The 86,747-nt window shown below is 37.6% G+C and carries 62 protein-coding genes; 24 read left to right on the plus strand and 38 right to left on the minus strand.

Annotation, left to right across the window (positions count from 1 at the left end; translation table 11 throughout):
* Positions 1-248: 248 nt before the first annotated feature.
* Positions 249-950, minus strand: a complete 702-nt coding sequence (locus V6R96_RS19640; RefSeq protein WP_336379982.1) for a CoA transferase subunit A — start codon at positions 948-950, stop codon at positions 249-251.
* A gap of 370 nt (positions 951-1,320) precedes the next feature.
* Between V6R96_RS19640 and V6R96_RS19645 the strand changes: the two genes are divergently transcribed.
* Together V6R96_RS19645 and V6R96_RS19650 are read left to right on the plus strand one after the other, a co-directional pair.
* Positions 1,321-2,844 carry a membrane-binding protein gene (locus V6R96_RS19645; RefSeq protein WP_336379983.1) on the plus strand — a complete coding sequence of 508 codons (1,524 nt, stop codon included), beginning with the start codon at positions 1,321-1,323 and terminating at the stop codon, positions 2,842-2,844.
* 345 nt (positions 2,845-3,189) lie between these two features.
* Positions 3,190-3,876 carry a DUF3667 domain-containing protein gene (locus V6R96_RS19650; RefSeq protein WP_111960407.1) on the plus strand — a complete coding sequence of 229 codons (687 nt, stop codon included), beginning with the start codon at positions 3,190-3,192 and terminating at the stop codon, positions 3,874-3,876.
* 108 nt (positions 3,877-3,984) lie between these two features.
* On the opposite strand, the gene V6R96_RS19655 is transcribed toward V6R96_RS19650, so the two are convergent.
* On the minus strand, positions 3,985-6,723 hold the full coding sequence (locus V6R96_RS19655) for a fibronectin type III domain-containing protein (protein WP_336379984.1): 2,739 nt from the start codon (positions 6,721-6,723) through the stop codon (positions 3,985-3,987).
* Positions 6,724-7,015: 292 nt separating this feature from the next.
* Between V6R96_RS19655 and rplS the strand changes: the two genes are divergently transcribed.
* Positions 7,016-7,372, plus strand: coding sequence for a 50S ribosomal protein L19 (rplS, locus tag V6R96_RS19660; protein ID WP_034704964.1), 357 nt, complete (start codon positions 7,016-7,018; stop codon positions 7,370-7,372).
* 401 nt (positions 7,373-7,773) lie between these two features.
* Here rplS and V6R96_RS19665 read toward each other — a convergent pair whose 3' ends face one another.
* From V6R96_RS19665 to rpsA, 3 genes are all read right to left on the minus strand, one after another.
* Entirely contained in the window at positions 7,774-8,769 is a 996-nt protein-coding gene (locus V6R96_RS19665; RefSeq protein WP_336379985.1) for an alpha/beta hydrolase, read from the minus strand.
* Positions 8,770-8,849: 80 nt separating this feature from the next.
* Entirely contained in the window at positions 8,850-9,830 is a 981-nt protein-coding gene (locus V6R96_RS19670) for a DMT family transporter (RefSeq protein ID WP_111960401.1), read from the minus strand.
* 263 nt (positions 9,831-10,093) lie between these two features.
* Positions 10,094-11,890 (minus strand): 30S ribosomal protein S1, encoded by a 1,797-nt coding sequence (gene rpsA, locus V6R96_RS19675; RefSeq protein WP_111960397.1) that lies wholly within the window; start codon positions 11,888-11,890, stop codon positions 10,094-10,096.
* A gap of 278 nt (positions 11,891-12,168) precedes the next feature.
* Here rpsA and V6R96_RS19680 point away from each other — a divergent pair, with 278 nt between their 5' ends.
* The gene (locus V6R96_RS19680; RefSeq protein WP_336379986.1) at positions 12,169-13,434 is read left to right on the plus strand and encodes a hypothetical protein; all 1,266 of its coding nucleotides are present in this window, start codon (positions 12,169-12,171) and stop codon (positions 13,432-13,434) included.
* A gap of 233 nt (positions 13,435-13,667) precedes the next feature.
* Positions 13,668-14,975 (plus strand): DEAD/DEAH box helicase, encoded by a 1,308-nt coding sequence (locus V6R96_RS19685; RefSeq protein ID WP_336379987.1) that lies wholly within the window; start codon positions 13,668-13,670, stop codon positions 14,973-14,975.
* Between the two features lie 235 nt (positions 14,976-15,210).
* Here V6R96_RS19685 and V6R96_RS19690 read toward each other — a convergent pair whose 3' ends face one another.
* Positions 15,211-16,104, minus strand: a complete 894-nt coding sequence (locus V6R96_RS19690) for an SMP-30/gluconolactonase/LRE family protein (protein ID WP_336379988.1) — start codon at positions 16,102-16,104, stop codon at positions 15,211-15,213.
* Between the two features lie 268 nt (positions 16,105-16,372).
* On the opposite strand from V6R96_RS19690, the gene ccoG reads away from it, so the two are divergent.
* Positions 16,373-17,815, plus strand: coding sequence for a cytochrome c oxidase accessory protein CcoG (gene ccoG, locus V6R96_RS19695; RefSeq protein ID WP_336379989.1), 1,443 nt, complete (start codon positions 16,373-16,375; stop codon positions 17,813-17,815).
* 123 nt (positions 17,816-17,938) lie between these two features.
* On the opposite strand, the gene V6R96_RS19700 is transcribed toward ccoG, so the two are convergent.
* Positions 17,939-18,820: a helix-turn-helix transcriptional regulator gene (locus tag V6R96_RS19700; protein ID WP_336379990.1), complete on the minus strand. Its 882-nt coding sequence runs from the start codon at positions 18,818-18,820 to the stop codon at positions 17,939-17,941.
* 197 nt (positions 18,821-19,017) lie between these two features.
* Here V6R96_RS19700 and V6R96_RS19705 point away from each other — a divergent pair, with 197 nt between their 5' ends.
* Entirely contained in the window at positions 19,018-19,362 is a 345-nt protein-coding gene (locus tag V6R96_RS19705) for a MerR family transcriptional regulator (RefSeq protein ID WP_034704939.1), read from the plus strand.
* 82 nt (positions 19,363-19,444) lie between these two features.
* On the opposite strand, the gene V6R96_RS19710 is transcribed toward V6R96_RS19705, so the two are convergent.
* Entirely contained in the window at positions 19,445-19,942 is a 498-nt protein-coding gene (locus V6R96_RS19710; protein WP_336379991.1) for a hypothetical protein, read from the minus strand.
* Positions 19,943-19,970: 28 nt separating this feature from the next.
* A complete protein-coding gene (locus V6R96_RS19715) occupies positions 19,971-21,353 on the minus strand; it encodes a hypothetical protein (RefSeq protein WP_336379992.1) in 1,383 nt (460 codons plus the stop codon).
* Positions 21,354-21,655: 302 nt separating this feature from the next.
* Between V6R96_RS19715 and V6R96_RS19720 the strand changes: the two genes are divergently transcribed.
* A complete protein-coding gene (locus V6R96_RS19720; RefSeq protein ID WP_336379993.1) occupies positions 21,656-22,924 on the plus strand; it encodes a hypothetical protein in 1,269 nt (422 codons plus the stop codon).
* A gap of 81 nt (positions 22,925-23,005) precedes the next feature.
* Here V6R96_RS19720 and V6R96_RS19725 read toward each other — a convergent pair whose 3' ends face one another.
* From V6R96_RS19725 to V6R96_RS19760, 8 genes are all read right to left on the minus strand, one after another.
* Entirely contained in the window at positions 23,006-24,229 is a 1,224-nt protein-coding gene (locus V6R96_RS19725) for a hypothetical protein (RefSeq protein WP_336379994.1), read from the minus strand.
* A gap of 242 nt (positions 24,230-24,471) precedes the next feature.
* On the minus strand, positions 24,472-25,194 hold the full coding sequence (rluF, locus tag V6R96_RS19730) for a 23S rRNA pseudouridine(2604) synthase RluF (protein ID WP_111960379.1): 723 nt from the start codon (positions 25,192-25,194) through the stop codon (positions 24,472-24,474).
* Positions 25,194-25,688: a hypothetical protein gene (locus V6R96_RS19735; protein WP_336379995.1), complete on the minus strand. Its 495-nt coding sequence runs from the start codon at positions 25,686-25,688 to the stop codon at positions 25,194-25,196. Before V6R96_RS19735 ends, rluF begins: the two co-directional genes overlap by 1 nt.
* 80 nt (positions 25,689-25,768) lie before the next feature.
* Entirely contained in the window at positions 25,769-26,467 is a 699-nt protein-coding gene (gene truB, locus V6R96_RS19740) for a tRNA pseudouridine(55) synthase TruB (protein ID WP_336379996.1), read from the minus strand.
* Positions 26,467-26,916, minus strand: a complete 450-nt coding sequence (locus V6R96_RS19745; protein ID WP_116012906.1) for a hypothetical protein — start codon at positions 26,914-26,916, stop codon at positions 26,467-26,469. Before V6R96_RS19745 ends, truB begins: the two co-directional genes overlap by 1 nt.
* A 4-nt stretch (positions 26,917-26,920) precedes the next feature.
* Positions 26,921-27,739 (minus strand): undecaprenyl-diphosphate phosphatase, encoded by an 819-nt coding sequence (locus tag V6R96_RS19750; RefSeq protein ID WP_336379997.1) that lies wholly within the window; start codon positions 27,737-27,739, stop codon positions 26,921-26,923.
* Between the two features lie 101 nt (positions 27,740-27,840).
* Positions 27,841-28,137, minus strand: coding sequence for a DUF3098 domain-containing protein (locus V6R96_RS19755; protein WP_111960369.1), 297 nt, complete (start codon positions 28,135-28,137; stop codon positions 27,841-27,843).
* Positions 28,138-28,139: 2 nt separating this feature from the next.
* Complete coding sequence (locus V6R96_RS19760) at positions 28,140-29,039, minus strand: ABC transporter permease (protein WP_111960367.1); 900 nt, start codon at positions 29,037-29,039, stop codon at positions 28,140-28,142.
* Between the two features lie 91 nt (positions 29,040-29,130).
* Here V6R96_RS19760 and rsmA point away from each other — a divergent pair, with 91 nt between their 5' ends.
* Positions 29,131-29,901 (plus strand): 16S rRNA (adenine(1518)-N(6)/adenine(1519)-N(6))-dimethyltransferase RsmA, encoded by a 771-nt coding sequence (rsmA, locus tag V6R96_RS19765; RefSeq protein ID WP_111960365.1) that lies wholly within the window; start codon positions 29,131-29,133, stop codon positions 29,899-29,901.
* Between the two features lie 73 nt (positions 29,902-29,974).
* On the opposite strand, the gene V6R96_RS19770 is transcribed toward rsmA, so the two are convergent.
* The 8 genes from V6R96_RS19770 to V6R96_RS19805 form a co-directional block, all read right to left on the minus strand.
* Positions 29,975-32,353 (minus strand): choice-of-anchor L domain-containing protein, encoded by a 2,379-nt coding sequence (locus tag V6R96_RS19770; RefSeq protein WP_111960363.1) that lies wholly within the window; start codon positions 32,351-32,353, stop codon positions 29,975-29,977.
* A 108-nt stretch (positions 32,354-32,461) separates the two neighbouring features.
* A complete protein-coding gene (locus tag V6R96_RS19775) occupies positions 32,462-36,061 on the minus strand; it encodes a choice-of-anchor L domain-containing protein (protein ID WP_336379998.1) in 3,600 nt (1,199 codons plus the stop codon).
* 171 nt (positions 36,062-36,232) lie between these two features.
* Entirely contained in the window at positions 36,233-38,593 is a 2,361-nt protein-coding gene (locus V6R96_RS19780; RefSeq protein WP_111960359.1) for a choice-of-anchor L domain-containing protein, read from the minus strand.
* A 449-nt stretch (positions 38,594-39,042) separates the two neighbouring features.
* Positions 39,043-39,573 (minus strand): DUF1003 domain-containing protein, encoded by a 531-nt coding sequence (locus V6R96_RS19785; protein WP_111960357.1) that lies wholly within the window; start codon positions 39,571-39,573, stop codon positions 39,043-39,045.
* A 12-nt stretch (positions 39,574-39,585) separates the two neighbouring features.
* The gene (locus tag V6R96_RS19790) at positions 39,586-40,356 is read right to left on the minus strand and encodes a TIGR02757 family protein (protein WP_223558685.1); all 771 of its coding nucleotides are present in this window, start codon (positions 40,354-40,356) and stop codon (positions 39,586-39,588) included.
* 7 nt (positions 40,357-40,363) lie between these two features.
* The gene (locus tag V6R96_RS19795; protein ID WP_336379999.1) at positions 40,364-41,278 is read right to left on the minus strand and encodes a ribonuclease Z; all 915 of its coding nucleotides are present in this window, start codon (positions 41,276-41,278) and stop codon (positions 40,364-40,366) included.
* An 87-nt stretch (positions 41,279-41,365) separates the two neighbouring features.
* Positions 41,366-41,953 (minus strand): RdgB/HAM1 family non-canonical purine NTP pyrophosphatase, encoded by a 588-nt coding sequence (gene rdgB, locus V6R96_RS19800; RefSeq protein WP_262901771.1) that lies wholly within the window; start codon positions 41,951-41,953, stop codon positions 41,366-41,368.
* A gap of 57 nt (positions 41,954-42,010) precedes the next feature.
* Positions 42,011-42,841 carry a type II CAAX endopeptidase family protein gene (locus V6R96_RS19805; RefSeq protein ID WP_336380000.1) on the minus strand — a complete coding sequence of 277 codons (831 nt, stop codon included), beginning with the start codon at positions 42,839-42,841 and terminating at the stop codon, positions 42,011-42,013.
* Between the two features lie 333 nt (positions 42,842-43,174).
* On the opposite strand from V6R96_RS19805, the gene V6R96_RS19810 reads away from it, so the two are divergent.
* The gene (locus V6R96_RS19810) at positions 43,175-44,770 is read left to right on the plus strand and encodes a peptide chain release factor 3 (protein WP_336380001.1); all 1,596 of its coding nucleotides are present in this window, start codon (positions 43,175-43,177) and stop codon (positions 44,768-44,770) included.
* 64 nt (positions 44,771-44,834) lie between these two features.
* On the opposite strand, the gene V6R96_RS19815 is transcribed toward V6R96_RS19810, so the two are convergent.
* A complete protein-coding gene (locus tag V6R96_RS19815; protein WP_336380002.1) occupies positions 44,835-47,141 on the minus strand; it encodes a reprolysin-like metallopeptidase in 2,307 nt (768 codons plus the stop codon).
* Positions 47,142-47,676: 535 nt separating this feature from the next.
* Here V6R96_RS19815 and V6R96_RS19820 point away from each other — a divergent pair.
* The gene (locus V6R96_RS19820) at positions 47,677-48,627 is read left to right on the plus strand and encodes a DUF4349 domain-containing protein (protein WP_336380003.1); all 951 of its coding nucleotides are present in this window, start codon (positions 47,677-47,679) and stop codon (positions 48,625-48,627) included.
* 244 nt (positions 48,628-48,871) lie between these two features.
* Here the strand turns inward: V6R96_RS19820 and V6R96_RS19825 are convergent, their stop codons facing one another.
* Positions 48,872-49,237 carry a hypothetical protein gene (locus tag V6R96_RS19825; protein ID WP_336380004.1) on the minus strand — a complete coding sequence of 122 codons (366 nt, stop codon included), beginning with the start codon at positions 49,235-49,237 and terminating at the stop codon, positions 48,872-48,874.
* Positions 49,238-49,260: 23 nt separating this feature from the next.
* Positions 49,261-50,400 carry an acyl-CoA dehydrogenase gene (locus V6R96_RS19830; RefSeq protein ID WP_062652654.1) on the minus strand — a complete coding sequence of 380 codons (1,140 nt, stop codon included), beginning with the start codon at positions 50,398-50,400 and terminating at the stop codon, positions 49,261-49,263.
* Between the two features lie 220 nt (positions 50,401-50,620).
* On the opposite strand from V6R96_RS19830, the gene V6R96_RS19835 reads away from it, so the two are divergent.
* Positions 50,621-52,399, plus strand: coding sequence for a long-chain fatty acid--CoA ligase (locus V6R96_RS19835; protein ID WP_111960941.1), 1,779 nt, complete (start codon positions 50,621-50,623; stop codon positions 52,397-52,399).
* A 158-nt stretch (positions 52,400-52,557) separates the two neighbouring features.
* Here the strand turns inward: V6R96_RS19835 and V6R96_RS19840 are convergent, their stop codons facing one another.
* Both V6R96_RS19840 and V6R96_RS19845 read right to left on the minus strand, forming a co-directional pair.
* Positions 52,558-53,334, minus strand: coding sequence for a zinc ribbon domain-containing protein (locus tag V6R96_RS19840; protein WP_111960940.1), 777 nt, complete (start codon positions 53,332-53,334; stop codon positions 52,558-52,560).
* Between the two features lie 2 nt (positions 53,335-53,336).
* Positions 53,337-54,434 carry a Nif3-like dinuclear metal center hexameric protein gene (locus V6R96_RS19845; protein ID WP_111960939.1) on the minus strand — a complete coding sequence of 366 codons (1,098 nt, stop codon included), beginning with the start codon at positions 54,432-54,434 and terminating at the stop codon, positions 53,337-53,339.
* Positions 54,435-54,496: 62 nt separating this feature from the next.
* Here V6R96_RS19845 and V6R96_RS19850 point away from each other — a divergent pair, with 62 nt between their 5' ends.
* Positions 54,497-55,324 (plus strand): ion transporter, encoded by an 828-nt coding sequence (locus tag V6R96_RS19850; RefSeq protein ID WP_111960938.1) that lies wholly within the window; start codon positions 54,497-54,499, stop codon positions 55,322-55,324.
* A gap of 260 nt (positions 55,325-55,584) precedes the next feature.
* On the opposite strand, the gene V6R96_RS19855 is transcribed toward V6R96_RS19850, so the two are convergent.
* The 3 genes from V6R96_RS19855 to dnaE all read right to left on the minus strand — a co-directional run bounded on the left by V6R96_RS19855 (position 55,585) and on the right by dnaE (position 65,499).
* Positions 55,585-57,177, minus strand: a complete 1,593-nt coding sequence (locus V6R96_RS19855; protein ID WP_336380005.1) for a GEVED domain-containing protein — start codon at positions 57,175-57,177, stop codon at positions 55,585-55,587.
* A 234-nt stretch (positions 57,178-57,411) separates the two neighbouring features.
* The gene (locus tag V6R96_RS19860; protein ID WP_336380006.1) at positions 57,412-60,510 is read right to left on the minus strand and encodes a T9SS type A sorting domain-containing protein; all 3,099 of its coding nucleotides are present in this window, start codon (positions 60,508-60,510) and stop codon (positions 57,412-57,414) included.
* 330 nt (positions 60,511-60,840) lie between these two features.
* Positions 60,841-65,499, minus strand: coding sequence for a DNA polymerase III subunit alpha (dnaE, locus tag V6R96_RS19865; protein ID WP_336380007.1), 4,659 nt, complete (start codon positions 65,497-65,499; stop codon positions 60,841-60,843).
* Between the two features lie 289 nt (positions 65,500-65,788).
* On the opposite strand from dnaE, the gene V6R96_RS19870 reads away from it, so the two are divergent.
* The 3 genes from V6R96_RS19870 (at position 65,789) to V6R96_RS19880 (ending at position 71,205) form a co-directional block, all read left to right on the plus strand.
* Positions 65,789-67,903: a S8 family peptidase gene (locus tag V6R96_RS19870; RefSeq protein ID WP_336380008.1), complete on the plus strand. Its 2,115-nt coding sequence runs from the start codon at positions 65,789-65,791 to the stop codon at positions 67,901-67,903.
* A gap of 76 nt (positions 67,904-67,979) precedes the next feature.
* Positions 67,980-70,052, plus strand: a complete 2,073-nt coding sequence (locus tag V6R96_RS19875; RefSeq protein WP_336380009.1) for a thiamine pyrophosphate-dependent enzyme — start codon at positions 67,980-67,982, stop codon at positions 70,050-70,052.
* A 127-nt stretch (positions 70,053-70,179) separates the two neighbouring features.
* Positions 70,180-71,205, plus strand: coding sequence for a bestrophin family protein (locus V6R96_RS19880; RefSeq protein WP_111960932.1), 1,026 nt, complete (start codon positions 70,180-70,182; stop codon positions 71,203-71,205).
* Position 71,206: 1 nt separating this feature from the next.
* On the opposite strand, the gene V6R96_RS19885 is transcribed toward V6R96_RS19880, so the two are convergent.
* Complete coding sequence (locus tag V6R96_RS19885) at positions 71,207-71,665, minus strand: Lrp/AsnC family transcriptional regulator (protein ID WP_111960931.1); 459 nt, start codon at positions 71,663-71,665, stop codon at positions 71,207-71,209.
* Between the two features lie 159 nt (positions 71,666-71,824).
* On the opposite strand from V6R96_RS19885, the gene V6R96_RS19890 reads away from it, so the two are divergent.
* Positions 71,825-73,051, plus strand: a complete 1,227-nt coding sequence (locus tag V6R96_RS19890) for an aminotransferase class I/II-fold pyridoxal phosphate-dependent enzyme (RefSeq protein WP_336380010.1) — start codon at positions 71,825-71,827, stop codon at positions 73,049-73,051.
* A 52-nt stretch (positions 73,052-73,103) separates the two neighbouring features.
* On the opposite strand, the gene V6R96_RS19895 is transcribed toward V6R96_RS19890, so the two are convergent.
* A complete protein-coding gene (locus V6R96_RS19895; protein WP_111960929.1) occupies positions 73,104-74,108 on the minus strand; it encodes a glycosyltransferase family 2 protein in 1,005 nt (334 codons plus the stop codon).
* Between the two features lie 194 nt (positions 74,109-74,302).
* Between V6R96_RS19895 and V6R96_RS19900 the strand changes: the two genes are divergently transcribed.
* Positions 74,303-75,316: an SDR family NAD(P)-dependent oxidoreductase gene (locus V6R96_RS19900; RefSeq protein ID WP_336380011.1), complete on the plus strand. Its 1,014-nt coding sequence runs from the start codon at positions 74,303-74,305 to the stop codon at positions 75,314-75,316.
* Positions 75,317-75,355: 39 nt separating this feature from the next.
* Positions 75,356-76,162: an AraC family transcriptional regulator gene (locus V6R96_RS19905; protein WP_336380012.1), complete on the plus strand. Its 807-nt coding sequence runs from the start codon at positions 75,356-75,358 to the stop codon at positions 76,160-76,162.
* Positions 76,163-76,749: 587 nt separating this feature from the next.
* Here the strand turns inward: V6R96_RS19905 and V6R96_RS19910 are convergent.
* The gene (locus V6R96_RS19910; protein ID WP_111960925.1) at positions 76,750-77,913 is read right to left on the minus strand and encodes a class I SAM-dependent RNA methyltransferase; all 1,164 of its coding nucleotides are present in this window, start codon (positions 77,911-77,913) and stop codon (positions 76,750-76,752) included.
* A 135-nt stretch (positions 77,914-78,048) separates the two neighbouring features.
* On the opposite strand from V6R96_RS19910, the gene V6R96_RS19915 reads away from it, so the two are divergent.
* Both V6R96_RS19915 and V6R96_RS19920 read left to right on the plus strand, forming a co-directional pair.
* Positions 78,049-78,777, plus strand: coding sequence for a class I SAM-dependent methyltransferase (locus V6R96_RS19915; RefSeq protein WP_223558667.1), 729 nt, complete (start codon positions 78,049-78,051; stop codon positions 78,775-78,777).
* On the plus strand, positions 78,777-79,502 hold the full coding sequence (locus V6R96_RS19920) for a ZIP family metal transporter (RefSeq protein WP_111960944.1): 726 nt from the start codon (positions 78,777-78,779) through the stop codon (positions 79,500-79,502). The genes V6R96_RS19915 and V6R96_RS19920 overlap by 1 nt, the downstream gene beginning before the upstream one ends.
* Positions 79,503-79,580: 78 nt before the next feature.
* Here V6R96_RS19920 and V6R96_RS19925 read toward each other — a convergent pair whose 3' ends face one another.
* Together V6R96_RS19925 and V6R96_RS19930 are read right to left on the minus strand one after the other, a co-directional pair.
* The gene (locus tag V6R96_RS19925) at positions 79,581-80,984 is read right to left on the minus strand and encodes a hemin receptor (RefSeq protein ID WP_336380013.1); all 1,404 of its coding nucleotides are present in this window, start codon (positions 80,982-80,984) and stop codon (positions 79,581-79,583) included.
* A gap of 29 nt (positions 80,985-81,013) precedes the next feature.
* The gene (locus tag V6R96_RS19930) at positions 81,014-82,078 is read right to left on the minus strand and encodes a prolyl-tRNA synthetase (protein ID WP_276530512.1); all 1,065 of its coding nucleotides are present in this window, start codon (positions 82,076-82,078) and stop codon (positions 81,014-81,016) included.
* A 144-nt stretch (positions 82,079-82,222) separates the two neighbouring features.
* Between V6R96_RS19930 and proS the strand changes: the two genes are divergently transcribed.
* The 3 genes from proS (at position 82,223) to V6R96_RS19945 (ending at position 86,566) form a co-directional block, all read left to right on the plus strand.
* A complete protein-coding gene (gene proS / locus V6R96_RS19935; protein ID WP_111956267.1) occupies positions 82,223-83,698 on the plus strand; it encodes a proline--tRNA ligase in 1,476 nt (491 codons plus the stop codon).
* 118 nt (positions 83,699-83,816) lie between these two features.
* Positions 83,817-85,121 (plus strand): OmpA family protein, encoded by a 1,305-nt coding sequence (locus V6R96_RS19940; protein WP_336380014.1) that lies wholly within the window; start codon positions 83,817-83,819, stop codon positions 85,119-85,121.
* Between the two features lie 113 nt (positions 85,122-85,234).
* Positions 85,235-86,566 (plus strand): Nramp family divalent metal transporter, encoded by a 1,332-nt coding sequence (locus tag V6R96_RS19945; RefSeq protein ID WP_111956215.1) that lies wholly within the window; start codon positions 85,235-85,237, stop codon positions 86,564-86,566.
* Positions 86,567-86,747 lie beyond the last annotated feature (181 nt).

An 86,747-nucleotide genomic window follows, 5' to 3' on the forward strand; every position in this document is an offset into this window, starting at 1 on the left:
AATTTAATGTCTAATCAATCTAAAAAGGCAGCATAAAGAAGTATATAAATTTTGTCTCAAAAATAGTTGCAAGTTCATTGACTCATTCATATAAAACAAAGCGCTGAAAATATTTTCAGCGCTTTGTTTTATATAATATTTAATCACAAAAGTTTTTTAACACTTAAGTTTTTTAGAAAACTCTTAGGCTTTCATCTTATGAACTTCTGATTTAATTTAACTTTTATGACTTTTGTGGTTTAGAATATTTATTCTTTTGTTCGAACTGTTCTCTGCTCTATTCTCTTTTCAAACTTTTCACCCTGGAAAATTCTCTGGATCATGATCCCCGGAATATGGATCTCGTTGGGATCTAATGTTCCCGGTTCTACCAGCTCTTCTACTTCTGCGATAGTAATTTTTGCTGCACCTGCCATAGGATGGTTGAAATTCCTTGCTGAACCTTTAAAGATCAGGTTTCCTACATGATCTCCTTTCCAAGCTTTTACAATGGAATAATCTGCTTTGTATGCGTGTTCCAGGATGTGAGGCTTGCCATCGAAATCTTTTACTTCTTTACCTTCCGCGATCTCCGTTCCGTAGCCTGCCGGTGTATAAAAAGCAGGAATTCCGGCCTGGGCCGCTCTGCATTTTTCTGCCAAAGTTCCCTGAGGCGTAAGCTCAACCTCCAGTTCTCCTGAAAGCATCTGTCTTTCGAACTCTGCATTTTCTCCTACATAAGAAGAAATCATTTTTGTGATCTGTCTTTTGTGCAGCAGCAATCCTAATCCGAAATCATCCACACCGGCATTGTTTGAAATACAGGTCAAGTCCTTTACATCACTCTCTACCAAAGCATTTATGGAGTTTTCAGGGATTCCGCAAAGACCAAATCCGCCCAACATCAGGGTCATCCCATCTTCAATTCCGCTGATGGCTTCTTTCGCATTTTTTACTCTTTTATCTATCATGAAATACTAGATTTTCTGTCCGTTAAATTTAATAAATTTTATCATATATCCTAAAGACGAAATCTATTCTGTTTTTAAGAGAAGATTGCGAAGCAGATGAAAGAAAATTTCTGTGATTTCACGGAGGTTTTATGCTTTAAATTTTCTTTATTTCTCAGCAAATTGATTTATATTTGACACGGTAAAACCGACAATAGAAGATATCATTCATTGTCATCAATTGATATTATGAAATAAATTCGTTAAATACATTATATGGATTTTTCTGCAGCAGACTTCTCTATTCTGTATTTCAGATTATTAAGAGTACTTCAACTCTTAAGATCTATTTCAATAACAAAAAACATCATTTTAAAACTTTAATAAAAACATGAAAAAATTATTTACGTCAGCTATTCTTGCTTTGTTTCTCAGCATCAGTACAGCTGCACAGGAGAAAATCTATTTTGACGAAAACTGGGAAAAAACAACTCAGGATAAAATGGAATTTTACCGGGAAACAGAGAATAAAGGAAAGCTTATTTTAATTAAAGATTTTTATAAAAACGGAAAGCTTCAGATGGAAGGCCTTGCTTCGGATGCCACACCGGGCAGCGAGGTTTATGAGGGCAAAGTGACCTGGTATACCCCAGAAGGCAAAGTATTAAATACAGGAACATATTCAGGGGGAAAACAGACAGGACCGTCCCAGACATTTGATGAGAAAGGAAGACCTTTGGACGATCTGGTTTATAAGGAAGACGGTACGTTTAAAGGAAAAGTTTATACTTATAAAGATCCGGAGAATGCACTTTTCTATAACAGCATTACGACTTATGAAAGTTCTGACCGTTTTAAAACCGTTGTTTATGATGAAGATATCAAAGGAATCCGGTATGAGATAACTGCTGACAGTGACGGAAAATACGAAACTAAGTATTACGGTGACAAGGGAAAGCAAATCGGAACAAATAATACCGGCAGCTCTGATGATAATGTAATGGTAGAATACTACTATAATCCAATGAGGGTATCCAAAATTGAGAAATATAAAAGCGATGGAACTGTAAAAGAAGGCATTATATATTCCAAAAACGGAAAGATCCTGCAGGAAGAGAAAAAAAATAAAAAAGACGGCTATAAAACTACTTATGATGAAAATGGTAAGAAAATAGGAAATCTAACCTTTGCTTACGATAAAGAATCTGATTACTACAAGCCTCAGGATGGTGAGGATTATCAGTTTAATTATGAACTTACCGGGTTTTCTGCCATTGATGTTTATAAAAACGGTTCGATTATTCTTACTACATCTTTTGATGAGAATGGAAAATTATCCTCTGAAAAAATCCTAAAGGATGATATGGTGCAGGAGATCAAATATTATCATCCGGACGGAAGGCTGAAGGGCACTTTAACCTATAAAGATGATATGCCGTACAGCGGTACTTTGTATGAAGAACTTAATGAGCAGCAGTATAAAGATGGTGTTCTGGTTCTTTCGAAGTCTTTCAGGGAAGATGAAAAGATAAAATATGAGAAAAAACTGAATGCAAAGCAGAACGGATATGATGCTACGGTTTATGATGATAAAGGCGGCTTAATGTATACTTATACACAATCTTTGGAAGAAGCTGAAGGTTTCACTGCCCAGATTGTACAGTATGTAAAGGGAAAAGCAGGCAACAAAGCTGTTGTAAAAGACGGGGTGCTTCAGAGTGGAAAAATTAAATATAAAACGGAAGCCGGATTAAAGGAAATGGAGCGCAGCGGAAAGTGGATCCTGTTAAAGGTTTATAATCCCGAAGGAAAGCTCGTCCAGGATTCAAAAATCCTTGCAGAGGTTGAGGATCAGGATATTTATAACGTTTTGAGTACAACCATTCAGGAAGATGATCTTCTGTATGATTTTTAAAATATTTTCTAATTTTAATAAAAAATCGGCTATTAGTAATGGCCGATTTTTTTTGCGAAAAATTTAAACTCTTGTCTCTGTATTTTTTTGACGCAAAGGAAGATTAATTATGCCGGAGGTTTAAGGGTGGCAAAGATGGAATCAACTCAGTTGAATTGACAAAGTAAGTGTATGTGTAGATAAAAAATTTGCGGAATCTGTGGAATCTGCGGAATTTTTTTAATGCCAAGAATGATGATTGTAGATTAGAAAGTATTTGAATGCTAAAAGGGCTAAAAACTAAACTAGAGTGTAAAGTATATATAAAATTATTTATCTTTTTTTGCATTTAAAACTTTAACTGCTATGAATGAAGAATTTTGCTCAAACTGTAAACAAAATTTAAGGCCGAAAAGAATAGACGGACATTACATCCTCCATGAAATTGAACACGTTTTGCATTTTGACAGAGGTATTTTGTATACCATACGGGAACTGTTAATAAGACCCGGAGAAAACATCAGGAATTTTATCAGTGAAAACAGAAGCCGGCTTGTTAAACCGGTGATATTTATTATTGTTACATCGTTAATTTACACCCTCATCAATCATTTTTTCCATATCGAAGAAAGCTATATAAAAATTGATGGTGCAGGAGATTCGAAGCTCAATGCCATTAATAATTGGGTTCAAAGTCATTATGGATATTCCAATATCATCATGGGTGCATTTATTGCTTTTTGGTTAAAAATATTTTTCAGAAAATATGATTACAATTTTTTTGAAATATTAATCCTGCTATGTTTCATTCTTGGGATGGAAATGCTGATGTTTTCTGTTTTTGCCATTGTTGAAGGACTTACGAAATATCATCTCATGCAGATTGCTGCAGTGATCGTGTTTGTCTATTTTTCATGGTCTGTAGGACAGTTTTTCGATAAGGGCAAGGTGGCCAGTTATTTTAAAGCACTTGTTTCCTATGTATTGGGAATGATTACGTTCGGTATTTCGATCATGATTTTAGGAGCTTTAATGAACTTAATCTCCCATTAAAAAGTAAAAGATATGATCATTGTTATTTGTATTTTACTGTTCCTGTTTGTATTAAATAGAAAAAGCAGGAAATAATTTTCCTGCTTTTCCCAATATATTGATAGAATATTACTGTATAACCAGTTTTAAAGTAAATAATTTTCTGGTATGCACTTTCACGAAGTATACCCCTTTCGGAAGATTTTCATTCACCAGAGAGAAACGTTGGTTGTTGATGTTTTTGGATTCATACAACAGCTGTCCTGCTGCAGATAACAGCTCAATTTTCTCTATAGGATAATCACTCTTGATGAATGTAGGTTCGCCCGGTTTCGTTGGGTTCGGATATATCACTACATTTTTCTCCGTGCTTTTCACCTCGTCGGTTCCCAGTGTTCCGGAGGTTACCTGGAATTGTTTTCTGTTGGAAACCTCTGTATAAGAGTCATTCGTAAACATCACCATATAGTAATTCCCGGGTGTTGTAGGAAGCGCTGTTCCCTGAATGGTTTTTGTTCCCTGGGTAACTCCATCGAAATAAGTATAAGAAACAAAATTATCATCCGGAGTCTGAACACTCTGAGGATAAATTCCCAGCCAGTCTTTGATAATTCCCGGAGAATCTGTCCAAGAAGCGGTAATATTTTCACCTAATGTATATACCGGTTTATTAATCCATAACTCTGTAACAATATCCCCTACTTTAAAGAATACCTTATCTCCGATTCCTGTATACCCGTCTTCAAGCAGATACTGAGCGTAATAATATCCTTTCGGAAGACCTGTAAAATTCAATGTTCCTGAAGGTGTTGACACATAGCTCCATTTGATAGACGGATTCGTTCCCGGTGTCTGTCCCATCTTATAAATCCCGATCCAGTCTTTTACCAGATTCGGTCCGTTGCTGTAATTGATGACCACCGTTCCTCCTACAGGATAAGTATCTGCAGTTGTCTGAAGCTGTACTTTCGGTCCTACGTAAAAGCTTTTTCTGCCTGTGATTTCAGTATATCCTCCATTGGCAAAGAAGCCTGCAAAATACTGACCTTTATTGGCAATTCCATTAGGGAAAACAGTGGTTCCTGCCGTCTGTCCGTTCGTATAAAGGAAACTCTGAGAAGTAGTTGTTGCCGGAGTTTGTCCTTTTTTATAAATTCCCACCCAGTCCTGCTGGTTTCCAGGTCCTCCGGTATAAGTGGCCGTGATAGGTTCACTTTGCGTATATTCGGTTTTGTCTAATGTAAAGGTAGGATTGGAAACCACACTTCCGGATACCTCAAACTGCTTCACATCACTCCAGTCGCTCCATTCCAGGTTTCTGTCCCTGTAACGGACTTTTACATAATACATTCCGTTGGAAATAGAGTTGGCAGGAATGGTTGCTTTTGTAATATCAACCCCGGCATTTAAGTTTTTTGTTCTGTCCGGTGTTCCGTTTCCGTCTTTTCCGAACCAGTTTTCATAATCACGGTAAAATTCTTTTTCAATCACTGAAAAATTAGATGCCTTACTGATTAGAAACTGTGTGGTATTCAGTAATTCTCCGTTAGATGACGCAAAAGCACTTCCATCCAAAGTCAAAGGCAGCGTTACCGGTGCAGAAAAAGTATTGGTAACAGACGGTTTTGAAGGTTTCGGCTGATTTTTATACCTGTGGAAAGTATCCACAATCTCATTGTATTTTCTATTATAAACTCCTCCTATGGAGTAACATTCAATATCTACTTTTCCGGTCTGTACATCTACTTCCACGATCTGGTACGTCCAGTCGGTCAGTGTTTTCTGTACATCGTCAAAATCCTGCTCATTGGACATTCCCCAATACTGATCCCATGCCGTTCCTCCGGAAATGATCTGGTAATTAGGGGTATCCTTCAATTGGCCTCTGTGATATAAATGATGATGGGCTCCAACGTGCATTAAATATTTATTGGAAGTCGTCAACAATGGTACTGCATTATTTCTTACCCATGTAGAAATATCTCCTACATACTGTTCAGCCTGATAAGGTCTGTGACTTAAAGAAATGATCCAGTCCACCGTAGGATCACCGTTTGCTTCATTCAGGATCTGGGAAAGCCATGTCTGTTGTGCGGTACCTGTATGTTCCGAACTTAAACTTATAAACAGAACGTTTCCGGCTTGCTGGGCATAATAATTTTCGTTTCCTGATGAAATATTTTTGTATTTAATTTCATCAATATAAAAATGCGCGTAATAAGAATTCATCCCAAGCGTTCCGTACGTCTCATGGTTTCCTACCGTGGTCTGAATAGGAAGATACGGCGATAATTTGATGTTCTTTTTAAAATGGACATTCTCATAATGGTCCAATGTTCCCACATCTACCTGGTCTCCTACCATAAAGGTAAGCGCAATATTATCAGAAGGATCGGAATTGGCTCCGAATTTCTGCTTTAATCTCTTGAAGGCGTTAAGGGTAAGGCTATCATATCTTGGTTCCGCTTTAATCTGATTGTCTCCCATAATCAGGAAACGAATTTTACCGTCTGCAGTGGCAGCTTGTCCGGGAAGAGGAAGCGTTCTGAAGTTATAAACTGCAGATTCGGTGGTCCCGGTCTTTATTTTATAATAGTATTTGGTGTTGGGCTGCAGTCCGGCAATCTTTGCAGTGTGGTAATAATAGTTGTTATTATACCCTGTATCGGAAAAAATGTTGGTTGTTCCGGTAACCGTCACATTCAGACTGGCAGGAGATGTTCCGTAGATCACGGTTGTTTCGTTATTGGAGGCTGTTTTCCAGTTGACGATCATCGAATTCGGCGTCGGGTTCTGGAGATAAGGAAACAGCGTCTGTCCGAATGCCATCTGGACGGCAAAACAGAAAAAGAAGAAATAGTGTTTCATAGATAGTTTATTTTGGTATAGATTTATTTCAATTTGTAAATCAGGCCATTAAAAAGTAATGATCTGATTCTTTTAATTTCGGGCAAAAGTAGACTTCCTATATAAACTGTAGCTGTTGGGAACTTAAAGGAACCGTTAACTTTATGGCAAATCCGCAATGAAAAAATTATAGTTTTTAGTACATTAATTATTTGGTGGAATCAAAAAGTATTTTGTATCTTTGCGACCTGTTATTCAACCTCTGACGAAGAACGTGTAAGTTGCTTAGCTTTAACATTTTATTTTATTAATAATGGATTTATTAAAGTACGTACAAGACCAGTACATTACTAAAAAAGATTTCCCTGAATTCAAAGCAGGAGACACAATTACTGTGTATTACGAAATTAAAGAAGGACAAAAGACAAGAACTCAGTTCTTCAAAGGTACCGTTATCCAATTGAGAGGTACTGGCGCTACAAAAACATTCACAATCAGAAAAATGAGTGGTGATGTAGGTGTAGAAAGAGTATTCCCTATCAATATGCCTGCACTTCAGAAAATTGAAGTTGACAGAAGAGGTAGAGTTAGAAGATCTAGAATTTATTACTTCAGAGACCTTAGAGGTAAAAAAGCTAGAATCAAGGATGCTGCTTACAAGAAAAAGTAATTCAGACAACAATACATACAAAAAGAGACTATCTAATCCAGATAGTCTCTTTTTATTTTGCTATAATCGCGGAACTTTGAAAGCCTTTTTATAATTTTAATTATAAAAAAATTATTGTTCAATTAGTTCTTTTGTCTTGAAACAAAATGAACCAAAAGTTCAAGACTGGAATCTTTCGCTAAAAATTAAAACTCATTCCTAAAATTCCCAAACTCGCGCGGGTTTTAACATTGTTGTTCAGGTTCAATATTTCGTCCGCACTCAGACCAGTGGGAATTTTTTAACGGATTAAGTTGTAATTTTTTTAACGCTACAGCTTCCTATGTCAATTATAAGTTACCTAATAATCAATAAAGCACAACTTAATATTAATCGCTTCTGCCTTATCCTTTACCTCAACCTCACTTAATAAACTCATACAAAGCACTAATAAATTTTGGGTACACTTCTATATGAGGAAGGTGGCCTACATTTTCGAGCTCAATTAATTTTGATCCGGAAATTTCCTGTTGTGTCTTTTTGCCTAGTTCCTGGTACTGTCCCATTTTAGGTTGAAGGTCTTTAGGAGCTCTGTCCTTTCCTATTGCCGTTCTGTCTCTCGTTCCGATAATAAGCAGTGTAGGTGTTTTGATATTTTTAAACTCATAGCAGACAGGCTGATTGTAGATCATATCGGAAGTCAGCGCAGCATCCCATGCGACTTGCGGATAATCTTTGTGAAGGGTCCAGCCGGCAATAAGATCAAGCCATGGCTGATATTCATCTTTCCATTTATTATCATAATAAAATTTTAGCTGGTAAGCTTTGTAGGTTTCAGCCGTATTTTTAAGCTCGGACTGATAGGCCTGATCTATGGTTTGGTAAGCAGCAAAAGTTTTATAATCTTCCAGCCCTATAGGGTTTTCCAGGATCAGCTTCTGAACTTTTTCAGGATAAAGCAGTGTGAATCTTACTGCAACCATTCCTCCCATGGAATGTCCCAGCACTATGGTTTTATCAATTCCCAGCTTATCTAATATAGCTTTGGTATTTTCGGCCAGCTGTGAAAAAGAAAACTGGTAGCTTTGAGGCTTAGATGATTTTCCGAATCCAATCTGGTCCGGAATAATGACCCTGAATCCTTTATCAGAAAGATCTTTTGCTGTCTTTTCCCAATAAGCTCCGTTAAAATTCTTTCCATGGAGAAGCATGATTGTTTTCCCATTAGGTTTCTGTGGCTGTACGTCCATGTAAGCCATTTTAAGATTATTATTCTGGGACTTTAGATCTATAAAATGAACCTCGTAAGGATATTGATACTCCGACAGCATCGCATCCAAGGGTTTTATCTGCGAAAATAGGAAAGTTGGCACTGCAGACAGCATGATAAATGCCATTACCTTTCTGAAATATTTCATAAGAAACTTTATTTGAAGTTTTAAAATTAAAAAAACCGCTTCAAAAGAAACGGTTTTTAATATTATTTATGATTATTTTTTTAAGCTACTTCTACTCCTTTCAGTTCTTTTTTTGCAGGAAGATTCATCAGTACAATCGCAAAAAGGATAAGGACAATCCCCACCCACTGTATCAGTAATACTTTTTCACCCAGTAAAACAAAAGCCATGGTCACTGAAACCGGCAGCTCAAGTGATGAAACAATGCTTCCTAAGCCAAGTCCGGCATTCGGGAAACCAATGTTGAATAAAATAGGCGGAATAATAGTTCCAAATAAAGCAAGTACAAATCCATACGTCCAGAATATTGAATAATTGAACGAGTGAATATGTTCTGTATTTTCCGTGAAATTGAGATATAATGATCTTAACCCACCGAAATACATAGGTCCTATCTGGGCAAAAAACAGGAATGCAATGACTACTACCGCCCCTCCACAAAGCATAATAATACTTTTTCTGAATACAGGAAGATGTGTAGCCAGCGTATTGGATGTAAACATAGTCATTGTATAGGAAGCTGCTGCCATTAATCCCCAGAAGATTCCATGCCAATCGAGCTCAATATCCATATTAATCAGATTTGTAGCCAATATAGTACCGACCAGAACAATAATCACAGAAACTACTTTTCTGGCATTGGGTAATTTCTTTGCTATTATACTTTCCACAACAACACTGAACCAAACCGACTGCATGAGCAATACAATCGCTATGGAAACATTAATATACTGAACTGCAATATAATAGAATAAACTTGTACACCCCAAAGATGTTCCTGCAATCATCAGCATCTTCAGTTCTTTGGAATTCGGTGATGAAAGCTTCTGTTTTGATGTAATAGTTTGTATAAAATTCAGGATTAAAAGTCCAATCAGTCCCAGCAAGAACTGGGAAGTAGTGACTTCTGACGTGGTATAGCCATCATGATAAGCCATTTTCACAAATGTAGCCAGCATTCCGTATATACTAGCCCCAATTCCTACGAACAAAACTCCCTTAAGTATATTTTTCTTCTTCATAATTTTTTTAACAGCCTGCAAAGTTACAATATAATAATTGAAATATCGGAGGCATCAATATGATAGATAAATAAAATCGCCGCAAGCAGAGCTTGCGGCGATCCTTATAGTTAATGAATGTAAATATTTATTTCTTAACAATTACTTTGGAAGCTGCTTCGAAACCAAGGCCTTTATAACTTTCACCATATAGGTTCCGTTGACCAGGTTAAACAAAAAAGCCGCTCAAATGAGCGGCTTCATATGATCAATGGAGTTAAAGATTATTTACCTTCTTCCATTTTTCTTTTCAATTCTGCTAATGCATCGATATCTCCAAGAGTTGATCTTTCTTCATTGTTTGAAGAAGATGTATTATTAGATCTATTGTTAGAAGACTCTCTTACGTTTTTCTTCTCTTCATCTCTAAAGATACCAGTATGAGATACTACTACTCTTTTGAACTCTTTGTTGAATTCGATTACTTTGAACTGAGCATCTTCACCTTTCTTGATTTTAGATCCATCTTCTTTCTCTAATAATCTTGATGGGCAGAAAGCTTCTACTTCTACGTCTTCAAACTGTACAGAAGCTCCTTTATCGTGAACTTCTACAGCTTTACCAGCGTGGATAGTACCTTCAGCATATTTAGTTTCGAATTTATCCCAAGGGTTTTCTTGAAGTTGTTTGTGACCTAGAGATAATCTTCTAGCTTGGATATCAAGTTCTAGAACTACTACATCTAATTTATCACCAACTGCACAGAATTCAGATGGGTGCTTGATTTTCTTAGTCCAAGAAAGATCAGAGATGTAGATCAATCCGTCGATACCTTCTTCTAACTCTACGAATACACCAAAGTTAGTGAAGTTTCTTACAGTTCCTACATGCTGAGATCCTACCGGATACTTAGCTTCGATATTTTCCCATGGATCTTTAGATAACTGCTTGATACCAAGAGAAATTTTTCTTTCTTCTCTGTCTAATGTTAATACTTCAGCTTCTACTTCATCACCTACCTTCACGAAGTCTCCTGCAGATCTTAAGTGAGTAGACCAAGACATTTCAGAAACGTGGATTAATCCTTCTACCCCTGGAGCGATCTCTACGAATGCACCATAGTCAGCAAGAACTACTACTTTTCCTTTTACTCTGTCACCAACTTTCATATCAGCAGAAAGAGCATCCCAAGGATGAGCTTCTAATTGCTTCATACCTAACTGGATTCTTGTTTTCTCGTCATCGAAATCAAGGATAACAACTTTTACAGTCTGTCCGTCCTCAAGGATTTCAGATGGGTGGTTCACTCTAGACCAAGAAAGGTCTGTAATGTGGATCAATCCATCAACACCTCCTAAGTCGATGAATACACCGTAAGAAGTAATATTCTTAACAGTACCTTCAAGAACCTGACCTTTTTCAAGCTGAGCGATGATTTCTTTTTTCTGACCTTCGATATCTGCTTCGATCAATGCTTTGTGAGATACAACTACGTTTTTGAACTCAGGATTGATTTTCACAACTTTGAATTCCATAGTTTTACCTACGAACTGATCGTAATCTTTAATTGGCTTAACATCAATCTGAGAACCTGGTAAGAATGCTTCGATTCCGTGTACGTCAACGATCATACCTCCTTTAGTTCTAGACTTAACAAAACCGTTAACGATTTCTCCAGTTTCATGAAGTTCGTTTACTCTATCCCAAGCTTTAAGCGTTCTTGCTTTTCTGTGAGATAACTGTAATTGTCCAGTTTTGTCTTCTCTTCTGTCTACCATTACTTCAACATCATCACCTACTTTAAGGCCTGGGTTGTAACGGAATTCATTAAGAGAAATAACACCTTCAGATTTGAAGTCGATGTCAACGATAGCTTCTTTATCAGTTAATCTTACAACTTTACCAGTGATAACGTCGTTATCATTTAAACTGCTAAGAGATCCGTTGTAGATTTCTTCTAAATCGCTCTTTTCTTTTCTTGCGTCTGCATCAAGACCTGATTCGAAAGAATCCCAATCAAATTGTTCCGGTGCTACGTTTTGGTTTAATAAAACCTCTGCTGAATTTGTCTCTTTTGACATTTTCTAATAAAATTTGTATTCCTTCTTTTTTAATGGTCTGAATAAATGTGGATCTAAAAAATACGGAAGTAATTAATTTTTAATAATTTACCTTTCAAACCTTTCACACAAAAAGTGGGTGCAAAGATATGAAATTTATTTTATACTAACAACGGATTTTGCTCCCTTTCTTATTAGAAATCAAGTAGAATCATATGCTTAATGTAACACATTCATTTCCTGAAGTGTTTTAATAGGGAACCCTATATACATCTAAGTCATTAACAAAGAAAAAAGTCATGCAAAAAATATTTCTTCTGGTTTTCAGCTTACTTTTATATAATATTAATACGGTAAAAGCATGTACTATTTTTTCCTGCTCAAGAGGAGGAGAAACATTTGCAGCCGCTAATGAAGATGATGTCACTCCTTTTACTAGGATCTGGTATAATCCTGCTACCAAGGACCGCTATGGGTCCGTCAGCTTTGGAGCTCCGGATATGCAGGCAGCTGCAGCGATGAACGAATATGGCCTGTTCTATGATTTTGCAGCTGCTAACTATGATCTGAGTAAATTAAACCTGAAAAATCCTTATAAAGGCGATCTGATGTGGGAGATATTAGGGAAATGTAAAACGGTAAAAGAGGCCATGGTCATCCTGAAGAAATATGATTATGCAATATCCGCTAAAGCTTTATTAGCCGATAAAGAAGGAAATTCTATCGTGATCACTCCCGGAGGCATCATAGAAAAGAATAGTGATTTTCAGGTGAATTCAAACTGTAATATGATTAATGGAAAGCTGTCATGCAGAAGACCTGACATCGCCAACGAAATGCTTTCCGGTTCTAAGGAAAACAATATTGATTTCCTGAAGAATATTTTGGATAAAACCCATCAGGAAGGAGAATTGAACACTTTGTATTCTACCATCTGCGATCTTAAAAAAGGACTTATCTATGTCTATCTTTTTCATGATTACAATACTGTCTATAAAATTGATTTAAAATCTGAACTGAAAAAAGGTTACCACATAGAAAATCTTGCCGATCATTTTCCTATTTCATTCGCCTACGAAAACTTTTCTAAGAATCATCCTTTATATCTCAAAGAATCTATTTTCCAGGAAATGCAGGATAAAGGTATAGAAATCACTATCGACCGGTATATTGCAGAAAGCGAGAAAGCAGATCCGAAAAATAAAAACCTGGATCCTGCTCTACTGGAAGTGGCCCTACAGCTGATTAAATATTCCTGGAACGAGCACAATAATGGCGCCATGTGGGATTATTGGTTCAGCAAACCTAATGGATATGATATCAAACCATACAAAGACACCAGGCTCACTTCCGCAGGAAAACTTTTAAAATATCTGTCAGACAAAGAAGAAAAAGATCTCAAACTCCGTAATTTCATGTACGAAATGTCAGGTTTTATTAATTTTATTCAAGGAAATAAAAGTATGGCAAAAGAGTTTTATGAGAAAGCCATAGCTAATTCTGATGAAGCTTATCCTGTGACTTTATTAAGGGGGAAAGAGATGCTGGGCAGGTTGCCTAGGTAGAGTCAAGAACCAAGAACCAAGAACCAAGAGCCAAGATACTAGACATGAGATTTCAGACTAAGGTTGAGATAAAGGTTTAGACTGAGATTAAGAATATTATTTGATTCCCTGTAATCCAAACCCCTCAACTCTAAAACTTGAATTCCGCACCTCGTAACTCAAAAACGATCCCCTCTAAAACCCTCAAACTTCCCAACTCAAAACTTGCCCTCTAAATTCATTATCTTTGCAAAATGGAATTAGACTCAATTTATCAAAAGCTGCAGATTCAGGATATGAATCAGATGCAGAAATCTACCTATAAAACTACGGAAAACAATACGGATGTTGTTTTGCTCTCTCCCACAGGCTCAGGAAAAACACTTGCTTTTTTATTTCCGGTCCTTAGAAATCTTAAAAAAGATATTTCAGGAATTCAGGCATTGATTTTAGTTCCGGCAAGAGAACTGGCATTGCAGATTGAACAGGTTTTCAAATCGATGGGAACAGATTTTAAGGTTTCGGTTTGTTATGGCGGCCACGATAAAAAAATTGAAGTCAATAATTTAATTGAAGCTCCCGCAGTTCTCATCGGAACTCCGGGAAGGATTACTTATCACTTAAGGAACAATAATTTTGACCCTAAAACAATCAAGACTTTGGTTCTGGATGAGTTTGATAAAGCTTTGGAATTAGGCTTTCATGAAGATATGGAATATATTTCCAGTTCACTTAAGGGCCTTTCACAAAGAATTCTAACCTCAGCAACGGCAATGGATGAAATTCCAACGTTTACAGGGTTAAAAAATGAAAAGGTCATTGATTTTCTAAAATTAAGCGAAGTAAAACCGGATATCCAGTTGCGAAAAGTAATGACTATTTCTGAAGAAAAACTGGATACCCTTTTTAATTTAATATGCAAGATCGGAAACAAAAGAACACTGATTTTCTGCAATCACCGTGAAGCTGTAGACCGTATTTCTGAACTTTTAAGGGAAAAAGGAATTGACAGAGAAACGTTCCATGGCGGTATGGAGCAGGATGAAAGAGAACGTGCCCTTTTGAAATTCAGGAATGATTCAGCAAGAATTTTAATCACTACAGACCTGGCCTCCCGTGGTCTTGATGTTCCTGAAGTGGAATCTATTGTTCATTACCAGCTTCCTCCGAAAGAAGATGCTTTCATCCACCGAAACGGCCGTACGGCAAGAATGAATGCCAAAGGTTTTGCTTACCTGATCATGACTGAAGATGAAAATTTCCCGTTCATTAAAAGCAATACACCGGAAGAGAGTGTAACCGGTTTTAATAAAGTTCCGGAAAAAACTCCTTTCCAGACCATTTATATCAGTGCCGGAAAAAAAGATAAAGTGAATAAAGTGGATATTGTAGGATACCTTATTAAAAAAGGTGAACTGCAGAAAGAAGATATCGGCATTATTGAAGTGAAAGACACAACTTCTTATGTAGCAGTTGCAAGAAATAAAACAGTTGCTGTTTTAAAGAAATTAAGTAACGAAAAGCTGAAGGGCAAGAAAGTGAAAATGGAGGTTGCTTATTAATTTGAACCATTAAGTCAGTATTAAGCTTTTAAGAATATTAAGAGAAGCCCGTTGTGGGCTTCTCTTATTTTTTTACGCTGTCATTTTGAACCGAATGTGAAGCAATCTCAAAAAAGATTACAAAAATTTAAGAATTATTATTGTATTGAATCTTTCTTTAAAAGCTCCTATTAATCACACAGATTTAATACATATGATTAGAGATTGCTTCGTCGCTACGCTTCTCGCAATGACATTATTTCACTCCCTTTACTTTAGTTGGAAGCTTGTAGACAGATTTTGAGGCCGTAATGAAGAGGACATCATTGTTCTCTCCTCCAAAAGTTACATTAGACGTCCAGTCTTCCTCGATAGGAATATGATAAAGCTTTTTCCCGTGACGGCTGAAAATATGGACCCCTTTTCCTGTTAAATAAAGGTTTCCGTGTTTATCCAGCGTCATACCGTCTGAGCCCATTTCACAAAAGAGCTTTTTTTCAGATAGTTTTCCTTCGCCCAGAATATCATAAACGTAGGTTTTCCCCGCATCAATATCTGAAACATAAAGCTTATTAAACATTTCACTTCCTACAATTCCGTTGGGCTGCACAAAAGTATCAAGCTTAACTGTTTTTCCTTCTTTGGATCTGTAATAAAGGCTCTTATGAGGAATTTCCTGTTTAAAATCGACCCAGTAATCTCTTTCATATAAAGGATCTGTAAAATACATTCCTCCGGCTGAATCATTCCAGATATCATTAGGTCCATTCAGCCTTCTCCCCTGAAAACCTTTCAGGAGCACCTCTACTTTTTTATCTTTTGAAATTTTCCAGATTTCACCCTGATCATCGGAACAGGTGATGAGGTTTCCGTCTTTATCGAAGTGAGTGCCGTTTGCTCTCCCTGTTTTTCCTAAAAACTCTATGATCTTATTTGTTTTCCAGTCCCAGTAATAGATTTTGTCGTTGGGCTGGTCAGTGAAATAAACATTCCCATGTTGATCCGAAGACGGTCCTTCTGTAAAACTGAACTGATCCGAAATCTTCTCCGGCTGCACACCTTCATAAAACATTTTGTTATAATTTACTGATTGACAGTTTACCAATGCGAAAACCAAACCAATTACACTTATGTAACCTATCTTTTTCATTCTTCATTTATTTAAAGACTGCAAGTTACAATATCAGTCATAACATCCCAATACATTTACTCATTTTGATATAATAAAATTTGAAATAAAAATGTCTCAATTGTCCTATTTTTGAAGCAGATGGTATTAGTTAAAAAATAGTTTTATCCGGACCTTTGCTATGGTAGGATCAACACTATTTTTATCCTCTTAAAAACTGACTGAAAAACAGTTTGATCCAGCCTCAAAATATCACCTTAATACTTTTTAACTTAACAAAAGTACCGCAATGAGTGCAGAATCAAGCAGCGACAAATTTGTAGAATTTGAAAATGAGACGTTTAGAAATTCGGTAGGAACCATGGATGAAACGGGGAAAAGAAAATGGGTATTTCCCCGGAAGCCAAAAGGAAAGTATACCAATTACAGAAATTATGCAAGTTATCTCATGCTGGCTATATTTTTCGGACTGCCATTTGTAAAAATCAACGGCAATCCTTTTCTCCTGATCAATGTGATCGACAGGAAGTTTTTTATCCTTGGACAACCTTTTTATCTGCAGGATTTCTTTATTCTTGCATTGGGAGCGGTAACCTCTGTGATCTTCGTAATGCTTTTTACGGTCGTTTTCGGACGAATATTCTGTGGATGGCTATGCCCGCAGACACTTTTCATGGAAATGGTATTCCGAAAGATTGAATATCTGATAGAAGGTGACAGAAATAAGCAGATGAAACTGGACAGACAGGAATGGAATGCTGAAAAGATCAGAAAAAGAATACTGAAATGGTCCGTTTTTGCACTGATCTCTCTGGTCATTGCTCATTTCATGTTCATGTACATTGTAGGATACGAACAAGTATTCCGGATCATGCAGGAAGGGCCTGAGGCTCATTCCGTAAAATTCCTTGTGATGATATTTTTCACGATGACATTTTACTTTGTTTTCGCCTGGCTCCGTGAGCAGGTTTGTACTTTGGTATGCCCATACGGAAGGCTTCAGGGCGTATTAATCGATAAGCAGACCATTAATGTGTACTATGATTTCAAAAGAGGTGAAAACCGTTCGAAATGGAGAAACAATGAAGACCGTAAAGCCACAGGAAAAGGAGACTGCATCGACTGCCATCAGTGTGTTGTGGTATGTCCTACAGGTATCGACATCAGAAACGGCCAGCAACTGGAATGTGTAAACTGTACAGCCTGCATCGATGCCTGTGATGAGGTAATGGATAAGGTAGGACTTCCAAAAGGACTGATCCGCTATGCTACGGAAGCAGAAATTGAAAACCGGGAAACATTCAGGTTTACATCAAGAATGAAGGCAACCACGATATTTCTGGCCCTGCTGATCGGATTTCTGGGATTCTTAATGTATGACCGAGGATCTATGGAGGCTAAATTCATCAAGCCGGCTGGTTCCACATTCTTTATTAAAGACGGCAAGATCACGAATACTTTTATTTATACCCTTTTAAATAAATCCAATGAGAAGAAGACTCTTACGATTAAAGTAATGACTCCTGCTCATGCAGAGATCACTTATTTCGGTTCTGAAAAGATCATTCTGAAAGGTGACGAAATCCTGAAAGGAAATATCAATATTACCTTTCCCGAAGAAGATATTAAGTTTTCCAAACAGAATATGGTGATCGGTGTTTTTGATGAAAAAGGAGAAATGCTGGATTCTTTTGAGACGACGTTTGAAGGACCGTTTAAACTTTTGTTGTAAAGGAGAGACAAGAACCAAGAATAAAGAATAAAGATAATATTTCAGACTGGAGAGCATGTGAAGCTAATATGAAGACATTTATTAATGTCCATCTTCGTGCTTCATTCTTCCCTCCTTTAAATTTTAAACCTTGTATTTTCTCATAAACTGAGTAGGAGTCATTCCGGAACTTTTCCGGAATACTCTTACAAAGTAGGAATATTCTTCATAACCAAGCCTGAAAGCTATTTCCACAAGGCTTTCATCAAGGTACATCAGCATCCTTTTAGCTTCCAGCACTACTCTTTCAGTGATAACATCGGTTGCTGTTTTCTGAACAACGGTCTGTGCAATCCGGTTCAGGTGCTTTGGACTAATCCCCAATAACGAAGCATAATGAGATATAGATTTCTGAGTTGTAAAATACTGCTCGATCAGGTTTTCAAAATCCTGATAATGTTTAAAATAAGAAAGGCTCGCGGAAGAAGAAAGACTCTCAATTTCTTTTGAAAACAGCCTGGCTGAATTAATGAAAATATGAGACATTAATGAAAGGATCAACCCTTCTTTCATAAGATTCTGGGACTGATGCTCTATTCCCAGTTCCTGAAATAAAATCTTGTTTTTTATCAGCTCATCAGCATCCAGCTGCAGCTTCCTGGGAAAAGATACGGAACCGAAAAACGGAAAGTTTCTTAATTTCTGATTCACATAATGCATTTCGTAAAATTCCTGAGAACAAAAGAAAATATACCCGTCAATATCTTCTGAAAGCTCCCAACTGTGGATCTGCCCGGGAGAAAGAAAAAAAAGGCTTCCCTCAGAGACATCATATTTTTGAAAATCGATCTCATGAACTCCTTGTCCCCGGGTAAAAAGAACAGCAGCATAGAAATCATGCCGGTGCGGTTTTTCAATATGCCGATGCCCTACTACCAGGTGTTCTTTCATGGTATTAACGTAAAAATCGGACGTATTTCTGCCGGATTGGAAAAGGTCAATATGGAGAACGGAGATAGAATTCATTACTGATAATATGCTGAGCGTAGTTATTGTATAAAAGTACTGCAAAAAGAGAAAAAATACAAGCTTCATAAACAGGCAGGCTTTCATCAATTATTTATGCGGAAATTTTTAATATGATCCGGAAGACAGGAATAGAACCTGTATAATTTGCATACGAGGTTAAAAAATTTTTATCTTTGGCTTTTAGGATTCGTAAAATGAAAATAAATTTACCTGACAAACTGTATTATTCCATTGGAGAAGTGGCAAAAGCTTTTGATGTAAATACTTCATTAATACGTTATTGGGAGCAGGAATTCCCTATTATCAAGCCTAAAAAGAACAAGAAAGGCAACCGCTACTTTACTCCTGAAGACATCAAGAACCTGCAGATGATTTACCATCTGGTAAAGGAAAAGGGCTATACACTGGATGGAGCAAGGATTGCTCTGACGACCAACAGTAAAATTTCTGAAACAGTAACCATCATTGACCGTCTTGAGTTTATTAAAGCTGAGCTTCAGAAATTGAAGGCTTCGCTGGCGGACAGAGATTCCGAATAAACTATTTACAAAATTGTAAAACAATAAACCTCTAAATTTCTTAGAGGTTTATTGTTTTTTCATTAAAAATATTAATTTCTCATTATTTAAGACTTCTATCCGTATTATTATACCCATTAATACCAGAAAATACTATTTTCTCAATCTTCATATTAGCAAAAAATTGTGCAAAACTGGCATTCCATTCTCCATTATATTGCTTTAGCATATTTAATATTTGAGGAGTTGGTATTTCATTTTCAAATGTAATCCAGATTCTTGGATATTGAAACTCATTTTCAGATGCTACTAATGATATATTTCTATCTGAAAAATTTAAACTTAGAACATGGTAAGTTGGTGATGTATCGGTTTTACTATCAATACCAATTCTAATAATACTAATATTTTTGGTTAATAATTCATTAGAAAAATTAGAGAAATTTTGTCCATAAAATTGAGTTTTATTTGGAACAATAGTATTTAGTTTAGAAGCTATTTCACTGTAAAAATTAATATATTCATTTGATGCTTGTGCTTTACAATTTTGAATAAATAATAAAGTTGTAAAAAATATGATTTTTAGAAATATTGATTTCATAATAATAAATATTAAAAGTTAAAATTAATTATGGACATTGGGACACTACTGCCATTTCTTTTATTGTTCCGTTAGACGTTGTCTCTTTCTCTATAGACGCGTTGATTTTTTTTAAATTACCATTCACATCCACTTTTGCAATACTGATTCCTGCATTGTATTTATCCAAAATATACGCCATTGCAACAGCACGAGCTTCGTATTGTTCTCCCGAAGTATTAGTTGTCAAGCTTTCCATATAAGAAGTTTTCATTTCATAGAATGCATCACCTAATTTACTACCTATCAAAATAGAATGATCTGTCGGGTTATAGTTTGTATCCTTTGGAAACTGCGTTAAAAAACTGTCTGCCAAACTGCTATCATTTACCACTAAAGCATATATCTCGGGACTGCCCGCGTTACTCCCATACACAAAACGTACCGTAAAGTTAGTATTAGTTTTCAAAACGTCTAGCATATCATACAAATCACCACCAGAAGGATTTCCTCTTGTCCCAGCATGAGAATGCCCATCTCCAATATAGGGATTTGTTAACTGAGAACTGGGAACATTTCCATTACTTGTACCTCCCTGCACAGCTTGTGTTACTTCATATCCGTAATTATTAGGTTTCTGTCCAATAGCCAATACCCATTCTTTTGTATCACCTATTTTTGTTTTCAAAACATTGTCCATTTGTTGTTGCCCGTCACTGCTATTCAAAATATCATTAGCATTATTAATCGATGGCAAAGATTGATCGCAGGGATTCATTTCTGGAGGGTCAGGATATTCATACCCATCGTCATCTCCGCCGCCTCCGCCGCCATCCAATCCTGTAGGATCAAATGTCTTTGGAGGAACTCCTCCTCCCTGAAATTCACAATTTGTAACGGATGTTGTATATGGTACACAATTCGGTTCATTATCAGAACATCCTATTGTTATCCATCTGGTAGTACACACAAAAGCAGACACTTTAGAGGACATATTTCTTTTTGCTTCAATCACTTCATCATATTTAGTTACATTTGAATAGATAGCAAGATTAAAAAATTCTATAAGATCTTTGTTATCTTTTTCATAAAGAAACAACCTATTGCCTTTTCTTATAGCTTCCATCAGAAATACAACCTTATTATTTTTAATGATGGGCACTATAACATAGGTTTCGTTAAAATTGCCAAAACTCATGGCATAATTCCAGTTCAGTTCACCATACTGAGCTTTTACATGCTCCAGATTGGCAATTTTCAGAAATACTTGCTTTACTTTCCCTATATATACCTCATCTTCCTTCCATAAGCTTCGAGAAACAAATTTGGCAGAGCTAAGACTTTCGGTTGATCCGGAAAGACTTTCTTGTGGAAGGAGTTCTTCGCTGTGGCAGGACAATAGCAGAGAAATAAGGGCTGTTAGAAGCAACAACCTGAGAATATTTTTTTTCCTCATAGATTTTGTGTTTTAAAGTTAAAAAAAATAACTTTCAATATCACTTCAGAGTGATATCAAACAAAATTAAAATTAAATCTTAAACTGCACAATCTTATCGTTTATATTTTGAGAAAACTAAGTAATTAGAAAAAATAGTGAAATTCTTATTTAAACTATTTTACAAAAAACACTATTAAAGTTTAAATTAATAACCTTAACAATTAAATTATCGTACAAATAACAGCATTTCTACCTTGATCATTGCTTCGGCTTGTTTTTATTGATAAGTTTACTTTATGATGAGAAAAAACTATTACCAGAAACTGGCATTCATGGGAATGCTGCTGATCGTCCTGCTGGCTTTTCAGAAATATACCAGCCGGGAAAAAGAAGATTTTCCTGAGGTAAAATTTATTACGGAAAGTTCTGCCGCTCTCAACCTTACTGATTTTGATCCCAATGATCTGGATGCAAAACAATGGATGCATTTAGGATTTTCTGAAAAGCAGGTTTCTACGATCCTTAACTACAAAAAAATTGTAGGAGGAGAATTTACATCAAAAGACCAGCTCAAAAAATGCTATGCAATTTCTGAAGAAAAATTCACGGAGCTGAATTCCTTCATTCTGCTTCCTGAAAATGGCAAAGGCCACTTTGAAAAGTTTAAAGCTAATGACAAAAAAGAAATTTCCGTTTCTAAAAAATTCAATCCGGATGGTCTTTCTGCTTCGGAATGGATGAAAATGGGTTTCAGTGAAAAACAGGCTGAAGCTATCTTAAAATACAGGAATTACTTGGGCGGAAGTTTCGTAAGCAAGGAAAAATTCAAAGAATGTTTTATCATCTCTTCAGAAAATTACAGCAAACTTGAGCCCTATATACTGCTTCCGGTAAAAACCCCAGACAATTTTAGAAAGTCCGGTAATCAGTACGCCATAAAATCTACTATTCAGTATCATTCATTTGATCCTAATACTTTAGATCTGGATGGGTGGAAAGGTTTAGGATTCTCTGAAAAACAGGCGAATACAATTATCAATTACCGGGAAAGAAATCTTAGAGGAACCTTCAAATCACTTGAAGATATAAAGAAATGTTTTGTTATTTCTCCGGAAAAGTTCCAGGAACTAAGTCCTTATATTAAACTCAATACAAATACAACCCTTCAAAAACAGGAAACTGATTTTTCAAAAATTGATTTAAATAGGATCACATTCAAGCAGTTGCTGGAATTTGGTTTGGATGAAAAAAGTGCCGGGTCGATGATCGGCTTTAGAAAAAAACTGAGAGGTTTTGTCAATAAGCAACAAATTTTAGACACCTATAATATTGATAAAAATTTGGTTCAAAAATTAATTTCTATTGCTCCGCTAGATATTTCAAATGTTCCTAAATATACTCTAACAGAAGCCCCTGAAGAATGGCTGAAAGATCATCCCTACTTCAAATATTCTGCTGATAAGATCATATTCTACCGGACTACCTACACGGATGACAAGAAAATTCTGAAGCTCTTAAAATTAAAGCCTGAGTATGAAGAAAGAATGAAATTATATTTAAAATAACTGAAAACTATATAATAAAAACTACCCAAAACAATTTCTGCTATTTTGGGTAGTTTCTGATCTGGCGTATTATTTTAAGTTTTAGTGATGCATGTAGCTGCTGGGACCATTGGTTCCTTCAATTGATTCAGGTAGTATTCCATATTTGGTTCGTAAATCGACGGTACCTAATGTTTTCCCTGTCTCAATTTCAATGACACTGATGGTGCCGGAATTTAAGTTAGGAATGTTCAACAGGTTATTTTGTACTGCTACAACTTCTTTTCCTTTTTTGGTTTTAAAGAAAACCATGTGATGTGCTCCTTTATCCGCGGTAAGAGTTTTTAAAAGCTTTAATTGAGGAAGATTACTTATATCAAAGACCAAAACTTTTCCGGGATCTGCAAAACTTACATAAAGCTTGCTGTTATCATCGATGTACATTTCGAGTGCCCAGCCTAATCCTTGTGTGCTTCCGTCAAATATTTTACTAAAAGCATCATATTTTTTGGTTGCAGCATTGTATGGAGCAATCCAGATATCGCCACCTAGCATTGTTGTTGCAAGGGCGTATTGTGGAAATTTCCCCCGTAGCAACAGAACCTCGACAGGACTGGACATATCCGTTTGTGAGTCTGCTACCAGATAGGTCTCTTTTAATTCATAGGTATTCAGATCTAATAAAGTACAGGTGTTTCCCATTCCAGTAGTAAGGTCCGGGTGAATGGTTGAGGTAACCATCATTATTCCTTTTTCCTCATTAACAGAAATACCATGCGGATACATAATAAATTGATTGGGATTGGTTTGAATCGGTGCTTTAATAGTTTTGATAAGCTGGTTGTTATTTGCGTTAAAAACACCTATACTGCCATCTTTTGGCCCTCCTGCGCCTCCCATGAAAGTCATAAAATATCTTCCATCATTGGTAAAAAACAAATTTTCTCCTACCGTATTCTCACCTGTATCAATAGGTGTTGCATTAACTAATTTTGGCTGTCCGTTTTTGTCTTTTTCCGTTTTTATCTGGTAGAGATAACTCCCTCCTAAAGCAGTGGTAAATAATTTGTTTGCACTCTGATTATAATAAAGATGATGAGGCAGGACCCCAATGCCTAATTCAAGTTGGCTGCTAATATGTCCAAAATTTGGGGCTTCAGGATCAAGCTCAATGACAGCTATTCCATCTGGTAATCCTTTCAAGCTTCTATAGTCAATGTAAAAAGAAGAATCGTGCGGAAGATCTGAATTATGGTTATCATTCTGACAATTAGAAAATGTTATTAAAATAATGATTAGAGAAAGCAGATTAAATTTAAATTTCATGGTTTTTAGTTTTAATAGTTATTATTATAAATATAATATATTTTCACTAACAAACTAAAAATATTACACCAATGTGTGAATATTATTAAAAAACAACACCCAAAGTACCTTTTCTATTGTATTTCTTCAGATAGATTAATTGAAGACAGAAATTCTGATTTCCCTTACCAGAAAACAGGAATAAAAAAAGTAAGCAGGAGAAATATCCCCCTGCTTACCGTCATATTATTTATGATATAATCTTAATCGACTGTTTTGACAGAATCAGAAAGGAGGTTGTTAAGCGAACTCAGTTCCTCTTCTGTAAGGTCACGCCATTTTCCAACGGGAAGATCCAGCTTGATGTTCATAATACGGATACGTTTCAGTTTTTTCACTTCATAGCCGAGGTATTCGCACATTCTTCGGATTTGTCTGTTCAGTCCCTGAGTAAGAATGATACGGAACGTCATATCGTCGATTCTTTCAACTTCACATTTTTTAGTGACGGTATCCAGGATCGGAACACCATTCCTCATTTTATCAAGGAATTTGGGTGACATAGGTTTGTCAAGACGTACAATATATTCTTTTTCGTGGTTATTTCTTGCCCTTAGAATTTTGTTTACGATATCGCCGTCACTGGTCAAAAGAATCAGGCCTTCACTAGGCTTATCCAGTCTTCCGATCGGGAAAATTCTTTTCGGATGATTGATATAGTCAACGATATTGTTTTTTTCACGTTTGGTATCTGTAGTGCATACAATCCCCACAGGCTTGTTAAAAGCGATGTAGATGGGCTTATCCTGCGGTTCACGGATCGGTTTTCCATCTACTTCTACAAGATCTTCATCAGAAACTTTGGTTCCCATTTCCGGGACCTTTCCGTTAATTGTTATCCTTCCTTCTTCCAAAAGTTTATCAGCGGCTCTTCTTGAACAATAGCCAACTTCTGATAAATATTTATTGATGCGCGTTTTTTCCATTAATCTTCTCCGTAACCTGTATAATTTTTATTGCTGAAAATAGTAATTCCGTAACTTAATCCAATGAAAAAGCCATTAGACTTACCATTCAGCTGATGCCCTTCAAAAGTAATTCCACCTTCCTGGCTCAGCCTTTTTGAGTAGGAAACCATGATTCCCAATCTTGCTCCCCAAAATTCGGAATCAGAAATCGCCGAATGATTAAGCTGCTTTCCATAATTTAAATCAATATAAAAAGGACGGTCACCCGGACTGAATATGATCTTCGGCTGGATCATCCAGTAGGCCAGATGGTAATTGTCTTCTATAAAACTGTATTTAAATCCTGTTCCGAGTGCAAAGTTAGGAAGAAAATTGTAACCGCCTATTGCTGATATTCCATATGTTATTTTACCAATCCTTTTTGGTTCAATATACTGCGAATCCGTAAACTGATTATCTCTGTTTTGAAGATTATAGCCGATATTGAGTGATGGATTGAGGTAAAAATCCATTTTAACTTTTTTAGTCTCCGTTTCCTGCGAAAAACAAGTAGCAGTATATAACAGGCTTAAAAGAAAGAGGAAATTTTTTATCATAAGCTTTCGAATCTGTATTCATTCTCCAGAAAATCAGCGGTCGCATTTTCAATCGTATAATCTCCGATCTTTGTGCGCCTAAGCTGTGTAAGATAAGCTCCCACTCCCAGCTCCTGTCCAATGTCATGAGCCAGACTTCTGATATAGGTGCCTTTTGAACATCCTACCGTAAAGCTGACCAAAGGAAATTCAATGTTAATATCTTTAATGTAGAAGATTGTCGTTTTCCTGGATTTCATTTCAACTTCTTCTCCTGCTCTGGCTAAATTATAAGCTCTCTGTCCATCAATTTTTATGGCTGAATATACCGGAGGTTTCTGCTCTATTTCCCCAACGAATTTTTCAAGAGTTTCTTTGACTTGCTGTTCTGTAACGTGGGCAATATCCTGATGAAGGATCTCTGGTTTTTCCGTATCATAGGATTCTGTCTGTACTCCTATTTTGATTTCCGTCCAGTATTCTTTGGGAGCATCCTGAATTTCGGGAATTTTCTTTGTAAATTTTCCGCAGCAGACAATAAGCAGACCGGTTGCTCTCGGATCTAAGGTTCCTGCGTGGCCTATTTTAAATTTCTTGGGAAGATTAAATTCTCTTTTGAGTTTATACTTCATCTTATTGACCGCCTGGAAAGAGGTCCAATCCAAAGGTTTATCCAATAAGAATACATATCCTGCTTGCAGTTCTTCAGCTGTCATTATTCTAAAATTTCGGTGATACTTACTAAGCTTGGCAACTTATTGACCTTCTGCTTGCAGTCAGGTCCGTTTTCTACATTGACAAAGCATTTTTTATCACCAATGAAGTAGTATATATTCTGAAAAGGGTACACTGAATTATTCGGAGCAATGTTCACTGTATAATTTTCAGGTAAATTAAATTTATAGCTGGTTTTGCTAACAGATGTAATTTTTTGGCGGTAACATTTTCCTTCTTTGGAATATTCCATAAAAGGTTTGTGGTCCAGTTTTTCGTCCGGGACAAGCTCCTTACAGATCAGTAGATCTTCAGCAAGATTTTTTTCTTTCAGCTCAACGAAAAATTCTATTCTTTCTCCTGTATTATTTTTTACAAACAGCGTATGTGCCGGAGCACAGGACACGATCAGGCCGGAAAAAGCCAATATTTTTAAAATATTACTTTTCATAGGCTTATTTAAAGAAATAGAAATAGATCAACAAAGCAATTCCTACAAAGATACGGTACCAACCCCAAGGTTTGAAACCATATTTGTTCAGTACTCCGATGAATGCTTTAATGGCAATCAATGCTACAATAAATGCTACAATATTTCCTACTATGAAGATCATAATATGATCCTGAGATGCCATAATCATTTCATACCCCTTCTGAGGGTTCCCGGTTTCTTTCCCCCAAGTTTTCAGGAAAACAGAATATACCGTTACTGCCAGCATTGTCGGAACGGCCAGAAAGAAAGAAAATTCTGCAGCAGCCTTTCTGGTCAGCCCCTGTGACATTCCTCCAATAATAGAAGCTGCACTGCGGCTGGTTCCAGGCATCATCGCAAGGCACTGCCAGAAGCCTATTGTGATTGCTTTTCTTATGGTAATCCCTTTTTCATCATCAATTGTAGGGTTCTTGAACCATTTGTCTGCGAAAAGCAGAACTATACCTCCCAATACGAGTACTGAAGAAATGGCGATCTGGTTTCCAAGGACGGATTCAATTTTATCATCAAATAAATACCCCAGAACCAATGCCGGAACAACTGCAAAAACAAGCTTATAATAAAACTGGAGATTTTTCAGATCAAAGAATTTTTTCCAGTAAGCCACTACAACGGATAAAATAGCACCGAACTGAATAGACACCTGAAACATTTTCAGAAACTCATCCTCTTGCAGTCCCAAAAGGTTCGCTGCAAATCCCATGTGTGCCGTAGAAGAAATAGGAAGATACTCTGTAAGCCCTTCAATAATAGCAATAATGATTGCTTTAATTAAATCCATATTTTGGTGTATATAAAAATTTAAAGATTAAAAGATTCTGAAATTTAGAACGAGTTCTAAACCACTTAACCTTTTAATCTCTAAATAAAGAATGTATTAATTTATTTTCTTTTTAAAATAGCATAAACTTCTATTCCAAAGCCTATCACTATAAACAGTGGCGCAATTCTGATCCTTCGGATGGAAAAAATACCGTCATTCCATGAGTTAGGATCAAATTTACCATCTACTGTATTAGCATCCGGCCCCATCATCAGCAGGAAGCCTACTATGATAAAAGCCAGTCCTATCAGCATCCACTTAAAGTTCTGCTGTCCGAAGTAAAAGGTATTTTCCTGTGGTACTTCGGTTTCTTTGCCAAACTCTGAAGCGGCAAATTTATTTGTTTTTTTGCTCATTATTAAGAGTAATATAGATCGTCAACGTTTGATTTTAAGAATCTCCATGTAGCGAAAATGGTACTTAAAACAGAAATAAAAATTCCTACTCCAAGCACTAAAACAATCAGCCAGAAATACTGGTTGTTATCCTGTACGAAAGCCGAACCAATCTGACTTGTAAAATAATACCAAACTCCTCCCAGTGCCAGAAGTCCAATCACTGATCCGATAGCCCCTAAAATAATGGCTTCGATGATAAACGGCTTAAGGATGAATCTTCTTTTTGCTCCAACGAGCTGCATGGTTTTAATGATAAATCTTTTGGAGAATATTTTAAGTCTGATCGAGTTGTTGATCAGTACTACTGCCAAGACAAGAAACAGAATAGAGAATCCCAGGATCCACTTAAGGATTCTGCTTAGATTATTGTAAACATCCACCATCAAAGTGCTGTCATTCTTAACATCTACAATACCCGGAACAGCTTTGATCACTTTAATTGCCCCGTCAATTTTTGCAGGATCTACGTATTCTGGCTTTAATGCAACTTCGATGGATGAAGGGAAAATATTTTCCTCAAAAAGTGCATCGCTGTCTATCCCCATTGTTTTTTTGGCTTCTTGAGCCGCCATGTCCCGTGAGATATACGTTGCTTTTTTTACAGGAGCTAAGGTCTGTACCTTTTTAAAAGTTTCTTCCTCCAGTTTTGCAATCTTTACAGAATCTTTTGCATCGTAGTTTTCATCAAAATAAGCATTTACTACCAGCTGCTCTTTAATATAGTCAGAATACTTTTGGGCATTAATTAAAATAAGCCCCATTAATCCTAACAAAAATAACACTAATGCGATACTTATTACGACTGTAATATTGCTTGACCGAAGCCTTTTCTTATTAAACTCATCTACAGATTTAGCCATTAATATTAAAATTTTTGGCTAAATTAGAAAAAATCTTCCGAAATTTGGGGAGAAATAAAGAAAATCATTGTTAATAAAATCATAAAAAACTTTGAGTGTAAAAGCAAAAAAACATCTTGGACAGCACTTTCTGACAGATGAAAATATCGCGAGAAAAATCGTGGAGGGTCTTAGTTTTGAAGACTATAAAAATGTCATGGAAGTAGGTCCCGGAATGGGCGTCCTTACCAAATATCTGTTTGAAAAAGAACAGACTATCTATCTGGCAGAGATAGACACCGAATCTATTGAATACCTGAAAAAGAACTATTCAAAGATTACAGAAAATACTTTTGTAGGAGATTTTCTGAAACAGGACTTCCATTTTATCAATGGAGAGCAGCTTGCCATTATTGGTAACTTTCCTTATAATATCTCTTCGCAGATCCTTTTTAAGATTGTTGATTATTATCAGCAGATTCCTGAAATGGTAGGAATGTTCCAGAAAGAAGTTGCGGAAAGAACAGCTGCAGTACCCAGAACTAAAGATTACGGTATTCTTTCTGTTCTGATCCAGGCCTATTATGATGTTTCTTATCTGTTTACCGTTCATGAAAATGTGTTCAATCCACCTCCGAAAGTAAAATCAGGAGTCATCCGACTGACCAGAAATCCAAAAGAAGGTCTGGCCGGAAACGAGGTTCTTTTTAAGCAGATTGTAAAGGCAGGGTTTAACCAGAGAAGAAAAAAGCTTTCAAACTCATTGAAAATATTGAATATTCCTGAAGCTTTAAAAACCCACGAATTTTTGGACAAGAGGGCGGAAGAGCTCAGCGTTCTGGATTTTATAGGCTTTGCTAATCTCTGGAAACAAAATCAATAAGTAGTCTATTTCAAAAAAATAAAAAGCCTTTCAAGTAAACTTGAAAGGCTTTTCTATGTATGATTTCTGTATCTTATTCTCGATTCTTAAGCATGATCCATCCGGACCAGTTCATCTGAATTTTTGACTTAGGATATTCGAAATTAAATTTATACCAGTAAGTTGCTGTAGAAAGTTTTTTTCCACCCACTGTTCCGTCCCATACAGGTTTTTCTTTAGAGAATCTAAACATTTCCACTCCATATCTGTCAAAAACAGATCCTGTGAAATTTTTGAATCCAACCAATGCTGTAAGGTCCAGAATATCATTTACACCATCATCATTAGGTGTAATGATATTATTGATCTGCAGCGTATAGAAATCAAAGGTTCCCACACAATGAGTTCCTACTCTTCTCACCAATACGGTATAATTTGTATTGTCCAAAAGGTTGGTGAAAATATTTGACTCCTGCCACGTGATTCCATTGTCGATAGAATATTCTAAAGTACTTGGGGTATTATTCATCATGGGATTTTCCGCAATAATCATCACGGTTTTTTTAGCACTTTCATAATTCACTGCTGTCACGAAAGGAGTGGCTGCACCACCTACTTTCGCGGTGAAGATCTTTTTACAGAAGCCGTTATCCACTTCTACCGTATAAACACCCCAGCTGTCTGCAGTGATAGTTTGTGTTGTAGCTCCGGTACTCCATAAGTATTTATAATTAGGTCCAGCACCTGCATCTAAAGTAACTCGATCACCCAGACACATTTCCACATCTTTTAAAGGTGAAGTGATCTCTGGGGTAACCTCTACGGTTATGGTAGCAGGATTTAAAGAACGACAGCCTTTTGTCCCCACTGCATACACAGAAAATGTTGTAGTCTGATACAAAGTTACAGTTTGTGTATTGCCTGTACCCGGAAAATTAACCCATTGATAAGTAACACCTCCCTCAGCCGTAAGAGTTACCGCTTCTCCCGGACATATTTTAATTCTGGAAGATTTTATCCCTGCCTTAGGCGTAGTTTCTTTTAGTAGCTTTAATTCTATCATCTTGCTGCAGAAACCTCCGTTTGAAACTACAACATACAGAATCTGCCCATCTGTACCGTTATAATTTAAAATATTCTGAATATAGTTATTATTCTGAGCCACAGCATCAGCCTGATTTACATAGAATCTGAATACAGCTCCCTGTGTCGGGCTTATTGACGGCATAGCATTCGTCAGGTCAAAAGTAGTAATATCCGGCGTAGAACACAGTAAAAGTGTTGCATCCTGGGCCTGCGGAGTGGTTCCCCCGTGAATTTCTATGGTTGCTTTACCCGGACAAGGGTTTCCGGGAACACTTACTTCGATAGTATATGTTCCTGGCTGTACAGCCGTAATCGTATTGGTAGTGGCACCAGCTACCGGAGCTCCGTTGAGGTACCATTGGTATAATAAGTTAGGGTCACTTACTGATGCTGTAATTATCTGCGGTTCATTATCGCAGACATTGATTTCTGAAGGTAATGTAGCACCGCTGGGATCCAGAAGTTCTACACCGATATTAAATGATCCTCCTTCCAGAAATACAGCAGAATCCCAGCCATGATCTTCAAAGCTTCCCGGTGCATAATCGGCAACAACCATTTTAAAGTGATATTCCTGCCCTGCCATTACAGTCGCAGTTGCAGTAAGAGGAATTGTTCTTCCTTCAAAATTGGTTTCAACATTGCCTGTATTATATCCTGCAAAATACTGTTCATTAACTGCAGCACAACCGCCACCGCCAGGAATTAACGGGTGGATATTCGTAATACTTACAGGACCGGCACCGTTTGGAAGCACCGCCATATTCTGATAAGGTCCTCCAGATGTCGGTCTAAGCAAAATAGCAAAAGCATCTGCATACTGACATGGGAATGAGCCGGAGTACTCCTCCGAAGCCAAAATATAATTAAATTTGATCTGTGATGTTGTAGGGGTAAAGTCAAATTCCAAAAGAACACCATCCGTCAGCGTTCCGGTAGATCCAATAGCCTGTGCAAGATCTGAATCTGTACCGCCACCATTATTATCACTCAGGTTTCCTTCAGGTCCGTTTCCTGCTCTTCTTGCTTTTCCTGTAGAAAGTACAATCCCGTCTTTGAAAGGAAAATTGGTAGTTCCTTTATGAAAATATCCCCAGGATCTGTCTGCATCGCTCACAGCATGGTTAGGTGTAATTTTCACATTGGATACTGCAGGCGTTACACAAGTATTTGTTCCTGAAGAGATAAGGACATCTTTCACCAGCTGCGTAATAGAATAGCTGGATTCCGCATACCCCGGAGTATTCACATCAATAAAATTGCCCGCTTTTTGAGTAACTGATCCTGCAGGCTTATCTTTAGGAGGTTTTCGGGGGCCTGTTGTTTGTGAAAATAAAAATGTCGAAACGACTAAGAAAAATAAAATGAATAGTAGATTTCTTCGCATAATACTTTTGTTTCAACAAATTTAATTTATTTCCAAATATATCCTATATTTTTTATAAAATTTTTAATATAAAAAAAACAAACCTCCCAAATATGGAAGGTTTATCTATTAGTTTCTGTTTTTTAGCAATATCCAGCCTGATCTCTGTTCCAGCTTTTTGCTGGCCGGATTCTCCCACTGTACTTTATACCAGTAAGTGCCTGTAGGCAGGTTCATTCCTTTTAAAGAACCTGTCCAGACAGCATCGGTTTTGGTTGCCCGGAAAAGTTCTGCACCATACCGGTCAAAAACTGATGCTGCAAAGTTATTATATCCCCTAAGTCCTGAGAAATCTATTGTGTCATTTACTCCATCCATATTAGGTGTTATGGCATTACTGATTACAAATGTGAAATAATCCAGTGAGGTACTACAATTTGCATCTTTTACCCTTACCATCACATGGTAGTTTGTATTATTTAAGACATTATAAAATATATTGGACGACTGCCATACCACACCTCCATCTATTGAATATTCCAATTCACCTCCCGTAGGGTTGCTTGATGTAAGGGTAAGCACATGATTATCATATACTATATTTGTAAACTGAGGGAGATCTGGATTTAATAATTTTCCGGTGAAAGTCTTAGAACATACTCCATTACTGATGGTAACGGTATAGGTTCCGGGAACATTGGTCGATATAGTCTGGGTAGTTGCACCTGTGCTCCATAAATAAGTATAGTTAGTACCTGCACCAGCATCTAGAACCCCTGTATCGCCGGCACATACATATACATCCTCTAATGTAGATACAATAGCCGGTACCACCTCAATGGTCACCTTTGCAGGCAGTACAGAACTACAACCATTACCTCCTAATGCATACACTGAGTATTCCGTAGTAACGGTTGGCGAAACCACCTGAGTATTTCCGTTTCCGGGAAGGCCTACCCAGTTATAGGTAATTCCTCCGGTAGCCGTAAGAGTAACGGATTCTCCCACACATATTTTTGATTTGGATGCGGATATGCCTGCTGTTGGTGGCCCAACTATTACAGTAACCGTTGCCGGGGTTGCAGAAACACATCCGTTAGCTGCTACTGCAAATACTTCATAAACGGTAGTAACAACCGGAGAAACCACCTGGGTATTTCCGTTTCCGGGAAGGCCCGTCCAGTTATAGGTTGCACCTCCTGAAGCAGTTAGCGTTACTGATTCTCCGACACATATTCTGGGTTGAGAGGAAACAAGAGTAGCCGTTGGCAATGTTGTATTTTGCGTTACGGTAACTGTTGCTGTATAGGTACAGGTTAAATTTCCCGGCTGGGATACATTGGTAACTGTAAGTGTATAGGTCCCTCCTGCATTCACTACAGGATTAAGCGTATTGGCACCTGACACTATATTTCCCCCTCCTGCTGCTGTCCATGCAATAGTAGATCCAGCAGGCACTACAGATGCCGAAGCATTTAATGTAGTCTGAGGGGTTGTACAGGTTATTTCCTGCGGTGCTGCTATCGTAAGTGTTGTTTCGGCTGTTCTTAGTAACTGAAGGGAAACTACATAATGACATCCTCCGTTTTTCACTAATACATATATAGTCTGATTTCCCGGTGGCGAATAGGTTGTTGGCGCTGCAATAAAATTAGCATTTCCCGCAAGAGCATCAGCCTGATTGATATAATAGGTAAAAGTAACACCTGCTCCTGCAGAAGTGATCTGACTCTGAGCAGTTGTCAGGTCATAGGTAAGTCCCGGAGCATAACATTTATGTAATATAGCATTCTGTACAGTGATGGGCTGTGAAACTTCAATAGTGATTGTAGCAGGATTTTGAGATACACATCCATTGGCTCCTACAGCACTTACTGTATACGTAGTAGTTGCAGTAGGTGATACTGTCTGAGTATTGCCTGTTCCGGGAAGGCCCGTCCAATTATAAGTAGTACCTCCTGAAGCAGTTAAAGTTACCGATTCACCACTACATATCTGTGTTTTACTTGCTGTAAGTCCGGTTACAGGTGGAGCACTGTCTCCTGTAACTGTAACATTAGCAACAGCGGTACAGGTAACAGGTCCCGGCTGATACGTTTTTGATATTGTTAAAGTATAAGTCCCCGGAGCATTGATAACCGGAGTTAGTGTATTTCCTCCTGAAATGATATTTCCTCCGGTTGTCGTCCAGTTAAAAGTAGATCCCGCAGGATAAACAGAAGCTGAAGCATCTAAAGTGGTCTGCGAGCTGGCACAGGTTAATACCGCGGGCGGCAAAATTGATGCAGTCATCTGAGGTGCTTTTATCAGCTGCAACTCTGCTACCTTGAAACAGAAGCCATTTTTAACACGAACATATACTGTTTGTCCTCCAGGGCTTGAATAGGTGGCAGGGCTGGGAATGGTATTTGCATTTCCGGCAAGCGCATCTGCCTGGTTTAAGTAGTATGTAAATGTTGCACCAGGGGTTGTACTTATAGAAGCGTCTGCAGAAGGTAAATTAAAGGTTACATTTCCAGCAGCGTAACAGGCTGTCAGGGTCGCATTCTGTACGGTAGGGGAAGTTCCTCCAACTACTGTAATGGTTCCCGTTCCCGGGCATGTGTTTCCCTGGATGAATACCTGAACACTGTATACACCTGGTTGCGTAGCAGTATAACTAGCTCCGGTTTGACCGGGAATAGGGTTATTATTTAAGAACCATTGATAAGTAACGTTAGGAACCTGAACAGAGGCTGTAAATGTCTGAGGTGCATTATCGCACATATAGACTGTATCAGGAAGCTGCACTCCGGCAGGATCGAGAATTTTCACACCTATGTCGAATGATCCCGCTTCCAGAAATACAGCTGAGTCATAACTCCTGTCACTAAAATCTGCCAAGACCATTTTGAAGTGATAGGTCTGGCCTGGAATTACAGTCGCTTTTGCAGTCAAAGGGACGGTACGTCCATCAAAGTTAGTTTCAACAATAGGGTTATTGATTCCTGCGAAATACTGTTCGTTTATAGGGCCACAGCCAGAACTTCCGGAAATTGCAGGATGTATGTTAGTTACACTCACGGGGCCTGCTCCGTTAGGAAGTACTGCGAGATTCGTATAATTAGGATCAGTTGCTTTTTTTAACAGTAAAGCAAATCCGTCTGATTTGGTACATGCAAACTGGAATGCGGGAGCATATTCTTTGGAAGCAAACAGGTATCTGAATGTAACCTCTGTAGAAGCCGGTACAAAATCAAATTCTATGTAGGTAGCATCTCTCAGTTCACCATTATTGATTCCCAAAGCCGCAGCCAGATCTGTATCTCCAAAAGTATTCAGACCGTCACTTAAAATTCCCTGATAACTGTTACCTGCTTTTGCAACGTATCCGGTGGAAAGAACAATTCCTTTTGCAAAAGGAAAAGCTGTGGTTCCTTTATTAAAAAACCCCCAGCTTCGGCCAGGATCATTTATTGATAAATTGGGGGAAACAGTGACGTTACTTACATTGGACGTGGAACAGGCTCCTCCGGAAATCAATACGTCTTTTACCAGCTGTGTAATGCTGTAGCCGGACTCCGGATAATTGGGTGTATTTACATCTATAAAAACACCTGCTTTCATAGAGGCGGCACTAGCTTTTTTTGCAGGTATCGCTGCTCTGTCTGTGTTTTGAGCAAAAACCAAACTGCCGATGAATGCAAAAAATAACGCCAAAAATAAATTTCCAATCCTCCTATTTAACATTTTATAGTATTTTAAACAAAAATACTATTTTTTTTGATTGAAACTTAATTTAGCACAATTTACATTATCACTAATGCAAGTTTATTTATTCAGCAATATAAATTTGCTTTGTTTGAAAATAATAAGAAAGGCTGACAAAAATGCCAGCCTTTCTATAAATTATATAAAAGATTATTCTAAGTTTTTAAGAAGAATCCATCCTGTTTTCACTGCTGTCTGTTTGCTGGCAGGATCCTGATAGGTTACCTGATACCAGTAAGATGCAGTTGGGAGACGTTTTCCCTGGAAATAGCCATCCCAATACGGCCTTGTTTTTCCGGCTTTGAACACTTCCCTTCCGTAACGGTCAAAAACGAACCCTTGAAAATCTTTGTAACTGCTTACTCCGCTAAAGTCAATAATATCATTTACGTTGTCTCCGTTTGGTGTGATTACATTTTTCATAACAAATGTAAAGTATTCCAGAAATCCTACGCAGCTGGTATTTTTCACTTTGACACGGATGGATATTACAGTATTTTTAGGAACATTGGAGAATACATTGGACGCCTGCCAGGTAAAGCCGTTGTCTACAGAATATTCTAATGTACCGTTACTAGGATTACTTGCTGTAAGAACCATTGTTCCGCTGTCGTTATAATCAACTTTTATAATTTCGGGAACTACAGCGCGTATTACCTGGGTTTTAAATTCTTTTAAACATACCCCGTTACTGATCATAACGGTATATTCACCCGGAGTTGATACGGTAATGCCCTGGGTGGTTTCTCCTGTACTCCATTCATAGGTATAACCCGGTCCTGATCCGGCATCCAAAAGGATCATATCCCCTTCACAGATCTGCCCTCCTTTTAGTGTAGATACGATAGCAGGAACTACATCAATGGTAATGGATGCGGGTTGTAGGGATTTACAGCCCTGTGCACCAATAGCATATACGGTATAGGTTGTTGTCTGGGTTGGGTTTACCGTTCTTACTCCCCCGGTAGAAGAAGTATCTCCCCATTGATAGGTTACACCGCCTCCCGCTGTTAATATCAGAGATTCTCCTTCGCAGATCCTCATTCTCGGAGCAGTAATCTGGGCAACAGGTGTTTCTTCTCTTCTTAGCGTCAGGGTCACAATTTTGCTACAAAATGCACCATTGGAAACGACTACATAAATAATCTGTCCATCGGTACCATTGTAGTTGGTAAGATTGGTAATAAAGCTGTTGTTTTGAGCTTGCGCATCCGCCTGATTGGCATAAAAACGAAATACGGCGCCTGGTGTTGTACTTATCTGTGGTTTTGCATCTTCTAAATTAAAAGTGCTCAGAGTAGGAGTAGCGCAAAGCTTCAATATTGCATTCTGAGCCGTCGGAGAAGTTCCGCCTATAATGGTAATGCTTGCTTTCTGACATTCTGTTCCGCCCACAAAAGTTTTTACTTCATATACTCCGGGTGAAGTGGCTATATATACAGCACTGGTTGCGTTAGGAATTACCACACCGTTTTTGTACCATTTGTAGGTCATTCCCGGCACGGTTGACACCTGTGCTTTTAAAGTCTGTGGTGTATTATCACACATATTCAGAGTTTCCCCCAAAGGATTTCCGTTACCATCTACGATGGTCATTCCGATGTCAAATGATCCACCCTGCAAAAAAACTGCAGAATCATAACTATTATCCACCGCATCTGCCATCACCATTTTAAAATGATAGGTCTGCCCCGGAACAACTGTGGCCACTGCCGTAAGAGGTATGGTTCTTCCTATGAAATTGGTTTCGATATTCTGCGTATTCAATCCGCCGAAGTACTGCTCATTAATGGTTTCTCCATCACACCCTACTCCCAGTGGTACAATATTAAGAACACTTACCGGTCCTGCTCCGTTGGGAAGAACGGCTAAATTTTCATAGGTTGGGTCCCCAACTTTTTTCAGAAGGAGAGCAAAACCGTCTGCAAAATCACCACATGGGAATCCACTTGTATATTCTTCTGAGGCAAATAAATAATTAAATTTTACCTGGTTGCTGTTCGGGACGAAATCAAATTCCAGAGACACAACATCTTTGAGGTCATCCGGTGGATTAATCGCGGCTACCAGATCAGGGTCATTCATCCCGGCTCCAGGAACAATATCGCTTAATGTGGATGCTTCCAATCCATTTCCAGCTCTTCTTGCTTTACCGGAAACAAGCACAACTCCGTCGGTAAAAGGAAAATTAGTGGTTCCTTTATGAAAATATCCCCATGCTCTTTCTGTATCTGTTGGCGGCTGATTGGGTGATATGGTTACATTGCTCACATTGGGAGCCGCACAGACAGATCCTCCGGAAATCAGTACATTTTTTACCAGCTGATCTATGGTGAACGCGGAAGGCGCATAAGTAGGTACATTTACATCAATAAATGCCCCGGCTTTTTTACTCTGGGTGCTAAACTTTTCGAGCTGCGGCTTTCTGTTCATTTTCTGGGAAAAAGCAGAAACAGAAGCCAATAGAAACATTGTAACTAAAAAGTAATTATTCAGTCTATAATTGAACATTTTATTTTTATTTGTTCAAATGTAACAAAAATATCAATAAAAAACACTCTTTTTCAGTCAATTCAATTAATTTAACATCTATATTAATAATAAATTTATTTTATAATTACATATTCCACAAAATTAGTAGAATTTAATTTTTAAACTTTGAAATGTGCATAAAAAAACAGACCACCTATACGGATGGCCTGCTTTTAATCTTGAAAACTACGTTCAATTATAATTTATATTAAGAAAATTAAGGATAATAGGCTGGAAGCTTGAATAGGGAGACTGGAAGTTACTATCAGACCTACAATTTCTGACGTTATCGTAAAATTTGATGAAGCAGTCTTTAAAGGAATAATAAATTACAGGGTTGTAACTGGTTTTTCAACCTCAACTTACTTCCCTCTCCCGGCTTCCTTACTTATTAAAAACAGAATATCTTAACCCGAACTCAGGTTATATTATTCCTTTTTCAGCTGATCTATTTCTGTCTGTAGCTGGCTGATGATATCTTTTAAAGCTTTGATTTCATTCTTATTGGAATTGACATTGCTTTTCAGAATGACATTCTTGGCCCTTTCATTATGGTCTTCCTCATCTTCGTCTTCGTTGATCTCTTCAATATCTTCCTGGATGTCTTCAATGTCTTCATTAATCTCCTCGATATCCTCGCTGATCTCTTCAATATCTTCGCTGATCTCTTCGATATCTTCCTGAATGTCTTCAATATCTTCCTGGATATCTTCAATCTTTTCGTGACTTTTGTTCACGGACATCTGAATAAAAATAGCCAGATAAATGGCCTCCAGAGAAACTACCGTTGTAAGGATCAGAAGCATCTTATCAAACTCAACGATATTGAGCATCGGCAAAAGAAATGAGGTGATAAAAAATAAAGTATGAACAATGAGTGACGGGATAGAACCTACCCACCATGTAATGCCGTTCGCTATTTTTTCTAAAGCGTCTATTTTTTCAGTTTCTTTTTTCATCGTTTCTTAGTGTTATAAGAGTTCTTTGGTCACTCCAAGCCCAAATAGGGCGAAATCATATTTAGCCGGATCATTTTCATCAAATTTCCTGATGGCTACGTCCAGTTCTTCTACGGTTTTCCAGTCGTTCTGTGTTCTGGAAACCAGTCCAAGCTTTCTGGAAATATTTCCCGTATGTACATCTAACGGGATCGAAAGATATTTCTGATCTATATTTTCCCAAATACCAAAATCTACGCCATGTTTGTCTTTTCGCACCATCCACCGCAGAAACATTATAATTCTTTTGGAGGAAGAGTTTTTATAAGGCGAGCTGATATGTTTGTGGCTTCTGTGCTTTTCAGGTTCCAGAAAACGGCTTCTGAACCTTTCAATAGCATGCTGAAAATTAGTTTCCTGATCGTTTACTTTAAATAAGTTTTCCAGGCTCTCATTTTCTTTATAAATCTTGTTGAACTGCCTGATGAAGTAAGCAAAATCCTGACCGTTAAAAGTTCTGTGGATACTTTTGTTCTGAAGGATATCCAGATCTTTTTCAGAATAATTCAATACAAAATCATAAGGTGAATTCCCCATAATATCAAGCATTTTATCTGCAGATTTAATGATTGATTTCCGGTTGCCCCAGGAAATAGTTGCAGCCAAAAAACCTGCAATTTCTATATCCTGCTTTACATTAAAACGGTGCGGGATCTGTATGGGATCATCTTCAATAAAATCGGGGCTGTTGTATTGGTCTGCCTTTTCATTCAAAAAGCTTTTCAATTCTTCAAAATTAAGCATACAGGTTTTAAATTTTTACGCTTTCCAGTGCTTTTGGCAGGAAGGTGTTGGGAAAAACATTTCTGGCTTCGTCCGTAAATACCGTAAGGTCTGCATACCGGTTTGAGAAATGACCCAGGATCAGTTTTCCCACTTCAGCTTTCTGGGCTATCGTTGCCGCTTCCAAAGCTGTTGAATGTCCGGTATAGTCTGCCATTTCTTTCAGGTCATGGAGGAAAGTGGATTCGTGATACAGAACCGTTACATTTTTAATAATCGGAAGTACCGATTCAAGATACCGGGTATCGCTGCAGAAAGCATAGGAAACAGGAGGTGCCGGATCCAAGGTTAATACTTCATTTTTGAGAACATAGCCATCGCTCAGCACAACATCTTTGCCTGCTTTTATATTGTGGTAATCACAGGTTTCTATTTCTTTGTATTTGGCGATTTCCTTCATATTAAGGTGCCTGTCTTTAGGTTTTTCTTTAAAAAGGTAACCGTTACAGTATATTCTGTGATCCAGCGGGATGGTATATACTTCTACCCTGCTGTCTTCATAAATTTTTTCGGAATAGTCTTTGTCCAGCTCGTGATAAACCACTTCAAAACCACGATGCGTTTCCGTAATGGTAAAGATGGTTTCCAGCATTTTTTTGATTCCTTTCGGGCCATAAACATGCAGAGGAATATCCCTTCCGAGCAAACGGAAAGAGGCGATAAGTCCGGGAAGACCGAAACAGTGATCACCGTGAAGATGTGATATAAAGATATGATTGATCTTTGAAAATCTCGCTTTCGCCTTTCTCAGCTGTACCTGGGTTCCTTCTCCGCAATCGATCAGAAAATGTCTCTCTTCCATTTCCAGCAGCTGTGCCGTGGGCGAAGAATTAATGGTCGGAATAGCTGAATTAAAGCCTAATATCGTTAAATAAGTACTCAAATCAATAGTTTATTATAACAAATGTACGACAGAAAATTTAAACATATCTTTTGGATGCCAGTTTAAATACGACCCGCATAGAATTAATTATTCTTTTACTTTAAGGAAGTCAAGAAACAGATCCAATGCCTGTTTGCGGTGACTTATTTTGTTTTTGTCTTCAGGATTCATTTCTGCAAAAGTCCTGTCATGTCCTTCGGGAACAAAGATGGGATCATATCCAAAACCCTTATGTCCTTTATTTTCTGTGAGTAAATTTCCGTGAACTTTTCCTTCAAAATAACGGGCTCCATTCTCGTCATAGTAACATAGAACCGTAATGAAATAGGCTTTTCTATTTTCCTGACCTTCCAGCTCGCTTAAAACCTTTTCGATATTTTTAGCAAAATCATGATCTCCTGCATAACGTGCAGAAAAAATTCCGGGTCTTCCGTCCAAAGCTTCAACAGCAAGTCCGCTGTCGTCTCCCAAACTTGGGATTCCGGTTTTTTCAAAACAGTATTTTGCTTTGATCAGGGCGTTGGCATTGAAAGAGTCGCCATCTTCTACAATTTCTTCATGAATATTATAATCGGTAAGACTTTTTACTGTAAAATGATTTCCCAGGATCTGCTGGATCTCTTCTTTTTTGTGTTCGTTGTGTGTGGCAACCAATAATTCCATATCTATATTCATTTTTGCTCAATTTGTTTTTTCCGTATCATTTACGGTTAATTTTATATCCGAATTTTGTTAAATTTCAGCGTAATGTACTTTATACTTTTTCGTAAAAAGATAATAGAACAAAGAAAAAAGCACAATCCCGACAGCCAGAATAACCCATTCGGAAATTTTAAAAGCGTCTGCAAAGCTCTCACTTTTGGTGTAGGTAACCAGCAATGAAGAACACAGATTATTAAACCCATGCAACAGCATCGGCAGTAATAACGATTTTGTTTTATAGTAAACCAACCCCAATACGCATCCCAGCAATACGGCTCCTACAAACTGCCATGGATTTCCGTGAACCAGCCCAAAAATAACGGATGCATAAAAAATAGCTCTTCGTGGATCTACCCCTTTATTGATAAGTCCTTTCTGGATAATACCCCTGAAAATAATTTCTTCAAAAATAGGGGCCATGATCACGGTCATAATGATCATGATGACCGGTTCAAAAGTCAGCTGCTCCATAAGCTTTGAGAAAAACTCATAGTATTTTCCCCAGAACGGCCCTGTGGTAGGAATAAGAGATGTTATGAATTCTGAAATGAGCATCATACCCATCATCATAGGAAATATCAGGAGGTAGGTAGAAAAATTCGTAGGAGAAAAATTGAAGTTCAGTTTTTTCCCGGTTGAAGGTCTTACAATGAAAAAATCGAAAAAAGCAATAGCAGTCAGAAAACCTGCAGCATTGGTCACCATCAGGAACCAATCTTTCAGTTCGAGGTTTTCCCTAAAAGCAATTTTCCAAAAACTGCCGAAAAAAGAAACAGCCATTGTTCCTATAAATAATCCTGCCACTAAAACAAGACCGCCGATCCATGTAAAGGTAAACTTCGGATACCTGCTATTCTCCATACTTTTTCTCTGTAAGTTTGTAAAAACAAAGATAATTTTTTTGAAAGCCCTAGGCAACTAAAAAAGGAAATTCTTGGACACAGGTACAGTGCCGGATCTGAGTATGGAGAGTGAGAGAATTTTTTAATGGAAATACTGTATTTGAAGATAATTGCATTATTTTCTCCCAACTGTATAATATTAATAATTATCATCCTACATCTTCTCTTGAACCTCTAAAAACCCTATCACTCTCCCACTCTCCCACACTCAAACCCGGATCCCGCAACTTATTCTCCCAAATTATTTGAAACCTCATAAAAAATCCCGATTTTTGCAACTTCAAAATACACTATGTCAGACTTAATCAAAGAAATACAGAAAAGAAAGACTTTCGGGATCATTTCCCACCCGGATGCCGGAAAAACAACTCTTACGGAAAAGTTACTTCTTTTCGGGGGTGCTATCCAGGAAGCCGGTGCGGTAAAATCCAACAAAATAAAAAAAGGAGCTACCTCCGACTTTATGGAAATCGAAAGACAGAGAGGGATCTCTGTAGCGACTTCCGTATTGGCTTTTGAATATAAAGATCACAAGATCAACATCCTGGATACACCAGGTCACAAAGACTTTGCTGAAGATACTTACAGAACTTTAACTGCCGTAGACTCTGTGATCGTTGTCATTGACGTTGCAAAAGGAGTTGAGGAACAGACTGAAAAATTAGTAAAAGTCTGCAGAATGAGAAACATCCCAATGCTTGTTTTCATTAATAAACTGGACCGTGAGGGTAAGGATGCATTTGATCTTCTGGATGAAGTGGAACAGAAATTGGGGTTAAGAGTGGTTCCGCTATCTATCCCAATCGGTATGGGAAGTGATTTCCAGGGTATTTATAATATCTGGGAAAATAATATCCAGCTGTTTCTTGAAGAAAAGAAGCAAAGAGTTGGTGAAACGGTTAAGTTTGACGATATCAATGATCCTTCAATAGATGAGGTGATCGGTGAAAAAGCTGCTCAAAACCTGAGAGATGAGCTTGAGCTTGTACAGTCTGTTTATCCTGAATTCAGCCGCGAAGAATATATGAACGGTGATTTACAGCCGGTTTTCTTTGGTTCGGCTTTAAATAATTTTGGAGTGCGTGAACTATTGGATGCATTTATTGAAATTGCTCCAATGCCACAGCCTAAAGAAAGTGATGTACGACTTGTAAAGCCGGAAGAGAATAATTTTACAGGATTCGTTTTCAAGATCCACGCGAACATGGATCCGAAGCACAGAGACAGACTTGCGTTCGTAAAAATTGTTTCGGGAACATTCAAAAGAAATGAAAATTACCTGTTGGTAAGAGAAGGCAAAAAAATGAAATTCTCTTCCCCTAATGCATTCTTTGCTGATAAAAAAGAGGTTGTGGATGAAAGTTTCCCTGGGGATATTGTTGGTCTTCATGATACAGGAAGTTTCAGGATCGGTGATACGTTAACAGGAGGTGAAAAACTGAGTTTCAAAGGAGTGCCAAGCTTTTCTCCGGAACACTTCCGTTATATCAACAACAGCGATCCGCTTAAAGCTAAACAGTTGGCCAAAGGTATTGATCAGCTGATGGATGAAGGAGTTGCCCAATTATTTACTCTTGAAATGAACGGCAGAAAGATCATCGGAACTGTAGGAGCACTTCAGTATGAGGTTATCCAGTACCGTTTGGAGCATGAATATGGTGCCAAATGTACCTACGAACCTCTTTCTATGCATAAGGCGTGCTGGGTGGAAGCAGATGAAAAATCTGACGAGTTTAAGGAGTTTGCAAGATTAAAGCAGCGTTTCCTTGCCAGAGATAAATATGATCAGCTTGTATTCCTCGCAGATTCTTCGTTTACGATTCACATGACTCAGGAAAAATTCCCGAATGTGAAGCTGCATTTCATCAGTGAATTTCAACAAGACTAAATTGCAATAAAAAATAAAAAACCGTTCATCTGAACGGTTTTTTTATATAATTTATTTGGATAGTTTACTTAGGTATCATCATTAATTTCTTAACAATTTTCTCTCCGTCTACAGTAACATGAATCATATAGGATTCGGTAGGCAAATGTTTTAAGTTAATCTGTTCCAAAAGTTGATCAAATATATATTTGGTCTTTTTAGGAACAATCAGCTTTCCATCCATTGAAAATAATTCGTAGGTAATAACATAAGGACGAAGTGGAACCTGTCTAGGGAAATCAGCTTTGATATACACATACCCATCGTTGGAAGGCACGGGATATATCATCAGTCCCTGGTAAACTCTTGTAGGGACTGTTACCGGATCTCTTGGATTTGGTGGTGGGTTTACTACCACTGATGAATTAATTGTAAAGTTCTGTAAATTGACATTAAAGAATATATTATTAACAGCTTTTACCATAATTCTGGCATTATTGGAAATTGTACCAAGACCGCCTGGAACAGTATAATTATAAGAACCTGTATTAGGAGTGCTTGCCACCAAAACAGTTGGGAACGTGAGACCGCCGTCTTTTGACAACAGGATTGTTACATTAGGTGCGCTTATCGGTGCCGTTGTTGTATTGGCAACATTCCATGTAATTGCATATGACTGACCTTCAGTCCAAACAACGCCAGTAGTATTTTGTGAAGTTACGGTAAACGGGCCTGCAGCTGCATTCACTGTAACTACCATATCATCAGAATTGTTTCCAGAACCTCCCGCTCTATTGTCACGAGTGGTAAACCTGAAGTTATAGGTTCTGGCAACATTTGCTAAAGCTTCTACAGGAATTGCCAAGCCTTGAGTAGTAGTTGCTCCAGCTAATACTGAAGTCATTGTTGGAAAATATCTAATAGGAGTAGTTTGTGGAGTCCAAGATCTGAAAGTAGGACCAGAAGCTTTTGTTGCAGTTGCCGCAGAATTTGCTCCGGTTTGTCCAGCAACAGCTTTATCCATTTGCTCCCAAATATAGGTTAGAGCATCTCCATCTCCGTCAGTGCCTGTTCCTGTAAGCATAAATGGAGTGCCCTTCGGAATGATATAATCTAATCCTGCATCAGCTGTAGGAATAGCATTTCCGGTATTTGTAATTACCGGGCAAGTTTTTGTTTTAATATTATTGGTAATCTGCTGAATACTTATAGCATGAAAAAATGGATCTGAATGTTGTTGCACATCCTGGTTGGTAATCCCTGCATACCCCATAATTGTAGATCCTGAACCGGGCTCCATATTTACCCCTGCTGATTCAATATTATGAGAAAATGTATGATTTCCTCCAAACTGATGCCCCATTTCATGGGCAACATAATCAATATCAAAACTATCACCAGATGGAATAGCATTTGCCGGGGAAGTATATCCACTTCCTTTTGATCCATTGGTACAAACGCAACCAATACAACCAGCATTTCCACCACCACCAGTTGCCCCAAATAAATGGCCGATATCGTAGTTTGCTTCTCCAATCGTCGCAGTTAAAGTATTCTGTAACTGAGCATTCCAGTTATTCATTTGGGCTGAAGGAGAATAAGGATCTGTAGCTGCGTCAGTATAAATTACAGCATTATTGTTTGCAATAATGATCATTCTTGCAGAGAAATCTTTTTCAAAAACCCCATTCACACGAGTCATTGTATTGTTCATCGCTGCCAATGCACCCGCTACTGTTCCTCCGAAATAGGTTGTATATTCACCTGTACAAGATAAGGCTAATCTGAAAGTTCTTAATTTTCCATCATCGGCATTGGGTCTTGCCGTAAGATCAGAATTATCCAGGCCTTTTTGAGCAACATCCAGCACAGTACATTCAAACTTATCTAAACTCTCTTTTTTATCTGATTTTTTATAAACAACATAAGTTGAAAGGTCTTTTGTATATGGCTCGATAAAAACCGCTGATTTGTTTCCATAAATCTCCATTGAAGATAATCCCAATGGTGAAATACTGAAATAAATAGTAGAACTAGGGTCATCATCACCTACACCAACATAAGATTTAATATCCGGATATTTTGCTGCTAATTCAGGATCGAAATTTGAGTTTTCTCTTACTTTGAAACTTTCAAGGTTGCCATTAGAATTTGGGAAAGAAACAATAACATCAGACTTTCCTTTAACAGCAAATCTTTTGGGTGCTTTCGCTAAAACATTCTTTAAATTATCAAAATCAAGATTATAAATTTTGGGGTGAAGAATGCTGGTCTTATTTTCAAAGATTTCCGAAGTATTTTTTTGAGACGCTTCCTTCCAAAGTCTGCTTGTTTGTGCTAAAAAAACATTGGAAATAAGAAATATCCCCATCAAAAGTATTTGTTTTTTCATATAGTTTTTCTTTTTTTTAAACTTATTATTACTGTGCTTATCTTTTTAATATTAAATAATATAATTTCATCAACAACAAATGTGGATCATTACACTATTAAAAATGAGAACAAAATACACTCCTTTCATTATAAAAATCTTAAAAAGCAAATGTAAATATTATAATATTCAGAATCAGCATTTGAATGTTATTTTTCAAAAAAAATGTTAAATTATTATAAAACAATCCCAAAATATAATAAACCATTGCCACTATCAGGTAGAAAAAAATACCAAGTACTAATAAAAAAACAGCTTACTCTTCTACTCATTTTTCATAAAGCTTTATTTTTTTAACCTCATAATTATAAAAAATTAATCATTTAATTTATTGTTGAAGATAATTTTCATCCATTCTGTTTTTGTAAATCTTTTGTAAAACAGATCCAATGCAATGATTTTCAATCCATTAAAATTTTACCGGAATAATACTTTCTATTTACAAAAGTATGCTTCTGTTCACCACTAATTTTACATCATCAAAAAAATTAATGTTATGAAAAAGTACCTATTACTGGTGGCTGTATCCAGCACTTTCATTATGTGTAAAAAAGCAGAAGCGACAAAATCTCAAATAGAAGATACTATTCATACGGCAGACAGTACGGCTGCTGCAGTAAATGAAACTATCAATTCCATAAACAATACTGCGGACAAGGTTCTGGATTCTGCTAACGTCAGAATAAAAGATTTTGAAGATGCCAAAGGCGAAATTCAGCAGAAAATAGAAAATACGTCTAAGATGGTTGACTCTTTAACCGATAAAATTGCTTCAACAAAACTGGAATCGAAGATTGAGAAAAAAGATTCGGCACAGAAAAAAGCCGAAAAAATTGTGGTGAATGTCCCTGCTCCAAAAGTAATTAAAGAAACCCAAATTGTTTATAAGGACAAACCTCAGAATGATGCTTATGAGCTTAAAAATAAGATGGTGAAAACAGCTATTCTTTCTATAAAAGCTGACCATGCAGAAACGGTAAAGGAACTTGTAAAAGATGAAATCATAAAAAATAATGGTTATGTAAAAAGCGAAGAGCTTTCTTATGTTACGACAGAAGCAGCCAACAGAAACTCTTCGTACGAAGAAAACAACCAAAAGGTATATTATATGGACGTTAAAGTTCCTATCCGTAATTTTGACAGTTTAATGAATGACCTAAGTGAGATTGGAGATATTGAAACTAAAAGTATACAGGTTTCCGGAAACAACTACGCAGAGAATACCCTATGTACAATAACCGTGACTCTTACTGATAAATCGAGTTTCGAAAAAGAACCTAAAACTTTCGGCGAAAAATCACTGGCAGCAGTTTCATCAGGATGGAATGTGATCACATCGGTCTTTCTTTTCATTCTTCCGCTCTGGCCATTATTCCTGATCGGCGGAATAGGATACTATTTCTACAAAAAGAAAAATAAAAAAACCACGGACAACAATCTCCAATAAAACAAAATCCATCGAAAGATGGATTTTTTAATATTATTTTAATAAAAATCAAATCCCTGCCGAATTTGTTCTTTGTATATTTAAATATTCGTGGTTGATGGTATTGGTCAGTTACGGAAGTTATTTCGCAGGAATTTAAATAAGTATGTATTTAATCAACAGGATACACCATGTATTCAGCCTGGTTAAAGGTATATTATAAAAGTGGTTTGTAATAAGAAAGGCTCCCGATGGGAGCCTTTCGCTATTTCATGTTCACTATTTTGTCTACGATAAACTTTGTGTTTCCTCTCCACGGAAGTGCTCCATTGTATTCCTTATAATGAAGATCGAAAGTTTTGCCGCTGTTGGTTTCCAGCTGTTTAAAAATTTCAGGATCTTTTACCGAAAATTCAAATTCATAGCTTGTAATGGTTCCTGTTTTTCCTTTTCCAAAACCTTCCTGGATGAGTTTTCCTTCATAGGTTTTGAAAACATAGCCTTTTTTCATGGCATAATTCAGATAGCCGGACTTTACTCCTTCTCCAAAGACGAAATAGTATTTATACCATACCGTTACCCCTATCAGAAGAAGTATTACCCCGAGGCTGATCCACAAAGTTTTTTTCATAAGCAGTGTGTTTTTATATTAATTTATTTGGCGATGCTTCTGGAAATCACAATTTTCTGAATCTCCGAAGTACCTTCGTAGATCTGCGTGATCTTCGCATCTCTCATCATTCTTTCTACGTGGTATTCTTTCACATATCCGTATCCTCCGTGGATCTGTACTGCCTCAATGGTAGTATCCATTGCCACCTGGGAAGCGTATAATTTTGCCATTGCACCGCTTTCAGAGATATCTTTACCGGCATCTTTCTCACATGCGGCTTTGAAACATAACATTCTTGCTGCAGTAATCTGGGTAGCCATATCTGCTAATTTAAATGCAATTGCCTGGTGATTAATGATTTCAGTTTTGAAAGCTTTTCTTGTTTTGGCATATTTTAAAGCCAGTTCATAAGCTCCTGAAGCAATACCCAATGCCTGAGAAGCAATACCGATTCTTCCTCCGTTCAATACTGCCATAGCAAAATTGAATCCGAATCCGTCTTCCCCGATTCTGTTTTCCTTAGGTACTTTTACGTTATTGAAGATCAAAGAGTGCGTATCACTTCCTCTGATTCCCAGTTTATCTTCCTTCACACCAACTTCAAAACCTTCCCATCCTCTTTCAACGATGAAAGCGTTAATTCCTTTATGTTTTTTCTCAGGATCTGTCTGTGCGATAACAATATAGTAAGAAGCCGTACCACCGTTCGTGATCCAGTTCTTAATACCATTTAAAAGATAATAATCTCCCTTATCTTCTGCGGTTGTTTTTTGGGAAGTAGCATCAGAACCTGCTTCAGGCTCAGATAATGCAAAAGCGCCAATTACTTTTCCACTGGCAAGAGGAGTAAGATATTTCACTTTCTGTTCTTCGGAAGCAAATTTTTCAAGACCTGCACATACCAGAGAGTTATTTACGGACATTACCACAGCTGCAGAAGCATCTATTTTTGCGATCTCCTCCATTGCCAAAACGTAAGAAACGCTATCCATCCCTGCTCCTCCGTACTTAGGATCTACCATCATTCCCAAAAGCCCCATTTCACCCATTTTCTTTACTTGCTCTGTAGGAAATTTCTGATCGCGGTCTCTTTCTATAACTTCAGGTAATAGTTCATTTTGTGCAAAATCTCTTGCAGCCTGCTGAATCATCAGCTGTTCTTCCGATAAATTAAAGTCCATAAAAAATAATAATTAGTAGCCGTAAATTTACACTTTTTAACCAAATCTGAAAATAGAATTGGAAGTAAGGGATAGACTCCTTTAAATTTCCGCAGAATAATTGGTAAAAGCCCCTAATATTATGGCAGGCATTCAATTAATTGTCAATTGATGATTTCTGATTACTACAGTTAAAAAAAATGCTTATATTTAAAATTCTTTAAAAATTGCTTAAAAAATCATGACAATCAAAAGATTATTCGATATTCCACATTATGCTTTGGAGAAATTTCCTAAAGCAGATATGTTTGTGACCAAATATCAGGGTGAATGGAAAAAAACCTCAACGTTAGAATTTATCAATCAGGGAAATAAAATATCCAGGGGGCTTTTGAAGCTGGGTATAAAACCTGGTGACAAGATTGCTCTGATCACCACCAATTCCCGTACGGAATGGGCAGTTATGGATTTTGGACTATCTCAAATCGGTGTGGTTTCCGTTCCGGTTTATCCGAGTATTTCTGCTGAAGATTATGAGTTCATATTTAATAATGCTGAAATACAGTATTGTTTTGTATCTGATAAAGAATTGCTTAATAAAGTAATGAAGGTGAAACATAATATCCCTTCACTACAGGGGATTTTCACTTTTGATACGATAAGCGGGGCAGCCAACTGGAGAGAAATTCTGGATCTTGGTGAGGACGATTCTACCCAGATTGAGGTGGAGGATCTTTCCAATGCCATCAATTCTGAGGATCTGGCTACCATTATTTACACTTCAGGCACTACAGGAAGACCGAAAGGAGTAATGCTGACCCATCATAATATTGTTTCTAACGTTTTAGGCTCTGTTCCTAGAATTCCTAAGAAAAAAAGCCTGGATTACAAGGATACGAGGGTGCTGAGCTTCCTTCCTATATGCCATATTTTTGAAAGGATGCTTTTTTATCTTTTCCAGTATAATGGTTTTTCGGTTTATTTCGCTGAAAGCATTGATAAAATGGGAGAAAATGTAAAAGAAGTAAAACCGCATTATATGAGTGTGGTACCCAGGCTGGTGGAAAAGGTATATGATAAAATTTACAACACAGGTTCTTCAGCCGGCGGGCTAAAATCAAAGATATTCTTCTGGGCTTTGAATCTGATCAGCAAGAAAAAAGAAATCTCCAAACCTTCAGGATTGCAGGGAATTATTGCAGATAAGCTGGTATTTTCTAAATGGAGAGAAGGTCTGGGTGGAGAAATCATTACTTTAGTTTCCGGTTCTGCAGCTTTATCGACAAGATTAAACCTGATGTTTCAGAATGCCGGTATTCCTATTTTAGAAGGATATGGCTTAACCGAAACTTCGCCGGTTATTTCTGTAAACAGTTTTGATAAAATGAAGATCGGTACCGTGGGCAGACCATTGGACAACCTTCAGGTAAAAATCCAGGAAGATGGTGAAATTACAGTAAAAGGACCTTCTGTCTTTAAAGGCTATTTTAAAGCTGAAACTATGACAAAAGAAGCTTTTACTGAAGACGGATTTTTCAAAACAGGAGATATTGGACATATCGACAGTGAAGGATTCCTGCAGATCACTGACCGTAAAAAAGAGATGTTTAAAACTTCAGGCGGAAAATACATTGCCCCTCAGACGATTGAAAACCAGGCAAAAGCTTCAAAATTCATTGAACAGATCATGGTAGTAGGAGACGGCGAAAAAATGCCGTGTGCTTTGGTACAGCCTGATTTTGAGTTTGCTAAAAGCTGGGCAATGAGAAATAATCTGAATATAGGCTCTACCCCTGCAGAAATTGCAAAAAGCCCTGAATTAAAGGAAAGAATTGAAAAGGAGATGGAAAATATCAATGAGCATCTCGGAAACTGGGAAAAGATCAAAAAAATCGAACTGACCCCTGAGATATGGGCCATTGATACAGGACTGCTTACTCCTACCTTAAAGCTTAAAAGAAAAGCAATAAAAGAGAAATTCATAGATCTGTATAATAAAATGTACGAGCATCAAGAGTAAAAATACAATAAGCTGTTTCAGAAATGAAGCAGCTTTTTTAATATCCTTATATTGTGACAGGGCTAAAGCATTCCACCCTTTGAATTTCCAGTTATGTATATGTTAAACAAAAAATGTGCTTCATTTCTGAAGCACATTTTTATTATTTTGAATTGTAATTAGAATTTAATTACAGATTTCATTCTTTCGTTTTCTTCCATTACCAATTCGTCATCTACAAGGATTTTTCCAGAATGCTCATCAATAATGATTTTCTTTCTCTGAGCAATTTCCATCTGCTTCTGAGGAGGAATGGTGAAGAACGACCCTTTTGGTGCTCCTCTTTCTAATCCTACAACAGCCAGTCCGTTGATAGAGCTCTTCCTGATTCTGTTATACGAAGAAAGTAATCTTTCGTCAATCTTACCTGCATACTCTTTAGACTGCTCTATTAAGTATTCTTCTTCTTTCTGAGTTTCAGACACAAGATCATCCAATTCTTCCTTTTTGAATTTCAAATGGTTTTTCAGATCTTTGATTTTCTCGTTAAGTTCGCTTAAAGTTTCATTTTTGTGAGCAATTTTAACTCCGAATTCTTTAATTCTTTTTTCAGCAAGCTGAATTTCAAGATCCTGGAATTCCATTTCTTTTCCTAATGCTTCAAACTCTTTATTGTTTCTTACATTATCCTGCTGAGATTTGTACTTTTCAATTAAAGTTTTTGCATGGTTAATTACTTCATGCTTTGTTTTGATCTGATCTTCCTGATCTTTGATATCTGCATGAAATTTTTCAGCTCTTTTTTCAAGTCCTTCGATCTCAATTTCAAGATCTTCAACTTCAATTGGCAATTCTCCTCTAGTATTTCGGATTTCATCCAATCTTGAATCAATGATCTGCAAATCGTATAAAGCTCTTAATTTTTCTTCAACTGAAATATCGTTGGTTTTTGCCATATTTAAATGAAATAATTTACTGGGTTGGTTTTTTCAATAGATTTTGAAATTGCAAATGTACTAAATTTTTGTGACAAAATTTCAAATAATTGTTGAGTTACAAATTGTTCGGATTCATAATGGCCTATGTCACAGATCAACATTTTGGATTCTGCCTGGAAATAATCATGGTATTTGATATCTCCTGTAAGATAAGCGTCGCATTTTTGCGATAAAGCAGCCTTTATTCCGCTGGCTCCGGACCCACCGAGAACGCCTACTCTTCTGATTTTTTTATGGATAAAATTGGAATGTTTAATGACTTCGAGTTCAAATTTTTCTTTTACCATTCTTAAAAAGTCCTGTTCATCCATTTCTTCGGCAAGTTCCCCATACATTCCCAAGCCTGAATGGTGATTCTCATTATCCAGCTGATATACCTGATAGGCTACTTCTTCATAGGGATGCACAGCCTTCATTGCTGAAATGATCTTTCCTTTTTTATAATCTTCAAAAATAACGGAAATCATATCTTCATCAGCATTTTCACGGATATTCTGCTGTCCGGAAAACGGATTTGAGCCTTCAACAGGCCTGAATGTTCCGTTTCCATTAAGAGTAAAGCTGCATTCGTCGTAAAAACCTATATTTCCTGCTCCTGCAGTGAATAGCGCTTCTTTCACTTTTTCCGAATGATCTTTCGGAACAAATACGCTCAGCTGTTTTAAATTATTTTTCTTAGGCTGAAGAATCCTGAGATCTTTTAATCCCAATTGACTGCAGATCTTATGGTTGACCCCAAAGAAATCATTATCAAATGCAGTGTGAATGGCATAAATGGCAATTTTATTTTCAATTGCTTTCAATACAGCTCTTTCCACATAATTTTTCCCTGTCAGAGATTTTAATCCGGAAAAAATAATAGGATGAAAACATACAATCAGATTACAGTTTTTCTGGATAGCCTCCTCTACAACATTTTCCAAAGCATCGTGGCACACCAGAATTCCGCTGACATTTCGGTCCGGGACACCACACAGCAATCCTACATTGTCAAAATCTTCTGCCTGCTGCAGGGGAATACGGTTTTCTATTTTTGAAATTACTTCGCTTATTGTCATTTTATTCTGTATGTTTGCTACGAAAATAACGATAATTTGTTAATTTTAAAAAATAGTAAAAAATGGAAAGAGAACATAATCTTGTTCCCGAAGACAAACTTTGGAAAAGATTTCTTTACAGGGTTATCTACCGTGCTGATACCAAACTAGGCAAATTATTCGACATCACTCTATTATCCCTTATCCTGATAAGCACTGCCATTATTATGATGGAGAGTGTTCCTCAGCTTGACAAAAGATTTCACTACACCTTTCTGATCCTGGAATGGATTATTTCTATTTTTTTCACAATTGAATACTGGATGCGCATCAGCGTTGTGAAGAATAAAAAAAATTATATTTTCAGCTTTTTCGGAATCATAGATTTTCTTGCACTGGTTCCTTTTTACCTTAGCTTTTTCTTTCCTGTTACCAAGTATTTCTTAATCTTCAGGATGCTGAGGATGCTGAGAATTTTCAGGATCTTCAATCTTCTGGATTTTATGAACGATGGTTACCTTATCGTTCGTGCCTTAAAGAACAGTTCCAGAAAGATCTATATTTTCCTTTTGTTCCTGATTATTTTTTCAGTGATCGTAGGTTCGCTTATGTTTATGGTGGAGGGCGGAAGACCCGGCTTTGAAACGATTCCACAATCTATTTACTGGGCAGTGGTTACGGTAACTACCGTTGGTTATGGAGATGTCTCTCCTATCACTCCGATGGGTAAATTTTTTGCTGTTATTTTAATGCTTGCAGGTTATTCTATTATTGCAGTTCCTACAGGAATTGTAACGGCAGAAATGCGCAACAAAAGACAGAATCTGGAGAAGATCTGCGACCAATGCGGCAATGAAGATATAGATGATGATGCACGGTACTGTAAACAGTGTGGCAAGAAATTAGCTTAGTATTTGGTATTGATATTAATCTGTTAACCAAATACCACAAAAATCATGGAACCACAAAAGAAAAATAAGCCTAACAGCCTGGTCATTATTCTTTTCTCTTTAGTTGTATTAATGATCATTATTTATTTTATACTCGTGATGTTTTTCCCTGCCGTCTTTGAACAAATGAACACAGGAGATATACAACCAGTACCCAATAAGTGACACTAATATAAAAAAGACGGCAATTGCCGTCTTTTTAGTTTAATATGGTTATTTTATTATTTCTTGATCGCTTTGATCATCTGCCTTGAACCGTCTTTCATGTTTAAAGTAATGAAATACAATCCTTGTTTAAGATCCCCTAAATGAAGAGCAGAAGATGGATTTTCAATAGTTTTTAACAATCGTCCGGAAACATCAGATACAGAAACTGATTTTACAAGATCTGCTTTTGAAATATTCAATACATCAGTAAAAGGATTCGGGTATGCTTTAACATCTTCTTTTTCTTTGGAAACCTCGGATGTTGCTAATGTTGCAGTCTCTACTTTAAAATTATCAACAAAGAATTCATAATCTTCAGCATCATTTACAGTACCTTCAGAAGCATAAAATGCAAATACAGTATTGGCTCCCGTATAGGAAGTAAGATCGTAAGAATAAACTGTAGAAGTATTGGATGGTGCATTAGCCGCATTCCATGTCTGCAGAACGGTCCACGTAGTCCCTCCATCATTTGAAACCAAGAACTGAATCACATCATCAGATCCCATAGCCGAAGCAGTGGTATCTAAAAACGCTGTTACCCCATAATCGAATTTTACTCTGTATCCTCCTGCTGAAAGATTGAAAGGTACCGTCTTTAGCCACGCTATGGTTTCGTTGTAATAAAGATTTATTTTAGCAGAATTATTATTATTTCCTTCATTCAGGAAGTCTCCATCAGACCATAATTCATCTGTATCAGTAGATCCTGTAGCCGGGTCTCCACCAGAAGCCTGTTCCCAGCAATTTCCGGGGAATGTTGAAAAATCATTGGTATAAGCAGCAGTAGGAACTATTGCGGCACAATCAGTTGTAAATGACGTACTTAAAGACCATGCGCTTTTATCGGAAGTGCTGCATACAGACCTTACCCATACATAATAAGTAGTGGCAGGAGTTAATGCAGACAAAGGCGCAGATAAAACCGAAGCACCTACACTTCCTGATGCTACAGTAGTGCTCGTTGGAACTGTATTCGTTGAGGAATAATAATATTCATACCCTACTCCTACTGTACTTGTAGAAGCTGCCCATGAAATAACAGCTGAGTTGGCAGTTAGGGTACCCGCAGACAAGTTACCTGGTGCCAGACAGCTCGGTGCAGCTCCAATCACTACAGTATAATCATGTGCTTCTCCGTAACCTAATGTGTTGCATGGTTCCGGTTCATTGTTAAAACGGTCCCCAACTCTCATTCTGTAGGTTCCCGGTGTAACTGTTGCAGGAATAGTTATATTGCTATTGGTAACTGAATTATCATCCGGTCCGGTACTACTTCCTGTTGCTACCAGTTCCGGTGCCGCATCATCAAAGGTTCCGTTATTGTCAAAATCTATCCAGATACGTACATATTGACTGGAATATTCATGAGTAACAGAAAATGCATAACTGAGACCTGCATTCAGGTTAATTGTTTGGGCTGTATAGTCTCCATATGAGCCCTGGGAGCATCCCGTATCAAGATGACTGAATCCCGCCGATGGAATCGTAAAACTGTCGATCATATCCCCTCCACTGCATTCGTTTGGAAATACCGGTGTGCAATAGGTCTGAGCAAAGGCAAATGCACTAATCGTTATTAAATTCACAAGTAAAAGCTTTTTCATGTAATTTTTTTTTATGGTTTAAACAAATCTAATAAAAAAAATACATTAAAACTTTATCAAATAGAAAAAGAGACAGTTAAAAAACCGTCTCTTTGATTATATATTCTCAAGTTTAAATTTCATCAGTAAAAAACTGAAAATGCACTTCTCTATTCTACCATTGAATAAGGGGCTATGGCATTCATAAAAATAGCAGCCTTTCAGCTGCTATTCTATTGAGTATGATCAATAAGACTATTTCTTAATTGCTTTGATCGTTTGTTTTGATCCGTCTTTCATATTTAATGTTACTAAATACATTCCTTGTTTCAGATTTCCTAACTGAAGAGCTGAAGAAGGATTATCAATTGTTTTTACTACTCTTCCAGCAAGATCAACAACTGATACTGATTTCACTTTAGAGATATCAGAAATATTCAAGACATCTGCAAAAGGATTTGGATAAGCTTTGATCTCATTTTTAGCACCTGAAACTTCAGATGTTGACAAAGCACTTGCATCATATGCTGAGATTTGGAATTGTCCATCTGTTGCTGTAGAATATCTCCAAACACTAACATATAATGTAGCACCCGGTGTTTGACCTGTCAATGACAATTTAGAGAAATTCCCATTACCTGTATCATCATCACAAGCAATAGAAGTAGTACTTGTACAATCTGCAAATACAGAAATTACTGTATCAGTTAATGCTGTACCTGTATTGGTGTCTGTTTCAAGAGTAATCTTACCTGAAGCCGGAACCACTACTTTGTACCATACATTCCCTCCCACATTTGTTGGCGTTGTAAGACAGCTAGCCGTTAATGCAGGCGTATTTGTAGAACTAACAGTAGTTCCTACTATAGCATTCTGAGCAAATGCAGTTCCTACTATTAAATCTACTGCAGATGAACAATTATCATTTGCAGGTGGCGGTGGTGGAGTATTTAAACAGATATTAAAGCTATTATTATATCCAGCACCATTGCTGTTATAAACTCTTACATAGTAAGTTTGCCCAACTGTTAATCCAGATACTGTTGTAGTATTTGTTGTTCCACACTTAATGCTCGTTAAAGATCCACAAGAACCACTAAATATTTGAGTATATAAGCTTGTAGATGAAGCAGTTCCTGTTGAAACCACATTAGAAAGAGAAACTGTATGAGCAGCAGATCCTGCTACAAAAGAATACCAAACATCATCATCCGGTGTTCCTGAACAAGTACCTACAGGTACATTTGAATTGGTAGCACCTAAAGTATTTCCTACAGTTGTTGCAGTACAAGTAGTATCAGGGTTTACTGTTAAAGTAACAGCTGTTGCACAGTCATCATTTGCAGGTACCAGAGCAAAGGAAACTGGTCCTACCCAAGCACTTTGATCATTTGCGGAACAACGGGATCTTATCCAAACATAATATGTACTAGCTGTAACAGCATCATTAATTACATAACTTGTTCCTGTAATAGATGTCATATTTGGTGTAGATGCAGCTGTAGGAGCTGTATTTGTAGTACCGTAGTAAATGTCATATCCGTTTCCTGGTGCAGTAGCTGGTGCAGTCCAACCTATCGTAGCTGTTGTAGTTGTAGTTGCCGTAACAACAGGAGTGATAGGAACTAAACATGTAGGAGCCTCTTTTATTTCTACATCATCTAACAATAAGTTATCATAGAAGTATCCGTTACCGGCTACATCTTTATCAACAACGAATCTCACCTGTATAGTAGCTCCGTTATAGGCAGCAGGTAATACAGCACCTTCTGTTCTCCATAAAGTACTGTTGGTAGATGAAGTAAAGATAGTTTCCCATGTTGAACCTGTTACATTTTTAACCTGCACAGTAAGCTTGTTATTATCATAAGCTGGCTGGGTCCCTCCTGCAGAAGCTGCATGATTTTTAAACCATTTAAACTGAACATAAGGTACTGCAAGTCCCGCCAAGTTAATTTGAGGAGATGTTAAAGTAACGTCATGAATTCCAGTGTAAGGAGAAGATGCATCTACAAAAGCAACTGTTCCCGAAGCTCCATTACCTGTAGTACCATAATCCTGAGTACCGGTAAATTGCCATAAAGCGTAACTTGTATTATTTGTACTGGAATTGGACCAGCAGCTAGGTAAAGTCCCTGAATTGAATGACTCTAAGAAAGGAGCTGATAAAGCAGCACAAACAGTTGTAAAATTTCTTTCAGAACATGAAGCTGATGCTGTAGTTCCATCATAAGAATTAACACTGTAATAGTATTTAGTATTGTTTAATAAAGGAGAACTGAACGTATAAGAAGTTACGTTTCCTAGATCTGCATTATTTACAATATCAGTTCCACCGGCAGTGGTCCCTACTCTCAGTTTATATCCTGTAGCTCCTGTTACAGCAGCCCAGGTAATAGTCGGAGTAAGAGATACCCCTGTAGCAGCTGAAGCTGGTGCTGAAACTGTAGGACAAGGGATATTTAACGTTGTGAAAGATCTTTCACTGCATCCTGCAGATGGAATTGCTCCATTATATGCATTTACAGTATAAAAATATTGTTTATTATAATTCAGTGGTGTTGCAGGAGTATAGGTAAGAACATTTCCTAGGTCTGCATTATTCAGTACATCCGTTCCTCCCGCAGTAGTTCCGATAGATAATCTATATCCTGTAGCATTGCTAATTGCTCCCCATGTAATAGCCGGAGTAACAGAAACTCCTGTTGCTGCTGCTGCCGGAGCAGATACACTAGGACATCCTGGAATCGGATTGGGCGTAAGGCCTAAAAGAGTAACATTAGAAAGTGTAGCAGCACGTGATCCCGCAGCAACCGGAGCTGCTGGGTTGAAATCTGTTGTATCATTTCTATAGTACATACTGCTATTGGTTGTACCGGAAGCAGATACGTAGAAATAATCTGAAGAAGTGTTAAAATTCGGAGTATTCTCGTGAACTGCTATAACAAGATTATCTATATTATTATATGCAAATGGAGTTGTAAAAGTAACTTCCACTACTCCTGCATTATTGGTAATAGTACCTGAAAACACCTGAGTCATTGCTGATGTAGCAATCCAGTTTGAAGCTGCAGTACCAGCAAAAGCAGTAAGAGTAGTATGTCCTACAAACACTTCCCACTGATTTGATTTATCAAGATTAGCAGTAGCAGCTAAATAAAATTTCAGACCAGTAATAGAGCCAGGAGCATCCGCATTAATTTTTGTTTTGGATATAATTTGTTGAGTATAATTATATCCCCAATTTGATGCTATAGGATATGTTCCCGTAGTTGTCCCACTGCCCAAAGTAATTTGGGCATTCACAATAGTGGCTATCAGAAAAAATAGGCACGTTAGTAAAAGTTTTTTCATACGTAGTAAAAATAAAATTAGGGGGTAAAAGTAATCAAATATTTCATCTAATATCAAAAATTATCATAAAAAATTAAAGACAAAATCATAAACAAAACACATCATTACTTAAAATCAAATATATATTTAGTTTTAATATTAAATCATCAAATAAAGATAAAAATTTAAACATTTGATTTTCAATTTATTATATTAAAATTAAAATCACTAAAAAGTGGAGTAATTATTTATTTAACATAAAAAATAATTTTATTTTTCACCAATTAACGACTTAATTCTAAATAAAAAAAGCGGCAAAAAATGCCGCTTTTTAATTTTATATTTCTTTTCTTAATTCAAATAGAATTCATATTTATTAAGAAGCTGAATTTCCTTAATCAGATCTCCGTTCAGATCTACAGAATGTTTCATAGACTGAACTTCAATCTGGGAATCATCTTCAATATTTTTTATAAAGAATTTAAGTTTCTGATTTCCTTTATTCCGGTCAAGAACTTTTCTAAAAAAGTCAAGATCCTCAGGGCGGACATCCATAACATCCATAACGAGGGAAATGCTTTTTGCAAATCTTTCAAAAGCTTCCTGAAGCTCGATAACATCATTGACGTTAACAAAAACCCTTCCGTCCTTGACCTGTGCAAATTTTATTTTGAAAATCACAAATCTCTGAACTTCTAATTTCTCCTTCAGACGCATATAATCCCTATCTCCCAGCCTGAAAGAATAAGATCCCGAATAATCTTCCAAGGTAACAAAAGCCACTTTTTCTCCACTTCTGAATCCATCCTGTACTCTATACTCAGTGATTAGCCCTGCTACGGTATACTCTTTTCCGCCACCACCGTTCTCTCTTTCTTTCTGAAGCGTTTTCCAGTCTTTCTTTTTTTCCTCGAAAAGCTCTTCCTGTTTATTGGAAAAAGCCTGTTCTTTGTAAGCATCCACCTCATCAAGGTTTAAAAACAGGAAATTACCTTTCGGTTCGGCTTTCTTCACCACTTCCTCTATAACTTCCTCTTCTCCTATTGACAGATCATCAGAAACAATCTCAATAAGATCCACCGTTTCATCCTGGGAATCTTTCTCTAAAATCGGAATTTCATCCGAGATCACTTTTTCATCGTCTTTTTCAAGCACAGTTTTTTTAGAAAGTCTGCCCTGCATAAACTGGAACTGGTATTTAAATTCATCCAGCGGATGAGCGGACAGGTAGAATCCTATGATTTCCTTTTCTTTGTTAAGTTTATGCATATTAGGCCATTCCGGGCATGGCAGCAGTTTAGGCTGCTCAATCTGTACTTCATCAGCAAAATCAGCAAAAAGAGAATGTTCCATTTCATTTTTACTTTCCTGGAAACTCTGTCCGTATCTGATCAATCTTTCCAGGTTCGTTTTCCCAGCCATATCAATATCAAAATACTGACCCCTGTGATAAGAACCGAGCTCATCAAAAGCTCCGGCAAGCACTAAACTTTCCGCTACTCTTTTATTCATTTGGGAAGGAGGAATTCTTTCAAAGAAATCATAGATATTTTTGAATCTTCCATTAGCTCTTTCTCTTGTAATTGCCTCACTTGGCCCTTCTCCTATTCCTTTAATTGCTCCAAGACCAAAACGGATCTGTCCTTTTTCGTTTACAGAGAATTTATACTGGGATTCATTTACGTCGGGTCCTAAAACATCTACTCCAATACTTTTACAGTCCTCCATAAACATGGTGATAGAATCCGTATTGTTAATGTTATTACTCATCACACTCGCCATATATTCAGCCGGGTAATTGGCTTTCAGATAAGCGGTATGATAGGCAATCAATGCATAACAGGTGGAGTGGGATTTGTTGAAGGCATATTCAGCAAAAGCCTTCCAGTCATTCCAGATTTTATTTAAACGGTCTTCATCAAGGTTGTTTTTCTTTCCTCCTTCAATGAATTTCGGATACATTTTATTCAGAACATCAATCTGCTTTTTACCCATCGCTTTTCTCAGCGTATCGGCTTCACCTTTGGTAAAGTTGGCTAACTTTTGGGACAAAAGCATTACCTGCTCCTGGTATACGGTAATTCCGTAGGTTTCTTTTAAATATTCTTCGGTTTCCGGTAAGTCATAAACAATTTCTTCAATTCCGTGTTTTCTGTTGATAAAGTTCGGGATATATTTGATTGGACCGGGACGATAAAGGGCATTCATGGCAATAAGATCGGCAAAAACGGTAGGCTTAAGCTCTCTCATGTATTTCTGCATCCCCGGACTTTCATACTGGAAAATCCCAATCGTCCTTCCTTCTTTAAATAACTGATATGTTTTAGTATCATCAAGCGGAATTTCGTCCGGATCAAGATCTATATTATGCCTTTGTTTAACCAGCTTCATGGCATCTTTAATGATCGTCAGGGTACGGAGCCCCAGGAAGTCCATTTTCAAGAGTCCTGCACTTTCCGCTACCGAGTTGTCAAACTGGGAAACTAAAATATCTGCATCTTTCGCTGCAATTGTTATCGGAACAAGATTACTTACATCCTCGGGAGTAATAATCACCCCACAGGCATGAATCCCTGTATTCCTGATACATCCTTCCATTTTCTTGGCACTTGCCAGTACATCAAAACGGGGATCATCAGGGTTATCCAGCACCATTCTCATTTCATCCACCAGCATCTGCTCTTCGGGCTTCAGTTTATCATATTTAGCTAAAGCTTTAGCAATATTCATTCCGGGGCTGGCAGGAATCAGTTTGGCGATATTATTGGTATCGGGTATCGGGAGATCCAATACCCTTCCGGCGTCTTTAATGGCAGATTTCCCACCTAAAACCGAATAGGTAATGATCTGTGCTACCTGGCTCTGTCCGTATTTTTCAATTACCCACTTAATAACCCTGTCACGTCCTTCATCATCAAAGTCAATATCAATATCAGGCATCGAAACCCTTTCCGGATTCAGGAATCTCTCAAAAAGGAGATCGTACTTGATGGGGTCAACGTTAGTAATTCCAATACAATAGGCTACTGCAGAACCAGCTGCAGAACCTCTTCCGGGACCGACCCAAACCCCCATGCTCCGGGCTTCGTTACAGAAATCCTGTACGATAAGAAAGTATCCGGGATATCCGGTATTGGCAATTACGTCAAGTTCAAAGTCAAGACGTTCTTTAATTTCTTCTGTAATTTCTGTATATCTTTTTCTCGCACCTTCATAGGTTAGGTGAGTAAGATACGCCATCTCTCCTCTTTTTCCGCCATCCACTGCATCTTCCGCATGGATAAACTCTTCCGGAATATCAAATTTAGGAAGGAGAACGTCCCTTTTTAAGGTATAAGGACTGAATTTTGCGAGAAATTCGTCATAAGCCTCAAAAGCATCCGGGTAAGCCAGAAATGCTTCCTTGATCTCATCACTGTTTTTAATATAATACTCTCCTGTGGTAAGTCCTCTACGTTTTCCGAAGCCTTTTCCTACAGGCGTGGTTAATTTTTCACCGTCCTTGATACAGCTTACAATATCCTGGATATTTGCATCATCTTTATGAGTGTAAAAAGTCTCGTTCTGAGCCAGAATCTTAGTATTATATTTATCTGCCAGATACAATAAAACTTCATTTAAATGCTCTTCTTCAGGCAGTTTATGATTCTGAAGCTGTACATAGAAATCATCTCCGAAAGTATCTTTCCACCATTTGAAGAGTTCCTCCCCTTTTTGTTCTCCGGTATTAAGAATGGCATCAGGGATATCCCCTAAAATCCCGGATGTCAAGGCAATTAAACCTTCTTTATATTCAGCGATCAGCTCTCTGCTAATCCTCGGAACTCCAAAATAAAATCCTTTTAAAAATCCTATACTCGAAAGTTTTGCCAGGTTTTTATACCCGTTAAAATCCTTTGCCAAAAGAACAACCTGGGTTCTTCTGTCCGGGTCATCTTTTGTGAACTGCTTCTGCTCATACCGGTCTGAGATATAAAATTCACAACCTACGACAGGAATAAGCGGAGCTGAAACAGGTTCCTGCTCAGTAAATTCTGTTCCATTTTCTTCAGCTTCCTGTTTTTTGGCAAGAAACTCTTTATGCTTTTTAGAGCGATCCGAATTGGCAGATTCTACTGCTGAAACAAATTTAAAAGCTCCCATCATATTTCCGATATCTACCATTCCCACAGCGGGAAAGTTTTCATCAGAAGCTTTTTTGATCAGGTCATTGATGCTTGAAGTAGCCATCAATGTAGAGAAAACACTGTGACTGTTAAAGTTGAAATATTTTCCTAGATCAATTTCATCTATACTTCCAAAATCAGATTGCTTTTTCTTATTATTAAATTCTGCAACCTGTCTTCTGATAACAATATTAAACGGCTTTATCGGGTCCGGATAAAGGGTTTTAAAGTAACTCAGCTGATCTTCAGAGATCTTCAGTACTTCAGCAGGGATTACTCCTATTCTCATCATTTCAAAGAATACCCGGGCAGTCGCATTCACGTCGGCAGCAGCGTTGTGCGCTTCGTCAAATTTGTGACCGTACAGCTTTTCGTACAACTCTTCCAGTTTCGGAGATTTATATCTTCCTCCTCTTCCACCGCCAAGCTTACAGTAATCTGTTCCCAAAACCATTGTATCGGCTTTAGGTTTATCCTGAAGATTGTCTTTTAAATTTTTCCTGTAAAATTCTGCTCCTACAATATTATAATCGAATTCTACATTATGTCCGGACACTATTCTTACCCTGTCCAGCACTTTAGAAAACTCTTCCAAAATCTCTTGCAGGTCCCGGCCTTCTTCATGAGCAATTTTAGTAGTAATTCCGTGAATCCTTGCGGCATTGAAGGGAATATCATACCCTTCAGGTTTTATTATATAATCCTGATTTTCAATTAATCTACCATCATCATCATGAACCTGCCATGCAATCTGAACCATTCTTGGCCAGTTGTCGGAATCTGAAAGCGGTGCATTGAAATTTTTAGGTAATCCGGTTGTTTCTGTGTCAAAAATTAAATACATATAAGTTTCTAACTTTTTTAAAAAAGAGAATGTAAAGTTACTTCAATTTTTCTAATAATGAACATCATGATTTCGCTTCAAAGAGTATCAGAAATTTCTTTTTTTTAAATCTCAATTTTAAAATTCACAAAATACAAAACATATAAAAAGAAATAAAAATTTACCAAAAATCAATATAAATCTATTAAAATCCATCTAAACAATAAAATTATACAGACTAAAAATAAGACGATTAAAGATTTTAGTATATATTTGCTAATCTAAAAATTTTAATATTTACTGAACCATTATGAAGAAACATTTACTTTTGGTCAGCACTTTGGCAATTACATTAATAAGTGCGCAAAACAATGAAGGATTAAAAAGAGAGTTTGAAAAACAAAACAAAGAGAATTCTGCAAAGTTTGACTCTTATGTTTCAAAACATTACGGAGCAGACAAATCTTCGGAGACTTTAAAAGAAATTGAAGAACTAAGAAGTAATTTAGCTGGATTTACTCCAAATGGTAAGCCTTTCTTTTATCAAAAAGAAGATAGCAGACAGGTTGCGAATGCCAATGCTGATAATCTTAATACAGCAGGCGGTGTAGTAGGATTAACCAACGCCTATAATGGTGAAGGCATTAAGTATACAATTTTTGATGGAGGCAGAGTATATGCAGCTCATCTCGCTTTCGACAATCTCGCGGGAAGAATTACCAATAAAGAAGCTACAACAGAAATTTACAGTGCACATGCAACAGGTGTAGCGAGTTTTATCGGCGGTAAAAGTATAAACGTAAGTGGTGGTGGCCTTAGTGGAAATACAAGAGGAGTTGCTATCAATTCTACAATGGATTCTTACAGATTTGCAACTACTACATTACCTGGCAATACTACACCAAGTACTGTATTTCAAAAAATACTTGCTGCCCAGCCTAATCTGTCTAATCACTCATATGGAACCAATCAAGGTTGGGATGTTAAAACTGTAAATGGTGCAAATGCATGGGTTTGGCCAGGTGTTTTTGAAAGCCCTTCTACTTCTATGGATTTACAGGGAACTTATTTCAGTCAAGATCAAAACTATGATCAGATTGTATATAACAATCCTTCTTATATTATTGTAAAATCTTCCGGTAATTATTTTGGTTACGGACCTGATTATCCAGGAACATCTGCTTTTCCTAAATATTATACCGATGATAATGGTGCACAAGTTCAGTTTGCTGCAACAGATACACTTCCTACAACAAACTGTAGCAATGGAGCTGATTGTATCGGACCTGGATCTTTAGCCAAAAACATTATCGTTGTTGGAGCTACGGATGTAATTTCTACCAATAACTTTAAATATACTACTGCTTCTGATGTTGTTCATTCTGACTACAGCAGTGCAGGACCGAGAGATGACGGAGGAATTAAACCGGATATTTCAACTACAGGTACTGATGTATTCTCTGCAGCGACAGCAGAAGATACTGTTGGCAGTACAACATATAGCTACGGAAGCGGAACTTCTTATTCTGCACCAGTAGTGACCGGAGTTATCGGGCTATGGACACAAGTAAATAAAGAACTTTTCTCAAATCAGTTATTAAATGCAGCAAGTGCAAAAACCTTAATGATTCATTCAGCTTCTGAAGCGGGGAATGTAGGTCCAGATCCATGGTTTGGATGGGGATACATCAATGCTAAAAAAGGTGCTGAATTATTAGTGGGAAAAGCTAACAATACTGTTATCTTTAATAACGAAACATTAACCAGCGGTACTCCAAACACAAAGAATGTTGTAGCATCTGGTACTGAACCATTGAAAGTTACAATTTCATGGATTGATCCTGAATACGTTATTCCTGCCAACTTAACGTGGGCTGATGCGTATAACAACAGAGCATCAAGATTAGTAAATGATTTAGATTTAAGAATTATAGATACAACAAACAATACGATTTATTATCCTTGGAAACTGAATGCTACTTCTCCAATGACTCCTGCAACTAAGGCGGATAATACAGTAGATAATGTAGAACAAGTAGTAATAGATAACCCTGTTGCCGGTAGAACTTACCGAATTGAGATTACTAACAAAGGAACCTTAAAAAACAATGCTGGCGCCAATGCTCCACAAAACTACTCTATTATAGCTACAGGCCAGACACCAGCTGTTTTAGGAACAGGTGAAGCCAACGCATTAAGCGGTCTCGCAATAGCTCCAACCATTACAAAAGATATTGTAAACATATTGAAAGCTCCTAAAAAGTCAACTTTCGTAATTTATGATCTTTCTGGAAAAAAATTACAGAATGGAGTAATCAACACTGAGAAAGAATCTGTAGATCTATCTACATACACTAAAGGTATTTACATCATTGAAGTAAGAACAGACAAAGATGTTATTTCTAAAAAAGTAATCAAGGAATAATCCTTAAAATACATAGATTTCACACAAAATACTAACGCTTGTTAGTATTTTGTTTTTTTGTGTATATTTGCTTCCTATGGAAAATACACTTCACGAAAAAGTTTCTCAGGATATTTTGCTTAAAGCGTACAATCATATGATGCTGGCCAAAGCTATGGCAGATATCTACGAAGAAAACAGAAATATCTGTAAATATGTTCATAGTACATCAAGAGGCCATGAAGCCATTCAACTGGCAACAGCTTATCAGTTAAAAAAAGAAGACTGGGTATCTCCTTATTACCGTGATGAAAGTATTCTTCTAGGAATCGGTTTTGAACCATACCAACTGATGCTGCAACTTCTCGCCAAAGCCGAAGATCCTTTTTCAGGAGGAAGATCATATTACTCACATCCATCGAGCAGAGACGAGAACAAGCCTAAGATTATTCACCAGAGCTCGGCTACAGGGATGCAGACCATTCCTACCACAGGTGTTGCGCAGGGGATAAAATATATTCAGGATTTTAATTTACAGAATTTCGCAAACAACCCGGTTGTAGTGTGCAGTCTGGGAGATAATTCTGTAACAGAAGGTGAAGTAAGTGAAGCTTTGCAGTTTGCTGCCCTTCACCAGCTTCCCATTATATTCCTTGTACAGGATAATGAATGGGGAATCTCCGTAACTAAGGAAGAAGCAAGAACATGTGATGCCTATGATTTCGTAGCCGGTTTCACAGGCCTTAGCAGAATGCGTGTAGACGGAACAGATTTTGTGGAAAGCTTCGAAGCTATGAAGAAGGCTGTAGATTTTGTAAGAACTGAAAGAAAACCTTTAGTAGTTTGCGCTAAAACAGTTCTTATCGGTCACCATACTTCCGGAGTACGAAGAGAATTTTACAGAGACGAGGAAGATCTAACCAAACACAGAGCTAAAGACCCGGGTGAAATCCTTAGAAAACAGCTTCTTGAATCAGGAGTTGATGAAGATCTTTTAAAGCAGATCACTAAAAAAGCCCGTCTGGAAGCTGAAGAAGCTTTTGAAAAAGCTAAAAATGCAGAAGATCCAAAACCGGAAACAGTAATGCAGCACGTTTTTGCTCCCACTCCAATTACTGAGGAAACAGGAACCCGTGAGCCAGAAGGTGGTGAGAAAATTGTTATGGTAGATGCTGCCATCCATGCTGTTCAGGAACTGATGTGGAAACATCCCGAAGCCCTTCTTTACGGACAGGATGTAGGAGAAAGAATTGGAGGCGTTTTCAGAGAAACGGTTACTTTAGGAAAAAAATTCGGAAGCAAAAGAGTATTTAATACAGCTATTCAGGAGGCATACATCATTGGATCAACGGCAGGAATGAGTGCGGTAGGATTAAAGCCTATTGTAGAAGTTCAGTTTGCAGATTATATTTATCCGGGCATCAATCAGCTGATCACTGAGATTTCAAAATCAAGTTATTTAAGCCAGGGAAAATTTCCTGTAAGTAATATCATCCGTGTACCAATCGGTGCATATGGCGGTGGCGGTCCTTACCACAGCGGAAGCGTTGAAAGTATCTTAGCCAATATTAAAGGAATTAAAATCGCTTATCCAAGCAACGCAGCCGATTTCAAAGGTTTATTAAAAGCAGCTTATTATGATCCCAACCCTGTGATCATGCTGGAGCACAAAGGCTTATACTGGAGTAAAGTTCCGGGAACTGAAGACGCTAAAACCATTGAGCCTGCAGAAGACTATATCCTTCCTTTCGGAAAAGGTAAAATAATCATTGAAGCAGACCAGAATGAAACTGAAAAAGGCAGAACTTTATTGGTCGTAACCTATGGAATGGGGGTTTACTGGGCAAAAGAAGCGGTGAAAAATTTTAACGGAAGAGTTGAAGTCATCGACCTGAGAACAATAATCCCTCTGGATGAAGAGCTTGTTTTTGAAAGAGTAAAAGCACACGGGAAATGTATTGTTCTGACAGAAGAACAGCTGAACAACTCATTTGCCGAAGCATTTGCACACCGAATCTCGAAAAACTGCTTCAAGTATCTGGATGCTCCTGTAGAAACCATGGGATCTCTTGATGTGCCAGCTGTTCCAATCAACCTGGTTCTGGAAAAAGAAATGCTTCCAAATGCAGAAAAGCTTAGCAAAAAAATCGAAGAAATGCTGAAATATTAATCAGCAGTATTAAATATATAAGACCTCTAATTTTTTAGAGGTTTTTTTTATTACATTTAATAAGCATTAGAATAGCTTACTTTGGTATTTCTTTTGTTTGTATGCACACCAAATTTCACACAGCATTATGATCACCACAAAATATTTCAATTACAGACAAGTTCTAAACCTCGCAGGCGGCCATCTTATATGGCTTACGGCTTGGTGTACCTTAGTGGCAGCCCTTTTCTATTTCTTTAAGTGGAAGTGGATGATCATTCCATGGGTACCTGTAGCCCTGATTGGTACTGCCGAAGCTTTTTATGTGGGCTTTAAAAACAATCAGGCCTACGACAGATTATGGGAAGCCCGGAAAATATGGGGTGGAATCGTCAATTCCAGCCGTTCTTTTGTTTCCATGCTGTATGCTTTTAATACCACAGGGGAAGGCAACAGTGAAACTGAAACCATGAAAAAGAAAATTGCCTACCGTCACATTGCATGGTTATACACTTTCCGTGAGCAATTACTGGTTCCTACAGAATGGGAACATATGTCTCAAAAAAGACATTTTGGGGATATTAATGTGAGAAGGCACCGACTGATTAAAGCAGGCTTTCCCGATTATGGCAGAACACCGATTTTCCTACATAAATACCTTTCAGAGCAAGAACTTGAACTGCAGCCGGAATATAAGAATTTTGCCACCTACCTGATCTCAAAACAAGCCAAAGAAGTCAATGATCTGAAAAATTTAGGTGACATTTCAGATTTCAACCAGATGCAGCTTCAGGATGCTCTCAACCTTTTTTATGATTACCAGGGGCAGGCGGAAAGAATTAAAAAATTCCCTTCACCCAGACAGTTCGCGAGTACTGCTTTTATTTTTAATGTGATCTTCATTATGCTTCTTCCCTTGGGGCTTGTCAATGAATTTGCAAAATTAGGAAACTGGGGAATATTGGTAAGCGTCCCTTTCTGTGTTATTATTGGCTGGATCTATATTGTCATGGAACTGGTTGGCGACTACTCCGAAAACCCATTTGAGGGAATGATGTTTGATATCCCAATGCTTTCCATATGCCGGACCATTGAAATCGATGTCCTCCAAATGATAGGAGAACATGAAGATCTTCCTGAGCCTATCGCTTCAAAAAACGGGGTCCTTGTATAATTTACAGAACAATAGCCGTTGTATTTTTCACTTCAGAGATCATAAAAGAGCTGTGAGTGCTTGCTATATGCTGAAGTGTCGTTAGTTTGCTGAGCATAAAATTACGATAATCCCCCATGTCTTTTACACCTATTTTAAGGATATAATCGTAATCGCCACTTACATGAAAACATTCTGTGACTTCCTGTAGATTCATGACTTCCCTTTCAAACTGCAGCACAAATTCTTTTTTGTGCTGGGTTAATTTTATATGACATAACACTATAAAATCCCGGCTTACTTTATGCCGATCCAGTAATGCCACATATTTTGAGATTACACCCAGGTTTTCAAGCTTTTTTATGCGTTCATAAACAGCCGTTACAGACAAATTAAGCTTGTAAGACAGCTCTTTGGTGGTCTGTTTGCAGTCTTCCTGGAGCAAAAGAAGCAGTTTTTTATCCGTTTCATCAAAATTCATAGATAATTTTTTGGGAAAAGTTTAATAAATTCAAATATAACAAACATATTTTCTATTTAAAGCATAAATTATAGATTTATATTCTACATATTTAAATATATCTTGTAATAATTCTGAAAACAAAGCATATTTAAGACGACAAATAAAATCTAAAAGCTTATGGAAAATTTTAATGCGGCTAATGAGATCCAGGATCTTCAGTATTTTGGTGAATTCGGAGGAGTAAATCCATCCATTTCTGACAGCTCTACGTATACATTCCTTTCCGCAAAAACCATGTTTGATACCTTTGAAGGAAATGCTGAAGGATGTTATTTATATTCCAGGCATTCATCCCCGATGAATCTTTACCTTGCCCAGGCACTTGCCAAAATGGAAAATACCGAGGCCGCCAACGTTACGGCATCCGGAATGGGCGCTATCACTTCTGTATTAATGCAAGTATGTAAAAGTGGTGACCACATTATTTCCAGCAGAACGATTTACGGTGGAACTTATGCTTTTCTTAAAAACTTTCTGCCTCCTTTTCATATTGATACCACTTTTGTAGACATCAGCAACTTTGAGTCTATAGAGAATGCTATAACCCCTAATACCAAAGTTATTTACTGCGAAAGTGTGAGCAACCCGCTTCTTGAAGTGGCAGACCTTAGAAAACTTTCAGAAATCTGTAAAAAATACAATCTGAAACTGATCGTAGATAACACCTTCTCCCCTCTTTCTGTTTCACCTACATTATTAGGTGCTGATATCGTCATTCATAGTTTGACCAAATTCATTAACGGAAGCAGCGATACGGTAGGCGGTGTATACTGCGGAAGCCAGGAATTCATCAATGATACGAAAAATGTAAACAACGGGGCCTGCATGCTGCTGGGACCTACTATGGACAGCTTTCGTTCTGCCAGTATCCTGAAAAATCTGAGAACACTTCACATCAGAATGAAACAGCACAGCCACAACGCCATGTATCTTGCAGAAAGGTTTGAAAAAGACGGGCTTAAAGTATCTTATCCGGGGTTGAAATCCCACAAGGATCATGAACTGATGAAAAGTATGATGTACGAGGAATATGGATTCGGGGGATTGCTGACGGTAGATGCTGGCACCACCGACAAAGCCAATGAGCTGATGGAAATGATGCAGCAGGAAAATCTGGGGTATCTGGCTGTAAGCTTAGGATTCTACAAAACTTTATTTTCATGCTCGGGAAGTTCAACTTCATCAGAGATTCCTGAAGAAGAGCGTGAAGCAATGGGCATATCGGACGGACTGATCAGATTCTCGATCGGATTGGATCACGATATCGCCAGAACTTATGAAAAAATGCGGGAATGCATGCTGAAAACACGCATTCTCAACCATGAAACTCTATACATATCCTAATTTTATTGTTATAAAAGCTGTCGGAATTTCTGCCAGCTTTTATTTTTTTTATCTATTTTTTATGGAAATGTTTTGGGAAAGCATCTTCCGGCTTCATTCTGAAAATATTCAGGAGCACCCATGATTTAAGAAAACCGTATCCGTAGGAAAACATCTGAATGTAGGTGGAAATTACCGCCATTCCGGCAATACTTATATTCTTCGTTACAAACATGGCATGGAAAAATACAAGGAATGTATACAGTCCGTAAAATGCAAGGATAATCCCTCTTCCCAGAATAAAATATTCTATAAAGCCCAAAATATATCCTAACATGAAAAGTGTTGGAAATGCAAAAGATATCTTTACATAATTAGGATGTCTCTGGTTAAGAATAGGCCTTGCACATCCGAACTGATATACCTGTTTCGAGAATTTACCCAAATCCACTCTCCGCTTATGATATACTGCAATGTCATCAAAAAAAGCAGTCGTGAAACCGTTTTCCCAAAGTGTCATGGACAGATCCGGATCTTCGCCGATCCTCATTTCGGAAAACCCACCTACTTTTTCAAAAACCTCTTTATTCACCCCCATATTAAAGCTTCTTGGCTGAAATCTGGATACCGCTTTTTTACTTCCCCTGATTCCTCCTGTTGTAAAAACTGAGGTCATAGAATAGGAAATGGCTTTCTGCATCAGGTTAAATCCTTTATGGGCTTTATCCGCCCCACCGAAAGCATCACACGGAATGGTTTCTATATCTTTTTTAATATTTTCGATATAGTCTTTTTCTACAATCACATCGCTGTCTACAAAAAGCAGCCATTCATTCTGAGCTCTTTTTGCACCATAATTTCTGGTAAGTCCGGGACCTGAATTGTCCTTTCTGAAATATTTGATATCTAATATACCCTCAAAATTATGAATAGTAGGCTTAAGATCAATAAGAGAACCGTCGTCTACAATAACTACCTCAAACTCTTTATCCGTCTGAAAAGTTAAAGAATTCAGCAGTTCAAAAAGTTCATCCTTTCGGTTGAAAATAGCAACAACAATGGAAATGGTAGGTCTCAAATTGAAAATTTTTCAAAATTACTTATTCGCAGAGGAATCTACAAACAGTTTAACAGCTTATTCAAAGAAATTAACTTTTAAATAGGCATGTAAAAGTATCGCTTTGAAACTCTCAACACAATAATTTGACATTTTAAACAAAATCTTAAGAATCAACAGCCTGTACCTTTGTTGTAGAAATTTAAACCTAAAAAATGACACACAACATCAATCCACTACAGCATCCTGTCCAGTCAGGATTTAATGCAGAATCTACGGCTCAGGAAATCATCAGAGAAATAGATCTTACCGGCAAAACAGCAATCATCACAGGCGGCTATGCAGGAATAGGCCTCGAAACGACTAAAGTTCTTGCATCTGCGGGTGCCAAAGTAATTATTCCTGCAAGAGATATTGAAAAAGCAGGAAAGAATCTTGCAGGTATTGAAAATATTGAACTTGAAAAAATGGACCTGATGGACCCTGCGTCTATCGATAACTTTGGCCAAAGATTCCTGACATCCGGGAGAAAACTTGATCTCCTGATCAACAATGCCGGAATTATGTGGGTCCCTCTCCGAAGAGACAGCAGGGGTATAGAGTCACAGCTGGCAACCAATTATCTTGGATCATTTCATTTGACAGCAAGGCTTTGGCCAGCCCTTAAAAAAGCAGACAACGCTCGGGTACTGAATGTTTCATCTTATGGTCACCAGATGGCTCCGTTTGACTTTGAAGACCCGAACTTTGAGAAAAGAGAATACCAGACCCTGTTGGGATACGGACAGTCGAAGACAGCCTGTAATTTATTGGCCACGTCATTAGATGAAAGAGGAAAAAAGTTCAATATCAGAGCCTATTCATTGCATCCTGGCTCTGTTTATGGGACGGATCTTGGAAGAGAAGAGCCCATCGACCTTTATATTCAGATGGGAACCCATGATAAAAACGGAAAAATAAAACCTGAAGTTGAAGCGAAACTAAAAACGATTCCGCAAGGTGCTGCTACAACCGTTTGGTGTGCAACAAGCCCTATGCTTCAAAATATCGGAGGCGTTTATTGTGAAAATTGTGATATCGCTGAAATTGATTTTGGACAGATAGAGCACAGATATGATGAACCTGCAACGATCCGCGGCGTCCAGCCCTACTCAATTGATAGAGACAATGCGGAAAGATTATGGACATTAAGTGAGAAAATGCTTGGCTTTAAATTCGATACGGAATAATCCATTTTTAAATACATTTGTAACTATAAACTACAGATCATGGATTTCAACATACAGTATATCACTCCGGACATCAAACTTTCTACCTATGACGACAGGCTTTTCAAAACAGAAACTGTTTTTGAATTCCATATGCTGGTTTGGTTTATATCAGGGGAAACAAAGATTATCCAGGCTGATAAAACATATGTATTTAAAGCCGGGGATATTTTCCTGATTCCTAGAAATCATCTGGCCACGATCATCAATTATCCTAAAGATGGGCTTCCTCATAAAGCTGTGGTGATGCATCTCACCACAGAAAGGCTGAAACAGTTTTATGCTTCCGTTGAAGTGAAGCATAAGACTTTTAGCCGGGAGTCTAAAATTCATAGTTTTCAAAGCCATCCGTTGCTGAAAAGCTGTCTGGCCTCACTGATTCCATATTTTGAAATGGAAGGTCCTTTCCCGGAAAACATCGCTTCCTTAAAAATCACTGAAGCTATCAGTATTTTAAGGGAAATTGATAAAGATATAGATACTGTCCTTAACGACTTTGAAGAACCGGGAAAAATCGATCTGATTGGGTTTATGGAACAAAATTATATGTTCAATATGCCTTTGGAAAAATTTGGCTATCTGACGGGAAGAAGCCTTTCCACATTCAACAGGGATTTCAGGAAGGTTTTTCAAACTACGCCTCAGCGGTGGCTTACCCGAAAACGTCTTGAACTGGCTTATTATCATTTAAAAGAAAAACATAAAAGACCTTCGGATGTATTTTTGGAAGTCGGTTTTGAAGACCTTTCTCATTTTTCTTATGCTTTCAAAAAGCAGTATGGGCATGTACCTTCTATTTTGATATAGTTAGTTTATCAATCTGTAGGTATGGGAGCTTGCTTAAGAAGACAAAAAGATCTGCATAATCTGCCAAATCAACGAGTTTCTATAGTAAATTCAAACTATAAAAATAAACCTGATTTAAAATAAATGAATAATACCAACGAAATAAAAAACAGGACCACAGAACCACTAAAAAGCAAGAGCTTAAAAAGACTTTTAAAATAATACAGCTCCAGAACATACAGAAGAAAAAACAACACCCCTGAAATAGCAATTCCTATCAAAGAAATTATAATTAAAGTTTGTAAGTAATTTTCCTCCGGAAGCGGATCCTTAAAGACAAAAAAAAGTAAAACCACAGCAGCAACTATAAAACTTGCACTTACTTTCTCAGTAAAATATTTTGTTTTCTTCTTTTTTTCAGCCTTTTTATTATAATTCATTCTTAAAGATGATGAACTATTGAGGAGTAAATCTAGTCCGTTCAATATATCTCCCAATCCATCAAAAAAATTCCACATGTTTCGTTTTAGTTTAAGCAAAACTATTCCTTTTTTCAATAGAGCACAAAAAAACCTTCCGTGACCGGAAGGTTTATATTTAAAATCTTATTATTCTTTTTCAATTTTATGAAGTTTCTTCGTGCCCTCATACATTTCATACTGAAGGAATCTCGTTTCCAGCTTTCCGTTGAAAAGTTTGATCTTCCTTGAAGGACGGAGTCCGATCTTCTTCACGGCTTCCAGATCGGATGAGATCAGCCAGGCCAAAGTATTGGGATAGCTTGTTTTGAAGGTATCTCCTATTTTTTTGTAGAAATCATCATCGTTAATAGCAATTCTCTCATCATAAGGCGGATTGAAAACCATCAGCAATGGGAAAAGCTCTTTTTTGGACTCAAAGAAGTCCTGTTTTTTCACTTCAATCACATCTTCCATTTCTGCTGCTTCGATATTCGTTCTGGCCGCATTCAGCATTCTGTTATCAATATCATAGCCAACAATCTTTCCGGTAAATTCCTTTACTCTGTTTACCCTAACTTCTTTAATCTTTGCAAAAAGATCCGCATCATAATTGGCCCAGTTCTGGAACGCAAATCTTCTTCTGAAAATCTGGGCAGGAAGATCCATTGCAATCATTGCCGCTTCAACAAGAAGGGTTCCTGAACCGCACATCGGGTCCAGAAAGTTTCCTTTTCCATCCCAGCCTGCCAGCTGCAGCATTCCGCTAGCCAATACTTCATTGATAGGTGCTTCACCCTGCTCTTTTCTATAGCCTCTTTTAAACAAAGGATCTCCGGAAGAATCTAAAGAAATTGTTACTAATTCTCTGTCAATATGCAGATGAAACTTGATATCCGGGCTTTTCGTCTCTACATCAGGACGTCTTTTGAATTTTTCCTGAAAATAATCTACGATGGCGTCCTTCATTTTTAAAGTCACGAACTGCGAATGCTTGAATGTCTCCGAATTTACGGTAGAGTCAATTGCGAAAGACTGATCTACATCCATATATTCTTCCCATGCAATGGCAGAAAGCTTATTGTAAAACTGATGCTGATTAAATGCTTTAAATTCAAAAACAGGAATTAAAATTTTCAATGCTGTTCTTGCCGAGTAGTTAATTTTATAAAGAAAACCGAGGTCGCCTTCACAATTGACTGCACGGTTTTTAATTTCAACGTTTTTTCCGCCCAACTTTTTAATTTCTTCTGCAAGGATCTGCTCCAGACCGAAGAAGGTCTTTATCTGAATCTTTAGATTTTCTGTGTCCATAAATATTTATTAAAAGATTTAATGATTTAAAAATGAAAAGATTACGGGTTCAATTTTACTGTTAATTGAAGCTTCTGATCTTTCATTATTTAAATACTTTGCTTTTAACCGCACAAATTTAGTTATTTTTGCATTATGGAATGGTTTGAATCTTGGTTTGATACACCTTATTATCATCTTCTTTATAGCAACAGGGACTATACGGAAGCCGAAAATTTCATTACAAAGCTTACTGAAGACCTTCAGTTACCCCCTTCATCCAAGATTATTGATCTGGCTTGCGGAAAAGGAAGACACTCTGTTTTTTTGAATAAACTGGGCTATGATGTATTGGGTCTTGACCTTTCCAGACAAAGTATTGAATTCGATAAGCAGTTTGAAACCCAGACACTTCTTTTCAATGTCCACGACATGCGGAACCCGATTGATGCCGATCCTATGGATGCCGTATTTAATTTATTTACCAGCTTCGGATATTTTGACAATGAAAGCGATGACAAAAAAGTTTTCCAGTCAGTTTATGGTATTTTAAAGCCGGGTGGGTATTTTGTTCTGGATTATCTGAATGAAGAATACGTAAGAAAAAACTTAATTCCTGAATCTACCATTACCCGTGGCAATATTGATTTTAAAATCCTGAAAAAGATTGAAGGACGACACATCGTCAAAGACATCCGTTTTGAAGCGGACGGAAAATCTTTTCATTTCTTTGAAAAAGTAAAGCTTCACACTTTGGAAACCATCAATTCCTACGCAACAGACTGCGGTTTTGAAAGAGTAAAGATCTGGGGCGATTACCAGCTGAATGAATTTGATCGTGAAGTTTCACCACGCTGCATCAATTTATTTAAGAAAAAAGCATGATAACAGTTGTTTTACTGATATTAAGCGTTATTACAGGGGTATTTCTGGGCAAGCATTTCGGAAAAAAAGAAAAGCTGGCTAAAAACCTGCTGGTCCTGAGTGCCGGATTCCTGATTACCATCTGCCTGAACGAAGTTTTCCCACAGGTATATACTTCTGAAGCAGGAAGCAGTCTCGGAATTTTTGTGATCGCAGGCGTATTGCTTCAGATGATCCTGGAAGCTTTGACAAAAGGTTTCGAACACGGCCATTTTCACCATCATAATGAACACAATATTCTTCCTGTAGCTTTGATGGTAGGACTATTTATACATGCTTTTATAGAAGGAATTCCTTTGGCTAATGAAGAGCATCAGCTTTCGCCTTACCTTCTGGGAATTCTGTTTCACAATCTTCCTATTTCCTTTATTCTTGGAGCCTTTTTATTCAACAGAAAAAATGAGTCCAAAACGTCACCCTATCCTTCCATTCTGATTGTTGCATTATTTGCCCTTGCCTCACCGATGGGAATGCTGCTTGGAAATTATTTCAATCCCGATCTACAGCCTTATTTTCTGGCTATTGTAGGAGGTATTTTCCTTCACATATCATCTGTGATTATTTTTGAGAGCAATAAGAATCACAATATCGACTGGATGAAGATAGGTTTGGTCATTATTGGAGTTTCATTAGCACTCATCATGCATCTTTTCCACCATCATCCGGCTGCCGGACATTCTCACTAATCATTTTTTATTAAGCATAAAAAAGCCCCGAATTAAATCCGGAGCCTTCAATTTAATCACTCATTACACAATCTGGAATTAGAACTTCCAGCCTAATGTAATAAAGAAGTTATTCCTGTTATTTTTCACTTCTGAAACGGCAAAATAGTCTGATGACATAATTCTTGTATCAGAATAATACGCTGTATCAGTAGAAGGATTTCCTGTTTCAATACCTCTTAAGAAAGGATTGCTGTATGTAGAAGTTATATACTGATAAGATGCATCTATATAGAATGATTTGAAATCATACCCCAAACCGAATGAGGCAAGGTTTCTGTTATTAAGCATCATATCGCTGTATGACTGATCTGATGTGGAAGCATCCGGATTTACCTGGCTTACTGTTAAAGCATCAAAAGGATTGGATGTGTAAGAATAACCACCTCTCAATCTGAACTGTTGTATCCTGTATTCTGCACCTATTCTTACCTCTGAAAGGTTTTTATAATTGTCTTTGAAGAAACTGTTCAGCTCGCTTTCAGCACCTGTAACCACTTTATATTTAGGTCTTGTTAATCCTAAAGTATAATCTACGTTTAATGAAAAGTTCTTGCTTGCAACAAATGCAGCACTCACTGTCGCTTTAAGCGGTGTTGTAAGATCCCTTGATTCGGCTCCGCTGCCATCACCGTAATCCGGATCATTATAGAAATTATAACTTCTGTCTATGCGCCAGAAGGTTGGAGTTTCTATAGCACCACCAATTCTGAAATTAGGACTGAGCTTTCCGATTACCCCTAATGAGGCAGAAAATCCTGAAGATCTTTCAGACATAGGAGTGTTTTGTCTGTCAAAATATTCCATGGAACCATTATCCAATGACTGGAAGGCTGCTGTATCATACTGATCAATAGATGTGTTGAAAAAATTGAATCCTGCTCCAACATATAAATTATGATTATAATTGGCACCCACCCCAAAACTTGTTTTTGAAAGGTTTCCGTATCTGTTGTAGGCATGACCTGCAAAAGATGCACTTTTATCAGTAAAATCCTTGATCACATTATTGCTTCCGGGAGATTCTACATAATTATCCAGTGATTGGTTGGAATAATTGATTCCGATATTGATAAACTTCCATCCAGATTCGCTCATCAAAGGAAAAGCAATTACCCCTCCTATATTTCCAAGATCCGTATTAGTTTTGCTGTAATCAATGGAAGTTCCTCCCCAGCTGCTTTTATTTTTATTTCCTGCAATAGATACCGTTCCGGAAACTTCCCCGGAAATAGCTACCCCCAAACCGGCAGGATTGGTAAGCAGTGAGTTCGCGTCACCTCCTAATGCTCCGTTAGCTCCTGCCATTGCATTGAATTTTGATGAACCCACCATGGGAGTGCTGGAATAAACATCTACAGTATTTCTCAATATAGAAACATCCTGTGCCTGCGCATAAAATGCAGCAGAAACACTCATTAATACTAAAGATTTTTTTAACATTATTTTTTTAATAGTTATTAAGTTTGAAATTATCTTCCGCCTCTGAAGCCGCCGCCTCCACCGCCGGATCTCATACCGCCGCCGCCTGAAGAACCGCCTCTAAAGCCTCCACCTGAAGAGCCTCCGCTTGACCTGAAACCTCCGTTGTCATTGGATCTGAAACCTCCGTTATTGTAGTTTGGCTGAGAGTTATAATTAGGTCTTGGTTGAGAATTTGAATTACGGAATCCTCCTGACTGTGGCTGTGTTCTATATCCGCCATTCCCTTGTCTGAATCCTCCGTTGTTATATGAACCATTGTTTCTGAAACCGCCGTTCGTACTGCCGTTTCGGAAACCGTTATTAGTCGATGTACTGCGGAAACCATTTCCACTGTTTCGGAAGCCAGAGGTATTGGTTCTGTACACAGCATTCGTTAAACCAGGATTGCTGAATCCACCACCGCCGCTTCTTCTGTAAACCGGTCTGTAACCATTACCCCAGTAGCCGCCATTCCAGCCCCAATATGGGTAACCGTAACCGCCGCCCCAGAACGGGTCATAATATCCACCCCAATAAGGAGAATATCCATATCCCCAGTAAGGACTTCCCCAGCCCCAGCCGAATGATCCTCCCCATCCAAACGATCCACCCCAGCCCCAGGACATATTCATTCCCCAGCCCCAGCCGCGGTTCATTCCCCAATAAGGACTATAACCGCCATACCATCCCCAAGGAGAACCCCAGGAATTATCATAATAGTTGGTCTGAGACCCGGCAAATGCACCCCAGTCTGAATCGGTAGCGTTCGTGTTCCAGTTATTATCGCTCCATGTACTGTATTTGTTGTCCTGTTCTCTGGAATTAGCCTGCGCATTCTGGATCACATTAGAGTCTTGATAATAATCATAATTTTCTCCTACCCTGTTACCGCCATCATGGATGATTACTCCTTCTGGCAGGGTATCTTTATTAGGGTCGTAGTATACCCCATCGGTCTCCGTGTATCCTCCCATTTGAGCACCACAAGACACAAGCAGCAATCCGCCTGATATTGCCAAAATCCCTTTGGATTTTAACACACCAAGCAAATTTTTATGTATATTTCTTTTCATGATAACGTAAAGATTTTTAATTTAAATTATATTTGCAATCTGTACCAAAAATGTACCAAAACACTGGTAAAAAAATCTATCAAAAATAGATTTTTATTTTTAGATTACAATAATGTACAAAAGTTAAAAAAATTAAAAAAAATAATGGCAAAATTAACCTCAAGAAGCGAAGATTACAGCAAATGGTATAATGAGTTGGTGGTAAAAGCTGACTTAGCTGAAAACTCTGGAGTGCGAGGATGCATGGTGATTAAACCATACGGCTATGCAATCTGGGAAAAAATGCGTGATGAAATGGATAAAAGATTCAAAGAAACAGGTCACGTTAATGCTTATTTCCCGCTTTTTGTGCCCAAAAGCCTGTTTGAGGCAGAAGAAAAAAATGCAGAAGGTTTTGCTAAAGAATGTGCAGTAGTTACCCATTATAGATTAAAAACGGACCCGGACAATCCACACAAACTTATCGTAGATCCGGATGCTAAATTAGAGGAAGAGCTTATTGTACGCCCTACTTCTGAAGCCATTATCTGGAATACATACAAAAACTGGATCCAGTCTTACAGAGACCTGCCGATCCTGATCAACCAATGGGCCAATGTTGTCCGTTGGGAAATGAGAACCCGTTTGTTTCTTAGAACAGCGGAATTCCTTTGGCAGGAAGGGCACACGGCACATGCTACCAAAGATGAAGCTGTGGAAGAAGCTGAAAAAATGAATGATGTATATGCAGATTTTGCAGAAAAGTTCATGGCGATGCCTGTTATTAAAGGACTAAAAACACCGTCTGAAAGATTTGCCGGAGCTGACGAAACCTATTGTATCGAAGCGTTGATGCAGGATGGAAAAGCACTTCAGGCAGGAACATCTCACTTCTTAGGCCAGAATTTCGCGAAAGCATTCGATGTGAAATTCACCAATAAGGAAGGGAAGATTGAACATGCATGGGCAACTTCTTGGGGAACTTCCACCCGTTTGATGGGAGCTTTGATCATGACCCATTCCGATGATTTCGGATTGGTGCTTCCTCCTACCCTGGCTCCAATTCAGGTGGTTATTGTTCCTATCTTCAAAGGAGAAGAGCAATTGGCCCAGATCAGTGAAGTGGCACTTGATATCGTAGCTAAATTAAAGGCAAAAGGCATCTCTGTTAAATTTGATGATGATACCCATAACAAACCGGGATGGAAGTTTGCAGAATACGAATTAAAAGGAGTTCCTGTAAGAATTGCAATGGGACCAAGAGATCTTGAAAATAAATCTGTAGAAATTGCAAGAAGAGACAACCTGACTAAAGAAGTTCGTTCTATCGAAGGAATTGACACTTATATTCAGGAGTTGTTGCAGACCATACAGAAAGACCTTTATGAAAAAGCATTTAATTTCAGAAAAGATAATATCACAAGAGTAGATACTTATGAGGAATTCAAGAAAGTTCTTGAAGAAAAAGGAGGTTTTATTTATGCACATTGGGATGGAACTGCTGAAGAAGAGGAACAGATCAAGGACGAAACAAAGGCTACTATTAGATGTATTCCTTTAGATGATGATATTGAAGAAGGTATTTCTCTGATCAGTGGAAAACCGTCTAAGAGACGTGTATTATTCGCAAAAGCTTACTAGTAATTTTTACTGATTTTCAAAAACTTTGCTGGAAATTAAATAAATATTTAAAAAAAATGACTTTTGGACAGATTTTTGTTTAAATTTATGCAACATTAATCTAAAAAAATAATTTATTATGTCTTTAAATGTCATTGATTTAATTAAAGGACAGTTAGGTCCCGCTTTAATTTCGCAAGCAGCTTCTCAGTTTGGAGAAAGTGAATCCGGTATTTCAAAAGCAATTGGAGGATTGCTTCCTGCAGTTGTAGGAGGATTAGCCAATAATTCTGATAATCCGGGAGTTTTGGATGCAATTACCAACGCTTCATCAAGCGGAATTTTAGGAAATTTAGTAGGAGGTGCTTCTAGTAATCCTATAATTTCCAATTTACTGACGTCTATTTTTGGAGACAAGATCAGTGGAATAGTGAATGCCATTGCAACCTATGCAGGAATCAGTAATAATTCTTCCAGTTCGCTGCTTAATTTAGTAACAGGAGCTACGGTAGGTACTATCGGAAAATATGCTACTGATAATAATTTAGGCAAATCTGGAATTTCGAACCTGTTAGGTGAACAAAAAGGAATCATTTCTTCACTTTTACCGGCAGGACTTTCCCTGGCATCTCTTAATATCGGCGACTGGGCAAAAGGGTATAAATTTGATAATGATAATGATGCCACCAGACCAGCAGCCAGTGCAGAGCCTAAAATAGAAGTTACAAGAAGTACTACATCTGCAGGAACTAATCCTGACAGAAATAATAATGATGGCGGAGGTTCAATCTGGAAATGGTTGCTTCCGCTTTTACTTTTAATCGCTGCAGCTTATTTTATTTGGAAGCAGTGTGAGAAAAAAGAAACAACTACAACTACCACAGTAGTGGACTCTACAGGATCAACCACTGATACTGCGGCTACCGTTGCCCCTGCGGATACTTCCGCAACAACTGCAACAACAACCAGAACAGATGAAAATATTGATCTTAACGGTGTAATGCTGAAAGGATACAAAGGTGGTATGGAAGATCAGATGATTACTTTCCTTAAGTCAGGTGATTATAAAAATGCAGCTGATGATGCCGCATTGAAAGATAAGTGGTATGATTTTGACCATGTAAACTTCAAAATGGGAAGTTCTACTGAATTGGAAGCAGGTTCTCAGGGACAGCTTGATAACTTGGTGGCTATTTTAAAAGCATTCCCGGATGCAAAAATCAAAATTGGAGGATATACTGATAAAACAGGAAATGAAGCTTCTAACGTAAAACTATCTCAGGCCAGAGCTGATTTCATCAAAAGTGCTTTAGCAAAAGCAGGAGTTGGTGCTCAGGTTTTAGGTGCTGAGGGTTACGGAAGCAAATTTGCTACAGTAGATGCTAAAGCTTCCGATGCAGAAAGAGCTGCGGACAGAAAAATGTCTGTAAGATTTGCAAAATAGATCTTTAGAATCTTTAAAAATAGGATCCCGGAAATAATTTCCGGGATTTTTTTATTTACATACTTTCACATTTATATTTATTTAATTAAATTTGTTAGTCATTTCTAACATTTATGAATTTCAAATTAAACAGCGCCTGGCGTAAAGATAAAACATCCCACTCCCTCTCCGAGGTCTATTCCTCTATAAAAGTTCCCCGAAATGCTCCGTTTTGGCGGAAGTATCTGGCATTTGCCGGTCCGGGGCTCATGATTGCCGTTGGATATATGGATCCGGGAAACTGGGCTACTGATATTGCCGGAGGTGCCCAGTTTGGGTATACTCTGCTTTCTGTAATTCTTATTTCAAATATTTTCGCAATGGTTTTACAGCATTTATCTGTGAAATTAGGAGTTGTTGCCGAAAGGGATCTTGCTCAGGCCTGTCGTGATCACTTTAATCCTACCACCAATTTTATTCTGTGGGTGTTTTGTGAAATAGCCATTGCTGCCTGTGATCTTGCCGAGGTGATTGGTTCTGCCATTGCATTAAATCTCCTGTTTCACATTCCTCTTACCTGGGGAATTGTGATTACCACAGTGGATGTTCTGATCATTCTTCTGCTTCAGTCCAAGGGTTTCCGATGGATAGAAAGTATTGTGGGCGGACTTATTTTTATTATTTTGGCCTGCTTCATTTATGAAATTATAATTTCAGAACCGGCTTTTAATGAAATCCTTGGCGGATTGGTTCCTCAAAAGGAAATCATCCAGAACCCTGCCATGCTTTATATCGCTATCGGTATTTTAGGCGCCACCGTAATGCCTCATAATTTATACCTGCACAGCAGTATCGTTCAGACAAGAGATTATCCGCGGGACCGGGAAGGTAAAAAGGAAGCCATAAAATTTGCAACTCTGGACAGTACCGTTTCATTGATGCTGGCTTTCTTTATCAATGCAGCCATTCTTATCCTTGCTGCCGCAACCTTTCATACTACAGGAAATAAACACGTGGCAGATATTCATGATGCCTACAAAATGCTGACTCCTATTTTAGGTGCTTCTATGGCAAGTATTGCTTTTGCGATTGCCTTATTGGCGTCAGGGCAAAATTCTACACTTACAGGAACGCTTGCAGGCCAGATCGTTATGGAAGGTTTCTTAAATATCCGGTTAAAACCATGGCTACGAAGACTGATTACAAGACTTATTGCTGTTATTCCCGCTTTAATTGTTGCTATTATTTATGGTGAACAGGGGACAACTGATTTACTGGTTTTAAGCCAGGTAATTTTATCCATGCAGCTGAGTTTTGCAGTAGTTCCCCTGGTTATGTTTACCAACGACAAGACTAAAATGGGAGAATTCGTGAATAAGCCTTTCTTGAAAATATCTGTCTGGCTCATTTCTATTATCATTATTATCCTAAATCTGTACTTACTATACCAAACGTTTACCGGATAGAAAAGATGAAATGTTAATGGTGAATTGTCAATCGTGAATTTTATAACAGCCGGTAATTGACCATTAACTTGCATAGCAAAATTGACCTTTCACAATTAAAAGTATAATGAATAGTGAATTGGCAATTGTGAATTTTTACCACACCGGTAATTGACCATTAACTTGCGTAGCAAAATTGACC

The sequence above is a fragment of the Chryseobacterium sp. CCNWLW53 genome (genome assembly GCF_037083525.1).
GTDB lineage: Bacteria > Bacteroidota > Bacteroidia > Flavobacteriales > Weeksellaceae > Chryseobacterium > Chryseobacterium lathyri.

What these genes read in the sequence shown, in the direction of transcription:
- V6R96_RS19640 (WP_336379982.1), bottom strand. Translation starts at nt 950, where the DNA reads ATGATAGATAAAAGAGTAAAAAATGCGAAAGAAGCCATCAGCGGAATT.
- V6R96_RS19820 (WP_336380003.1), top strand. Translation starts at nt 47,677, where the DNA reads ATGAAAAAGTACCTATTACTGGTGGCTGTATCCAGCACTTTCATTATG.
- V6R96_RS19690 (WP_336379988.1), bottom strand. Translation starts at nt 16,104, where the DNA reads ATGAAAAAGATAGGTTACATAAGTGTAATTGGTTTGGTTTTCGCATTG.
- V6R96_RS19830 (WP_062652654.1), bottom strand. Translation starts at nt 50,400, where the DNA reads ATGGACTTTAATTTATCGGAAGAACAGCTGATGATTCAGCAGGCTGCA.
- V6R96_RS19770 (WP_111960363.1), bottom strand. Translation starts at nt 32,353, where the DNA reads ATGCGAAGAAATCTACTATTCATTTTATTTTTCTTAGTCGTTTCGACA.
- V6R96_RS19915 (WP_223558667.1), top strand. Translation starts at nt 78,049, where the DNA reads ATGGAATGGTTTGAATCTTGGTTTGATACACCTTATTATCATCTTCTT.
- V6R96_RS19925 (WP_336380013.1), bottom strand. Translation starts at nt 80,984, where the DNA reads ATGTTAAAAAAATCTTTAGTATTAATGAGTGTTTCTGCTGCATTTTAT.
- V6R96_RS19885 (WP_111960931.1), bottom strand. Translation starts at nt 71,665, where the DNA reads ATGAATTTTGATGAAACGGATAAAAAACTGCTTCTTTTGCTCCAGGAA.
- V6R96_RS19645 (WP_336379983.1), top strand. Translation starts at nt 1,321, where the DNA reads ATGAAAAAATTATTTACGTCAGCTATTCTTGCTTTGTTTCTCAGCATC.
- V6R96_RS19760 (WP_111960367.1), bottom strand. Translation starts at nt 29,039, where the DNA reads ATGGCTAAATCTGTAGATGAGTTTAATAAGAAAAGGCTTCGGTCAAGC.
- V6R96_RS19945 (WP_111956215.1), top strand. Translation starts at nt 85,235, where the DNA reads ATGAATTTCAAATTAAACAGCGCCTGGCGTAAAGATAAAACATCCCAC.
- V6R96_RS19855 (WP_336380005.1), bottom strand. Translation starts at nt 57,177, where the DNA reads ATGAAAAAGCTTTTACTTGTGAATTTAATAACGATTAGTGCATTTGCC.
- V6R96_RS19860 (WP_336380006.1), bottom strand. Translation starts at nt 60,510, where the DNA reads ATGAAAAAACTTTTACTAACGTGCCTATTTTTTCTGATAGCCACTATT.
- V6R96_RS19705 (WP_034704939.1), top strand. Translation starts at nt 19,018, where the DNA reads ATGAAAATAAATTTACCTGACAAACTGTATTATTCCATTGGAGAAGTG.
- V6R96_RS19665 (WP_336379985.1), bottom strand. Translation starts at nt 8,769, where the DNA reads ATGAAATATTTCAGAAAGGTAATGGCATTTATCATGCTGTCTGCAGTG.
- V6R96_RS19750 (WP_336379997.1), bottom strand. Translation starts at nt 27,739, where the DNA reads ATGGATTTAATTAAAGCAATCATTATTGCTATTATTGAAGGGCTTACA.
- V6R96_RS19910 (WP_111960925.1), bottom strand. Translation starts at nt 77,913, where the DNA reads ATGGACACAGAAAATCTAAAGATTCAGATAAAGACCTTCTTCGGTCTG.
- V6R96_RS19815 (WP_336380002.1), bottom strand. Translation starts at nt 47,141, where the DNA reads ATGAAAAAACAAATACTTTTGATGGGGATATTTCTTATTTCCAATGTT.
- V6R96_RS19810 (WP_336380001.1), top strand. Translation starts at nt 43,175, where the DNA reads ATGTCAGACTTAATCAAAGAAATACAGAAAAGAAAGACTTTCGGGATC.
- V6R96_RS19735 (WP_336379995.1), bottom strand. Translation starts at nt 25,688, where the DNA reads ATGGATTTTTACCTCAATCCATCACTCAATATCGGCTATAATCTTCAA.
- rpsA (WP_111960397.1), bottom strand. Translation starts at nt 11,890, where the DNA reads ATGTCAAAAGAGACAAATTCAGCAGAGGTTTTATTAAACCAAAACGTA.
- V6R96_RS19685 (WP_336379987.1), top strand. Translation starts at nt 13,668, where the DNA reads ATGGAATTAGACTCAATTTATCAAAAGCTGCAGATTCAGGATATGAAT.
- V6R96_RS19930 (WP_276530512.1), bottom strand. Translation starts at nt 82,078, where the DNA reads ATGAAAAGAAATATACATAAAAATTTGCTTGGTGTGTTAAAATCCAAA.
- V6R96_RS19725 (WP_336379994.1), bottom strand. Translation starts at nt 24,229, where the DNA reads ATGAAATTTAAATTTAATCTGCTTTCTCTAATCATTATTTTAATAACA.
- rplS (WP_034704964.1), top strand. Translation starts at nt 7,016, where the DNA reads ATGGATTTATTAAAGTACGTACAAGACCAGTACATTACTAAAAAAGAT.
- truB (WP_336379996.1), bottom strand. Translation starts at nt 26,467, where the DNA reads ATGACAGCTGAAGAACTGCAAGCAGGATATGTATTCTTATTGGATAAA.
- V6R96_RS19850 (WP_111960938.1), top strand. Translation starts at nt 54,497, where the DNA reads ATGGAAAGAGAACATAATCTTGTTCCCGAAGACAAACTTTGGAAAAGA.
- V6R96_RS19900 (WP_336380011.1), top strand. Translation starts at nt 74,303, where the DNA reads ATGACACACAACATCAATCCACTACAGCATCCTGTCCAGTCAGGATTT.
- V6R96_RS19785 (WP_111960357.1), bottom strand. Translation starts at nt 39,573, where the DNA reads ATGAAAAAAGAAACTGAAAAAATAGACGCTTTAGAAAAAATAGCGAAC.
- V6R96_RS19745 (WP_116012906.1), bottom strand. Translation starts at nt 26,916, where the DNA reads ATGAAAAGTAATATTTTAAAAATATTGGCTTTTTCCGGCCTGATCGTG.
- V6R96_RS19655 (WP_336379984.1), bottom strand. Translation starts at nt 6,723, where the DNA reads ATGAAACACTATTTCTTCTTTTTCTGTTTTGCCGTCCAGATGGCATTC.
- V6R96_RS19790 (WP_223558685.1), bottom strand. Translation starts at nt 40,356, where the DNA reads ATGCTTAATTTTGAAGAATTGAAAAGCTTTTTGAATGAAAAGGCAGAC.
- V6R96_RS19650 (WP_111960407.1), top strand. Translation starts at nt 3,190, where the DNA reads ATGAATGAAGAATTTTGCTCAAACTGTAAACAAAATTTAAGGCCGAAA.
- V6R96_RS19680 (WP_336379986.1), top strand. Translation starts at nt 12,169, where the DNA reads ATGCAAAAAATATTTCTTCTGGTTTTCAGCTTACTTTTATATAATATT.
- V6R96_RS19940 (WP_336380014.1), top strand. Translation starts at nt 83,817, where the DNA reads ATGTCTTTAAATGTCATTGATTTAATTAAAGGACAGTTAGGTCCCGCT.
- V6R96_RS19755 (WP_111960369.1), bottom strand. Translation starts at nt 28,137, where the DNA reads ATGAGCAAAAAAACAAATAAATTTGCCGCTTCAGAGTTTGGCAAAGAA.
- V6R96_RS19805 (WP_336380000.1), bottom strand. Translation starts at nt 42,841, where the DNA reads ATGGAGAATAGCAGGTATCCGAAGTTTACCTTTACATGGATCGGCGGT.
- proS (WP_111956267.1), top strand. Translation starts at nt 82,223, where the DNA reads ATGGCAAAATTAACCTCAAGAAGCGAAGATTACAGCAAATGGTATAAT.
- V6R96_RS19905 (WP_336380012.1), top strand. Translation starts at nt 75,356, where the DNA reads ATGGATTTCAACATACAGTATATCACTCCGGACATCAAACTTTCTACC.
- V6R96_RS19670 (WP_111960401.1), bottom strand. Translation starts at nt 9,830, where the DNA reads ATGAAGAAGAAAAATATACTTAAGGGAGTTTTGTTCGTAGGAATTGGG.
- V6R96_RS19710 (WP_336379991.1), bottom strand. Translation starts at nt 19,942, where the DNA reads ATGAAATCAATATTTCTAAAAATCATATTTTTTACAACTTTATTATTT.
- V6R96_RS19880 (WP_111960932.1), top strand. Translation starts at nt 70,180, where the DNA reads ATGATCACCACAAAATATTTCAATTACAGACAAGTTCTAAACCTCGCA.
- V6R96_RS19720 (WP_336379993.1), top strand. Translation starts at nt 21,656, where the DNA reads ATGATGAGAAAAAACTATTACCAGAAACTGGCATTCATGGGAATGCTG.
- dnaE (WP_336380007.1), bottom strand. Translation starts at nt 65,499, where the DNA reads ATGTATTTAATTTTTGACACAGAAACAACCGGATTACCTAAAAATTTC.
- V6R96_RS19875 (WP_336380009.1), top strand. Translation starts at nt 67,980, where the DNA reads ATGGAAAATACACTTCACGAAAAAGTTTCTCAGGATATTTTGCTTAAA.
- V6R96_RS19835 (WP_111960941.1), top strand. Translation starts at nt 50,621, where the DNA reads ATGACAATCAAAAGATTATTCGATATTCCACATTATGCTTTGGAGAAA.
- rluF (WP_111960379.1), bottom strand. Translation starts at nt 25,194, where the DNA reads ATGGAAAAAACGCGCATCAATAAATATTTATCAGAAGTTGGCTATTGT.
- V6R96_RS19840 (WP_111960940.1), bottom strand. Translation starts at nt 53,334, where the DNA reads ATGGCAAAAACCAACGATATTTCAGTTGAAGAAAAATTAAGAGCTTTA.
- V6R96_RS19870 (WP_336380008.1), top strand. Translation starts at nt 65,789, where the DNA reads ATGAAGAAACATTTACTTTTGGTCAGCACTTTGGCAATTACATTAATA.
- rdgB (WP_262901771.1), bottom strand. Translation starts at nt 41,953, where the DNA reads ATGAATATAGATATGGAATTATTGGTTGCCACACACAACGAACACAAA.
- V6R96_RS19890 (WP_336380010.1), top strand. Translation starts at nt 71,825, where the DNA reads ATGGAAAATTTTAATGCGGCTAATGAGATCCAGGATCTTCAGTATTTT.
- V6R96_RS19700 (WP_336379990.1), bottom strand. Translation starts at nt 18,820, where the DNA reads ATGAATTCTATCTCCGTTCTCCATATTGACCTTTTCCAATCCGGCAGA.
- V6R96_RS19825 (WP_336380004.1), bottom strand. Translation starts at nt 49,237, where the DNA reads ATGAAAAAAACTTTGTGGATCAGCCTCGGGGTAATACTTCTTCTGATA.
- V6R96_RS19775 (WP_336379998.1), bottom strand. Translation starts at nt 36,061, where the DNA reads ATGTTAAATAGGAGGATTGGAAATTTATTTTTGGCGTTATTTTTTGCA.
- ccoG (WP_336379989.1), top strand. Translation starts at nt 16,373, where the DNA reads ATGAGTGCAGAATCAAGCAGCGACAAATTTGTAGAATTTGAAAATGAG.
- V6R96_RS19845 (WP_111960939.1), bottom strand. Translation starts at nt 54,434, where the DNA reads ATGACAATAAGCGAAGTAATTTCAAAAATAGAAAACCGTATTCCCCTG.
- V6R96_RS19780 (WP_111960359.1), bottom strand. Translation starts at nt 38,593, where the DNA reads ATGTTCAATTATAGACTGAATAATTACTTTTTAGTTACAATGTTTCTA.